Source organism: Lysinibacillus sp. JNUCC 51, assembly GCF_015999525.1.
GTDB classification, from domain to species: Bacteria; Bacillota; Bacilli; order Bacillales_A; family Planococcaceae; genus Lysinibacillus; species Lysinibacillus xylanilyticus.
Genome location: NZ_CP065545.1, coordinates 2,258,357 through 2,373,699, shown reverse-complemented (window position 1 = coordinate 2,373,699; position 115,343 = coordinate 2,258,357). Strand labels below are relative to the sequence as shown.

98 protein-coding genes, 14 tRNA genes and 8 rRNA genes (1 of these 120 cut by a window edge) are annotated in these 115,343 nt (G+C 39.1%); 103 read left to right on the top strand and 17 right to left on the bottom strand.

What is annotated here, in order from left to right; all coding sequences use genetic code 11:
- The 13 genes from JNUCC51_RS11410 to rsmI all read left to right on the top strand — a co-directional run.
- Window positions 1–1,602: ribosomal RNA gene (locus tag JNUCC51_RS11410) — 23S ribosomal RNA — on the top strand; it begins 1,326 nt to the left of the window's first position.
- Window positions 1,603–1,668: 66 nt separating this feature from the next.
- Window positions 1,669–1,784, top strand: a 5S ribosomal RNA gene (gene rrf, locus JNUCC51_RS11405).
- A 117-nt stretch (window positions 1,785–1,901) separates the two neighbouring features.
- Complete coding sequence (locus tag JNUCC51_RS11400) at window positions 1,902–2,336, top strand: SRPBCC domain-containing protein (protein WP_268638144.1); 435 nt, start codon at window positions 1,902–1,904, stop codon at window positions 2,334–2,336.
- A 317-nt stretch (window positions 2,337–2,653) separates the two neighbouring features.
- Window positions 2,654–4,078: an aminotransferase class I/II-fold pyridoxal phosphate-dependent enzyme gene (locus tag JNUCC51_RS11395; RefSeq protein ID WP_337992047.1), complete on the top strand. Its 1,425-nt coding sequence runs from the start codon at window positions 2,654–2,656 to the stop codon at window positions 4,076–4,078.
- A gap of 17 nt (window positions 4,079–4,095) precedes the next feature.
- Window positions 4,096–4,725 (top strand): dTMP kinase, encoded by a 630-nt coding sequence (gene tmk / locus JNUCC51_RS11390; RefSeq protein WP_337992046.1) that lies wholly within the window; start codon window positions 4,096–4,098, stop codon window positions 4,723–4,725.
- Between the two features lie 290 nt (window positions 4,726–5,015).
- Entirely contained in the window at window positions 5,016–5,345 is a 330-nt protein-coding gene (gene darA / locus JNUCC51_RS11385; protein ID WP_049667342.1) for a cyclic di-AMP receptor DarA, read from the top strand.
- A 339-nt stretch (window positions 5,346–5,684) separates the two neighbouring features.
- Entirely contained in the window at window positions 5,685–6,125 is a 441-nt protein-coding gene (locus tag JNUCC51_RS11380; protein WP_337992045.1) for a YaaR family protein, read from the top strand.
- A gap of 188 nt (window positions 6,126–6,313) precedes the next feature.
- A complete protein-coding gene (gene holB, locus JNUCC51_RS11375) occupies window positions 6,314–7,318 on the top strand; it encodes a DNA polymerase III subunit delta' (RefSeq protein WP_337992044.1) in 1,005 nt (334 codons plus the stop codon).
- On the top strand, window positions 7,311–8,126 hold the full coding sequence (locus JNUCC51_RS11370; RefSeq protein ID WP_134025820.1) for a PSP1 domain-containing protein: 816 nt from the start codon (window positions 7,311–7,313) through the stop codon (window positions 8,124–8,126). Before holB ends, JNUCC51_RS11370 begins: the two co-directional genes overlap by 8 nt.
- Window positions 8,127–8,153: 27 nt before the next feature.
- A complete protein-coding gene (gene yabA / locus JNUCC51_RS11365) occupies window positions 8,154–8,510 on the top strand; it encodes a DNA replication initiation control protein YabA (protein WP_049667346.1) in 357 nt (118 codons plus the stop codon).
- A 63-nt stretch (window positions 8,511–8,573) separates the two neighbouring features.
- Complete coding sequence (locus tag JNUCC51_RS11360) at window positions 8,574–9,323, top strand: tRNA1(Val) (adenine(37)-N6)-methyltransferase (protein WP_328010837.1); 750 nt, start codon at window positions 8,574–8,576, stop codon at window positions 9,321–9,323.
- Entirely contained in the window at window positions 9,307–9,570 is a 264-nt protein-coding gene (locus JNUCC51_RS11355) for a GIY-YIG nuclease family protein (RefSeq protein ID WP_337992043.1), read from the top strand. Before JNUCC51_RS11360 ends, JNUCC51_RS11355 begins: the two co-directional genes overlap by 17 nt.
- Window positions 9,567–10,439: a 16S rRNA (cytidine(1402)-2'-O)-methyltransferase gene (rsmI, locus tag JNUCC51_RS11350; protein WP_337992042.1), complete on the top strand. Its 873-nt coding sequence runs from the start codon at window positions 9,567–9,569 to the stop codon at window positions 10,437–10,439. Before JNUCC51_RS11355 ends, rsmI begins: the two co-directional genes overlap by 4 nt.
- 332 nt (window positions 10,440–10,771) lie before the next feature.
- Here the strand turns inward: rsmI and abrB are convergent, their stop codons facing one another.
- Window positions 10,772–11,050 (bottom strand): transition state genes transcriptional regulator AbrB, encoded by a 279-nt coding sequence (abrB, locus tag JNUCC51_RS11345; protein WP_004229214.1) that lies wholly within the window; start codon window positions 11,048–11,050, stop codon window positions 10,772–10,774.
- A gap of 569 nt (window positions 11,051–11,619) precedes the next feature.
- Here abrB and metG point away from each other — a divergent pair.
- The 25 genes from metG to JNUCC51_RS11220 all read left to right on the top strand — a co-directional run bounded on the left by metG (window position 11,620) and on the right by JNUCC51_RS11220 (window position 37,435).
- On the top strand, window positions 11,620–13,596 hold the full coding sequence (gene metG / locus JNUCC51_RS11340; RefSeq protein ID WP_337992041.1) for a methionine--tRNA ligase: 1,977 nt from the start codon (window positions 11,620–11,622) through the stop codon (window positions 13,594–13,596).
- Window positions 13,597–13,850: 254 nt separating this feature from the next.
- Window positions 13,851–14,621 (top strand): TatD family hydrolase, encoded by a 771-nt coding sequence (locus JNUCC51_RS11335; RefSeq protein WP_337992040.1) that lies wholly within the window; start codon window positions 13,851–13,853, stop codon window positions 14,619–14,621.
- A gap of 135 nt (window positions 14,622–14,756) precedes the next feature.
- Window positions 14,757–15,968: a resuscitation-promoting factor gene (locus JNUCC51_RS11330; RefSeq protein WP_337992039.1), complete on the top strand. Its 1,212-nt coding sequence runs from the start codon at window positions 14,757–14,759 to the stop codon at window positions 15,966–15,968.
- 276 nt (window positions 15,969–16,244) lie between these two features.
- Window positions 16,245–16,811: a ribonuclease M5 gene (gene rnmV / locus JNUCC51_RS11325; protein ID WP_134025804.1), complete on the top strand. Its 567-nt coding sequence runs from the start codon at window positions 16,245–16,247 to the stop codon at window positions 16,809–16,811.
- Window positions 16,804–17,685, top strand: coding sequence for a 16S rRNA (adenine(1518)-N(6)/adenine(1519)-N(6))-dimethyltransferase RsmA (gene rsmA, locus JNUCC51_RS11320; RefSeq protein WP_337992038.1), 882 nt, complete (start codon window positions 16,804–16,806; stop codon window positions 17,683–17,685). Before rnmV ends, rsmA begins: the two co-directional genes overlap by 8 nt.
- Window positions 17,686–17,842: 157 nt before the next feature.
- Complete coding sequence (gene veg / locus JNUCC51_RS11315) at window positions 17,843–18,103, top strand: biofilm formation stimulator Veg (protein ID WP_049667356.1); 261 nt, start codon at window positions 17,843–17,845, stop codon at window positions 18,101–18,103.
- A gap of 113 nt (window positions 18,104–18,216) precedes the next feature.
- Window positions 18,217–18,399 (top strand): small, acid-soluble spore protein, alpha/beta type, encoded by a 183-nt coding sequence (locus tag JNUCC51_RS11310; RefSeq protein ID WP_053594103.1) that lies wholly within the window; start codon window positions 18,217–18,219, stop codon window positions 18,397–18,399.
- A 370-nt stretch (window positions 18,400–18,769) separates the two neighbouring features.
- Window positions 18,770–19,636 carry a 4-(cytidine 5'-diphospho)-2-C-methyl-D-erythritol kinase gene (gene ispE / locus JNUCC51_RS11305; RefSeq protein WP_268638122.1) on the top strand — a complete coding sequence of 289 codons (867 nt, stop codon included), beginning with the start codon at window positions 18,770–18,772 and terminating at the stop codon, window positions 19,634–19,636.
- Between the two features lie 56 nt (window positions 19,637–19,692).
- Window positions 19,693–20,526 carry a pur operon repressor gene (gene purR / locus JNUCC51_RS11300; protein ID WP_079563681.1) on the top strand — a complete coding sequence of 278 codons (834 nt, stop codon included), beginning with the start codon at window positions 19,693–19,695 and terminating at the stop codon, window positions 20,524–20,526.
- A complete protein-coding gene (locus tag JNUCC51_RS11295) occupies window positions 20,523–20,897 on the top strand; it encodes a RidA family protein (RefSeq protein ID WP_049667360.1) in 375 nt (124 codons plus the stop codon). Before purR ends, JNUCC51_RS11295 begins: the two co-directional genes overlap by 4 nt.
- A gap of 337 nt (window positions 20,898–21,234) precedes the next feature.
- On the top strand, window positions 21,235–21,537 hold the full coding sequence (gene spoVG / locus JNUCC51_RS11290; protein ID WP_337992037.1) for a septation regulator SpoVG: 303 nt from the start codon (window positions 21,235–21,237) through the stop codon (window positions 21,535–21,537).
- Between the two features lie 263 nt (window positions 21,538–21,800).
- Window positions 21,801–23,171, top strand: a complete 1,371-nt coding sequence (gene glmU / locus JNUCC51_RS11285) for a bifunctional UDP-N-acetylglucosamine diphosphorylase/glucosamine-1-phosphate N-acetyltransferase GlmU (RefSeq protein ID WP_337992036.1) — start codon at window positions 21,801–21,803, stop codon at window positions 23,169–23,171.
- Between the two features lie 24 nt (window positions 23,172–23,195).
- Window positions 23,196–24,155 carry a ribose-phosphate diphosphokinase gene (locus JNUCC51_RS11280; RefSeq protein WP_049667363.1) on the top strand — a complete coding sequence of 320 codons (960 nt, stop codon included), beginning with the start codon at window positions 23,196–23,198 and terminating at the stop codon, window positions 24,153–24,155.
- Between the two features lie 642 nt (window positions 24,156–24,797).
- Entirely contained in the window at window positions 24,798–25,382 is a 585-nt protein-coding gene (locus JNUCC51_RS11275) for a 50S ribosomal protein L25/general stress protein Ctc (RefSeq protein ID WP_337992035.1), read from the top strand.
- 287 nt (window positions 25,383–25,669) lie between these two features.
- Window positions 25,670–26,230, top strand: coding sequence for an aminoacyl-tRNA hydrolase (gene pth / locus JNUCC51_RS11270; protein ID WP_337992034.1), 561 nt, complete (start codon window positions 25,670–25,672; stop codon window positions 26,228–26,230).
- A gap of 220 nt (window positions 26,231–26,450) precedes the next feature.
- Window positions 26,451–26,678, top strand: coding sequence for an anti-sigma-F factor Fin (locus JNUCC51_RS11265; RefSeq protein ID WP_049667366.1), 228 nt, complete (start codon window positions 26,451–26,453; stop codon window positions 26,676–26,678).
- Between the two features lie 653 nt (window positions 26,679–27,331).
- On the top strand, window positions 27,332–30,844 hold the full coding sequence (gene mfd, locus JNUCC51_RS11260) for a transcription-repair coupling factor (RefSeq protein ID WP_337992033.1): 3,513 nt from the start codon (window positions 27,332–27,334) through the stop codon (window positions 30,842–30,844).
- Window positions 30,845–31,365: 521 nt separating this feature from the next.
- Window positions 31,366–31,902, top strand: a complete 537-nt coding sequence (gene spoVT, locus JNUCC51_RS11255; RefSeq protein ID WP_337992032.1) for a stage V sporulation protein T — start codon at window positions 31,366–31,368, stop codon at window positions 31,900–31,902.
- 148 nt (window positions 31,903–32,050) lie between these two features.
- On the top strand, window positions 32,051–33,673 hold the full coding sequence (locus JNUCC51_RS11250) for a putative polysaccharide biosynthesis protein (RefSeq protein WP_337992031.1): 1,623 nt from the start codon (window positions 32,051–32,053) through the stop codon (window positions 33,671–33,673).
- 9 nt (window positions 33,674–33,682) lie between these two features.
- On the top strand, window positions 33,683–35,143 hold the full coding sequence (gene yabN / locus JNUCC51_RS11245) for a bifunctional methyltransferase/pyrophosphohydrolase YabN (protein ID WP_337992030.1): 1,461 nt from the start codon (window positions 33,683–33,685) through the stop codon (window positions 35,141–35,143).
- A 4-nt stretch (window positions 35,144–35,147) separates the two neighbouring features.
- A complete protein-coding gene (locus JNUCC51_RS11240) occupies window positions 35,148–35,438 on the top strand; it encodes an RNA-binding S4 domain-containing protein (protein ID WP_049667371.1) in 291 nt (96 codons plus the stop codon).
- A 155-nt stretch (window positions 35,439–35,593) separates the two neighbouring features.
- Entirely contained in the window at window positions 35,594–35,893 is a 300-nt protein-coding gene (yabP, locus tag JNUCC51_RS11235; protein WP_004229167.1) for a sporulation protein YabP, read from the top strand.
- Window positions 35,890–36,381: a spore cortex biosynthesis protein YabQ gene (yabQ, locus tag JNUCC51_RS11230; RefSeq protein ID WP_337992029.1), complete on the top strand. Its 492-nt coding sequence runs from the start codon at window positions 35,890–35,892 to the stop codon at window positions 36,379–36,381. Before yabP ends, yabQ begins: the two co-directional genes overlap by 4 nt.
- Window positions 36,382–36,398: 17 nt before the next feature.
- Window positions 36,399–36,863, top strand: a complete 465-nt coding sequence (locus tag JNUCC51_RS11225; RefSeq protein ID WP_337992028.1) for an FtsB family cell division protein — start codon at window positions 36,399–36,401, stop codon at window positions 36,861–36,863.
- A gap of 134 nt (window positions 36,864–36,997) precedes the next feature.
- Window positions 36,998–37,435 carry a S1 domain-containing RNA-binding protein gene (locus JNUCC51_RS11220; RefSeq protein ID WP_008180281.1) on the top strand — a complete coding sequence of 146 codons (438 nt, stop codon included), beginning with the start codon at window positions 36,998–37,000 and terminating at the stop codon, window positions 37,433–37,435.
- A gap of 132 nt (window positions 37,436–37,567) precedes the next feature.
- On the opposite strand, the gene JNUCC51_RS11215 is transcribed toward JNUCC51_RS11220, so the two are convergent.
- From JNUCC51_RS11215 to JNUCC51_RS11200, 4 genes are all read right to left on the bottom strand, one after another.
- The gene (locus JNUCC51_RS11215; protein ID WP_337992027.1) at window positions 37,568–37,819 is read right to left on the bottom strand and encodes a hypothetical protein; all 252 of its coding nucleotides are present in this window, start codon (window positions 37,817–37,819) and stop codon (window positions 37,568–37,570) included.
- 309 nt (window positions 37,820–38,128) lie between these two features.
- A tRNA-Glu gene (locus tag JNUCC51_RS11210) sits at window positions 38,129–38,200 on the bottom strand.
- Between the two features lie 5 nt (window positions 38,201–38,205).
- Window positions 38,206–38,282 (bottom strand) — tRNA-Met (locus JNUCC51_RS11205).
- 10 nt (window positions 38,283–38,292) lie between these two features.
- Window positions 38,293–38,367: transfer RNA gene (locus tag JNUCC51_RS11200), tRNA-Gly, on the bottom strand.
- Window positions 38,368–38,938: 571 nt separating this feature from the next.
- On the opposite strand from JNUCC51_RS11200, the gene JNUCC51_RS11195 reads away from it, so the two are divergent.
- The 9 genes from JNUCC51_RS11195 (at window position 38,939) to cysK (ending at window position 50,731) form a co-directional block, all read left to right on the top strand.
- Window positions 38,939–41,332 (top strand): SpoIIE family protein phosphatase, encoded by a 2,394-nt coding sequence (locus JNUCC51_RS11195; RefSeq protein ID WP_337992026.1) that lies wholly within the window; start codon window positions 38,939–38,941, stop codon window positions 41,330–41,332.
- A 29-nt stretch (window positions 41,333–41,361) separates the two neighbouring features.
- Window positions 41,362–42,768, top strand: coding sequence for a tRNA lysidine(34) synthetase TilS (tilS, locus tag JNUCC51_RS11190; protein WP_337992025.1), 1,407 nt, complete (start codon window positions 41,362–41,364; stop codon window positions 42,766–42,768).
- A gap of 63 nt (window positions 42,769–42,831) precedes the next feature.
- The gene (hpt, locus tag JNUCC51_RS11185; protein WP_049667377.1) at window positions 42,832–43,374 is read left to right on the top strand and encodes a hypoxanthine phosphoribosyltransferase; all 543 of its coding nucleotides are present in this window, start codon (window positions 42,832–42,834) and stop codon (window positions 43,372–43,374) included.
- 241 nt (window positions 43,375–43,615) lie between these two features.
- Window positions 43,616–45,640, top strand: a complete 2,025-nt coding sequence (gene ftsH / locus JNUCC51_RS11180) for an ATP-dependent zinc metalloprotease FtsH (protein ID WP_337992024.1) — start codon at window positions 43,616–43,618, stop codon at window positions 45,638–45,640.
- Window positions 45,641–45,781: 141 nt separating this feature from the next.
- Entirely contained in the window at window positions 45,782–46,615 is an 834-nt protein-coding gene (locus JNUCC51_RS11175) for an aldo/keto reductase (protein WP_337992023.1), read from the top strand.
- Window positions 46,616–46,875: 260 nt separating this feature from the next.
- Window positions 46,876–47,643 carry a type III pantothenate kinase gene (locus JNUCC51_RS11170; RefSeq protein ID WP_268638085.1) on the top strand — a complete coding sequence of 256 codons (768 nt, stop codon included), beginning with the start codon at window positions 46,876–46,878 and terminating at the stop codon, window positions 47,641–47,643.
- Between the two features lie 21 nt (window positions 47,644–47,664).
- Window positions 47,665–48,546 (top strand): Hsp33 family molecular chaperone HslO, encoded by an 882-nt coding sequence (gene hslO, locus JNUCC51_RS11165; RefSeq protein ID WP_337992022.1) that lies wholly within the window; start codon window positions 47,665–47,667, stop codon window positions 48,544–48,546.
- Window positions 48,530–49,501, top strand: coding sequence for a peptidyl-prolyl cis-trans isomerase (locus tag JNUCC51_RS11160; protein ID WP_337992021.1), 972 nt, complete (start codon window positions 48,530–48,532; stop codon window positions 49,499–49,501). Before hslO ends, JNUCC51_RS11160 begins: the two co-directional genes overlap by 17 nt.
- Window positions 49,502–49,801: 300 nt before the next feature.
- A complete protein-coding gene (gene cysK, locus JNUCC51_RS11155; RefSeq protein WP_337992020.1) occupies window positions 49,802–50,731 on the top strand; it encodes a cysteine synthase A in 930 nt (309 codons plus the stop codon).
- Between the two features lie 183 nt (window positions 50,732–50,914).
- On the opposite strand, the gene JNUCC51_RS11150 is transcribed toward cysK, so the two are convergent.
- Window positions 50,915–51,763 (bottom strand): copper amine oxidase N-terminal domain-containing protein, encoded by an 849-nt coding sequence (locus tag JNUCC51_RS11150; protein WP_337992019.1) that lies wholly within the window; start codon window positions 51,761–51,763, stop codon window positions 50,915–50,917.
- Window positions 51,764–52,031: 268 nt separating this feature from the next.
- On the opposite strand from JNUCC51_RS11150, the gene pabB reads away from it, so the two are divergent.
- The 26 genes from pabB (at window position 52,032) to rrf (JNUCC51_RS11020) (ending at window position 71,902) form a co-directional block, all read left to right on the top strand.
- The gene (gene pabB, locus JNUCC51_RS11145; protein ID WP_443136986.1) at window positions 52,032–53,441 is read left to right on the top strand and encodes an aminodeoxychorismate synthase, component I; all 1,410 of its coding nucleotides are present in this window, start codon (window positions 52,032–52,034) and stop codon (window positions 53,439–53,441) included.
- A complete protein-coding gene (gene pabA / locus JNUCC51_RS11140; RefSeq protein ID WP_337992018.1) occupies window positions 53,438–54,019 on the top strand; it encodes an aminodeoxychorismate/anthranilate synthase component II in 582 nt (193 codons plus the stop codon). Before pabB ends, pabA begins: the two co-directional genes overlap by 4 nt.
- Complete coding sequence (gene pabC / locus JNUCC51_RS11135; protein WP_337992017.1) at window positions 54,020–54,859, top strand: aminodeoxychorismate lyase; 840 nt, start codon at window positions 54,020–54,022, stop codon at window positions 54,857–54,859. It abuts the gene before it with no gap.
- A 13-nt stretch (window positions 54,860–54,872) separates the two neighbouring features.
- Entirely contained in the window at window positions 54,873–55,727 is an 855-nt protein-coding gene (folP, locus tag JNUCC51_RS11130) for a dihydropteroate synthase (RefSeq protein WP_337992016.1), read from the top strand.
- Window positions 55,727–56,092: a dihydroneopterin aldolase gene (gene folB, locus JNUCC51_RS11125; RefSeq protein WP_049667388.1), complete on the top strand. Its 366-nt coding sequence runs from the start codon at window positions 55,727–55,729 to the stop codon at window positions 56,090–56,092. The genes folP and folB overlap by 1 nt, the downstream gene beginning before the upstream one ends.
- The gene (gene folK / locus JNUCC51_RS11120) at window positions 56,092–56,613 is read left to right on the top strand and encodes a 2-amino-4-hydroxy-6-hydroxymethyldihydropteridine diphosphokinase (RefSeq protein WP_337992015.1); all 522 of its coding nucleotides are present in this window, start codon (window positions 56,092–56,094) and stop codon (window positions 56,611–56,613) included. Before folB ends, folK begins: the two co-directional genes overlap by 1 nt.
- A 188-nt stretch (window positions 56,614–56,801) precedes the next feature.
- A complete protein-coding gene (gene dusB / locus JNUCC51_RS11115) occupies window positions 56,802–57,842 on the top strand; it encodes a tRNA dihydrouridine synthase DusB (protein WP_337992014.1) in 1,041 nt (346 codons plus the stop codon).
- A 217-nt stretch (window positions 57,843–58,059) separates the two neighbouring features.
- On the top strand, window positions 58,060–59,562 hold the full coding sequence (gene lysS, locus JNUCC51_RS11110; RefSeq protein ID WP_198516223.1) for a lysine--tRNA ligase: 1,503 nt from the start codon (window positions 58,060–58,062) through the stop codon (window positions 59,560–59,562).
- A 329-nt stretch (window positions 59,563–59,891) separates the two neighbouring features.
- Window positions 59,892–60,164: a hypothetical protein gene (locus JNUCC51_RS11105; protein WP_100545882.1), complete on the top strand. Its 273-nt coding sequence runs from the start codon at window positions 59,892–59,894 to the stop codon at window positions 60,162–60,164.
- An 836-nt stretch (window positions 60,165–61,000) separates the two neighbouring features.
- A 16S ribosomal RNA gene (locus JNUCC51_RS11100) occupies window positions 61,001–62,552 on the top strand.
- A gap of 181 nt (window positions 62,553–62,733) precedes the next feature.
- A 23S ribosomal RNA gene (locus JNUCC51_RS11095) occupies window positions 62,734–65,661 on the top strand.
- Between the two features lie 117 nt (window positions 65,662–65,778).
- Window positions 65,779–65,894, top strand: a 5S ribosomal RNA gene (gene rrf, locus JNUCC51_RS11090).
- A 10-nt stretch (window positions 65,895–65,904) separates the two neighbouring features.
- Window positions 65,905–65,980 (top strand) — tRNA-Val (locus JNUCC51_RS11085).
- A gap of 3 nt (window positions 65,981–65,983) precedes the next feature.
- Window positions 65,984–66,059 (top strand) — tRNA-Thr (locus JNUCC51_RS11080).
- 7 nt (window positions 66,060–66,066) lie between these two features.
- Window positions 66,067–66,142, top strand: a tRNA-Lys gene (locus JNUCC51_RS11075).
- 21 nt (window positions 66,143–66,163) lie between these two features.
- Window positions 66,164–66,248: transfer RNA gene (locus JNUCC51_RS11070), tRNA-Leu, on the top strand.
- A gap of 48 nt (window positions 66,249–66,296) precedes the next feature.
- Window positions 66,297–66,371, top strand: a tRNA-Gly gene (locus JNUCC51_RS11065).
- 5 nt (window positions 66,372–66,376) lie between these two features.
- Window positions 66,377–66,465, top strand: a tRNA-Leu gene (locus tag JNUCC51_RS11060).
- A gap of 19 nt (window positions 66,466–66,484) precedes the next feature.
- Window positions 66,485–66,561, top strand: a tRNA-Arg gene (locus JNUCC51_RS11055).
- A 10-nt stretch (window positions 66,562–66,571) separates the two neighbouring features.
- Window positions 66,572–66,648: transfer RNA gene (locus JNUCC51_RS11050), tRNA-Pro, on the top strand.
- A gap of 23 nt (window positions 66,649–66,671) precedes the next feature.
- Window positions 66,672–66,747: transfer RNA gene (locus JNUCC51_RS11045), tRNA-Ala, on the top strand.
- A gap of 145 nt (window positions 66,748–66,892) precedes the next feature.
- Window positions 66,893–68,444: ribosomal RNA gene (locus tag JNUCC51_RS11040) — 16S ribosomal RNA — on the top strand.
- A gap of 93 nt (window positions 68,445–68,537) precedes the next feature.
- Window positions 68,538–68,614 (top strand) — tRNA-Ile (locus JNUCC51_RS11035).
- Between the two features lie 12 nt (window positions 68,615–68,626).
- Window positions 68,627–68,702 (top strand) — tRNA-Ala (locus JNUCC51_RS11030).
- Window positions 68,703–68,792: 90 nt separating this feature from the next.
- A 23S ribosomal RNA gene (locus tag JNUCC51_RS11025) occupies window positions 68,793–71,720 on the top strand.
- Window positions 71,721–71,786: 66 nt separating this feature from the next.
- A 5S ribosomal RNA gene (gene rrf, locus JNUCC51_RS11020) occupies window positions 71,787–71,902 on the top strand.
- Together the 16S, 23S and 5S rRNA genes with 11 tRNA genes alongside form the textbook arrangement of a ribosomal RNA operon.
- A 185-nt stretch (window positions 71,903–72,087) precedes the next feature.
- Here rrf (JNUCC51_RS11020) and JNUCC51_RS11015 read toward each other — a convergent pair.
- Window positions 72,088–72,759, bottom strand: coding sequence for a LytR/AlgR family response regulator transcription factor (locus tag JNUCC51_RS11015; RefSeq protein ID WP_337992013.1), 672 nt, complete (start codon window positions 72,757–72,759; stop codon window positions 72,088–72,090).
- Window positions 72,760–72,973: 214 nt separating this feature from the next.
- On the opposite strand from JNUCC51_RS11015, the gene aceA reads away from it, so the two are divergent.
- The 7 genes from aceA (at window position 72,974) to JNUCC51_RS10980 (ending at window position 80,645) form a co-directional block, all read left to right on the top strand.
- Entirely contained in the window at window positions 72,974–74,257 is a 1,284-nt protein-coding gene (aceA, locus tag JNUCC51_RS11010) for an isocitrate lyase (protein ID WP_337992012.1), read from the top strand.
- A gap of 109 nt (window positions 74,258–74,366) precedes the next feature.
- Complete coding sequence (aceB, locus tag JNUCC51_RS11005) at window positions 74,367–75,965, top strand: malate synthase A (protein ID WP_337992011.1); 1,599 nt, start codon at window positions 74,367–74,369, stop codon at window positions 75,963–75,965.
- A gap of 534 nt (window positions 75,966–76,499) precedes the next feature.
- Window positions 76,500–76,895: a GntR family transcriptional regulator gene (locus JNUCC51_RS11000; protein WP_337992010.1), complete on the top strand. Its 396-nt coding sequence runs from the start codon at window positions 76,500–76,502 to the stop codon at window positions 76,893–76,895.
- A gap of 3 nt (window positions 76,896–76,898) precedes the next feature.
- Window positions 76,899–77,996 carry a DUF1648 domain-containing protein gene (locus JNUCC51_RS10995; protein ID WP_337992009.1) on the top strand — a complete coding sequence of 366 codons (1,098 nt, stop codon included), beginning with the start codon at window positions 76,899–76,901 and terminating at the stop codon, window positions 77,994–77,996.
- A 127-nt stretch (window positions 77,997–78,123) separates the two neighbouring features.
- Window positions 78,124–78,795: a response regulator transcription factor gene (locus JNUCC51_RS10990; protein ID WP_337992008.1), complete on the top strand. Its 672-nt coding sequence runs from the start codon at window positions 78,124–78,126 to the stop codon at window positions 78,793–78,795.
- Window positions 78,795–80,165, top strand: coding sequence for a sensor histidine kinase (locus tag JNUCC51_RS10985; RefSeq protein ID WP_337992221.1), 1,371 nt, complete (start codon window positions 78,795–78,797; stop codon window positions 80,163–80,165). The genes JNUCC51_RS10990 and JNUCC51_RS10985 overlap by 1 nt, the downstream gene beginning before the upstream one ends.
- 75 nt (window positions 80,166–80,240) lie before the next feature.
- Window positions 80,241–80,645: a hypothetical protein gene (locus tag JNUCC51_RS10980; protein ID WP_337992007.1), complete on the top strand. Its 405-nt coding sequence runs from the start codon at window positions 80,241–80,243 to the stop codon at window positions 80,643–80,645.
- A gap of 367 nt (window positions 80,646–81,012) precedes the next feature.
- Here the strand turns inward: JNUCC51_RS10980 and JNUCC51_RS10975 are convergent, their stop codons facing one another.
- Window positions 81,013–82,950, bottom strand: a complete 1,938-nt coding sequence (locus JNUCC51_RS10975; protein ID WP_337992006.1) for a tetratricopeptide repeat protein — start codon at window positions 82,948–82,950, stop codon at window positions 81,013–81,015.
- A 407-nt stretch (window positions 82,951–83,357) separates the two neighbouring features.
- Between JNUCC51_RS10975 and JNUCC51_RS10970 the strand changes: the two genes are divergently transcribed.
- The 4 genes from JNUCC51_RS10970 to JNUCC51_RS10955 all read left to right on the top strand — a co-directional run bounded on the left by JNUCC51_RS10970 (window position 83,358) and on the right by JNUCC51_RS10955 (window position 87,322).
- Entirely contained in the window at window positions 83,358–84,074 is a 717-nt protein-coding gene (locus JNUCC51_RS10970) for a glycosyltransferase family 2 protein (RefSeq protein WP_337992005.1), read from the top strand.
- A gap of 171 nt (window positions 84,075–84,245) precedes the next feature.
- Window positions 84,246–84,506 (top strand): metal-sensitive transcriptional regulator, encoded by a 261-nt coding sequence (locus tag JNUCC51_RS10965; protein WP_049663684.1) that lies wholly within the window; start codon window positions 84,246–84,248, stop codon window positions 84,504–84,506.
- A 248-nt stretch (window positions 84,507–84,754) separates the two neighbouring features.
- Window positions 84,755–85,912 (top strand): transglutaminase domain-containing protein, encoded by a 1,158-nt coding sequence (locus tag JNUCC51_RS10960; RefSeq protein WP_337992004.1) that lies wholly within the window; start codon window positions 84,755–84,757, stop codon window positions 85,910–85,912.
- Between the two features lie 114 nt (window positions 85,913–86,026).
- The gene (locus JNUCC51_RS10955) at window positions 86,027–87,322 is read left to right on the top strand and encodes a transglutaminase domain-containing protein (RefSeq protein ID WP_337992003.1); all 1,296 of its coding nucleotides are present in this window, start codon (window positions 86,027–86,029) and stop codon (window positions 87,320–87,322) included.
- A 32-nt stretch (window positions 87,323–87,354) separates the two neighbouring features.
- Here JNUCC51_RS10955 and JNUCC51_RS10950 read toward each other — a convergent pair whose 3' ends face one another.
- The 5 genes from JNUCC51_RS10950 to JNUCC51_RS10930 form a co-directional block, all read right to left on the bottom strand.
- Window positions 87,355–88,302, bottom strand: coding sequence for an N-acetylglucosamine kinase (locus JNUCC51_RS10950; RefSeq protein WP_337992002.1), 948 nt, complete (start codon window positions 88,300–88,302; stop codon window positions 87,355–87,357).
- Window positions 88,299–89,813 carry an argininosuccinate lyase gene (argH, locus tag JNUCC51_RS10945; protein ID WP_337992001.1) on the bottom strand — a complete coding sequence of 505 codons (1,515 nt, stop codon included), beginning with the start codon at window positions 89,811–89,813 and terminating at the stop codon, window positions 88,299–88,301. The genes JNUCC51_RS10950 and argH overlap by 4 nt, the downstream gene beginning before the upstream one ends.
- A gap of 27 nt (window positions 89,814–89,840) precedes the next feature.
- Window positions 89,841–91,562 carry an ABC transporter permease gene (locus JNUCC51_RS10940; RefSeq protein WP_337992000.1) on the bottom strand — a complete coding sequence of 574 codons (1,722 nt, stop codon included), beginning with the start codon at window positions 91,560–91,562 and terminating at the stop codon, window positions 89,841–89,843.
- A 12-nt stretch (window positions 91,563–91,574) separates the two neighbouring features.
- A complete protein-coding gene (locus tag JNUCC51_RS10935; RefSeq protein WP_337991999.1) occupies window positions 91,575–92,645 on the bottom strand; it encodes an ABC transporter ATP-binding protein in 1,071 nt (356 codons plus the stop codon).
- Window positions 92,646–92,767: 122 nt separating this feature from the next.
- Complete coding sequence (locus tag JNUCC51_RS10930; protein ID WP_337991998.1) at window positions 92,768–93,871, bottom strand: extracellular solute-binding protein; 1,104 nt, start codon at window positions 93,869–93,871, stop codon at window positions 92,768–92,770.
- Window positions 93,872–94,415: 544 nt separating this feature from the next.
- On the opposite strand from JNUCC51_RS10930, the gene JNUCC51_RS10925 reads away from it, so the two are divergent.
- The 3 genes from JNUCC51_RS10925 (at window position 94,416) to JNUCC51_RS10915 (ending at window position 96,621) form a co-directional block, all read left to right on the top strand.
- Window positions 94,416–94,874 carry an HTTM domain-containing protein gene (locus tag JNUCC51_RS10925; protein WP_337991997.1) on the top strand — a complete coding sequence of 153 codons (459 nt, stop codon included), beginning with the start codon at window positions 94,416–94,418 and terminating at the stop codon, window positions 94,872–94,874.
- Between the two features lie 74 nt (window positions 94,875–94,948).
- Window positions 94,949–96,112, top strand: coding sequence for a transglutaminase-like domain-containing protein (locus JNUCC51_RS10920; RefSeq protein WP_337991996.1), 1,164 nt, complete (start codon window positions 94,949–94,951; stop codon window positions 96,110–96,112).
- Window positions 96,113–96,165: 53 nt separating this feature from the next.
- Window positions 96,166–96,621, top strand: coding sequence for a thiol-disulfide oxidoreductase DCC family protein (locus JNUCC51_RS10915; RefSeq protein ID WP_337991995.1), 456 nt, complete (start codon window positions 96,166–96,168; stop codon window positions 96,619–96,621).
- 212 nt (window positions 96,622–96,833) lie between these two features.
- Here the strand turns inward: JNUCC51_RS10915 and JNUCC51_RS10910 are convergent, their stop codons facing one another.
- A complete protein-coding gene (locus JNUCC51_RS10910; protein ID WP_337991994.1) occupies window positions 96,834–97,751 on the bottom strand; it encodes an EamA family transporter in 918 nt (305 codons plus the stop codon).
- Between the two features lie 16 nt (window positions 97,752–97,767).
- The gene (locus JNUCC51_RS10905) at window positions 97,768–98,331 is read right to left on the bottom strand and encodes a GNAT family N-acetyltransferase (protein ID WP_337991993.1); all 564 of its coding nucleotides are present in this window, start codon (window positions 98,329–98,331) and stop codon (window positions 97,768–97,770) included.
- Between the two features lie 338 nt (window positions 98,332–98,669).
- Here JNUCC51_RS10905 and JNUCC51_RS10900 point away from each other — a divergent pair, with 338 nt between their 5' ends.
- From JNUCC51_RS10900 to JNUCC51_RS10880, 5 genes are all read left to right on the top strand, one after another.
- A complete protein-coding gene (locus tag JNUCC51_RS10900; protein ID WP_337991992.1) occupies window positions 98,670–99,617 on the top strand; it encodes a carbohydrate kinase family protein in 948 nt (315 codons plus the stop codon).
- Between the two features lie 20 nt (window positions 99,618–99,637).
- Entirely contained in the window at window positions 99,638–100,069 is a 432-nt protein-coding gene (locus tag JNUCC51_RS10895; protein ID WP_049663638.1) for a protein-tyrosine phosphatase family protein, read from the top strand.
- A gap of 216 nt (window positions 100,070–100,285) precedes the next feature.
- Window positions 100,286–100,489 (top strand): PLDc N-terminal domain-containing protein, encoded by a 204-nt coding sequence (locus JNUCC51_RS10890; protein WP_049663636.1) that lies wholly within the window; start codon window positions 100,286–100,288, stop codon window positions 100,487–100,489.
- Window positions 100,486–101,379 carry an ABC transporter ATP-binding protein gene (locus tag JNUCC51_RS10885; RefSeq protein WP_337991991.1) on the top strand — a complete coding sequence of 298 codons (894 nt, stop codon included), beginning with the start codon at window positions 100,486–100,488 and terminating at the stop codon, window positions 101,377–101,379. The genes JNUCC51_RS10890 and JNUCC51_RS10885 overlap by 4 nt, the downstream gene beginning before the upstream one ends.
- Window positions 101,376–102,158, top strand: a complete 783-nt coding sequence (locus tag JNUCC51_RS10880) for an ABC transporter permease (RefSeq protein ID WP_337991990.1) — start codon at window positions 101,376–101,378, stop codon at window positions 102,156–102,158. Before JNUCC51_RS10885 ends, JNUCC51_RS10880 begins: the two co-directional genes overlap by 4 nt.
- A gap of 299 nt (window positions 102,159–102,457) precedes the next feature.
- Here the strand turns inward: JNUCC51_RS10880 and JNUCC51_RS10875 are convergent, their stop codons facing one another.
- Window positions 102,458–103,183 carry a DUF421 domain-containing protein gene (locus tag JNUCC51_RS10875; protein WP_443136985.1) on the bottom strand — a complete coding sequence of 242 codons (726 nt, stop codon included), beginning with the start codon at window positions 103,181–103,183 and terminating at the stop codon, window positions 102,458–102,460.
- Window positions 103,184–103,303: 120 nt separating this feature from the next.
- Here JNUCC51_RS10875 and JNUCC51_RS10870 point away from each other — a divergent pair, with 120 nt between their 5' ends.
- A complete protein-coding gene (locus tag JNUCC51_RS10870) occupies window positions 103,304–104,509 on the top strand; it encodes an MFS transporter (RefSeq protein ID WP_337991989.1) in 1,206 nt (401 codons plus the stop codon).
- A gap of 38 nt (window positions 104,510–104,547) precedes the next feature.
- On the opposite strand, the gene JNUCC51_RS10865 is transcribed toward JNUCC51_RS10870, so the two are convergent.
- Window positions 104,548–105,237, bottom strand: coding sequence for an adenine nucleotide alpha hydrolase family protein (locus JNUCC51_RS10865; RefSeq protein WP_337991988.1), 690 nt, complete (start codon window positions 105,235–105,237; stop codon window positions 104,548–104,550).
- A 796-nt stretch (window positions 105,238–106,033) separates the two neighbouring features.
- On the opposite strand from JNUCC51_RS10865, the gene JNUCC51_RS10860 reads away from it, so the two are divergent.
- From JNUCC51_RS10860 to JNUCC51_RS10815, 10 genes are all read left to right on the top strand, one after another.
- The gene (locus JNUCC51_RS10860) at window positions 106,034–108,445 is read left to right on the top strand and encodes a Na+/H+ antiporter subunit A (RefSeq protein ID WP_337991987.1); all 2,412 of its coding nucleotides are present in this window, start codon (window positions 106,034–106,036) and stop codon (window positions 108,443–108,445) included.
- Complete coding sequence (locus tag JNUCC51_RS10855) at window positions 108,435–108,857, top strand: Na(+)/H(+) antiporter subunit B (protein ID WP_049663623.1); 423 nt, start codon at window positions 108,435–108,437, stop codon at window positions 108,855–108,857. Before JNUCC51_RS10860 ends, JNUCC51_RS10855 begins: the two co-directional genes overlap by 11 nt.
- Window positions 108,858–108,860: 3 nt before the next feature.
- Entirely contained in the window at window positions 108,861–109,199 is a 339-nt protein-coding gene (locus JNUCC51_RS10850; protein WP_049663620.1) for a Na(+)/H(+) antiporter subunit C, read from the top strand.
- Window positions 109,192–110,697 carry a Na+/H+ antiporter subunit D gene (locus tag JNUCC51_RS10845; RefSeq protein WP_337991986.1) on the top strand — a complete coding sequence of 502 codons (1,506 nt, stop codon included), beginning with the start codon at window positions 109,192–109,194 and terminating at the stop codon, window positions 110,695–110,697. Before JNUCC51_RS10850 ends, JNUCC51_RS10845 begins: the two co-directional genes overlap by 8 nt.
- A complete protein-coding gene (locus JNUCC51_RS10840; protein ID WP_049663618.1) occupies window positions 110,697–111,179 on the top strand; it encodes a Na+/H+ antiporter subunit E in 483 nt (160 codons plus the stop codon). The genes JNUCC51_RS10845 and JNUCC51_RS10840 overlap by 1 nt, the downstream gene beginning before the upstream one ends.
- Window positions 111,179–111,463, top strand: coding sequence for a Na(+)/H(+) antiporter subunit F1 (locus JNUCC51_RS10835; protein WP_337991985.1), 285 nt, complete (start codon window positions 111,179–111,181; stop codon window positions 111,461–111,463). Before JNUCC51_RS10840 ends, JNUCC51_RS10835 begins: the two co-directional genes overlap by 1 nt.
- Window positions 111,441–111,800 carry a Na+/H+ antiporter subunit G gene (locus tag JNUCC51_RS10830; RefSeq protein WP_049663614.1) on the top strand — a complete coding sequence of 120 codons (360 nt, stop codon included), beginning with the start codon at window positions 111,441–111,443 and terminating at the stop codon, window positions 111,798–111,800. Before JNUCC51_RS10835 ends, JNUCC51_RS10830 begins: the two co-directional genes overlap by 23 nt.
- Window positions 111,801–112,270: 470 nt before the next feature.
- On the top strand, window positions 112,271–113,068 hold the full coding sequence (locus JNUCC51_RS10825) for a transporter substrate-binding domain-containing protein (protein WP_337991984.1): 798 nt from the start codon (window positions 112,271–112,273) through the stop codon (window positions 113,066–113,068).
- A 79-nt stretch (window positions 113,069–113,147) separates the two neighbouring features.
- The gene (locus JNUCC51_RS10820) at window positions 113,148–113,807 is read left to right on the top strand and encodes an amino acid ABC transporter permease (RefSeq protein ID WP_100542666.1); all 660 of its coding nucleotides are present in this window, start codon (window positions 113,148–113,150) and stop codon (window positions 113,805–113,807) included.
- Window positions 113,800–114,522 carry an amino acid ABC transporter ATP-binding protein gene (locus JNUCC51_RS10815; protein ID WP_337991983.1) on the top strand — a complete coding sequence of 241 codons (723 nt, stop codon included), beginning with the start codon at window positions 113,800–113,802 and terminating at the stop codon, window positions 114,520–114,522. Before JNUCC51_RS10820 ends, JNUCC51_RS10815 begins: the two co-directional genes overlap by 8 nt.
- Window positions 114,523–115,343: the final 821 nt, after the last annotated feature.

Here is a 115,343-nt window from a genome sequence, read left to right as displayed (position 1 = left end):
AGAATCCCGTCCACCGTATGACTAAGGTTTCCTGAGGAAGGCTCGTCCGCTCAGGGTTAGTCGGGACCTAAGCCGAGGCCGATAGGCGTAGGCGATGGACAACAGGTTGATATTCCTGTACCACCTCCTCACCGTTTGAGAAATGGGGGGACGCAGTAGGATAGGGTAAGCGCGCTGTTGGATATGCGCGTCCAAGCAGTAAGGCGTGTGTGTAGGCAAATCCGCACACTGTAACGTTGAGCTGTGATGGCGAGTCCGTATGGACGAAGTTCCTGATTTCACACTGCCAAGAAAAGCCTCTATCGAGGTGAGAGGTGCCCGTACCGCAAACCGACACAGGTAGTCGAGGAGAGAATCCTAAGGTGTGCGAGAGAACTCTCGTTAAGGAACTCGGCAAAATGACCCCGTAACTTCGGGAGAAGGGGTGCTCTTGAGCGTGCAAGCGCATGAGAGCCGCAGTGAATAGGCCCAGGCGACTGTTTAGCAAAAACACAGGTCTCTGCAAAACCGTAAGGTGACGTATAGGGGCTGACGCCTGCCCGGTGCTGGAAGGTTAAGAGGAGTGGTTAGCGCAAGCGAAGCTGCGAATTGAAGCCCCAGTAAACGGCGGCCGTAACTATAACGGTCCTAAGGTAGCGAAATTCCTTGTCGGGTAAGTTCCGACCCGCACGAAAGGCGTAACGATCTGGGCACTGTCTCAACGAGAGACTCGGTGAAATTATAGTACCTGTGAAGATGCAGGTTACCCGCGACAGGACGGAAAGACCCCGTGGAGCTTTACTGTAGCCTGATATTGAATTTTGGTACAACTTGTACAGGATAGGTAGGAGCCAGAGATCTCGGAGCGCCAGCTTCGAAGGAGGCGTCGGTGGGATACTACCCTGGTTGTATTGAAATTCTAACCCATGCCCCTTAGCGGGGCAGGAGACAGTGTCAGGCGGACAGTTTGACTGGGGCGGTCGCCTCCTAAAAGGTAACGGAGGCGCCCAAAGGTTCCCTCAGAATGGTTGGAAATCATTCGTAGAGTGTAAAGGCACAAGGGAGCTTGACTGCGAGACCTACAAGTCGAGCAGGGTCGAAAGACGGGCTTAGTGATCCGGTGGTTCCGCATGGAAGGGCCATCGCTCAACGGATAAAAGCTACCCCGGGGATAACAGGCTTATCTCCCCCAAGAGTCCACATCGACGGGGAGGTTTGGCACCTCGATGTCGGCTCATCGCATCCTGGGGCTGTAGTCGGTCCCAAGGGTTGGGCTGTTCGCCCATTAAAGCGGTACGCGAGCTGGGTTCAGAACGTCGTGAGACAGTTCGGTCCCTATCCGTCGTGGGCGTAGGAAATTTGAGAGGAGCTGTCCTTAGTACGAGAGGACCGGGATGGACACACCGCTGGTGTACCAGTTGTCTTGCCAAAGGCATCGCTGGGTAGCTATGTGTGGACGGGATAAGTGCTGAAAGCATCTAAGCATGAAGCCCCCCTCAAGATGAGATTTCCCATTACGCAAGTAAGTAAGATCCCTCAAAGACGATGAGGTAGATAGGTTCGAGGTGGAAGTGTGGTGACACATGGAGCTGACGAATACTAATCGATCGAGGACTTAACCAAAACGTTTGAAACATTCAATGCACCGTTTATCCAGTTTTGAAAGAATAATTCTTTCAATTAAATAAGTCTAGTGATGATGGCAAAGAGGTCACACCCGTTCCCATACCGAACACGGAAGTTAAGCTCTTTAGCGCCGATGGTAGTTGGGGGCTTCCCCCTGTGAGAGTAGGACGTCGCTAGGCACAAATCAACCACTGAGAAATCAGTGGTTTTTTATTGTTTTAAAAATTCAGTAATAAACCCCTAAAAAATGTTAAAATTTAATTGATCTAAATGAACAAATAAAGGGGTGTATAGAAATGGCAACAGGGTTATATAGTGAAAATATTCAAATTGAAAAAGCAAAGCTACAGGAGTTTATTCAAAATAAAGGGGAATGGGCTGTACTAATACCTGGTTATTTACATCATGAATTTCCGAATGAACAAAATATGATTTGGGTATTTAAAGGGGATTTTGGAATTATCCAAAAAGCAGTAAAGGTTGAGCTTAAGGACAAAGAATCAAATCTAAATAAAGTGATGTTTGATTTGGTAGGTTTGTCAGATCCAATAAATGGTGATGGTTACTTTGAAATTACACAAGATCAGGATGGTACATGCCAGTTAGTAGGTAATTTAACAATGAAGGCAAGTGGTTTCTTAGCAGGGATGATGAATCCAATTTTAGAGAAGTTTGTACCACAATTAGTTGAACAACTAGTACAAGAGATGGCGGTAAAGGCTAGTATCTAGTATGTTGGTAGAGAAATTAAAGCCTCCGGCAATTATGCCGTGGCATAATTGATTATAGTTTGTATTGATAAAAGTAGAATGTCATGAAATGTAAAAGATCGTTGCTATTAGTGGCAATGATCTTTTATATTTCGTCATCAAAAGTTGTTTTTGTATGCCTGCCATTTTGTCTTTTATTGATTCCTATCGTATTACTAGCGCATTGGATTGGGAAAAAGGTTATCTGAATTTCACCTTATTTATATCCATTCAGCAAATGTTTTAGTAACGTAAGTGTTATAATTAACTAAGAATATAACGGAAATGGGTGTTTTGCTTTGCAAAAGAAAAAGCCGATTGTAGAAGGGTTAGAGCGCTTTCGACAACAACAAAATATTTCCTTTCATGTACCAGGCCATAAGCATGGAGAACTGTCTCATCTCCCTCAGCCCTTTAAAGATGTAATGCGATATGATGTAACTGAATTATCAGGTCTTGATGACTTACATCACCCAGAAGAAATAATATTAGAGGCAGAAAACTTATTGGCAGATACATATGGGGCAATGAAAAGTTTCTTTTTAGTAGGTGGATCTACAGTTGGAAATTTAGCGATGATATATGCCACATGTAAAAAAGGTGATACGATTATTGTCCAACGTAATGCACATAAGTCTATATTTCACGCAATTGAGCTTGTGGGAGCAAAGCCTGTATTTGTTTCCCCGCTATGGGATGAACGTACATTAACTGCAACACATGTTTCTTATAAAGATTTAAAAGAAGCAGTCGATTATTATCAAGAGGCCCGTGCAGTAGTTTTAACGTATCCTACTTACTATGGTATGACATCTAAAGAAATACAGCGGCAGATTGCGTATTGTCACGAGAAAGGTATTCCTGTTTTAGTGGATGAAGCACATGGAGCCCATTTTAGTGCATGTACCTTATTTCAGCAATCAGCGTTGACATTTGGTGCGGATGTAGTAGTACAGTCTGCACATAAAACATTGCCTGCTATGACAATGGCATCCTTTATGCATGTTAATTCTAACTTAATCGATGTCGATAAAATAAATCACTATTTACGAATGCTACAATCTAGTAGCCCATCCTATCTATTATTGGCTTCTTTAGATGATGCACGCTATTATATACAGACATATATGGAGAGTGATGGTGCATATATAATAGAAAAAAGGAATCAATGGATAGAGGCATTACGAGCTATTGGCTCTTTGGAAGTTATAGAGGTAGACGACCCTATAAAATTATTGTTACGTGTTGATGGTTATAGCGGTTTTCAATTACAAGAAGCGTTAGAAGCAAAGCATGTATATGCAGAACTAGCAGATGCGAATCAAGTGTTGCTTGTGCTACCTTTGTTGAAACAGGGACATAACTACCCATTTGCAGAAATACGTATCCGTATTAAGGATGCTGTAACATTGTTATTAAGTATGTCAAAGATGGAAACAATGACAGCTTCACAAACAGCTTATAATTTTGCGGCTATTACGGAACCAGCCTATTCATTTGATGAAATTGAAAAGTCTGAAAAAGAATGGTTACCGTATATGCGAACAATGGGACGTATCTCTGCTAGTATGATAATTCCTTATCCACCAGGTATTCCATTGCTTGTTCCAGGCGAAAAAATAACAGTAGCAAAGCTGAGCCAGCTAGAGGAGTTACTGGCTAGTGGTGCAACGTTTCAAGGAAATCACCGTTTAGAAGAAAAGATGATTGAGATCATTAAATAGTTGGAGGCAATAACAGCATGAATTGCAATTTATTTATTACATTTGAAGGTCCAGAGGGCGCAGGAAAAACAACAGTTATTCAAAAAATAGCCGAGCGACTTGCAGAAGAAAATATTGATGTATTAGCAACGAGAGAACCTGGTGGTATTGAAATTGCTGAAAAAATTAGAAGCATTATTTTAAACCCTCAACATACAGCCATGGATGAGCGTACAGAAGCATTATTATACGCAGGGGCGAGAAGTCAGCATTATTTTGAAAAAGTAAGACCCGCGTTGGATGCTGGTAAAATGGTTATTTGCGATCGATTTATCGATTCCTCATTAGCATACCAAGGATATGCACGTGGTATCGGCGTTGATGAAGTATTATCTATTAATGAGTTTGCAATCGGCAAGAAGTTGCCTGATATGACAATATTATTTGACCTTGCACCAGAGGTTGGCTTGGCACGGATTCATGCTCATGGAGATCGAGAAGTAAATCGCTTAGATGTTGAAAGTTTAGCATTTCATAAGAAAGTTCGAGAAGGATATTTACAGTTAGTGGAGCGTTACCCTGAGCGTATACATGTCGTCAATGCGGACCAAAATATTGAGCGTGTTGTTGAAGATGTATGGTCATTAATATATGAAGCAATACAGTAAATGCATGAAGTTGTCTACCATAATGTGATATAATGGTAACATCTATAATCATTCGGTGAATGTCTTCTGCGCGTAAGCGAAGCGACAGCAGCTGAATGCAGATATTGTTCCTATTCAGCAGATACACAAACACCTACTGAAATAAAGGAACTCTGGCGTATGTCACGGAATCGAAAAGGAGTACTTTGTGGAAGCATAAAGCCGAATCCGGACACAATTATGCCGAGGCATAATTGATAAAAGGTAACTAAAATTTATTTAGATGAATTTTATCAAAGGGGTGAGTGCGAATGAAGTTAGTCGTAGCTGTAGTGCAAGATCAGGATAGCAGCCGCTTATCGAATGCTTTAACGAAAAATCAGTTTCGCGCAACTAAGTTAGCGAGCACAGGAGGATTTTTACGCTCTGGAAATACGACGTTTCTTATTGGAACGGAAGACTCTCTCATACCCAAAGTTTTAGATATTATTCGTGATAATTGTCGAGCACGAGAACAAATGGTTGCCCCTGTTTCGCCATTAGGCGGGAATACAGATTCCTATATACCTTATCCTGTAGAGGTAGAGGTAGGAGGAGCGACAGTTTTTGTATTACCAATTGAACAGTTTCATCATTTTTAACGTCTTTTAGCAACTGTCTTTTATACCGAAAGCATAGCGACAGGTACAAATGTCTTTTGTAACGTAAGTGAAACGGCAGTTAAAGAAGTCTTCCACCTCAATAGGTGGTGAGATGAATGCGGTTTTAAGTCACTTTTCATAGGGTATCCAAACACCTGCTAAAAGAAATTAAAGCCTCCGGCGGATGTCACGGAATCGGAAAGGAGTACCTTGGTGCTAGCACAAAGCCGATTCCGGACGCAATTATGCCGAGGCATAATTGATATCAGTGCTGCGTCAAATGAGAAGTACAGCACAATATATGTATTTGATAAAGAAAGCAAGTGGGGGCGAAACAGCTTGAAGATCAATCAAGATTTACGTGTCGGGTTAAATACTAATCGTAAAGAGCCACTGCCTAACAATAATCAAAATAACCGATTTGGAGATATGGTCGTCAAGCAAGGAACCAAATTACAGACTGAACAGCTTACACGGTTGCTAGGGGATATTTCTACAGCAGGTGATCGTGTAGCAAGATCACGAAATTTACGAGAACTTGCTCGTTTTAAAATGCTTGTTAAACGATTCCTACAAGAAACGGTAGAGCATGGTATGGATTTAAAGCAATCACATACATGGAATCGTTTTGGTGAAGGGAGACGCTTAAAAATAATTGAAACTATTGATACGCGTCTTGTAGAGCTTGCGCAAGATATTTTAGATGAAGAAAAGGAAGCAATTGACCTTCTTGATAAAATCGGTGAGATTAAAGGCTTATTAATTAATTTGTATATGTAAAACCCGTGTCTCGTTCTCTTGTAGGCGCGGGCTTTTTTCAAATCTATTCAGCAGCCAAAGTTTTTTGCTGAATGACATAAAACTAATCTATCTGCTCTAAAACTGCAGATAACTCTGTACTAAAATTGAGCAATAGGAAACAATTATGCTATGGAGTGTAATTGTTATAGGAAGGAATATAAAAATATATGGCCAAGAATGTTGAAGAGCTATTCACACTACAACCAGTCGTAATGAAGCAGCTTCAAACGATTTTTGACAAAAATAGATTAGCGCATGCATACATTTTTGATGGCGAAAAAGGGACAGGCAAAGTAGATATTATGCAGTTCTTTGTCAAATTAATGCTATGTGAGCAACCAAATCAAAATGTTCCATGTGAAACATGTCGAAATTGCAGACGTGTTGATTCGGGTAATCATCCAAATATTCATCAAATTTATCCAGAAGGTCAATTTATAAAAATTGATCAAATACGTGAATTAATTGCAGAAATGAAGATGATGGGTGTTGAAGAGGGACGTAAGATTTATGTACTTCATCATGCAGACCGTCTCAATATTGCATCTGCAAACATGATACTTAAATTTTTAGAGGAACCTGATGGTGAGGTAACTGCAATTTTGTTAACGGAGCAAATGCAGTCAATTTTACCAACGATTCGTTCTCGCTGTCAGCATATTAAATTTCAAAAAATGCCTCGACACATATTATTAAAGCATTTGCAAGATAACAATATTTCTTACTCAATGGCTTCTACAGTAAGCATGATGACGAACGAACTCGAAACAGCTATGATTTTAGCAAATGATGAGCAGTTTGCACATGCTCGAAAAACAGTGTTAAAATTAGTAGAGGCAATTCGTCAGAATGTACATGAGGCAATGCTTGTTGTACATGAAGAATGGTTGCCACTTTTTAAAGAAAAGGGCGAGATGGAGCAAGCATTAGATTTACTACTATTTGCTTACCGTGATATAGTGTCAATAAAAGCTAATCCCGAAACAGCTTGTACTTACCCAGACATGTTACAAACATTTAAAGAAGCTGCGCTACATTCGACTTATGAACGTCTATCTAGTCAAATGGAGTCCATTTTACAGGCACGTTCATTTTTACAGCGTAACATGAATAGGACGTTAATGATGGAGCAGTTAATGTTAAATCTGCAGGAGGGGTATACATTTGTATAATGTAGTGGGAGTCCGTTTTAAAAAAGCGGGTAAAATATATTATTTTGATCCAGCATCATATCTACTAGAGGACAGTCAATATGTCATTGTAGAGACAGCTCGCGGTGTAGAATATGGTAAAGTAGTTGTCCCTCAAAAGGTTGTTGAGGAAAATGATGTTGTATTACCACTTAAACAAGTTCTACGACCAGCGGATGAACGTGATCGTATCCAAGTAGAGGAAAATGCTGCCGAATCAAAGCGCGCATTTGAACTAGCAAGTACAAAAATCATTGAGCATAATTTAGAAATGAAGCTCGTTGATGTTGAATATACATTTGATCGTAATAAAATCATCTTTTATTTTACGGCTGAAGGACGCGTTGATTTCAGAGATCTTGTAAAAGATTTAGCGTCGGTTTTTAGAACACGTATCGAACTTCGTCAAATTGGTGTACGTGATGAAGCGAAGTTGTTAGGTGGCATTGGTCCATGTGGCCGTATGCTGTGCTGTTCAACTTTTTTAGGAGATTTTGAGCCTGTTTCTATTAAAATGGCTAAAGATCAAAACTTATCTTTAAATCCATCTAAAATTTCAGGTCTTTGCGGTCGTTTAATGTGCTGCTTGAAGTATGAAAATGATGAATATGAGGAAGCAAAAGAGGGTATGCCAGACGTTGGTGAAATGACGATGACACCAGATGGCCGCGGCAAAGTTGTCGGCTTAAATGTACTGGAAAGACTCATTCAAGTATATTTACAAGAGCAGGAGCGCACAGTTGAGTATACATTAGAAGAACTGCTAGCATGCGAAAAAAATCTTATTTAAGATAGAGAATTGGACGAGGTGGCTTGGGTGAAGGACCGTAATTTCTTAGATACCGTTATGGAGTTCGAACAACAGCTCGAAGCAATGCAGGAGCAATTTGGTGCATTGAAACAATTTGTAGCGTTAATGATGGAGGAGCATAAGGCACTCGAAACAGAAAATCATCACCTTCGTACACGTCTAGAAGAACTACTTTCTAATGAAAACTCTGTACAGGCTGCTGATGAGAAGAAAGAGAATCCATTAGATATTGGCGAAGGTTATGATAACCTAGCACGTTTATACCAAGAAGGCTTCCATGTTTGTCATGTTCATTTCGGAAGTTCCCGTAAAGGTGAAGACTGTCTGTTTTGTCTATCATTTTTAAATAAACAAAATGTGTAATAGAAGGCTGATTCCCACTATGGTGGTGTCAGTCTTTTGTTTTGTATAGTAGGAGGAAGAAACATGGAAAATTGGTTGAAGGGTGATGAACGATTAGACTATTTATTGGCTGAGAATTTACGTATTATTCAAAGTCCCTCTGTCTTTTCGTTTTCATTGGATGCAGTGCTACTTTCGAAATTTGTCAATGTCCCACATCATAAAGGGAAAATTGTTGATTTGTGCTCAGGTAATGGTGTAATCCCACTTTTTCTAAGTGCTAGAACAAAGGGACATATTACAGGAGTAGAAATTCAACCACGTTTATTTGATATGGCTGAGCGAAGTATCCGTTACAATAAGTTAGAAGAACAAATTCATATGGTCCTTGGTGATGTGAAGGAAATTCCTAAGGAGCTTGGTATTGAAAAATATGATGTTGTAACGTGTAATCCACCATATTTTTTAGCACATGAAGCTAGTGATAAAAATTTAAGTGAGCATTACGCTATTGCACGTCATGAACTATATTTAACGTTAGAGGAATCAATACAATCAGCAAGTAAATTGTTAAAACAAGGCGGAAAGGCAGCTTTTGTTCATCGCCCTGGTCGCTTACTAGATATTGTTACGGCAATGCGTGCAAATCGTTTAGAGCCTAAACGTATGCAACTTATTTACCCGAAAGAAGGTAAAGAGGCCAATACACTATTAATAGAAGGAATTAAAGACGGTAAGCCTGATCTGAAAATATTACCGCCCCTGTATGTTTATGATGCGAATAATGAATATACAGCAGAAGTGAGAGAAATCCTTTATGGAAAAGAACAATAGCCATTATTTTTATGTGTTAGAGTGTGCCGATCAATCCTTTTATGCTGGCTACACGAATAATGTAGAAAGGCGTGTCGATGTACATAATGCTGGTAAGGGAGCGAAATATACGAGAGCGCGAGGACCAGTGGAATGTATTTATGTAGAGGAATTCGATACAAAACAAGAGGCGATGCGTGCAGAATATGCTTTTAAACAACTAACACGAAAGCAAAAAATGAAATATATAGGGAGAGATGACGCATGAAATCTCAGAAAAGTACAATGCACGGTCATACAGGTTGTTTATATTTAGTGGCAACGCCTATTGGTAACCTAGAGGATATGAGCGTACGTGCGCTACGTATTTTAAAGGAAGCAGATATTATTGCTGCCGAGGATACACGTAATACAAAGAAGCTATGCAACTACTTTGATATAGAAACACCACTGATAAGCTATCATGAACATAATTTAGAGGTGGGGGGAGAAAAGTTATTAGCCTTCTTACGTGAAGGAAAAACAGTCGCATTAGTTAGTGATGCTGGTCTACCTTGTATTTCCGATCCTGGTGCAGATATAGTTGAAAAAGCAATCGAACAGGACTTTCCAGTTGTGCCAGTGCCAGGTCCAAATGCAGCAATATCAGCATTAATCGCTTCTGGATTAACACCGCAGCCATTTTTCTTTTATGGATTTTTAAATCGAGGAAAAAAGGAACGTCGACAGCAGTTAGAGCAACTAAAAAAACGTCAGGAAACCATTTTGTTTTATGAAGCTCCGCACCGTATAAAGGACACTTTAAAAGATATGGAAGCTATTCTTGGTAATCGTCGAATTGTATTAGCTCGCGAGTTAACTAAAAAATTCGAGGAGTTTTTACGTGGTACGTTGGCTGAAGCAGTGGAATGGTCACAAACAGAGGAAATTCGAGGGGAATTTTGTATTGTCCTTGAAGGAAACGAGAATGCCGAGGAAGAAAATAGTGAAGAAGCCTATTGGATAACAATGTCTATTGTGGAACATGTAGATTATATTATTAATGATACAGGTGTTACATCAAAAGAAGCGATAAAAGAAGTAGCAAAACTACGTCAAGTAGCGAAGCGAGAAGTCTATAATGAATACCATAGTTAATGGAAAGAAAGAGGTTGCCTAAATAGGGCGACCTCTTTTTTGTATATCTATTCAAATAAGTGGCTCATTACAATAACGTGTGGTTGATTTCCTGTATATGTTTTAACAAATGTCATATCTAACCTTTAGTGATGAGTATAGGAAATCATTTGAATTGAAAATAATTGTAAAAAATAGTACCCTTAATAATGAAAGGTCTGACATGGACATTATAAGGGTCTTGAGAATTGGTTATATTATATTTAATTGCACCTTAAAGAAGTTAAATTTCCGAACTCAATAATAAAAACAAAACACCCAAATCACTGTTCTGGATTTAGGTGTGTTTCAAATTATTTTTTTAAGTTAGATTGGATTTCTTTTACTAACATTTCTGCGCCTTCAGGGCTTAAAATTAATTTGCCTCCAACTAGACGGAAGTTATCATCAGAAACTTCACCAGTTACAGCACATGTCATGTTAGGCATATATTTTTTTAAGATGATTTTGTCATCATCCACATAGATTTCTAAAGCGTCTTTCTCTGCGATACCTAATGTACGACGAAGTTCGATTGGAATTACTACACGACCTAATTCATCGACTTTACGAACGATTCCTGTTGATTTCATAATTATTTTTCCTCCTAATATTAAAAAGTTATATTGGTATTTCGTCAAATTTCGACATAATTTCTTTGTCTGATAGTTATCATACCAAGTAATGCCATAAACGTCAATTAATTAATACACTAATATTATTGCTTTGAAAAAATTTTTTGAGGAGAAAATAGATATTTTGGTTTTTTTAAAAGGTTTTTATTATATATTTTAATTTATAGTAAAAAAGCTTCTTATTTAATACATTAAATGGATTGATCCTATCATTCGACATTTTTCGCCGTAAGATAAACTATCAATCAATTATGCCTCGGTAAAATTGCGTCTGGAATCGGCTTTGTGCTTGAACAAAGCCGATTCTGTGACATCCGCTGGAGGCTTTAGGCCAAAGATGTTTTTTGTGCGAAAGCGAAGCGGCAGCAACAACACGATGTTGGTGAGGCGTTTTCACAGGATGTGAAGGTCTTAGCCTGAGTTCCTCTATCTCAGCGGGTGTTAGGACACTCGCTGAAAGAAGTTGAAACGAATTTCGTACTTAGTTAGAATAGATAGTATACTGTGAAACAATGGAGGCAGTTCTTGTGAGCGAACAAAACAAAACATTCTATATAACAACCCCTATTTATTACCCAAGTGGGAAATTCCATATCGGTACAGCGTATACAACTGTAGCATCAGATACAATTGCACGTTATAAACGTTTACGTGGTTATGATGTACGTTTTTTAACTGGAATGGATGAGCATGGGCAAAAAATTCAAGAAAAAGCTGCAGAAGCGGGCAAACATCCTCAAGAATACGTGAATGAAATTGCAGATGCTGCGAAGAAACTTTGGGCATTAATGGACATTTCATACGATGACTTTATTCAAACAACGCAAGAGCGTCATACGAAAACTGTCGAAAAGATATTCCAAAAGTTTTTAGATAATGGTGATATTTATAAAGGTGAGTATGAAGGTTGGTACTGTACACCATGTGAATCATTCTTTACTGAGACACAATTAGTAGATGGTAACTGCCCAGACTGTGGTCGTCCAGTACACAAAGTTAAAGAGGAATCTTACTTCTTTAATATGAAGAAATACGCAGATCGTCTATTAGCTTATTATGAAGAAAACCTTGATTTCATTGAGCCTGAATCTCGAAAAAATGAAATGATTAATAACTTCATTAAACCAGGGTTAGAAGATTTATCAGTTTCAAGAACTTCATTTGACTGGGGCATCAAAGTTCCTGGAGATCCTAAACATGTAATTTATGTATGGGTAGATGCCTTAACTAACTATATTACGTCTTTAGGTTATCTTTCAGAGGATGAAACATTATTCAATAAATATTGGCCGGCAGATGTACATGTAGTTGGTAAAGATATTGTTCGATTCCATACTATTTATTGGCCAATTTTCTTAATGGCACTAGATTTACCACTTCCGAAAAAAATATTTGCCCATGGTTTTATAATGATGAAAGACGGTAAAATGTCTAAATCAAAGGGCAATGTTATTTATCCTGAAATGTTAATAGAACGTTATGGCTTAGATGCGACAAGATATTTCTTATTGCGTGAGTTACCATTTGGATCTGATGGTGTATTTTCGCCAGAATCTTTTGTTGAACGTACAAACTTCGACTTAGCAAACGATTTAGGCAATTTATTGAATCGTACTATTTCAATGATAAATAAATATTTCGATGGCATTATTCCAACTGAAAATCTTCAGTCGACAGAATTTGATGCAGCTCTAAAAGAACAAGCTGAATCGGTACGTATTAAATATGAAGAAAGTATGGAAAAAATGCAGTTTAGTGTCGTATTAGCGGACGTATGGACGCTTGTTTCGAGAACGAATAAATATATAGATGAAACTCAACCGTGGGTGCTAGCAAAAGAGGAATCAGATAAGCCAAAACTAGGCGCTGTTATGCGAAATTTGGCGGAAAGTTTACACCAAATTGCTGTCATGTTACAACCATTTATGACATCTACTCCCAAACGAATTATTGAACAGTTAGGCTTGGATGACAAATTCTTAGCATGGGAAACAATTGAAACATTCGGCAATACTATTCCAGCAAACATTAAAGTGGTAGAAAAAGGTATTCCGATCTTCCCTCGTTTAGAGAGTGAAGTTGAAATTGAATATATTCGTGAAGAAATGCGTGGTTCAGTGAAAACTCCACAAGTGGAAGAAATAAAAGATGAGCAAAAAGCTTCGGATATTCCAGAAATCCCAGAAATTACTATAGATGATTTTATGAAGGTTGATTTACGTGTAGCTACTGTAACAGCTTGTGAAACTATCCCGAAAGCAGACAAATTATTAAAGCTACAAGTGGATCTTGGATATGAGCAACGACAAGTAGTTTCAGGTATAGCAAAGTTCTATTCCCCTGATGAATTAATTGGTCAAAAAGTGATTGTAGTCACTAACTTAAAGCCAGTTAAATTACGTGGTGAATTATCGCAAGGAATGATTCTAGCTGGTGAAAAAGATGGAATTTTAAAATTAGCATCGGTGGATCCAAAACTAGAGAATGGTGCAAAAGTAAAGTAAAAAATTTTTAGGAAGGCCTGCTGAATGCAAAAAATTCAGCAGGCTTTTAAAATCTATTTTGAAAACAAGTAGTTTATTATCTTGAAATAATTTATACACATTATTCATTGGATTTTTTTAGGTATATAGTAACAAACGAGGTGTCTGAGGGTAAGAGTAATGTTATAATACTAAATCGTTTGTAATGAAAATGTAACACTGGTGAAAAATATGAAATAATATTTTTTAATAAAATCTATGTTAGGAGAATGACGATGTTCATTGATACACATGTACACTTAAATGCAGATCAGTATGAAGACGACTTACAAGAGGTTATAGATAGAGCTCTTGAAGCCAAAGTAGAAACGATGGTTGTTGTTGGTTTTGACCGCAAAACTATAGAAAAAACAATGCAACTGGTTGAACAATATGATTTTGTTTATGGTGTCATTGGGTGGCACCCGGTTGACGCCATCGATTGCACAGAACAGGATTTAAATTGGATTGAGGAATTAGCGGCACATCCAAAAATAGTTGGTATTGGTGAAACCGGGTTGGACTACTATTGGGATAAATCCCCGAAAGATGTTCAACAGGCACTTTTCCGCAAGCAAATTCAATTAGCTCAAAAACTTAATTTACCAATCATTATTCATAACAGGGATGCTACTGGAGATGTAGTACAAATTTTACGTGAGGAAAACGCTGCTTCTGTGGGAGGCGTTATGCATTGTTATAGTGGCAGTGTGGAAACAGCAAATGAATGTATTGCTATGAATTTTATGATTAGTCTTGGTGGGCCAGTGACATTTAAAAATGCTCGAATGCCGAAGGAAGTGGCGACAGAAATACCTTTAGAGCATTTGATGATCGAAACAGACGCACCGTATTTAGCACCTCATCCATATCGAGGAAAACGTAATGAGCCAGCTTTAGTGCCATTAGTTGCAGAAGAAATCGCTCGTTTAAAAGGATTAACGATTGAGGAAATTGCACAGGTAACAACAGCCAATGCGAAAAAATTTTTTAGGATTGACAATTAACTAGCTGAGATGCCTCCAGTACTGGGTTTGTGGTTAGCTAAAAAGGTAATGTCAATTTTCTTTGAAATACATTCGGGTTGACAGTGCCAAATCTAGTACGTATAATCCAACTTTGTATTAAGGAGGCGTTTTTTCATGTCAAATAATTCCATGAAAAACTTGTTCTTAGGATCATTGAGGAGTAAGCAAACAGTGATAAGCATTATTTCACTTGTCCTGTTTGTATCTGTAATTTCATTTGTACTTTATCAAGGTACTAAAAAGTCCGTAACGCTTGATGCGGACGGAGAAAAAATCGAAGTAACAACACATGCCAAAACTGTAGAACAATTATTACAAGATCAAAATATAGACGTAGCAGAGCATGACAAAATATCACCCTCTCTGAACACCAAAATTGTTAATGGATTAGCAATTTCATGGGAACAGGCAAAAGAAGTAACTATTTCAGTTGATGGAAATCAGTCAAAAGTTTGGACAACTGAAACACAAGTGAAAGACATTTTGAAAGAAGCAAATATTGAAGTATCAGAGCATGACTCATTAGCACAAGGTCTAGATACAGAAATAGGAGCAGACAACAAGATCGATATTCAAAAAGCGTTTCAAGTATCGCTTGTCGATGGCGTAAACAAAAGACAAGTATGGTCCACTTCGACTACGGTCGCTAACTTTTTAAAACAACAAGGAATTCAACTAAATGAATTCGATCGTGTCGAGAATAACCTGAAGGACGTAATCACTCCGCAGAGTAAAATCACAGTAGTTCGCGTAGAAAAGGTTATCGATGTAGTGGAAGAATCTTTAGATTTCGCAATTGAAAAGAAGCAAGATGCTTCATTGCAACAGGGAAAACAAAAAGTTGTAACAGCTGGCCAAACCGGATTAGTGACTAAAACGTATGAAGTCGTGAAAGAGAATGGCCAGGTTGTAGCTAAAAATCTACAATCTAAAAATGTTGTAAAAGAATCGAAAAAGCAAGTGGTTGCAGTAGGTACTAAAACTGTAGTAGCTAGTGCTGCGACTGTATCACGTGGTTCATCAGAGCCAGCTAGCGGTAAAGAATTTTATGTAACAGCAACTGCTTATACACCTAATTGTAACGGCTGCTCGGGGATATCTGCCACTGGCATTAATTTAAAATCAAACTCTGGATTGAAAGTAATTGCTGTGGACCCTTCTGTTATTAAGCTTGGCTCAAAAGTTTGGGTTGAAGGCTATGGAACAGCTATTGCAGGGGATACTGGTGGTGCAATTAAGGGTAATCGGATCGACATACTTGTACAAACTGAATCCCAAGCTAGTAATTGGGGAGTAAGGAAAGTGCGTATAAAAGTATTAAATTAAAAAAATTGTAAAATTAATCAAAAATTAAAATGTTTTTCACTATTATTAGCTTTCCTGTTTTGACTGGCGGGAAAGCTTTTTTATCTTTTTTCAGTAATTTGTTCTAGAGGATAATACCTAGCCATACCTACATAAAGTGCTACTCGAAGGCGAAGTGTCAACGATAGCAAAATTAAGAGAGAATATTATAAGAAGGTGAATAGCCGTGTATTTCTGTACAATCGTACAGTGCAGTTGTAAAATGGTCTGAAGATAAGGTAGAAAAGAGGAGCCTTTTTGCAAATAAAAGAAATCATTGTAGTTGAAGGAAAAGATGATACAACAGCTATTAAGCGAGCTGTACAAGCAGATACTATAGAAACAAATGGATCAGCTATTTCAGAGGAAACACTGAAAAGAATTCAACATGCACAGGATAAAAGAGGCGTTATTGTTTTTACTGATCCAGATTATCCAGGACGTCGAATTCGTGCCATTATCGAGGAGCATGTAAAAGGTGTAAAACACGCTTTTTTACCGAAAGCCAAAACAATTGCGAAAAACGGTAAAGGACTAGGTATTGAGCATGCAGCAGATGAGGATATACGTGAGGCTCTGCAACATGTCTATACCCCTAATGAGGTTGTGCCAACGACAGATGATATCACTCTCGAGGATTTAATGACGGCGCATTTAATTGGACATCCACAGGCAAAAACTCGTCGTGATCGTCTTGGGGAGATTTTGAATATTGGTGCAACGAACGGTAAACAACTTCATAAAAGATTAAAAATGTTTCAAATCACAGAAAAGCAATTTGGTGCGGCAATCGCACAGTTAGATCAGGAGGAAAACGATGCATAAGGATATTGCAACACCAATTAGAACACAGGAAATTTTAAAAAAATATGGATTTTCATTTAAAAAAAGCTTAGGTCAAAACTTTTTAATCGATCCGAACATTTTACGAAATATTGTTAGTCATGCAGATTTAACTGAAAATAGTGGTGCAATCGAAGTTGGTCCTGGCATTGGAGCGTTAACAGAGCATTTAGCAAGAAGTGCAAAAAAAGTTGTATCTTTTGAAATAGATCAGCGATTATTACCTGTATTAGAGGACACACTTAGCCCATATAATAATGTAACTATTGTACATTCAGATATTTTAAAGGCGGATGTTGAGAAGGTAATTCAGGAAGAGATGCCAGGTATTGAGGATATTATGGTTGTAGCGAATTTACCTTACTATGTGACGACACCGATTTTACTGAAATTACTTAATGACCGTTTGCCAATTCGTGGTTTTGTTGTCATGATGCAAAAAGAGGTTGCAGATCGTATTACGGCTAAGCCAGGAACGAAGGAATACGGATCTTTATCAATTGCCATTCAATATTATGTAAAAGCTGATATTGCCATGACGGTACCGAAAACTGTTTTTATGCCTCAGCCAAATGTGGATTCTGCAGTGATCCGTCTTATTAAGCATGATGAACCACCAGTAAAAGTGATTGATGAGGATTTTTTATTCGTTGTTACTCGTGCGTCGTTTGTACAACGACGAAAAACAATCTTCAATAATTTACAATCTGGTTTACCAAATGGGAAAGTACACAAAGAAAAAATTATGGATGCTTTAAAAGCAGCAAATATTGAACCAACACGTCGAGGAGAGACCCTGACCATCCAAGAATTTGGAAAATTAGCCGATGCACTATACCCTACATTTGCAAAGTGAAAAATTTTTGTTAACTTTTTTGAATATAAGTAAAAAAACATGGTTTTTTTATGAAAAATAAGTTGACAATATTTATTAGAGGCTGATAAAATATTATATTTTGTTGACATTTTTGGGCGAATCGCTTATACTATTTAGTAGTGAGGTGTAAGCGAAAATGCCAAAAACTTTAGCGGACATTAAAAAGTCGTTGGATTGTCATTTGGGTAAACGTTTGCAGTTAAGAGCAAACGGAGGTCGCAAGAAAACGGTCGAGTGTGCAGGGGTATTGCGTGAGACATATCGCGCTATCTTTGTAGTTGAGCTTGATCAAGAAGACAATACGTGCAAGCGCGTATCGTATAGTTACACAGATATTTTAACTGAAGCAGTAGAGATTACATTTTTAGACGAAGCAAAAGCTGCTATCGCAAAATAGTTTCTAGTACTTATTTCTATATTTTGAAACACTCATGTATGTAAAAAAACTACATGAGTGTTTTGCGTTTTCTGGGACATACTAAAATCGTCAGTTGTTAAGGAGGAGTTTATATGCCTAGAAAAGGTATCATGTCACCTCGTTTAAAAGAAGAGATCGCTAAAGAACTTGGATTTTATGATGTTGTGCAACGAGAAGGCTGGGGCGGCATTAAAGCTCGAGACGCCGGTAATATGGTCAAACGTGCCATCGAAATGGCTGAAAGAGCAAGTAGTGAGCAAGAGCATAATAAGTAGCCTCTTTGTGAAAATAGACTACTTATTACTTTGAATCTTTTTATTTTGCAGGAATGAAAACTTCCTGTAAACACAACAACACAACTGACGAGAAAGAACCGTTACACCAAATAGGGGTATACGGTTCTTTTTTTCCATTTTCGCTTTCCCATTATGGTAAAATAAAATGAATAATCTATATAGCGAAGTGAACGCCAGCTACTAACGTTTTGTAACAGTTACAGAAGACTCCTACATCTAAAGATGAGAGTGTGTAATTTCTATTCAGTGTGTATTAAAATATCGAACTGAATAATCTATGCGAAGGCGAAGCGTCAGCCGATCACGCTAAATGCGTAATTGATAAGTGTAGCTATAAGGAGGAAGAAAGATGCTTTATGTAAAGGCGCCTGCAAAAATAAATTTAACATTAGATGTACTTTATAAAAGACCGGATAATTATCATGAAGTAGAGATGGTCATGACAACTGTGGATTTAGCTGATCGTATTTGTCTGGAATCTCGAGAAGATGGAGTAATTGAAATAATTTCGACTGATAATTTCGTGCCAAATGATCACCGTAATTTTGCTTATCAGGCAGCGCGTCTAGTTAAAGATACATACGGCATTGGACAAGGTGTATCCATTACTATAGAAAAAGAAATACCCATCGCAGCAGGATTAGCAGGTGGTAGTAGCGATGCGGCTGCTACACTGAAGGGTTTAAATGAGCTGTGGAATTTAGGGTTATCTATAGATGAGTTAGCTGAATTAGGTGCGAAAATTGGTTCAGATGTTTCATTTTGCGTCTATGGTGGCACAGCATTAGCAACGGGACGTGGAGAGAAAATTCAGGAATTGCCTGCACCGCCAAACTGTTGGGTAGTCCTAGCTAAACCTAAAATAGGTGTCTCTACTGCAGAAGTGTATGGAGGATTAAAGGTTGAAGGGTTAGAACATCCAAATACGAAGCAAATGATGCATGCTATTGAAACGGAAGATTATGAGTTACTATGTAAATCATTAGGGAATGTTTTGGAAACTGTAACATTTAAGCTACATCCAGAAGTAGTAATGTTAAAGGAACAGATGAAGCGCTTTGGAGCAGATGCAACATTAATGAGTGGAAGCGGTCCGACGGTGTTTGGATTAGTAGATAGTGAAGCTCGAGTAAGCCGCATTTATAATGGTTTACGTGGTTTTTGCGAAGAAGTATATGCCGTTCGGATTTTAGGCGAGCGAAATACGCTTGCTTAAAACCGCAAATTTATGTTAATTTTACCTATAAATATTCGTGTTTAGGAGAGGGTCGCATGAAATGGAAGCGTAGTGAACGACTAGTTGATATGACGTACTATTTACTAGAACATCCACATCAGCTGATCCCGCTAACTTATTTTTCTGAACTATATCAATCTGCAAAGTCTTCCATTAGTGAAGATTTGACGATTGTAAAAGAAACTTTCGAAGAAAAAGGAATCGGGTTATTGATGACAGTACCGGGCGCTGCAGGAGGAGTTAAGTATATTCCTAAAATGTCCGAGGCTGAGGTCCGTTTAGTTATTCATGATTTAAAGGCGGAGCTTGAGCATTCAGATCGTTTGTTACCAGGCGGTTATTTATTTATGACGGACTTACTCGGCAATCCAGATTTAATTAATCGAGTTGGTAAGGTATTTGCATCCGCATTTGCTGATCAACAAATTGACGTGATAATGACTGTCGCAACAAAGGGAATTTCTATTGCCCACGCGATTGCAAGACATTTAAATGTACCGGTTGTTGTTGTCAGAAGAGATAGTAAGGTAACTGAAGGATCTACAGTCAGCATCAACTATGTATCTGGTTCTTCCAGAAGAATTCAGACAATGGTATTATCAAAAAGAAGCATGAAGAGTGGACAACGAGTGCTAATTACTGACGACTTTATGAAGGTCGGTGGTACAATGAATGGCATGAAAAATCTATTAGAGGAGTTCGACTGTCAGCTAGCTGGTATTGCAGTGCTAGTAGAGGCTGAGCATGCAGACGAAACTTTGGTAGATGATTATTATTCACTAGTAAAGCTTCATGAGGTCAATGAAAAAGACCGTACAATTGCATTAAGTGAAGGTAACTATTTTTCTAAAAGGGGAAATGACAAATGAAAGTAGTAGCAACAACAAATGCACCAGCAGCAATTGGACCATATTCACAAGGGATTATTGTTAATGGCATGTTTTATAGCTCAGGCCAAATCCCACTAACAGCAACAGGCGAATTAGTGGAAGGCGATATTACTGTTCAAACAAATCAAGTATTTGCAAATTTAAAAGCAGTTTTAGCAGCTGCTGGATCTTCTTTGGACAATGTTATTAAAACAACCGTTTTTATGAAGGATATGAATGACTTTGTTGCAATGAATGAAGTATATGCTAGCCACTTTGGCGATCATAAACCAGCTCGTTCAGCAGTAGAGGTTGCACGACTACCGAAAGATGTAAGCGTAGAAATTGAAGTTATTGCCATCGTTAAATAAGAAATTTTTTAGCTCACTAGAAGACAATGATTAGTTCTTTTAGTGGGCTATTTTTATTTTCATTCAGCTATGTTCTGCGCGAAAGCGAAGCGGCAGCGGCAAATATAAACGTTGGAATCGTTAACCCAAAATTATGTTCAAAGGCATACCAATGTGGGCAACATCGTATAGGGTGACTGACAAACAATTGTCAAAATTTAAGTAAATTAAAGGAAAAATTATACTAATGAGTATTCAAATTTTTTAGAAAATTTGATAGACTATAAAAAGGAAAATATTCGGTAATAAAGAATATTATATTTTCATTTAGGCATCTAAGAAGAGAGGTGGTGAGAAAATGGAAGTTACTGATGTAAGATTACGTCGTGTACAGACTGATGGTCGCATGCGTGCGATTGCTTCCATTACACTCGACAATGAGTTCGTAGTTCACGATATTCGTGTGATTGATGGCAATACAGGTTTGTTCGTTGCTATGCCAAGTAAACGAACGCCAGACGGTGAATTTAGAGATATTGCGCATCCTATCAATTCTACTACTCGTAATAAAATTCAGGAGATTATTTTAAACGAGTACCATAATTCAAGTGAAGTAGACGCTACGGAAAAAACAGAAGAATTAGAAAGTATTGGCGTATAGTTAATAGGGAATAAATGTCGATTTAACTATCGAATTAATACTAATGGTGAAAGTAAATAATAAGAGCTCTTCTTAATTTGAAGAGTTCTTTTTATTTTGAGAATAAGAGAAAATGAGCAATTTTAGGACATACATATTAACATTCGAGCATAAGGTGCATTTGATTTGGAAATTCATCTTTTTGTCAACTCAACATGCCTTGAAAATAGATGGATTTTGCTATATAGTCATAAGAGAAAATGAGCGTATTGGAGGACTTACAGATGAGCAACATTTTTGCTGTCATTTTGGCTGCAGGTCAAGGTACACGTATGAAGTCCAAATTATATAAAGTGCTCCATCCAGTATGTGGGAAGCCAATGGTGCAACATGTGGTGGATCACATTCAAACGTTAGATGTGAATCGCATTGTAACGGTTGTAGGACATGGTGCAGAAAAGGTTAAACAACAGCTTGGCGATAAAAGCGAGTACGTTTTACAGGCTGAACAGTTAGGGACAGCTCATGCTGTACAACAGGCTGAGGCAATTTTAGGTAGCGAAGAAGGGACAACATTAGTTGTTTGTGGAGATACACCACTTATTCGCCCTGAAACAATGCAAGCTTTGTTCGAGCATCATCAAGCAAAGAATGCTAAAGCAACTATTTTAACAGCTATTGCTGAAAATCCAACAGGCTATGGTCGTATTTTACGTGGCGACAATGGACAAGTAGAGCAAATTGTTGAGCAAAAGGATGCTTCAGCAGAGCAGCAATTAGTTAAAGAGATTAATACGGGCACATATTGCTTCGATAATAAAGCGTTATTTGAGACATTGAAGCTTGTGAAAAATGACAATGCACAGGGTGAGTATTATTTACCTGATGTGATTGAAATTTTACAAAAAAAAGGCGATGTCGTTGAAGCATATGTAACGCAAGACTTTGAAGAAACACTGGGTGTCAATGATCGTGTTGCTCTGTCTCAAGCAGAGACGCTAATGCGTACAAGAATTAATGAAAAGCATATGCGTAACGGTGTCACAATTATTAACCCAGAAGCAACATATATTAGCGTTGACGCAATGATTGGTCGAGATACTGTCATCCAACCAGGTTCTATGATTGAAGGTACAACTGTAATTGGGGAAGATTGTATAATCGGGCCTAACACACAAATCGTAGATAGCCGCATCGGTGACCGAACAACTGTGCATTCTTCTGTTGTGCGTGAAAGCGTTGTAGCAGAAGAAACAGCTATTGGACCGTTTGCACATATTCGACCACTTTCTGACATTGGTAGCCATGTGAAGATTGGTAACTTTGTAGAAGTGAAGAAAAGTAAACTGGGTAATGACACGAAAGTATCACACTTAAGCTATATAGGTGATGCTGAAATCGGAAGTAATGTCAATATTGGCTGTGGTTCCATTACAGTAAACTATGATGGGAAAAACAAGTTCCAAACAATTATTGAAGATGATGTATTTGTAGGATGTAACACTAACTTAGTAGCGCCAGTGAAAGTTGGAAAAGGTTCATTTATTGCAGCAGGATCTACAATTACAAAAGAAGTTCCTGAGGATGCACTTGCTATTGCTCGTGCAAGACAAGAAAACAAACCGAATTATGTAAGCAAATTAAATTCAAAATAATTATCAACTAAACAGGAGGCCATCATGCCGTATCATTATGCAAACTCACAATTAAAAATATTTTCTCTTAATTCAAATAATCCACTTGCTCAAGAAATTGCGCAAGAAATGGGTGTTGAATTAGGTAAATCTTCTGTTAAGCACTTCAGCGATGGAGAAGTTCAAATTAGCATTGAAGAAAGTATTCGTGGTTGTGATGTGTTTATCGTGCAGTCTACTTCTGCACCAGTAAATGAACATTTAATGGAGCTTTTAATTATGGTAGATGCTGTAAAACGCGCATCTGCTCGTACAGTAAACGTTGTAATGCCTTACTATGGTTATGCTCGTCAAGACCGCAAAGCAAAAGCACGCGAGCCAATTACAGCTAAATTAGTAGCAAACTTACTTGAAACTGCTGGTGCAACACGTGTTATCGTTTTAGATTTACATGCACCACAAATCCAAGGCTTCTTCGATATTTTAATCGACCATTTGATGGCAGTACCTTTATTATCTGATTACTTCAAATCAAAAGGTATCCCAGAAGAAGAAATCGTTGTTGTTTCTCCAGACCATGGTGGTGTAACACGTGCTCGTAAAATGGCAGAACGTTTAAAAGCACCTATTGCAATTATTGATAAACGCCGTCCAAAACCAAACGTTGCAGAGGTAATGAACATTGTTGGTAATGTTGATGGTAAAGTGGCAATCTTGATTGATGATATTATTGACACTGCAGGAACGATTACAATCGGCGCGGATGCATTACGTGCTGCTGGTGCGAAAGAAGTTTATGCTTGCTGTTCTCACCCAGTATTATCAGGTCCAGCAATCGAGCGTATCGAAAACTCTTCAATTAAAGAATTAGTTGTAACAAATACAATCCAGCTTCCTGAAGAGAAAAAATCTCCAAAAATTACAGAGCTTTCAGTAGCTAAATTAATGGCAGATGCAATCTCTCGTGTCTATGAAAATAAATCTGTAAGTACTCTATTTGATTAATATAAATAAACAGATCCCAATATGTGGCTTATTAAGGACAAATCTACGTTTGTAAGTAGATTTGTCCTTTTTTACATGTCTGTTTTGTTTGAATTTTCTTATAAAAGGGTATATGGTAGTTGTGACTTAATAATATTTACACCTACTTAAAAAAATAGTTTACCGCCTAAAGTTGGGATTAATTTTTTTAACGTAAATTATGAATAAGTTGATTGGAGTGAAGGCTGGGCGACTCCTTGGGGATCAGCGATAGAGGAACGAAGGTTAAGAGCATCACATCCTGTGATAACGCCTTCGTGACCAACATCGTGCGTTAGCACTTCGCTTTCGCCCAAAAAACACCTGTTGCCCCAAGCGGCGGCTCATCGGACGCACTAGGAAGCTTTGCTCTGCGCGAAGCGACAGCTACAATGTTTTAACTGTGCGAAAGTGAAGCGTCAGCGACAAATGTTTTCTGTAGCGAAAGCAAAGCGACAGCGACAAAGCGCCCAGTCGGTACGGAAATCAACCCCACGTTATGGTGATGAGCTAGGTAAATATTATTATAGCCTTAACAAATGTCATTGATTTTATCGAAAGCAGTGAAGCAGTGACATTTATAATAAGGCGTAAATAAATTTTTCTTGGAAGGGGAAGTATAGTATGAGTACAGTATTAAGTGTTAAAAGGCGCGAAGCTGGGCATCGTTCGACATTAACCCAACTTAGAAAAGGGGGAGCCATTCCTGCAGTTATTTACGGCTATAGTTTAGATTCAACCCCAATTTCTATTTCAGAGAAGGAATTCAGAAAATCCATTCAAAAGAATGGACAAAACGGTGTGTTTTCGATGGAGTTAGATGGGAAAAAAGTGAATGTTGTTGTGTCAGAAATCCAACAATGCTCTATGAAAGATGAAGTAAATCATATCGACTTTTTAGCAATTAATATGTCCGAAGTGATAGAGTCTGAGGTGCCTATTAAACTTGTTGGAGAGTCAGTTGGTATTAGTGTGGGTGGCATATTGATGCAACCTAACTTAGACGTGAAAATTAAAGTAAAGCCAGCAGAAATACCAGAAGCTATTGAAGTTGATATTACTGAGCTTAAAATTGGTGAAACAATTACGGTAGCAGATATTCGAGATAAGATTGAATTTGATATTATCAGTGAAAATGATCATACATTGGTAACGATTATGGCTCCGGCTGTAGTTGATGAAGAAACTGCAGATATTACACAGGAGTAAGAGTAAATAGATATGTTAAGGAAAGGCTACTAAGGAAGGCTAAAAACTTCTTTAGTAGCCTTTTGTATCTTACATAATTGAATTTATGGCGACATTATTCGTATATTAGCTTTTGCTTCTTTAATTACGACAGGTGTTATTTTACCGATATGTATTGTTAAAGTGAGGATTTCTAATAATATCAAGCCATTATTGAACCGTTTACTTTCAAAAACTGTACAAACTGCTTTCTTAGTGCATGATATGGTAAAATAATGACTATTAGATTTGAAAGAAGAGGAGTACTTATGAAAATTATCGTTGGTTTAGGAAATCCGGGTAAGCCTTATGAGAATACAAGACATAATATTGGCTTCGATGTTATCGATGCATTAGCTGAAAAATGGGGTACGCCTTTAACTAATTCGAAGTTTAATGGTATGTATGCAACGGTACATCGTCCTGAAGGAAAGGTTCTACTTGTTAAACCTTTAACATATATGAATTTATCGGGGGAATGTGTTGGGCCCCTTATGAACTATTTTGATATTGATGTGGAAGATTTAATCGTTGTTTATGACGATTTAGATTTAGAAACAGGGAAATTACGCCTTCGTCAAAAAGGAAGTGCGGGTGGACATAATGGTATTAAATCATTGATTCAGCATTTAGGCACACAAGAATTTAATCGCATACGTGTTGGGGTTAATCGCCCGCCAGCTGGAATGAAGGTAGCGGATTACGTGTTGTCAAAATTTTCGAAAGAAGATCAAGTTATTGTTGGCGAAGCTATTGAAAAGTGTGTAAATGCTGTAGAAGGATCTCTTTCAAAGCCATTTCTTGATGTGATGAATCACTTTAACGGGTAACAATAAGTTAAAGTGTAATATGGATATTAAAGTAGTCTAGGATGACGATTAAAATGTTTTTTCGCGACTACAGTTAATTAAATATATAGTATAGTCTAAACACAATGCAAAAACTATTCTCTATTCTAAATGGCGCTAAGGCAAAATTGGAAGTGCATAATCTGTTTTAGAAATGTCTATACTTTAAGTAGTAAGTTGCTTAAAGGAGGATGATTTGGAGATGTCAGTTCGCTATCGATGTCGGCATTGTGAAGTAGAAATAGGAACACTACCATTTGATGCAGATGATACAATTCGAAAACTTCATATTTTCGAATTGGGTGAAGCGGATGATTATGTTGAAAAAGATCAGCATGGTCACACAACGGTGCACTGCATTTGTGAGCAATGTGAGGATTCGCTGAAACAATATCCAGATTATCACGCACTCAATAAATGGATTCAATAATTGGAAGGATGCTTTGGCGTACATCACGTGCGTTCAAAGCTTTTTCCATTTAACTTTTTTCAGCAAATGTTTTAGTACCGAAAGCGTAGCGACAGGTACAGAAGTCTCCCATCTTTATAGGTGGTAAGATGAATGTGGTTTTAAGTCACTTTTCAGCGGGTTCCAAACATCCACTGAAATAGAGGAACTCAGTCTAAGAACGCCACGTCCTATGGCAACGACTGAGTGACCAACATCATGCTGTTGCTGCCGCTTCGCTTTCGCACAGACAAAAACACGTTGCTGCCGCTGCGTTAGCACTACGCTTTCGCGCAAAAAACATTTGTTGGCCTAAAGCCTCCGGCGGATGTCACGGAATCGGAAAGGAGTGCTTAGGGGATGTTAGCCTAAAACCATCGCATCCATGCGATAACGGCTAACTGACCTGCATCGGTGCCACTGCCGCTACGCTTTCGCGCAATAAACATCTGTTGCTGCCGCTACGTTAGCACTACGCTTTCGCACAAAAAACATTTGCAGGCCTAAGCACAAAGCCGATTCCGGACGCAATTATGACGAGGCATAATTGATAAATATACAATAAAGATGCATATTATAGTACTAGATTACTAGTAATGGCGAATAGAATTATGCGCTGAAAGGAGCTTTTGACATTGGAAGTTTTACGACAGCTTGTGATGCAGGACAAACATATCACATCGTTTTTAAAGGAGATTCAGAGCGGTCAATCTGCTACACAGCTTATAACAGGATTAACAGGAAGCGCGCGCCCGGTAATGGTCGATGCGTTATTTGAATATATAAAAAAACCTATTTATATTGTATCTCCTAATCTATTGCAGGCACAAAAAATGGTTGACGAGCTGGCGGGACTTTTAGGTGAGGAGCATGTCCATTATTATCCTGCCGATGAGTTTATTGCTGCCGATTTGTCTGTTGCCTCTCCAGAGTTACGTGCTGAGCGTATCGCTACACTTGATTGCCTAGCTAGAGGTGAAAAAGCTGTTTATGTGATACCAGTTGCGGGCTTACGCAAAATGATGCAGCCTAAAGAGCATTGGCTACAGTATTTTTTACAAATTGCAGTAGGCGAAGATATTCAAATTGATGAATGGTTACAAACGTTAGTAGAGATGGGGTACGTGCGTAATTCGATGGTGACAACACCTGGAGAGTTTGCGCTACGTGGGGGCATATTAGATATATATCCACCATATTTAGAGGCGCCGATTCGTATAGAATTATTTGATACGGAAGTTGACTCGATTCGAACATTTTCTGCGGATGACCAACGTTCCATTGATAAATTGCAGAAGGTTCGTATTCTACCAGCATCAGAAGTTATTTTGACGAAAGCAGAAAGAATAGCATTGGCAGGTCGTTTAGAAACTGCTTTAGCGACAAGCTTAAAGAAAGTCAAAAAGCAGGAGACGAAGGAATTGCTGTATCAGCATATTCAATATGATATAGAATTGTTACAGCAAGGGAATTTGCCAGACTACGTAAATAAATATGGTTCGTTATTGTATGAGAAAACATCATATTTAGGAGATTACTTTGTACATGATGGCATTGTATTGTTTGATGAGCTCGGACGTATTCAGGAGGTTATGGATGCCTGGGAGCGTGAAGAGGATGAATGGTTTTTATCATTAATTGAAGAAGGAAAAATGGTGCATGATGTCAAGCCAGCATTCTCTTTGAAAGAAATTCTAGCAATGCTGTCTCAGCAAAAACTATATTTCTCATTATTTTCACGAACATTTGCAGGTGTATCCTTTAATAAGACGACGAACTTTTCTTGCAAGCCAATGCAGCAGTTTCATGGCCAAATGTCATTATTACAAAGTGAGGTTGAACGCTGGCTACTTGGTAAATTTACAGTACTAATTGTTGTGAGAGATAAAGACCGTGTTAAACGTGTACAGCAAATGCTTGAAGAATATGATATTCATACGACAATCGGTAATCCGACAGAAGCGGGTATCTATATTGTAGATGGCTCACTATCTAGTGGCTTTGAATTACCACTACAACGCTTGGTGATTGTCACAGAGGATGAGCTATTTAAACAACAAGCGAAGAAAAAAGCGCGTCCTCAAAAAATGACAAACGCAGAACGTATTAAAAGCTATACAGAAATTAAACCTGGTGACTATGTTGTACATGTACATCACGGCATTGGGAAATATATTGGTCTGGAAACATTAGAGGTAAATGGTACACATAAAGATTACTTACACATTCGATACCGCGCTGATGATAAGTTATATGTTCCAGTAGAGCAAATAGATTTAATCCAAAAATATGTAGCATCTGAAGACCGAGAACCGAAGCTACATAAACTAGGTGGAGCAGAGTGGAAAAAAGCTAAAGCAAAGGTATCCTCTGCTGTACAAGATATTGCAGATGATTTAATTAAGCTGTATGCGAAACGTGAAGCAGAGAAAGGCCATGCATTCGCGATTGACAATGACGATCAGCGCAGTTTTGAGGATTCTTTCCCTTATGAAGAGACAGAGGATCAGTTACGTTCAATTATCGAAGTAAAACGTGATATGGAGCGTGAGCGTCCGATGGATCGTCTTGTATGTGGAGACGTAGGATATGGAAAAACGGAGGTAGCGATTCGTGCGGCATTTAAAGCAATTCAAGATGGCAAGCAGGTAGCTTTCCTTGTGCCGACAACGATTTTAGCGCAGCAACATTACGAAACGATTCGTGAGAGATTCCAAGACTTTGCTATTAACGTAGGTCTCTTGTCTCGTTTCCGCACAAAAAAAGAGCAAACAGCGACTTTAAAGGGTTTAAAAGAAGGGCAAGTTGATATTGTCATTGGAACGCATCGGATTTTATCTAAAGATTTAATATTCCAAGACCTTGGACTGCTGATTGTTGATGAGGAGCAGCGTTTTGGTGTAACGCATAAAGAAAAAATTAAACAACTAAAGACGAATGTTGATGTACTAACGCTAACGGCAACTCCGATTCCACGAACACTTCATATGTCGATGGTAGGTGTTCGTGATTTGTCGGTAATTGAAACGCCACCAGCAAACCGTTTCCCTGTGCAAACATATGTAATGGAGCATAGCGGTGCATTAGTGCGGGAAGCTATTGAGAGAGAAATGGCGCGTGGTGGGCAAGTATTCTACTTATACAATCGTGTAGAAGATATGGCTCGTAAGGTTGATGAAATTCAAATGCTTGTTCCAGAAGCGCGTATTGGGCATGCGCATGGCAAAATGACGGAATCAGAATTAGAATCTGTCATATTAGCCTTTTTAGAAGGTGACTATGATGTGCTTGTAACGACAACCATTATTGAGACAGGTGTGGATATACCAAACGTTAACACATTGATTGTTCATGATGCTGATCGAATGGGCTTAGCGCAACTTTATCAATTGCGAGGGCGCGTTGGGCGTTCTAATAGGGTTGCATATGCTTACTTTATGTATCAGCGAGATAAAGTTCTTACAGATGTAGCTGAGCAAAGGTTACAGGCGATTAAAGAATTTACAGAGTTAGGTTCAGGATTTAAAATCGCAATGCGTGACTTATCTATTCGTGGTGCGGGTAACCTGCTTGGAGCACAACAGCATGGCTTTATTGATTCTGTTGGTTTTGATTTGTATTCACAAATGCTGCAAGAAGCGATTGCTGAGCGTCAAACAGGTGTGAAAAAAGAAGAGAAGCCTGACATTGAAATTTTATTGAGTGTTGATGCGTATATTCCGGATATATACATTCCTGATGGCTATCAAAAAATTCAAATGTATAAACGTATTAAAGCGATGGATCAAGTGGAGGAGTACGGCGAAATCATGGAGGAATTACAAGATCGTTTCGGTGATCTCCCAATTGAAACAGAGCGTTTATTGCGAATTGCACGTATGAAGGTATGGGGCTTAGGTACAGGCGTATTTTCTGTAAAAGAAAAGCAAAAAATTATCACAATATTGTTGTCTGAAGAAGGGACAGGACAAGTTGACGGTGGTAAAATTGTGGAAGAATCCATGAAATTTGAACGTGCTGTCGGTTTTGGTATGGATGGTATGCAATTGAAATTAACGATTGATGAACGAAAGTGTGGGAAATATCAACCCTTTGATATTTTAGAAGAAATGATGCATATTATTGCTAACGCCAAAAAACAACAGTAGAAAAAAGCTGAAGCTGATCTTATTCTCTAGGAGAAAGATCAGCTTTTTTTTGAAGAATAAAAAATATAAGGAAATCTTTGAGAATATTGTGGGCACTTTATCTTCATTTGATGATTGGACTTTAGACTGTATGACTACTTAGAGATCGATATCGCAAATTGAGACTCAGAAGCTAAATAGTAGGAAAAATAAGGTTAAAAGTATCACCTGTTGCGATGTTTACTTTATAATAAATATTCTTTTGTCTTATTGACGCAATTACAAAGGTTGGATTATTATTATTTTTTGTTAAAAATATTTTATAAAATATTTATAAAAATTTGTTTTTGTGGTTAATCTAATATAAGTTGATTGAAGTTGAAAATTCTACATGTTTTGAGTATTTGCTTAGGGGTTTTTAAGGCCTTTTGAAAATATTGTTGGGTGTGAAATCCTTTTTCTTCAGTTTTTGCATAGATTGCTTCATAAAAAACCATACTAAAATTGAAAAAAATTTCATGTAGCGAAAGCGAGGATTTAGAATGAAGGCAACAGGAATTGTTCGTCGTATTGATGATTTAGGGCGTGTGGTTATTCCAAAAGAAATCCGTAGGACGCTACGTATTCGTGAGGGTGACCCGCTAGAAATTTATACAGACCGTGAAGGCGAAGTCATTTTAAAGAAATATTCTCCAATTAATGATTTAGGAGAATTTGCAAGAGAATATGTAGAAACATTATATGAAACGTTAGGTACTCCAGCGTTTGTAACCGACCGAGATGAAGTAATTGCTGTCTCAGGAATCGGTAAGAAAGAGTATATTAATCGTCGTATTACATCCTTTGCGGAAGGTTTTATGGACGAGCGTTCAACAAAAATAGAAAAAATGGAAACAACTATCGAGATTGTTCCTGGTCAATATGAGCAAGTGAAGTCTTATTGTGCAACGCCAATCATGGTAAATGGTGATCCAATCGGCTGTATTATCGTATTGTCTAAGGTACATTTTGTCGGCGAGGTTGAAGTAAAAGTCGTAGAAACAGCTGCCAACTTCTTAGCTAAACAAATGAATAGTTGATGAGATTTGAAAGTTATTGCGCTGACCTTTTTAGGGATGAACAATAACTTTTTTTCGTACATAGTTTTATGAAAGTGTTACCCGCGCGCGTCAAACTTTGGAGATATGCTATACTATTGGCATTGTTAAGAAGGAAAGAGGGCAATTTATGTCGGAACGTTTTGGCATGAAAAGCTACATGAAAGGTGCGGCCTTACTTACGATTGCTGCTCTTATTGTGAAGGTTCTTAGTGCAATTTATCGTGTGCCTTTTCAAAATCTTGTTGGTGATGAAGGGTTTTATATTTATCAGCAGGTATATCCAGTTATATCTATTTTTGTCGTATGGACATCTAGTGGATTTGCAGTAGCTATTTCTAAAATGCTTGCAGATAATGATTGTAATTTAGATCCGCTAGAGCGAAATCAGAAACGAAGCAGTATTATGCGTATTGTTTTTCGTTATTTAACAATGCTATCGTTATTATTTTTTGTTGTTTTATTTAGTGGTGCTGAATTAATTGCGCAGCTTATGGGCGATACTCAGCTTGCACCTTTAATACGAACGGGTTCATTTATAGTTCTTGTCATGCCAGCTCATGCTATTTTAAAGGGCAGCTTCCAATCAAGAGGCATTATGGAGCCAATTGCTTATGCGCAGGTCCTAGAACAAGCTGTGAGAGTATTTGTCATTTTAGCAGGAACATTTATCATTATGAAGACGACAGAATCACTCTATAGTGCTGGACAAATGGCCATTATAGGTACAGTTATCGGTGAAATTGTAGGCTTTGTATTACTTGCGTTAATTTTTAAAAAACGTTTTGGTTTATTGAAAGATAATAAACAACAGCAACGTATCGAAAGTTTTACCGTTATTAAAGAAGTAACATTGCTAAGTTTAAGTGTAAGCATGAGTGGCCTGTTGTTACTTGGCTATCAGCTAGTTGATTCCTTTACAATTTATTCACTATTAATAGATGGTGGAATGGATCAGACGGTAGCTAAGGCAACAAAAGGCGTTTATGACCGTGGACAGCCGTTGGTACAGCTCGGAGTTGTCATTGCTTCTTCGCTTTCGCTTGCTATTGTGCCACTTGTCGCGCATATGTCCAAAAAACAGGAAGGGCGTAGTGCAATCCCATTTATACAATTAACGTATAAAGCGTCTGTATTATTTGGGTGGGCGGCATCTCTAGGTCTAATACTCGTTATGCCTTATATTAATGCAATGCTCTTTAAAACGGATACACTGTCGGAAGTACTTATGGTATATGTATTACAAATTGTGCCATTGTCGATTATTTTAACATTTACAGCTATTATGCAAGGCTATGGAAAATTAAAAAAGCCAGCTTTATTTTTGAGTATAGGTTTTTTATTAAAAATAATATTGAATGTGCTGACAATTAGTTTATTTGGTGTATTAGGTGCAGCTATTGCTAGTAATGCAGGTCTTTTGTTTACTGCCCTAATGCTTATTTTCTATTTAAAAAGACTGACAGCCATTCAATTAGCGTCAGCCGATTTTTACAAAAAAGTTGGAATTGCATCATTTAGTATGGCAGCTGTAGTGCTAGTTTGGCTTCAGTTTATACCATCGTTGTTAAACCAATTTTTATCACCTCGATTTGTTGCGGTGGTAGCAGGTTTTTCAGCCGTGTGTTTAGGAGCGTTTGTAATGATCACAATAATTGCTAAGTTACGAGTACTAGTCGAAAAAGAATGGTACTTACTACCGTTTGGGCGCAAAATGGCAATTTATCAATTATGGTTAAATCGAAAGAAGTAGGTGGATTGATTGAATACTTTAACAGTTATTGGTCTGGGTGCGGGTGATTTTAATCAGCTGCAAATGGGAGTCTATAAAAAACTAAAAGCGGCTAGAAAATTATATGTTCGTACAGTGGACCATCCTGTATTAGAAGAATTATCGGCTGAGGGCTTACAATTTGAAAGCTTTGACGCAGTTTATGAAAAACATAATTCGTTCCAGCCCGTGTATGAGGAAATTGCAGAAAAGCTTGTGGCTGCTACAGCAAATGAAGATGTAATGTACGCAGTACCAGGGCATCCACTTGTCGCGGAGCAGACTGTGCAATTGCTTATTGCCGCTGCGGATGAGGTAAAAGTAAAACTAGTTATTGAAGGTGGACAAAGCTTCTTAGATCCAATATTTGGCGCGTTAAAAATCGACCCGATTGAGGGTTTTCAACTGTTGGATGGCACTAGCTTTTCTATGCATGACATTAACATGCGTCAACATATTTTAATAGCCCAAGTTTATGATACATTTAGTGCATCAGAAGTAAAGCTAACGTTAATGGAGAAATACGATGACGAATACCCTGTTACAGTCGTTACAGCAGCGGGCTCGTCACAGGAGAAGTTAGTGACGGTACCACTTTATGAACTCGACCAAAGCGTGGAGGTGGACAATTTAACAACGGTATATGTGCCACCTGTGAAATCACAAGAGGACGCTTTACGAGACTGGACAACTTTCCGTCAAATTATTGCTGTTTTACGAGGTCCGAATGGCTGTCCGTGGGATCAAAAGCAAACACATGAGTCACTGAAAAAATATTTACTAGAAGAAGCGCACGAATATTTGGCTGCGGTAGATGCAGAGGATGACTTTGCGATGATCGAGGAGCTTGGGGATGTACTGTTACAAGTGTTCCTTCATGCACAAATCGGAGAAGATCAAGGTTACTTTACATTGGAAGATGTATTGGCTTCAATAAGTGAAAAAATGATTCGTCGACACCCACATGTATTTGGAGATGTATCGGTGGAAGATGCAGAGGGTGTTGTAGCAAATTGGGAAGTTATAAAAGCAGAAGAAAAGGGTATAAGTGATAAGCCACTATTAAAAGAAGAATACCGGGCTTCCTCTGCTCTACAAACAGCATATAATTATCAAAAAAGAGCTGCGAAGGTAGGATTTGATTGGCCCGATGTAGATGGAGCATGGGACAAGTTTGCGGAGGAATGGCAGGAATTTCGTAATGAGGTGACGAAAGGTACAAGTGCGTCACGTCTTGATGAATTTGGAGATGTCTTGTTTACACTTGTGAATTTAGCACGTTTCTACAAGCTATCTCCGGAAGAGGCTATGTTACATGCGAATGAGAAGTTTGCGAGCCGTTTTGGCTATGTGGAAGCAAAGGTAAAGGAAAGCGGAAAACCGTTTTCTGATTATACATTAGAACAATTAGATGCTTTCTGGAATGAAGCAAAGCAGTTAGAAAAGGAGTAAAAATATGCGATTAGATAAATTTTTAAAGGTATCGCGTTTAATTAAACGTCGTACATTAGCGAAAGAAGTGGCAGACCAAGGTCGTATTACAATCAATGGTAAGATCGCAAAAGCTAGTAGTGCTGTTAAAGCTGGCGATGAGCTAGCCATTCGTTTTGGACAAAAAATTGTGACAGCACGTGTAGAGGAATTACGTGATACTGTGAAAAAAGAAGATGCCGCAAAAATGTTTACAATTTTGAAGGAAGAGCGTCTTGAAAAAATTGAACCTGAATTTATTGATGACGAGGACTAATTAATAGTATTGTAGGAGTCTTCTGAGGTTGTCGCTTGGCTTTTGCTATAAACGTGCTGGAGATAAAAGTGTAGCAACTTTAATAAAGTTTGTCATGCTTTTAAGGTTGTCCGCATAAAGTGAACAGAAGCTAGGACGACTAAAGGAGGAAAAAAATGACGCTACATCAAGAAAGTAACCGTTACACAATTCCATCTGGAGAGCATATTTTAACGATTCGTAATCGTAAAAGAATGGACATGACTTCTGTAAAATCGATTGAACGCTTTGATCAGGAAGAGTTTTTTATCAAGACGTCCCAAGGGCATTTGTTAATCCGTGGAGAAGAACTGCATATCGTTCATTTAGATGTTGACAAAGGGTTATTGACGCTTGAAGGAACTGTAAAAACCTTGCAGTACGACGAGGAGGAAAGTGGCTTCTCGAAAGGTTTCCTTCATAAATTGTTTGGATGATTGTTAGTGAACAATTTGTTCAGCTATTAGTCATGGTTTTGAGCGGTATAGCAGTCGGGTTCATTATTGATAGTGTAAGGCTCATTGTTTTTTCAACTCCAAAAAGGTCAAGCCTTCGAAGATGGATGATGGTATTTGAACTACTTACCTGGATTCTGCTCGGAGGCCTGACATACTATTTATTATTTTGGCTAAAAGATGGCGCTTGGCGGGCTTATGACCCGCTAGCGCAAATAGCCGGAATTTTTTTGTATCAAACGTTTTTTCAAACTTTTTTACGTTTCGCCGCAAGGGTTTTAGGGAATATAACATGGAGACCCCTGTGGTTCATCATACGATTAATAAGTGCTATGATTCGACAAATATTTAAATTCTTAATAAGTATTGGAGCGTTTCTTTTAAGACCTTTTGTCAAAATTTATTCGTATTTGTCCAACACTTTTTTAAAAAAATTTCGATTTATCAAGTATAATAAAAGACAACAATAATTTTCGGAGGTGCGGGCATGCCTAAACGTCGTTCATCAAATGATGACCAACAAAACTATACTAAACTTGATAATGACTATGTCCGTAACACGGATAAAGCTATAAATCGTAAAATTCAAGCGCGGAAACGGAAAATGCGCCGTATTGTCTTTTTTGCGATTGTGCCAGTCGTTATTATTGCCTTTCTCTTTAATATACTTTTGAATCAAAATGAAACTCTAGCTGCTAAAGAGCAAAAAAAGGCTGAAGCGAAGGAACGTCTTTCTGAATTGAAAGAAGAGCGAGACTCGTTAAATCTTAAAATTAAACAGTTAGAGGATCCTGAGTATATCGGAAAGCTATTACGCAAAGATTATTTTTTATCCGAAGAAGGTGAAGTGGTTTTCATTATGCCGGACGAAAAAGATAAAAAAGGCGATATACCGGAGAAAAAAGATAAAAAAGACAGCATATCAGAAAAGAAAGGTAAAAAAGAAGACTGAAAAGCTATGTATTGTTGACACTATTTTATTGTTATATATAATGAAAAGAGAAACTTATTGCAGTAAAAAGTTTGATTAAATTGATTACATGACTCAAATGAGTCGCTTAATTTTTAAGGAGGAGCATTTTTTTTATGTCAATTGAAGTAGGCAGCAAGGTACAAGGTAAAGTAACAGGAATCACAAATTTTGGAGCATTCGTTGAGCTGCCAGACGGCAAAACAGGCTTAGTACACATCAGTGAAGTTGCTGACAATTATGTAAAAGATATCAATGAGCATCTAAAAGTTGGAGATGAAGTTGAAGTAAAAGTGATGAATGTTGAAGCGGACGGAAAGATCGGTCTTTCAATCCGTAAAGCAAAGCCTCAAGCAGAGAGACCAGAGCGTCCAGAGCGTCCAGCACGTCCACGTCGCGATAATCGTTCTAATGATCGCAACGATCGTCATCAGCCAAAAGAGAATTTTGAGCAAAAAATGGCGCGTTTCTTAAAAGATAGTGATGAACGCCTAGCAACACTTAAACGTGCTACAGAATCAAAACGCGGTGGTCGTGGAGCTAGAAGAGGGTAGTTTGCTGACTGTTTTAATCGTAGAAAAAGTGTATTAAATAGAGTAGGGATTAGCTTTTTAATAAAGCTAATCCCTTTTTTTTTATGCAGACATATCATCTCAAACTTTTCTAGTAAGGATTTACGGATCGTCCTAGAACGTGGATGTGGGTCTTTTCTTTTTTTTAGGAGCTTGCGTAGGAGCTTGTTCTATTAGCGGTTCTGAAGACTTTTCGGCTGGATTAACAACCATTTTAACAAGTAAAAACACACCGTAAACACTAACCGCTAATCCTGTAAGGAGTAAAAGTATTTGTATGGCAAATGGTAAATTAATAAGAATAGATACGAGAATAATCATAGAGCCACTTCCACAAGTTAAAGCAGCTTTAGTTAATGAACCCAAAGGAAATAAACCTCCTAGTTTACACTCTTTTTTAATTATTAGTATGCCATATTTTTAAGCTCATCACCATATCTTGGACTGGGCGCTTAGGTGCAACAAATGCTTTTTTATGCGAAAACGAAGTATTAACGTAGCAACAGCGACGGCAATGTGGAACTGCTCGCGAAACTATTACCGCGGGACGTTCCTAAACTGATTGCTCCTGAGTCTCGAGTAGTAAAAAAATAAATTCGATATTTCTAGTAGTCATGCTACTAATTTGCAAAAAAATAGGCGCCTCAGAAATTGTTCTGAGACGCCTATTTGAGATGACCCCTACGGGATTCGAACCCGTGTTACCGCCGTGAAAGGGCGGTGTCTTAACCACTTGACCAAGGGGCCTACTATGGTGGCGGCCGAGGGGATCGAACCCCCGACCTTACGGGTATGAACCGTACGCTCTAGCCAGCTGAGCTAGGCCGCCATTAAGTTTATGGAGCGGAAGACGAGGTTCGAACTCGCGACCCCCACCTTGGCAAGGTGGTGTTCTACCACTGAACTACTTCCGCGTTTTGTCTTAAGCAACAAGTTAAATAATACATGCCTTTGTAACTAACGTCAAGTAGTTTTTTTGAAAAAATTAATAAAAATATATGGTTTTATAAACTATTTAAAGATTTGATAACAAATGAGGGAGTATTATCTTTTATTTGCTTATCACCATAACGTGTGGCCGATTTCTGTTCCGGCTGGGCGCCTCCGCTCCAGAGTCTTTTTGTTCTTAAGTAGAAAAGTATCAGCGAACGCTGACTATAGCGTTCTTGACGAAATGGGGAGCATCGATCAATGAAAAAGTAAGAGGAATATGTACTAGACCTGTAGGGCATAGATTTTGTAGCGTATTAAAGCAACAATGCTGGAACTGAGTTATATAATTTTCGTAATTTTTAAACAAATTATACAAAAAGAGATGTTTCTAATTTTGTGCAGCTTATCGTTTTTGTAGAAATTGTTGCCATTTCTCGTATTTATGCATATGTATTCGTCGAAATGTTTATATTTTTTTATGTCACCGTCAGACAATCTTTCCGCACATAATTTCTTATAATAGCTCCAAAAGTGCGGAAAGGGGATAGTGAAATGACTAGTATTGAATGGTATAACACGGCAAATGTAGACGAACAGAAAATAGGATTGAAAAAAAGGCAATTGTTAATAGGTTCTTTATTTTTTTTAACATCCTTCTTTTTAGCTCAGTCTGTTGTATTTGAAGCAGCCGTACCTTTTTCAGTTCCTTTTTGGGCTATTATTCGAACGAAGTATAAGGAATATGCCAAATATGTTTTGTTCGGTGGCTTGATAGGATGCGTTTTCCTTGGCCTTGGACAAGTCTTCATTTTAGCATTGCAGATCGTCATGTATGAATGTATTATGCGCTTCCGTTATTGGCAGCTGCCACAAAGTATAGCGGTATCTTTAGCGGTACTGCTTGTGCAGATAATGTGGCAGGGAGTTATGTATCAAGGTTTACCTCCGGTGCTTGTGCAATTTTATGTAGGCTGTGAAGCGGCTTTAGCCCTTATTATGACGCTTTTTATGCAAGTGTTGTTTGTCAATTCTCATGAATGGTTTACGAGTCATTGGACTTATGAGAAGCTAGGCTCTGGGTTAGTTGTATTTGCTGCTATGCTTACAGGAATGCAAGCGATTGTCATTAGTTATTTTTCACTCCCCATTTTTTTATTGCAGCTATTCATTTGCTTCGGTGCGTTAGTAGGAAGTGTACCATTAGCGACGGTTATCGGAGCTGTGCTTGGGACTCTCATTGGTGTAGCAAAACTTTCATTTACGGGTATGCTGTCCGTAGCCACTTTAACAGGATTGTGTGCCGGGATGGGGGCTCGTGTTGGAAGATTTGGTGTAGCAATTGGTAGTATTTTGCCAAGTGTGTTTTTTTTATTTTACGATGCAACATTACCGTTAGATAGCGTTTATTTTACATCGATTGCTGTAGGGAGTATCGTTTTTCTAACTATCCCGAATAAATATTCCGAAAAGGTGCGGGACAAGCTGTTTCCGCAGCGTGAGGAGATTTTACTTGCCCGTCAAAATTGGTTAACCGAGCATGTTACGTTTAAATTAGAGCATTTTCAGCATTTTGTACAATTTATGAAGGAACTTGTGTTTGAGCGTTTTATGACAGCCCCGATAGAAGAGGCAAAGGAAGTGTCACCGATGAATACATGCTTGAGCTGTTTCCGCTATGATCGCTGTTGGGGAGCGCAAAATAACGGAATGGACAAGCTTATGACAGACTGGTTTCACATGAAAGGAGTTGGTAAGGATTCTGGTATTCATCGTGTCGAAGAACAAATACGCTATAAATGTGTGAAATCAACGAAAATTTTCGAAGAATTGGAAACAGAGCTGTACAGAGAGCGTATTAATGGCCAGTATTTTCATGGTAAGAAAATGATTGCACTTCAGCTACGTGATATGAGCAATCATTTAAATCAGTTAATAGCTGAGATGAAAGAAGAGACTATTTCATTCGTTAGTGTGGAGAAGGACATTACTCAAAGATTAAAAGAAGCTCATATTGAATGCTTTCAACTAGATGTGCTTAGTAATAAGCCTGGAGCACGAAAAATTGTCTGTGCTTTAGCACCAGCACGAGTCAATTGGGAGGAAGACACAACATTAGCTGAACGGATGATATTGCCGATTTTATATGATATTTTTGAAGAACCGTTTGAAATTGAAAAAGTAGTAGCAAGTGATAAACCATTTCGTCACATTCAAGTAAGCTTTAGATCAGCTATTAGCTTTGAAGTAGAGTATGATATATATAGCATGTCTAAAGATGCGACGTTATATTCCGGTGATTCCCATGCGTTATTTCAATTACATCCTGGCCTATTTGCAATTTTATTGTCAGATGGTATGGGTCAGAGTAAAGAAGCACAGCATGAGAGTAGAAAGTTAATACATTTAATGAGAGAATGCTTAAATTACAATATGAACCCAGAGACTGCGATGCACACGTTGCATTATGTCATGTCATTAAAACAACAAGATGATATGTATGCAACGCTTGATTTTGCACTTGTCGATTTACAACACGGTGATTTATGGTCGTGGAAGGCTGGGGGAATGTCTACTTACATTTTACGTGGGAAAGAGGTACTGAAGGTTGAAAGTAATGCAGCGCCTGTAGGTTTTTTATCCATTTCAGCAGTCGAGGCTGAAAAAAGAAAGCTTAAAGCGGGCGATGTAATTTTGATGCACTCTGATGGATTATTTTCAAGTGTTGATGATTGGGACGAGCAAGAAGAGGTATTTTTAGCGTATGCGCAGCAAGTTGCAGGCACTACTAAAACCATCCAGGAAAAACTAACAACGATTATGCAATCTTTCCAATCTTACTATGACATTGAAGACGATTGCACTGTATTGATGCTAGAGGTTACACATGTTGTACCTACATGGGCTGTGTTTAGGCCGGTTCAACACTCTATGAGCAATTCATCATAAAAAAAGAACGAAAAGGGGAGGAGAAGCGTTTGTCACTTGAATTAAAGGTCAAAAAATTTATCGAAGAAGAGCAATTATTACAGCAAGACGATCATCTTCTCATCGCCGTTTCGGGTGGAGTGGATTCAATGGCTTTGCTCCATTATTTTGTCAAAACAAAAGAGCAGTGGGGAATTACGGTAGAAGCCGTACATGTTGATCATATGTTAAGGGGTGAAGCATCTGCTGAGGACAGAGTTTTTGTTCAGAAATATTGTGATGAGTATGGTGTATACTTATATGCAAAAGCAATTCCAATACCAGAGATTATGGCTTTAGAAAATGGGAATACACAGCTTATATGTCGTAGAGAGCGGTATCAATATTTTAAAGAGATTATGGAACAAACAGATGCTAGAAAGCTTGTAACTGCACATCATGCGGACGACCAACTGGAGTCAGTATTAATGGCCTTGACAAAAAATGCAACGATAAATGGTATGCAAGGTATACGTTCACAACGTATTTTTGAAGGAAAAACATTAATTCGTCCGTTTTTAACGGTTACAAAGTCCGAAATAAGGGAATATTTACTTAAGCAAGGTATTGATTATAGGGAAGACGCTAGCAATGCTAAGGACACTTATGTACGCAATCGTTTTAGACATCATGTGGTGCCTTTGTTGGAGGCAGAAAACCCGCGAGTAACAGAGCAGGTAACCCATTTTACTAAACAATTGCAAGAAGACGATGCCTATTTAATGACATTAGCGAAGGATGTATTTTCTAGAACAGTGAAAAGAATTGACGGAAATACATATAGCATGGAAATTAAGGCTCTTCAATTGGTACCACTTGCTTTACAAAGGAGGCTCATTTTAATACTATTAAACTATCTTTACAAAGATTCAAATACGATACAAAGTTATGCTTTATTGACTTCAATTTCAAAGCTATGTGATACGACAGCTGGGTATGCTGAAGTTCATTTGCCAGAAGATTTTATAGCAGTTCGCCGTTACGGAAAATTAACGATTCAGAAGAAAGAGCTATTAGAAGGTCAAACTTCTTCTGAGAAAAAGATTATTTCGACTGCTAATGGGTGGACAACGCTGACAAATGGTGAACGTTTATGCGTAGTCGAATTGCCAGATTTATCGTCTGAAATGCTGACGGATACTGCACAACTTTTTTATTTTAACGCTAGCAAACTCAAACTTCCACTCTATGTTAGAGCGCGTAAGGAAGGGGACAGAATGCTGTTAAAAGGAATGGATCAGCCAAAACGCTTATCTCGCCTTTTTATAGATGAAAAGATTCCTTTAAATGAGCGGAATAGCTGGCCGTTACTGATTTCTCAATCTGATGAGGTCGTAGCGGTAATTGGTGTGCGTATGGGGATGTTTTTTTCAACCTCTCCGCAACCAAACGATGATACAGTGCTCATCGTAGACTAAGGTCTTTGTAAAATTTCACCGCAAATGGTTGAACATTTTTTATACACTCGAGGAGGAATCGACATGTTACAAAAAGACATCGAAAAAGTAATGATTACAGAAGAACAATTACAAGAAAGAATCGCTGATTTAGGGGCACAATTGACAGAGGAATACAAAGATTCATTCCCACTAGCAGTTGGTGTTTTAAAAGGGGCAATGCCTTTTATGACAGACTTAATGAAACGTTTCGATTCTTTCATTGAGCTAGATTTTATGGATGTTTCTAGCTACGGCAATGCTACAGTTTCATCAGGGGAAGTTAAAATTCTAAAGGATTTAAATACAAGCGTTGAGGGACGTGACGTATTAATCATCGAGGATATTATCGATAGTGGCCTAACGTTAAGCTATTTAGTAGACTTATTTAAATACCGCAAAGCAAAATCCATCAAAATTGTTACATTGTTAGATAAACCATCTGGTCGTAAAGTAAACTTAGATGCTGATTATGTTGGTTTTGAAGTGCCGGACGGTTTTGTTGTAGGGTATGGTTTAGACTACGCTGAAAAATACCGTAATTTACCGTATATCGGTATTTTAAAGCCAGAAGTTTATTCTTTCTAACAGGTAAGAAGTTAACGGAAGAATACCAGCTATGAAAAGTAAGAGCATCTAGCGAAACATGATTCAAGATCTAGGTACTTTGTTAGATACAAATACGCTGGAACATACTTGTATAAATATTTTCGATTTCGACAAAATTCGGACGAAACTTTTTTTATGTAGGGCTTTTCGTTGTATGATGAAATCATGATATGTTAAGATTTTACTTATAATTTTTCTGTTTGTAATGAGGAGGCTGGAGATGAATCGAATATTTCGATATACCATATTCTATTTACTGATTTTCTTAGTGATTATCGGTATTTTTGGTACTTTCAATGGTGGAAATGCACCAACGAAAGAGTTATCTTATACTGAGTTTCAAGAAGCTCTAGATAAGAATGAAATAACAAGTGCTACAATTCAACCTGATAAATCAGTATACATCGTTGAAGGTACATTGAAGGGGTATGAAAAAGGGGAAAGCTTTACTGCAAACATCCCTACCAATAACCAAGCTTTAATGGAACGCATCGATAAAGCTGCTAAAGATACGAATAGTAATATTAAATTTTTAACAGCGCCAGAAACAAGTGGATGGATTCAGTTCTTTACAGGGATTATTCCTTTCATCATTATCATTTTCTTATTCTTCTTCCTAATGAGCCAATCTCAAGGTGGCGGTAATAAAGTGATGAGCTTTGGTAAAAGTAAAGCCAAACTTTATGACGATCAGAAGAAAAAAGTTCGTTTTACAGATGTAGCGGGTGCTGATGAAGAGAAAGCAGAGCTTGTAGAGGTTGTTGAATTTTTAAAAGATCATCGTAAATTTACTGAAATTGGTGCTCGAATTCCAAAAGGTATCTTACTAGTAGGTCCTCCTGGTACAGGTAAAACATTACTTGCACGTGCGGTGGCAGGTGAGGCAGGCGTACCATTCTTCTCGATTTCAGGTTCTGACTTCGTAGAAATGTTCGTCGGTGTCGGTGCATCACGTGTTCGTGACTTATTTGAAAATGCAAAGAAAAATGCACCTTGTATCATTTTTATCGATGAGATTGATGCAGTAGGTCGTCAACGTGGCGCAGGTCTTGGTGGTGGTCATGACGAGCGTGAACAAACACTGAACCAATTGTTAGTTGAAATGGATGGTTTCGGGGCAAACGAAGGTATTATTATTATCGCTGCAACAAACCGCCCAGATATTTTAGATAAAGCGTTATTACGACCTGGTCGATTTGACCGTCAAATTACAGTAGGACATCCTGATGTAAAAGGTCGTGAAGCGATTCTAAAAGTACATGCGCGCAACAAGCCTTTAGCAGATACAGTAGATTTAGCAGCTGTTGCACAACGTACACCAGGTTTCTCAGGTGCCGACTTAGAGAACTTGTTAAATGAAGCTGCACTTGTAGCTGCTCGTAAAAGTAAACGTACAATTAATATGGCAGATATCGATGAGGCATCTGACCGAGTAATTGCAGGTCCAGCAAAAGCTAGCCGTGTTTACTCAGCGAAAGAAAAGAAACTTGTATCCTTCCATGAGGCTGGCCACGTAGTCGTTGGTTTAGAGCTAGATGAAGCGGATACAGTACACAAAGTAACAATCGTTCCTCGTGGTCAAGCTGGAGGTTACGCGATTATGTTACCGAAGGAAGAACGTTTCTTCACAACAAAACAAGAACTATTAGACCGTATTGCTGGACTTCTTGGTGGTCGTGTAGCAGAGGAAATCGTACTTGGTGAAGTTTCTACTGGGGCACATAATGACTTCCAAAAGGTAACAAGTATTGCACGTGCCATGGTCACTGAATATGGTATGAGTGAAAATCTTGGTGCAATGCAGTTTGGTTCAAGTCAGGGTGGGAATGTATTCCTTGGTCGTGACTTTAATTCAGATCAAAACTACTCTGATTCAATCGCTTATGAAATTGATAAGGAAATGCAAAAAATTATCGATTCGCAATATGAGCGTACTAAACGAATCTTAACTGAAAAACGTCATTTACTTGATTTAATTGCTAATACATTAATGCAAAAAGAAACATTGAATGCGCAAGAAATCGAGCATTTACGTGATCACGGTGTCTTACCGGAACCTGAGGTAGAAACGGTTGTAGAAAAAGCTCCTAAAGCTGAAGCTCAACCAATATTAGATGTAGTTGGTGAACAGGCTGTTCAAAAAGAATTGCTTAGCAATGAGCCAGATCCAACAACAGCTAATTTACCTAAAGAAGGTAGAGAGTCGATTGATACACCAAAAGGTATAGATGAAAAGCGTGATTAATATAGGAAAAGGCTGTTTACGATTTTAGTAAGCAGTCTTTTTCTTTGCCTTTTTTCGGTAATAGGTATTACGATAGAACCTATATGACGCAGCTGCGTATATAGGTTCTTTTAGGTCCAAAATAGATAGGAGTGTTGAAAAGTGGGAAATGTAACATTGAATAATGGTTTAGAGATACCGTTAATCGGCTATGGCGTTTTTCGAGTACCTGAAGGGGATGACTTGGCTGAGGCGGTAAAAACAGCAATTGCAAAAGGTTATCGTAGCATTGATACAGCCCAAGTATATCGCAATGAAGAAAGTGTTGGGCGAGGAATTCGTGCAGCAATTGAAGAGGGCTTAGTAACACGTGAAGAACTGTTTGTAACATCAAAGGTTTGGAATGATGGACTTTCCTATGAAGAAACACTTGCAGCATATGATAGTAGTTTAGAGAAATTAGGATTAGATTATTTAGATTTATACTTAGTTCACTGGCCAGGTATAGATACAAATTATATTAATGTTTATAAAGCGCTTGAAAAAATCTATCAGGATGGACGAGTACGCTCAATTGGTGTTAGTAATTTCCATGTTCACCATTTAGAAAATTTATTAAAGGAAACATCAGTTGTTCCTGTTATTAATCAAATTGAATTCCATCCGCACTTAACTCAAGAGGAAGTACGTGCCTACTGTAAGGAAAAAGGAATACAGGTAGAAGCGTGGTCACCATTAATGAATGGTTCTTTGTTGGAGGAATCATTGATTCAACAGCTAGCTTCTAAATATGGCAAAACACCAGCACAAATCGTGTTACGCTATGATGTGCAACATGGTGTAGTCACTATTCCAAAAACAATGACTCCTGCACGTATGACGGAAAATCTAACGGTCTTTGACTTTGCATTAACAGAGGAAGAAATGGCTCAGTTAGATACACTAAATGATGGTCTACGTTGCGGCCCAGACCCAGAAAAATTTAATTTTAAATAATATGTAAGGAGCTACCTAATATTAGGGTGGCTCCTTTTTAGAGTGAGCATGTATGCTATTTCATAGGAATAAAAGTGTGGTATCATTTTCTAAAGTGTTTTAACTTCTTTGTACAATCGCAAAGGCGATTTCGGATGCAATTATGCCGATGCATAATTGATCTTTACTTTTTGTGCATGAATATACATTGTTTTAGTTGTATCAATCACATAGTGACAGGTACAATTATGATGAGGGGCAATAAATAGGAGGCATCAACCATGATTTTAGTTTTAGATGCAGGAAATTCGAATATCGTATTAGGTGTCTATGATGAAAACGATCAATTGGCCTTCCATTGGCGTATGGTGACAGACCTTCATAAAACAGAAGATGAATACGCGATGCAAGTATTATCTTTCTTTAATCATGCAGGCATTTCATTTGAACAGGTTACAGGTATTATTATATCCTCTGTTGTACCACCAATAATGTTTTCGTTAGAAGCGATGTGTCAAAAGTATTTTCGTAAAAAACCGCTCGTTGTAGGACCAGGTGTGAAAACAGGATTGAATATTAAATATGAAAACCCACGTGAAGTTGGCTCAGACCGCATAGTGAACGCTATTGCAGCTCTTGATGTTTATAAAGCTCCACTGATTATTGTTGATTTTGGTACTGCCACAACATATTGTTACTTAAACGAAAAGGGCGATTATATGGGCGGTGCTATCGCTCCAGGTATTTCGATTTCAACTGAGGCGCTTTATACGCAGGCAGCTAGATTGCCACGTATTGAAATATTGCGCTCTACACATATTGTTGGAAAGACAACCGTATCTGCGATGCAGGCCGGGATATTTTATGGCTTCGTGGGACAAGTTGAAGGAATTGTTAACCGCATGAAAGCACAAAGTAAGGAAGAGCCTTTAGTAATTGCTACTGGAGGATTAGCAAATTTAATTGCTGGGGAGACGCAAGCTATTGATGTAGTCGATCCGTTTTTAACATTAAAAGGCTTATATAAGCTATATAAACGCAATCAATAAGAAATGAGGGACATTTCATTTATGAAAGACTATTTAGTACGAGGTTTAGGGTTTAACGGACAGGTTCGTGTTTTTGCAGCTTGTACAACAACAACTGTAGGAGAAGCGCAACGTCGTCATAATACATGGCCTGTTGTGTCGGCAGCCCTTGGTCGTTCTATGACAGCTGCGGTAATGATGGGTGCTATGTTAAAAGGTGAGGAAAAAATCACTGTTAAAATTGAGGGAAATGGTCCAATCGGTCCAATCGTGATTGACAGTAATGCGCACGGTGAAGTACGTGGCTTTGTAACAAATCCTCACGTTCATTTCGATTTAAACGAGCACGGTAAGCTTGATGTTCGAGCAGGCGTTGGGACAGAGGGTTCATTAACAGTTGTAAAAGATCTTGGTTTGAGAGACATGTTCTCTGGACAAACACCAATTGTATCAGGAGAAATTGCTGAGGACTTTACTTACTATTTCGCTACATCGGAGCAAGTGCCTTCATCAGTTGGATTAGGGGTTTTAGTAAATCCTGATAACACAATTCTTGCAGCTGGTGGCTTTATCCTACAATTAATGCCAGGCTGTGAGGAAGAGACAATCAATGAAATTGAGCAGCATCTTGCTACTATAGAGCCTGTTTCAAAAATGATTGAAAAAGGTTTTACACCGGAGCAAATTTTAGAAGCTGTATTAGGAAAAGGCCATCTACAAATTTTAGATTCCATGCCGGTAGAATTTAAATGTCAATGTTCAAAAGAGCGATTTGGTGCAGCGATTTTAGGGTTAGGGACACAGGAGATTCGAGAAATGATTGAAGAGGATGGCGAAGCAGAAGCACAATGTCACTTCTGTTTAGAAACATACCACTTCTCAAAAGAAGAGTTAGAAGGTTTCATCGATGAGCTCAACGCGTAATCGACGACCTTTATCCGCTGCAACACCCAACCAAACGCCCTTATTGCAACGTCGTCTGAAGACAAAACCTGCTTTAACAGTTATTGCAATCTTATTATTAGGAAACATTTTATGGTTTATTTCTTGGTTAATTCCCAATAAAGACATGGAAATTGGTAGCGACGAACAAGTCGCTGCCGTTGATGGGGATACTATTACGCGCCAAGAGTGGATGGTTGCCATGGAAGAACGCTATGGTAAAGAGACGCTACAAAATTTAGTGAATGAATCTGTTATGGAGAAGGCAGCTAAAAAGTTTAAAATACAAGTAACGGATAAAGAGATTGATTTAGAGTTAGCCTTAATGCGTTCTGCTCAAGATAAATTTGATACTGCAATGCAAAACCTTTCATCAGAGCAACTGCGACAAAAAATTCGCTCACAGCTTATTTTGGATAAGGTACTGACAAAAGATATGGTTATAAAAGAAGACAGTATTGAAAAATATTATGAGGAAAATCAGGCGCTGTACAATACGAAAACAAGCTATCGTACGAATTTTATAGAAGTGGGTTCAAAAAAAGCTGCTGAGGAAGCATTAAAGGAAATAAAAGATCCCTCTGATTTTTCGGTGCTAGCACGTGAAATTTCAGTAGACAGTGCGTCAGCTAGCTTAGGTGGAGATATTGGTTTCCTCACTGAAAACCAGGAAAATGTCGATCCTGCCATTTTAAAAGCAGTGAATGATTTAAAAGCAGGTGAGGTTAGTAAAGCATTTAAGCTTGCTAACGGTCATTACGGAATTGTACAAGTACAAGAGATAACAGAAGGACAATCCTTTACATATGATGATGTGAAAGAACATATTGAACGTGAGCTTGCGTTAGAGCAACTGCCACAACATGTTACACCGGAAACGTTTTGGTCTGAATTTAACGCAACTTGGTATTACGGAGAAGCGAAAAAAGGTAAATAACAGATGCTCTAAAATGGGCTTAAAGGATCTGCGAAATATCTGCGGGAAAAGTGAGCCAGGGGAACCCCTGTAGACGTTTAACGTCAACAGAGTAACGGCCACCCAAGGATATTAAGCAGATTTTTGTTTCCTTGAAATTGCAAATGTGTGCCAAAAACCTTTGACTTTATTACGACAAGGCGAATCAATAAATATTCTGAAAATATAAGTTATATTTATTGACAATCTAATGGAAAAATTGATAAAATCAAAAATAAGTAAAACCCATAAAAATAGTAGGGATTGGGAGTGGATTGATAAATGAGTAGATTAGCAAACTCAGTAGCTGAATTAGTTGGTAAAACGCCAATTGTTAAATTAAATCATGCAACAGGTGAAAACGAAGGTACTGTTTATGTAAAATTAGAATATTTTAACCCTGGTAGCTCAGTGAAAGACCGTTTAGCTTTAGCGATGATTGAAGCGGCTGAAAAAGACGGTACATTAAAGCCAGGTGGTACAATTATTGAACCTACTTCTGGTAATACAGGTATTGGCCTTGCGATGATTGCTGCTGCTAAAGGTTATAAAGCGATTTTAGTAATGCCAGAAACAATGAGCTTAGAGCGTCGTAACTTATTACGTGCATATGGTGCAGAACTTGTATTAACACCTGGACCAGCAGGTATGAAAGGTGCAATTTCTAAGGCGGAGGAATTAGCTGCAGAGCATAGCTACTTCTTACCACAACAATTCACGAACCCAGCCAATGCAGTTGTTCACCGTTTAACAACTGGTCCTGAAATTGTAGAAGCATTTGAAGGTTTAAAATTAGATGCATTTGTTGCTGGTGTAGGTACAGGTGGTACAATTACGGGTGCTGGTGCCGTGCTAAAAGAGAAATATCCAGATATTGAAATTATTGCTGTTGAGCCAAAAGATTCACCAGTACTTTCTGGCGGTCAACCAGGGCCTCATAAAATTCAAGGTATCGGAGCTGGCTTCGTACCTGAAGTATTAGATACAGGTGTATATTCTTCGGTATCCCCAGTTGAAAATGAGATTGCTTTTGAGGTAGCTCGTAAAGTAGCGCGTGAAGAAGGTATCTTATGTGGTATTTCATCAGGTGCAGCTATTCATGTTGCCATTGAAGCAGCAAAACGTTTAGGTAAAGGTTCAAATGTTCTTGCAATCGTACCTTCTAATGGGGAACGTTATTTATCAACACCTTTATATCAGTTTGAAGACTAATCCAATTATTTGTATGTAAGGACTCCTTTAACGAGGGGTCTTTTTTTTAGTCGATTTGCAAAATTTGTGCCAAATGAAAAATACGATCCTGCAATCAATAATTAAAAAAACTGCCCGTAAATGTTAGTTGTATAACTAACATCTATGGAGCAGTTCAAAAAAATATAATTAGAATAGACTTCACTAAAGAACTGTATTACTTAAGACTTTTACGAAGCCATTGTTAGTGGCAGTTTCAATTAATTGATTAATAGATTCACGTGCTTTAACAGTGGATGAATACCATTTATCTGCAGTAACATCATGAATTAATATTTTTGGGTATCCTTTCAATTCTTCTTCCGGGAAGGGCCCATTTAAAGAATAAACGTCAAACTGTTGAATGCTTTTATTTTCATAACTCATAAAATTATATTGCCCATTCAAATAATAGGAACCCGGATCGTCTAAATTAATCTGCGATGAATAGTCAGCAGGGGCATCAACAACTTTTCCTTTATTTTCAGTGAAAACTTTATATAAGGCTTTATTATAGGTGTTCCCTTGGATCTGCTGTACGATCCCACCCATTGTCATGTGGTATTCATATTGAGTAGCTTTTACTTTTACATTGTTTATAAGCAATGGCGCAGTATCCACTGTTACTGTGGAATTTTGATAATTGACCTGACAACCAAAAGTCTCTGCAATGAATCGAATAGGAACAAATAGTCTATTGTTCTTTAAATACGGTTTGACATCAAGCAACTCTGTTTTACCGTTTTTTATAACGGTGTTGCTATTCGGTTGTAACGTTATCTGCATTTTGTTATTCGTTAGTGTTACTTTGGAGTCTTGCCAATTTACTGTTGCTCCTAAATTTTCGCTGATAACACGCAAAGGCACCATTGTTCGATTATTCTTAGTTTCTGGTGCCGCATCTGAAGTAACGACAACACCATCGATCTTAATTGTACTATTTGCCGCATATGCAGGTAGAGAAGTCAGCGTGAGGATCATTGCAAGGAAAATTCCTGAAAAAATCTTCTTCATTGTGTAACAGCTCCTTTTTATAAAATAAGCATACATAATTAGTAAATATTTCTATTTAATATTAATATAGCAAAAGCCACTCTTTTAGACAATTTATAAAGTTAAAATACATATTTTTTTTGGGGGTCAAAAGACACTTGTGGCTGACGCTACATAAAACAATTGCTAAAAGGGTTTAATTTTATATGGTAATTGAAAAATATTCGCTTCAAAACAATATTCAAGTTAAGATGGAATCACATCATATGACTTAAAGGGGAATAGCAACTTGAAGACAATACTGACTAAAACAATATCGATGGATGCAGACTCATTTTTTTATAGTTATAAGAAGCAAACAGAAGCAGAACAAGCACATGTATTTTTAGAAAGTGGACGCGGAGGAAATTTTACAATAGCTGCTTGGAATCCGCTGGCCATAGCACGATCAATCGAGAATGGTTTACTTGTAAATTGGAGAAATGGTGAGACTCAAAATTTAAACGGTGAACCACTTGCGTTGTTAGAGAAATTAGTGGAGAACTATCACATTTCATATAATTCTGAGCTTCCGGTTTTTCAAGGTGGGGCTATCGGTTTTGTGGCATACGATTACGCTCGTAAAATTGAAGTGTTACCCAATACTGCTGTAGATGATTTACAAATACCAGAGATCTATTTTTATATTTTTGATTGCTGGGCAGTACACGATGTGAAAACAAATAAAGTAACACTTATGAAGCTAGAAGACTGTAATGTGAATTTGGAAGAATGGGCTAATGTGTGGCAAGAGGCCGCGCAAGAGGGATTGCTTACACGTAAATTTGAAAAAACAAGCGCTGTAGAAATAGTGAATGACGAAAGTGAATTGTTAGTATCATTTGCTGGGACTGCCTTTGAGGAAGCGGTAAGTAAAATCCAAACATACATAGCGCAAGGCGATGTATTTCAAGTGAATTTGTCGGTACGTCAATCCAAAAAGTTAAACGCAACTGCAATGGATGTTTATGAAGCGTTACGTGCATTTAATCCTTCACCTTACATGGCTTATATAGAAGCGCCTGACTTTGCTGTCGTTTCTGGTTCACCTGAGCTTTTGGTGAAGCGTCACGGTAATGAGTTGTCTACTCGACCAATCGCTGGTACACGACCAAGAGGGAAATCTGAGGCAGAGGACTTAGCGTTAGCGCAGGAATTGATTGATAACGATAAGGAACGTGCTGAACATGTTATGCTTGTTGATTTAGAGCGTAATGATTTAGGGAGAGTATCTACATATGGGACTGTTGAAGTAGATGAGTTTATGGTGATTGAACGCTATTCACACGTGATGCACATTGTTTCCAATGTACGAGGAGAAATAGCTGAAGGGAAAACGAATGCAGATGTTATCCGTGCCATGTTCCCAGGAGGAACAATAACAGGTGCACCTAAAATTCGTACGATGGAGATTATTGAAGAATTAGAACCTGTAAGACGAGGATTATACACTGGTTCAATTGGCTGGTTAGGCTTCACAGGTGATATGGAGTTTAATATTGTTATTCGTACGGCATTTGTTAAAGATGGAGTAGCGCATATTCAGGCAGGGGCAGGCATTGTTATTGATTCTGTACCGGAAAGAGAATACCAGGAATCTTTAAATAAAGCGAAGGCGATGTGGCAGGCAAAGGCAATGGCAGAGGAGCGAGCAAAATGATTTTAATGATTGATAACTACGATTCTTTTACGTATAACCTTGTACAGTATTTTGGGGAATTTGGTCATGAATTAGTGGTAAAAAGAAACGATGCATTAACGGTGAAAGATATTGAGCAGCTTGCACCAGATATGATTGTCATTTCACCAGGCCCGTGTAGCCCGAATGAAGCGGGTGAAAGTCTGAACATTATTAAGTATTTCGCGGGAAATATTCCGATTTTAGGCGTTTGTCTTGGCCATCAAGCCATTGCCCAAGTATTCGGAGGGAATGTTGTACGAGCTGAGCGTTTGATGCATGGCAAAACATCACCTGTGCTTCATGCTGAAATAGGTTTGCATAAGGGGATGCCAAATCCATTTGCAGCTACTCGTTACCACTCCTTAATTGTAGAGAAGGAATCGTTACCGGCATGTTTTGAAGTGACGGCATGGACAGAAGAAGGAGAAATTATGGGCATTCGTCATAAGGACTATCCAATTGAGGGAGTGCAGTACCATCCTGAATCGATTATGACAGAGCAAGGTAAAAAGCTTCTACGCCAGTTTATAGATTTGTATGTTGAGGGAGCGAAGTAAATGCTGTGCTGGATGAATGGAGATTACGAAGCGGCGCAGGATTTGCGCATTTCACCATTTGATCATGGATTTTTATACGGGTTAGGCTTTTTTGAAACGTTTCGAACGTATAAGGGAAAGGTATTTTGTTGGGAAGCGCATATGGAAAGGTTGCAAACCGCACTTTCTCAATATCGTATTCATATGCCGTATACCGAAGAGGATTTACTTAATGTTGTTCAGCGATTAAATGAACAGGACGACGGACAGGATGGATATTTCCGAATAAATGTCTCAGCTGGAGAGCATAGTATCGGTTTACAGCCTACTGAATATAGACAACCGAATGTTATTGTTTTTCGCAAAGAATTACATGACACACCTCGAGGTATGGAAAAAACCGCACAGTGGCTTGTAACACCGCGTAATACTCCTGAAAAAGGGCTTCGAGTGAAATCGCACCATTATGGCAATAACGTTCTTGGGCGTTTTGAGATGCCATCTTTGGCGCAACAAGAGGGCTTCTTTTTAACGGAAAATGGTTTTGTTGCTGAAGGTGTAACATCAAATATCTTTTGGGTGAAAGATGATATACTATATACGCCTTCCTTAGAGACTGGTATTTTACCTGGAATTATCCGAGCGTGGGTAATTAAGCGAGCGCAATCTCGAGGGATTAAGGTAAGAGAAGGTTTCTTTACTAAAAAGGATGTAGAGCAAAGTTCAGAGTGCTTTATTACTAACTCTATACAAGAGCTTGTTCCAATTCTTAAATTAGAGAGCAAGCAGTTATTAGGCAATAAAGGGCCTGTTTATTCGTGTTTACATGAAGCATTTGTCGATGAAGTGGAACAAGAATAGAAGGAGAGTTAACATGCTAGAAAAATATACAACACCATTAACTATTAACGGTATCACGTTAGACTATACAGCAGAAACTTTTGTAATGGGTATTTTAAATGTCACACCAGATTCATTTTCAGATGGAGGAAAATACAATAACGTTGAAGCTGCTGTTGCACAAGCGAAAAAAATGGTAGCTGAAGGCGCTAAAATTATTGACGTTGGCGGAGAATCAACACGCCCGGGTTATGAACGTATTTCCGATGAAGATGAAATTGCACGAATTGTACCAGTTATTCAAGCTTTAGTAGCCGAAGTGCCAGCAGTTATATCGGTTGATACGTATAAAGCGAATGTAGCTCGTGCAGCCATTGAAGCCGGTGCACATATTATTAATGATATTTGGGGAGCGCAAGCCGAACCTGAGATCGCTCATGTTGCTGCAGACTTAAATGTACCGATTATTTTAATGCATAATCGAGACAACACTGATTATGGTGCTAACTTCTGGATGGCGGCAAAGGCCGACTTAGAGAAGAGTATTACTATTGCTAGGGATGCGGGTATACCAGATAGCCATATTATTTTAGATCCGGGCATAGGCTTTGCGAAAACTACCGCTCAAAATATAGAAATGATGCAGCATTTAGATGACTTAGTTGCAATGGGTTATCCTGTTTTGCTAGCAACTTCACGTAAATCAATGATTGGAAATGTCTTAAAGCTACCGGTTGAGGAGCGTTTAGAAGGAACTGGAGCAACAGTTGTTTACGGTATTGAAAAAGGCTGCCATATGATTCGTGTGCATGATGTAAAGGAAATGGCGCGAGCTACTCATATGGCTGATATTTTAGTTGGTAAGCGTATTTATAAGGAGGAAGCGTGATGGACTATATTCATTTAAAGGATATGCAGTTTTACGGCTATCATGGTGTGTTAGCAGCGGAAACAACACTCGGCCAACGCTTCCGTGCCAATGTTTCACTTGCTGTAGATATGACAAAGGCTGGAGAGACTGATGACCTAAATCATACGGTAAACTATGCAGAGGTTTATGCGTTATGCCGTGACATCGTAGAAGGAGAGCCGTTCAAGCTTATTGAAGCACTTGTATCCAAAATAGCAAACAGTATTTTAGAGACATACTCAGAAAAGGTTAAGGGTGTTCGCGTGGAGCTTATTAAACCAGACCCGCCAATCCATGGTTATTATAAAGAAGTATCGGTAGAGGTAACGAGAGGTGATTTCTAATGAATGATGTGTATTTATCAATCGGTACAAATATGGGAGATCGATTTGAAAACTTACAAGATGCTGTTACCCTTTTAAAAGGCAAAGAGGAAATTGAAGTTGTACACATTTCTTCTGTTTATGAAACAGCTGCTGTAGGCTACACTGACCAAGCAGATTTTTTAAATATTGCTGTTCATATTAAAACGAGTTATTCATCTTCCGATATGCTAAAAATTTGCCAATGGGTTGAAAGTGAACTTGGGCGTGTTCGTGAATTTCGATGGGGCCCTCGAATCATAGACCTTGACATTCTACTGTACAATCACGAAAATATTGAAACAGAGAGCTTAATTGTTCCACATCCAAGAATGTTCGAGCGAGCTTTCGTATTAGTACCACTAATAGAAATTACGCCTGCACCAGTTGGAAAACAACTGCAAAGGGCACATGATATAATGCGACAGATGGATTGTGAAAAAGAAGGCGTAAATTTATGGCTTGCATCAGTAGAGCTAAAAATTATGCAGTCTGTTAATTAAGTTTTTAATCTGGTAGTCAAAGATTATTGTTGTATTGATTGCCTATAACTTATGTCAGTGGGTATCCAAACATCCGCTTAAAGCATCTGGGCGCAGGTTATACCTAGGCATAATTGATTTGCATAGCATTAACGATAGATATTTATATAGAGGAATAGTTGAAAACCTCTAGAAGGAGGAAAACAACGTTGAGTCAGACAACTGAGAAGCCGTTTCAAATTGGCGATATAGTCATGGACAACCGTGTCGTATTAGCACCAATGGCAGGAATCTGTAACTCTGCTTTCCGTTTAACTGTTAAGGAGTTCGGAGCAGGGCTAGTATATGCAGAAATGATTAGTGATAAAGGGATTGTCCAGAAGAATGCAAAAACACTAGGCATGCTTTATATCGATGAGCGTGAAAATCCACTTTCATTGCAAATTTTTGGTGGTGATAAGACAACACTAGTGGAAGCGGCCAAGTATGTAGATGAAAACACAAATGCAGATATTATCGATATTAATATGGGCTGCCCAGTTAATAAGATTATTAAATGTGAAGCGGGTGCCCGTTTACTTTTAGATCCGAATAAATTATATGAAATGGTAGCAGCTGTTGTAGATGCAGTAAAAAAACCTGTCAGCGTAAAAATGCGTATTGGTTGGGATGACGAGCATATCTTTGCTGTTGAGAACGCACAAGCTGTCGAACGTGCTGGTGCTTCAGCAGTAGCTGTTCACGGACGTACACGTGTACAAATGTACGAAGGAAAAGCAAATTGGGATTACATCCGTCAAGTGAAAGAAAATGTGAAAATTCCTGTGCTCGGTAATGGTGATGTAGAAACTCCTCAAGATGCAAAACGTATGCTTGATACTACTGGGGTGGATGCAGTAATGATTGGACGCGCGGCTTTAGGTAATCCATGGATGATTTATCGTACAGTTCAATACCTTGAAACTGGTGAGCTAAAGGAAGAGCCAAGTGTACGTGAAAAAATCGATGTGTGCTTGCTTCACTTTGAACGCCTTATGCAATTAAAGGGAGAATCTGTGGCGGTACGTGAAATGCGTAAACATGCTTCGTGGTATTTAAAAGGTATTCGTGGTAATGGTAAAGCACGTAAAGCGATTAACCAAACGGAAACTGCGGTAGAGCTTCGTGCGCTATTAAATGGAATTGTACAAGACTATGAAGAGCTTGAATCTAAATTAATAGTACCAGAAGCGAAACAATTAGTTCTTTAACTTCTTACAGCCTTATTCCCGAGGTATAATTGATTACATTGAAGAGACGTCTCACCGTTTGTTATGAGACGTCTTTTTTTCTGCTACTTTAATTTTTAGAATTATTAATCATTTCTTCTCTTATGGAAATTAAATCGAAACAGATGATTACAGCAATAAAATTGTGTACAATAGAAATATTATGGACGTAAACGCAACGCGGACAATTTAATAAGGAGTGAAACAAGTGTCAAACATAGAAGAATTAAATGATCAGCTTTTGGTGAGACGCCAAAAAATGACGGCTATTCGAGAAAATGGTCAAGATCCATTTGGTAGTCGTTTTGAACGTACGCATTTATCAACAGAAGTACGTGAACAATTTGCAGATCAAACGAAAGAGCAGCTAGAGGAAAACCTTCAAGAAGTAATTATTGCGGGTCGTATTATGACGAAACGCGGTAAGGGGAAAGCTGGCTTTGCACATATTCAAGATTTAGGTGGCCAAATTCAAATTTACGTTCGTCAGGATCATGTTGGCGAAGAAGCATATGAATTATTTAAACAAGCTGACCTAGGCGATATCGTAGGGATTCGTGGTAATGTATTCCGCACACAAGTAGGAGAGCTTTCAGTAAAAGCTGAAGGATTTACATTCCTATCAAAAGCTCTACGCCCTATGCCTGAAAAGTTCCATGGCTTACAAGATGTTGAGCAACGTTACCGTCAACGTTATTTAGATTTAATGACGAATGAGGATAGTAAAACAACATTCATTACGCGTTCTAAAATTATCCGTGCTATTCGCAATTATTTAGATAATGCAGGATATTTAGAAGTAGAAACACCAATGCTTCATACAATTGCTGGTGGTGCGGCGGCTCGTCCGTTTATTACACACCATAATGCACTTGATATGGAATTATATATGCGTATTGCAATCGAGCTGCATTTGAAACGTCTAATTGTTGGTGGACTAGAGAAAGTATATGAAATTGGTCGTGTTTTCCGAAACGAAGGGATTTCAACACGCCACAACCCTGAATTCACAATGATAGAGCTGTATGAAGCTTATGCGGATTACAAAGATATTATGTCTCTAACTGAAAACCTTATTGCTCATGTAGCTCAAGAGGTTTTAGGTACTACTACAGTTCAATACGGTGAAGATGAAATTAATCTTGCTGTAGGATGGAAACGAGTTCATATGGTAGATGCAGTAAAAGAAGCTACAGGTGTAGACTTCTGGCAACCTATGACTAAGGAACAAGCTCAAGCGCTTGCTAAAGAGCATGGAGTAGAAGTTAAAGAAACACATGAAGTAGGGCATATTATTAATGAGTTCTTCGAACAAAAGATTGAGGAGACTCTTGTTCAGCCTACTTTTGTTTATGGTCATCCAGTAGAAATCTCACCTCTAGCAAAGAAAAATCCAGAGGACGAGCGTTTCACAGACCGTTTCGAACTATTTATCGTTCGACGCGAGCATGCAAATGCCTTTACAGAACTAAATGATCCTATTGACCAACGTGAGCGCTTTGAAGCTCAGTTAGCTGAAAAAGCAGCTGGTAATGATGAAGCACACGAAATGGACAATGATTTCATTGAAGCATTAGAATACGGTATGCCTCCAACAGGTGGATTAGGTATTGGTATCGACCGTTTAATCATGCTTCTTACAAATTCACCATCAATTCGCGACGTATTATTATTCCCAACGATGCGTCATACTACTAAATAGTAGTTTTAATTTCTTTCAGCATTCATCTCCCGCCTCTATAGATGGTGAGATGAATGTTGGTTTAAGTTATTTTTCAGCGGGTTTACAAACTGAAAGATAGCTTTATTAAAAGGTTATCTTGAAAAGGCAGGAGTCGAGGTGTAGAAAAAGCACTAAGACTCCTGTTTTGTATCTTCTACAATGAAATAGTAAATATTTAATAGTTTTAATTAGAAAGAATTAAGTAGAGTATTTAAATGATGATTGAATATAAGGTATACTTTTAGAGTTCTATAATTTGCAGATTAAATAGAAATAGACATTATCAAAAGTTTTATTGGAGGCTTATAATGAATTATAAAATCTTTAACAAACAAGTATTTGAACAAGCACAAGTACGCTCAGTTTCAGATGTCCTGTTAACTGAGGAAGAGCTTGAACATGGTATGAAATTGGCGGTTTCTAAGTCAGATCCAACTCTTACTTTATATTTAGTGGATTTAAACGGTCAGAAGAAATTCGATGTCCGTTGGGATGATTCATCTGAAATTTTCAGTGGCTGGTATTCTGCGTGGGATAATTTCACTTGGTGCTTAGATGTAGCTGATAAAGAAAATAATTAAGATTGGTTGAATTTTAGATTTAAGTTTTTTCTTTAACTTCTTTCAATTTTGGATGCTGCGTTTGAAAAGGGAATATTATTGTATCTTATTATGATTTCTTTTTTCTTGTTTTCTGTAGCGGAACAATAAGGTTAAAAAAGTAACAACATGAATAAGTAGGAGTCGAGGTGCAAGTGAACACTTTGGCTCCTTTTTTCGTGGCCGAGTATTTGCTAGGGTAATTGCGGGTTCAGATGTGTTTTTGATATCTTCGATGCTTTACCAATGGGAGTTTTAGAAAGTATCTTTGAAAAAAGCCCTATTTTTGATACTCTTCTTATTTAGTTTGTTGAGATTTATGAGAAAGAGATGTATAGTAAAACAAATATAGTGATAGCTAGAAGATTATAAGAATTATTTAGTGCTCGAAAAATCGTAAAATAGCTCACTGATTCTATATTTATAAAAAAAGATAATTTTATAGTAAAAAACACTTGCGGTTATATCGGAATCATGATAAATTATTACTTGTCGTTAAGACAACGCAAGAAACGAAACGGATTCAAAGAAACATTAAATAAAGATGTTGACATTGAAAACGTAGAGTGATATTATATAAGAGTTGTTGCTTTTGAAGAAGTGAAAAAAGCTTCTAAAAAAGAGTTGACAATGAAAATGAAAAATGTTATACTGTAAAAGTTGTTGAAACAAAACAACAACGAAATGAACCTTGAAAACTGAACAAGCAAAACGTAATCAATAAAGTTTTTAGTAGCTAACCTTGAGTTAGTAAAAGAAACAAAATTTGGACATCAAACATGATGCCAGCAAAACAATTTGAGCTAATCAAATTTCTTTTTATGGAGAGTTTGATCCTGGCTCAGGACGAACGCTGGCGGCGTGCCTAATACATGCAAGTCGAGCGAACAGAGAAGGAGCTTGCTCCTTCGACGTTAGCGGCGGACGGGTGAGTAACACGTGGGCAACCTACCTTGTAGTTTGGGATAACTCCGGGAAACCGGGGCTAATACCGAATAATCTATTTTGCTTCATGGCGAAATACTGAAAGACGGTTTCGGCTGTCGCTATAAGATGGGCCCGCGGCGCATTAGCTAGTTGGTGAGGTAACGGCTCACCAAGGCGACGATGCGTAGCCGACCTGAGAGGGTGATCGGCCACACTGGGACTGAGACACGGCCCAGACTCCTACGGGAGGCAGCAGTAGGGAATCTTCCACAATGGGCGAAAGCCTGATGGAGCAACGCCGCGTGAGTGAAGAAGGTTTTCGGATCGTAAAACTCTGTTGTAAGGGAAGAACAAGTACAGTAGTAACTGGCTGTACCTTGACGGTACCTTATTAGAAAGCCACGGCTAACTACGTGCCAGCAGCCGCGGTAATACGTAGGTGGCAAGCGTTGTCCGGAATTATTGGGCGTAAAGCGCGCGCAGGCGGTCCTTTAAGTCTGATGTGAAAGCCCACGGCTCAACCGTGGAGGGTCATTGGAAACTGGGGGACTTGAGTGCAGAAGAGGAAAGTGGAATTCCAAGTGTAGCGGTGAAATGCGTAGAGATTTGGAGGAACACCAGTGGCGAAGGCGACTTTCTGGTCTGTAACTGACGCTGAGGCGCGAAAGCGTGGGGAGCAAACAGGATTAGATACCCTGGTAGTCCACGCCGTAAACGATGAGTGCTAAGTGTTAGGGGGTTTCCGCCCCTTAGTGCTGCAGCTAACGCATTAAGCACTCCGCCTGGGGAGTACGGTCGCAAGACTGAAACTCAAAGGAATTGACGGGGGCCCGCACAAGCGGTGGAGCATGTGGTTTAATTCGAAGCAACGCGAAGAACCTTACCAGGTCTTGACATCCCGTTGACCACTGTAGAGATATGGTTTTCCCTTCGGGGACAACGGTGACAGGTGGTGCATGGTTGTCGTCAGCTCGTGTCGTGAGATGTTGGGTTAAGTCCCGCAACGAGCGCAACCCTTGATCTTAGTTGCCATCATTTAGTTGGGCACTCTAAGGTGACTGCCGGTGACAAACCGGAGGAAGGTGGGGATGACGTCAAATCATCATGCCCCTTATGACCTGGGCTACACACGTGCTACAATGGACGATACAAACGGTTGCCAACTCGCGAGAGGGAGCTAATCCGATAAAGTCGTTCTCAGTTCGGATTGTAGGCTGCAACTCGCCTACATGAAGCCGGAATCGCTAGTAATCGCGGATCAGCATGCCGCGGTGAATACGTTCCCGGGCCTTGTACACACCGCCCGTCACACCACGAGAGTTTGTAACACCCGAAGTCGGTGGGGTAACCTTTTGGAGCCAGCCGCCGAAGGTGGGATAGATGATTGGGGTGAAGTCGTAACAAGGTAGCCGTATCGGAAGGTGCGGCTGGATCACCTCCTTTCTAAGGATATTTTCGGAATACAAACCTAGGGTTTGTAAGATTACGTTTTGCGTTCAGTTTTGAAGGTTCATTCTTACGAATGAAATACTTCAAAACTTGTTCTTTGAAAACTGGATAAAACGACATTGAAATTGTAACAAACACATTTATTTTTTAAGTTTTTTTATAGGCTTAATAACTTGGTTAAGTTATTAAGGGCGCACGGCGAATGCCTTGGCACTAGGAGCCGATGAAGGACGGCACTAACACCGATATGCTTCGGGGAGCTGTAAGTGAGCTTTGATCCGGAGATTTCCGAATGGGGGAACCCACTACGTTTAATCGCGTAGTATCTTGACGTGAATACATAGCGTCTTGAAGGCAGACCCAGGGAACTGAAACATCTAAGTACCTGGAGGAAGAGAAAGAAAAATCGATTCCCTGAGTAGCGGCGAGCGAAACGGGAAGAGCCCAAACCAAGAGGCTTGCCTCTTGGGGTTGTAGGACACTCTATACGGAGTTACAAAAGAGCGAGTTAGATGAAGCGACTTGGAAAGGTCCGCCAGAGCAGGTAAAAGCCCTGTAGTCGAAAGTTCGTTCTCTCCTGAGTGGATCCTGAGTACGGCGGAACACGTGAAATTCCGTCGGAATCCGGGAGGACCATCTCCCAAGGCTAAATACTACCTAGTGACCGATAGTGAACCAGTACCGTGAGGGAAAGGTGAAAAGCACCCCGGGAGGGGAGTGAAAGAGATCCTGAAACCGTGTGCCTACAAGTAGTTAGAGCCCGTTAATGGGTGATAGCGTGCCTTTTGTAGAATGAACCGGCGAGTTACGATTACGTGCAAGGTTAAGCTTTAGAAGGCGGAGCCGCAGCGAAAGCGAGTCTGAATAGGGCGAAATAGTACGTGGTCGTAGACCCGAAACCAGGTGATCTACCCATGTCCAGGGTGAAGGTGAGGTAACACTTACTGGAGGCCCGAACCCACGCACGTTGAAAAGTGCGGGGATGAGGTGTGGGTAGCGGAGAAATTCCAATCGAACTTGGAGATAGCTGGTTCTCTCCGAAATAGCTTTAGGGCTAGCCTCGTGATGAGAATACTGGAGGTAGAGCACTGTTTGGACTAGGGGGCCATCCCGGTTTACCGAATTCAGACAAACTCCGAATGCCAGATATTTATACACGGGAGTCAGACTGCGAGTGATAAGATCCGTAGTCAAAAGGGAAACAGCCCAGACCACCAGCTAAGGTCCCAAAGTAATCGTTAAGTGGAAAAGGATGTGGCGTTGCACAGACAACCAGGATGTTGGCTTAGAAGCAGCCATCATTTAAAGAGTGCGTAATAGCTCACTGGTCGAGTGACGCTGCGCCGAAAATGTATCGGGGCTAAACGATTCACCGAAGCTGTGGATTGACATCTACGATGTCAGTGGTAGGAGAGCGTTCTAAGTGCGTTGAAGTCAGATCGGAAGGACTGGTGGAGCGCTTAGAAGTGAGAATGCCGGTATGAGTAGCGAAAGACGGGTGAGAATCCCGTCCACCGTATGACTAAGGTTTCCTGAGGAAGGCTCGTCCGCTCAGGGTTAGTCGGGACCTAAGCCGAGGCCGATAGGCGTAGGCGATGGACAACAGGTTGATATTCCTGTACCACCTCCTCACCGTTTGAGAAATGGGGGGACGCAGTAGGATAGGGTAAGCGCGCTGTTGGATATGCGCGTCCAAGCAGTAAGGCGTGTGTGTAGGCAAATCCGCACACTGTAACGTTGAGCTGTGATGGCGAGTCCGTATGGACGAAGTTCCTGATTTCACACTGCCAAGAAAAGCCTCTATCGAGGTGAGAGGTGCCCGTACCGCAAACCGACACAGGTAGTCGAGGAGAGAATCCTAAGGTGTGCGAGAGAACTCTCGTTAAGGAACTCGGCAAAATGACCCCGTAACTTCGGGAGAAGGGGTGCTCTTGAGCGTGCAAGCGCATGAGAGCCGCAGTGAATAGGCCCAGGCGACTGTTTAGCAAAAACACAGGTCTCTGCAAAACCGTAAGGTGACGTATAGGGGCTGACGCCTGCCCGGTGCTGGAAGGTTAAGAGGAGTGGTTAGCGCAAGCGAAGCTGCGAATTGAAGCCCCAGTAAACGGCGGCCGTAACTATAACGGTCCTAAGGTAGCGAAATTCCTTGTCGGGTAAGTTCCGACCCGCACGAAAGGCGTAACGATCTGGGCACTGTCTCAACGAGAGACTCGGTGAAATTATAGTACCTGTGAAGATGCAGGTTACCCGCGACAGGACGGAAAGACCCCGTGGAGCTTTACTGTAGCCTGATATTGAATTTTGGTACAACTTGTACAGGATAGGTAGGAGCCAGAGATCTCGGAGCGCCAGCTTCGAAGGAGGCGTCGGTGGGATACTACCCTGGTTGTATTGAAATTCTAACCCATGCCCCTTAGCGGGGCAGGAGACAGTGTCAGGCGGACAGTTTGACTGGGGCGGTCGCCTCCTAAAAGGTAACGGAGGCGCCCAAAGGTTCCCTCAGAATGGTTGGAAATCATTCGTAGAGTGTAAAGGCACAAGGGAGCTTGACTGCGAGACCTACAAGTCGAGCAGGGTCGAAAGACGGGCTTAGTGATCCGGTGGTTCCGCATGGAAGGGCCATCGCTCAACGGATAAAAGCTACCCCGGGGATAACAGGCTTATCTCCCCCAAGAGTCCACATCGACGGGGAGGTTTGGCACCTCGATGTCGGCTCATCGCATCCTGGGGCTGTAGTCGGTCCCAAGGGTTGGGCTGTTCGCCCATTAAAGCGGTACGCGAGCTGGGTTCAGAACGTCGTGAGACAGTTCGGTCCCTATCCGTCGTGGGCGTAGGAAATTTGAGAGGAGCTGTCCTTAGTACGAGAGGACCGGGATGGACACACCGCTGGTGTACCAGTTGTCTTGCCAAAGGCATCGCTGGGTAGCTATGTGTGGACGGGATAAGTGCTGAAAGCATCTAAGCATGAAGCCCCCCTCAAGATGAGATTTCCCATTACGCAAGTAAGTAAGATCCCTCAAAGACGATGAGGTAGATAGGTTCGAGGTGGAAGTGTGGTGACACATGGAGCTGACGAATACTAATCGATCGAGGACTTAACCAAAACGTTTGAAACATTCAATGCACCGTTTATCCAGTTTTGAAAGAACAAGAAAGTTTTTTTAAAAAAAGCTTGCAATTATAACAAAATGTGTTATAATAAATCTTGTCTTTAAAATAGTCTAGTGATGATGGCAAAGAGGTCACACCCGTTCCCATACCGAACACGGAAGTTAAGCTCTTTAGCGCCGATGGTAGTTGGGGGCTTCCCCCTGTGAGAGTAGGACGTCGCTAGGCATATTACCCAGGAGGATTAGCTCAGCTGGGAGAGCACCTGCCTTACAAGCAGGGGGTCGGCGGTTCGAGCCCGTCATCCTCCACCATTTGCCGGTTTAGCTCAGCAGGTAGAGCAACTGACTTGTAATCAGTAGGTCGTGGGTTCGATTCCTATAGCCGGCACCATAGTTTTGAGCCATTAGCTCAGTTGGTAGAGCATCTGACTTTTAATCAGAGGGTCGAAGGTTCGAGTCCTTCATGGCTCACCATTTAAATTGCCAACAAAATATGCGGGTGTGGCGGAATTGGCAGACGCACTAGACTTAGGATCTAGCGCCGCAAGGCGTGGGGGTTCGACTCCCTTCACCCGCACCATATTTTTTAAATTTCATAATTGCCAGGATAAATAAATCTTATGCACATGCGGAAGTAGTTCAGTGGTAGAACACCACCTTGCCAAGGTGGGGGTCGCGAGTTCGAACCTCGTCTTCCGCTCCAAATGTGCCGGGGTGGCGGAACTGGCAGACGCACAGGACTTAAAATCCTGCGGTAGGTGACTACCGTGCCGGTTCGATTCCGGCCCTCGGCACCATTTTTTATTTTAATAATTAGCGCCCGTAGCTCAATTGGATAGAGCGTCTGACTACGGATCAGAAGGTTATGGGTTCGACTCCTGTCGGGCGCGCCAATATAACAAACGGGAAGTAGCTCAGCTTGGTAGAGCACTTGGTTTGGGACCAAGGGGTCGCAGGTTCGAATCCTGTCTTCCCGACCATTTCCTAAAAATATAATTTATATGGGGCCTTAGCTCAGCTGGGAGAGCGCCTGCCTTGCACGCAGGAGGTCAGCGGTTCGATCCCGCTAGGCTCCACCAATTAAAACAAATGAACCTTGAAAACTGAACAAGCAAAACGTAATCAATAAAGTTTTTAGTAGCTAACCTTGAGTTAGTAAAAGAAACAAAATTTTGGACATCAAACATGATGCCAGCAAAACAATTTGAGCTAATCAAATTTCTTTTTATGGAGAGTTTGATCCTGGCTCAGGACGAACGCTGGCGGCGTGCCTAATACATGCAAGTCGAGCGAACAGAGAAGGAGCTTGCTCCTTCGACGTTAGCGGCGGACGGGTGAGTAACACGTGGGCAACCTACCTTGTAGTTTGGGATAACTCCGGGAAACCGGGGCTAATACCGAATAATCTATTTTGCTTCATGGCGAAATACTGAAAGACGGTTTCGGCTGTCGCTATAAGATGGGCCCGCGGCGCATTAGCTAGTTGGTGAGGTAACGGCTCACCAAGGCGACGATGCGTAGCCGACCTGAGAGGGTGATCGGCCACACTGGGACTGAGACACGGCCCAGACTCCTACGGGAGGCAGCAGTAGGGAATCTTCCACAATGGGCGAAAGCCTGATGGAGCAACGCCGCGTGAGTGAAGAAGGTTTTCGGATCGTAAAACTCTGTTGTAAGGGAAGAACAAGTACAGTAGTAACTGGCTGTACCTTGACGGTACCTTATTAGAAAGCCACGGCTAACTACGTGCCAGCAGCCGCGGTAATACGTAGGTGGCAAGCGTTGTCCGGAATTATTGGGCGTAAAGCGCGCGCAGGCGGTCCTTTAAGTCTGATGTGAAAGCCCACGGCTCAACCGTGGAGGGTCATTGGAAACTGGGGGACTTGAGTGCAGAAGAGGAAAGTGGAATTCCAAGTGTAGCGGTGAAATGCGTAGAGATTTGGAGGAACACCAGTGGCGAAGGCGACTTTCTGGTCTGTAACTGACGCTGAGGCGCGAAAGCGTGGGGAGCAAACAGGATTAGATACCCTGGTAGTCCACGCCGTAAACGATGAGTGCTAAGTGTTAGGGGGTTTCCGCTCCTTAGTGCTGCAGCTAACGCATTAAGCACTCCGCCTGGGGAGTACGGTCGCAAGACTGAAACTCAAAGGAATTGACGGGGGCCCGCACAAGCGGTGGAGCATGTGGTTTAATTCGAAGCAACGCGAAGAACCTTACCAGGTCTTGACATCCCGTTGACCACTGTAGAGATATGGTTTTCCCTTCGGGGACAACGGTGACAGGTGGTGCATGGTTGTCGTCAGCTCGTGTCGTGAGATGTTGGGTTAAGTCCCGCAACGAGCGCAACCCTTGATCTTAGTTGCCATCATTTAGTTGGGCACTCTAAGGTGACTGCCGGTGACAAACCGGAGGAAGGTGGGGATGACGTCAAATCATCATGCCCCTTATGACCTGGGCTACACACGTGCTACAATGGACGATACAAACGGTTGCCAACTCGCGAGAGGGAGCTAATCCGATAAAGTCGTTCTCAGTTCGGATTGTAGGCTGCAACTCGCCTACATGAAGCCGGAATCGCTAGTAATCGCGGATCAGCATGCCGCGGTGAATACGTTCCCGGGCCTTGTACACACCGCCCGTCACACCACGAGAGTTTGTAACACCCGAAGTCGGTGGGGTAACCTTTTGGAGCCAGCCGCCGAAGGTGGGATAGATGATTGGGGTGAAGTCGTAACAAGGTAGCCGTATCGGAAGGTGCGGCTGGATCACCTCCTTTCTAAGGATATTTTCGGAATACAAACCTAGGGTTTGTAAGATTACGTTTTGCGTTCAGTTTTGAAGGTTTATAAATAATTATAAACTTCTAAGAGGGCCTATAGCTCAGCTGGTTAGAGCGCACGCCTGATAAGCGTGAGGTCGATGGTTCGAGTCCATTTAGGCCCACCATATATACCTCTTGGGGCCTTAGCTCAGCTGGGAGAGCGCCTGCCTTGCACGCAGGAGGTCAGCGGTTCGATCCCGCTAGGCTCCACCAATAATTTGTTCTTTGAAAACTGGATAAAACGACATTGAAATTGTAACAAACACATTTATTTTTTAAGTTTTTTTATAGGCTTAATAACTTGGTTAAGTTATTAAGGGCGCACGGCGAATGCCTTGGCACTAGGAGCCGATGAAGGACGGCACTAACACCGATATGCTTCGGGGAGCTGTAAGTGAGCTTTGATCCGGAGATTTCCGAATGGGGGAACCCACTACGTTTAATCGCGTAGTATCTTGACGTGAATACATAGCGTCTTGAAGGCAGACCCAGGGAACTGAAACATCTAAGTACCTGGAGGAAGAGAAAGAAAAATCGATTCCCTGAGTAGCGGCGAGCGAAACGGGAAGAGCCCAAACCAAGAGGCTTGCCTCTTGGGGTTGTAGGACACTCTATACGGAGTTACAAAAGAGCGAGTTAGATGAAGCGACTTGGAAAGGTCCGCCAGAGCAGGTAAAAGCCCTGTAGTCGAAAGTTCGTTCTCTCCTGAGTGGATCCTGAGTACGGCGGAACACGTGAAATTCCGTTGGAATCCGGGAGGACCATCTCCCAAGGCTAAATACTACCTAGTGACCGATAGTGAACCAGTACCGTGAGGGAAAGGTGAAAAGCACCCCGGGAGGGGAGTGAAAGAGATCCTGAAACCGTGTGCCTACAAGTAGTTAGAGCCCGTTAATGGGTGATAGCGTGCCTTTTGTAGAATGAACCGGCGAGTTACGATTACGTGCGAGGTTAAGCTTTAGAAGGCGGAGCCGCAGCGAAAGCGAGTCTGAATAGGGCGAAATAGTACGTGGTCGTAGACCCGAAACCAGGTGATCTACCCATGTCCAGGGTGAAGGTGAGGTAACACTTACTGGAGGCCCGAACCCACGCACGTTGAAAAGTGCGGGGATGAGGTGTGGGTAGCGGAGAAATTCCAATCGAACTTGGAGATAGCTGGTTCTCTCCGAAATAGCTTTAGGGCTAGCCTCGTGATGAGAATACTGGAGGTAGAGCACTGTTTGGACTAGGGGGCCATCCCGGTTTACCGAATTCAGACAAACTCCGAATGCCAGATATTTATACACGGGAGTCAGACTGCGAGTGATAAGATCCGTAGTCAAAAGGGAAACAGCCCAGACCACCAGCTAAGGTCCCAAAGTAATCGTTAAGTGGAAAAGGATGTGGCGTTGCACAGACAACCAGGATGTTGGCTTAGAAGCAGCCATCATTTAAAGAGTGCGTAATAGCTCACTGGTCGAGTGACGCTGCGCCGAAAATGTATCGGGGCTAAACGATTCACCGAAGCTGTGGATTGACATCTACGATGTCAGTGGTAGGAGAGCGTTCTAAGTGCGTTGAAGTCAGATCGGAAGGACTGGTGGAGCGCTTAGAAGTGAGAATGCCGGTATGAGTAGCGAAAGACGGGTGAGAATCCCGTCCACCGTATGACTAAGGTTTCCTGAGGAAGGCTCGTCCGCTCAGGGTTAGTCGGGACCTAAGCCGAGGCCGATAGGCGTAGGCGATGGACAACAGGTTGATATTCCTGTACCACCTCCTCACCGTTTGAGAAATGGGGGGACGCAGTAGGATAGGGTAAGCGCGCTGTTGGATATGCGCGTCCAAGCAGTAAGGCGTGTGTGTAGGCAAATCCGCACACTGTAACGTTGAGCTGTGATGGCGAGTCCGTATGGACGAAGTTCCTGATTTCACACTGCCAAGAAAAGCCTCTATCGAGGTGAGAGGTGCCCGTACCGCAAACCGACACAGGTAGTCGAGGAGAGAATCCTAAGGTGTGCGAGAGAACTCTCGTTAAGGAACTCGGCAAAATGACCCCGTAACTTCGGGAGAAGGGGTGCTCTTGAGCGTGCAAGCGCATGAGAGCCGCAGTGAATAGGCCCAGGCGACTGTTTAGCAAAAACACAGGTCTCTGCAAAACCGTAAGGTGACGTATAGGGGCTGACGCCTGCCCGGTGCTGGAAGGTTAAGAGGAGTGGTTAGCGCAAGCGAAGCTGCGAATTGAAGCCCCAGTAAACGGCGGCCGTAACTATAACGGTCCTAAGGTAGCGAAATTCCTTGTCGGGTAAGTTCCGACCCGCACGAAAGGCGTAACGATCTGGGCACTGTCTCAACGAGAGACTCGGTGAAATTATAGTACCTGTGAAGATGCAGGTTACCCGCGACAGGACGGAAAGACCCCGTGGAGCTTTACTGTAGCCTGATATTGAATTTTGGTACAACTTGTACAGGATAGGTAGGAGCCAGAGATCTCGGAGCGCCAGCTTCGAAGGAGGCGTCGGTGGGATACTACCCTGGTTGTATTGAAATTCTAACCCATGCCCCTTAGCGGGGCAGGAGACAGTGTCAGGCGGACAGTTTGACTGGGGCGGTCGCCTCCTAAAAGGTAACGGAGGCGCCCAAAGGTTCCCTCAGAATGGTTGGAAATCATTCGTAGAGTGTAAAGGCACAAGGGAGCTTGACTGCGAGACCTACAAGTCGAGCAGGGTCGAAAGACGGGCTTAGTGATCCGGTGGTTCCGCATGGAAGGGCCATCGCTCAACGGATAAAAGCTACCCCGGGGATAACAGGCTTATCTCCCCCAAGAGTCCACATCGACGGGGAGGTTTGGCACCTCGATGTCGGCTCATCGCATCCTGGGGCTGTAGTCGGTCCCAAGGGTTGGGCTGTTCGCCCATTAAAGCGGTACGCGAGCTGGGTTCAGAACGTCGTGAGACAGTTCGGTCCCTATCCGTCGTGGGCGTAGGAAATTTGAGAGGAGCTGTCCTTAGTACGAGAGGACCGGGATGGACACACCGCTGGTGTACCAGTTGTCTTGCCAAAGGCATCGCTGGGTAGCTATGTGTGGACGGGATAAGTGCTGAAAGCATCTAAGCATGAAGCCCCCCTCAAGATGAGATTTCCCATTACGCAAGTAAGTAAGATCCCTCAAAGACGATGAGGTAGATAGGTTCGAGGTGGAAGTGTGGTGACACATGGAGCTGACGAATACTAATCGATCGAGGACTTAACCAAAACGTTTGAAACATTCAATGCACCGTTTATCCAGTTTTGAAAGAATAATTCTTTCAATTAAATAAGTCTAGTGATGATGGCAAAGAGGTCACACCCGTTCCCATACCGAACACGGAAGTTAAGCTCTTTAGCGCCGATGGTAGTTGGGGGCTTCCCCCTGTGAGAGTAGGACGTCGCTAGGCAATCTAAAGTCTGAGAATTTTTTTCTCAGGCTTTTTTATTTTTAGGCTGTCTTATACAACAAATGTATAGGACAGCCTTTTAGCTTCAGTCAGCAATGTTTTCTGTGCGAAAGCGAAGCGACAGCAACAAATGTTTTCTGTGCGAAAGCGAAGCGACAGCAACAACAATTACGCTAAGGTAAAATCTAAAATTCAAGAGCGTTACGAAGATTATTTAAATAAGATTGGCTAACGGGTAGTTCACTACCATCTTTTAAAGTGACAATAAAATTAGAAGCAAGATCACGAGACATTTTTTTTATGAAATGAATATTAACAATGTAAGACCTGTGAATGCGAATAAAAGATGACGGTAGACGCATTTGAAGTTCTTTAAGAGTAATACTTGTTTTAAATTGTTCCCCCTCCACATAAAACCACGTTTTTTTCTGCAGGCTTTCAATATAAGAGATTTTTTCAATTGCAACAGGATTCCATTCCTCTTCTTGCTTGCCAGTTAAAAATTGAAAGGGCTCCAATTTCTTCTCAGTAAAGGTTGAAGGTAATACTACCACAAGTGCTGCTGGCACATCTAATATGTTTATAGGATAACCTATCCCATAATACGGCGTTTCGAATAAAGAATTATCTAATACGGCATCTGTTCGTTTCCTCGTGCGTAGTACTTGTTCGGCAATGCTACCAGACTGTACTTGTTGACCTATTTCCAAGTTAATGTTTTGATGTCCAGAATGAAAATAGATATAGGTGTTTTCAGCAGCAATTGCAATGGATGAATTGGCTGGAACCCAGTCTTTTAACATTGAAATAAACTGTAGTGAAATATCTTTTGGCAAAGAATTAAACTCATTATTCATTGTGAATATCCCCCTTGTTTGTAAACAGTTTACCAAATTTCGTCGCCAAAAAAAGCGGTTTCATCATTAAAATTTGGTATTTTATCTAAAAATAATGAAAATTCAGATGCGCTGTTATATATTAATTTATAACAAATAAACCTGTTATGGAACAGCAAATTAAAAGTTTTTTAACAGAGTATATTGTATACAAAGGGGAAGGTGGAATTTCAATATGTCAACACGTCAAGAAAAAATCCAAGCATTAGAAAAACAATGGGCAGAGAACCCTCGTTGGGCTGGTATTGAACGCACATATTCAGCTGAAGAGGTTGTTAAGCTACAGGGCTCTGTTGTACTTGAACAAACTTTAGCAACTAAAGGTGCGGCTAGACTATGGAAATCTTTACACGAAGAACCGTTCATTAATGCATTAGGTGCATTGACTGGTAATCAAGCTGTACAACAGGTAAAAGCGGGATTAAAAGCAATCTACTTATCAGGCTGGCAAGTTGCTGCTGATGCTAACCTTTCTGGTCAAATGTACCCTGACCAATCCTTATATCCAGCAAACTCTGTTCCAGCAGTAGTTAAGCGTATTAACCAAGCTTTACAACGTGCAGACCAAATCGACCACGCTGAAGGACGTGTAGATCAATTTGACTGGTTCGCTCCAATCGTAGCAGATGCTGAGGCTGGCTTCGGTGGTCCTCTAAACGTATTTGAGCTTGTAAAAGGAATGATTGAAGCAGGAGCTGCTGGTGTTCACTTAGAAGACCAATTAGCTTCTGAGAAAAAGTGTGGTCACTTAGGTGGTAAAGTGTTACTTCCAACACAAAATGCTGTTCGTAACCTAGTTGCTGCTCGTCTTGCAACAGACGTAATGGGTGTTGATACAATTTTAATCGCTCGTACAGATGCTGATGCTGCTGATATGGTAACATCTGATATCGATCCACGTGATGCTGAGTTTATTACTGGTGAACGTACTCCAGAAGGCTTCTTCCGTACAAAACCAGGCATCAAACAAGCGATTGCTCGTGGTTTAGCTTACGCGCCATATGCAGATTTAATTTGGTGTGAAACTTCTAAACCATCCCTTGAGGAGGCTCGTGAATTTGCGACAGCTATTCATGCTGAATTCCCAGGAAAATTACTAGCATACAACTGCTCACCTTCTTTCAACTGGAAAGCAAATTTATCAGAAGAAGAAATCGCAGAATATCAACGCGAGTTAGGTAAATTGGGATATAAATTCCAATTCGTAACATTAGCTGGTTTCCACGCATTAAACCACTCTATGTTTGAGCTTGCACATGATTATAAAGATAATGGTATGGCTGCATACTCTAAGCTACAACAAGCTGAGTTTGCATCAGAATCAAAAGGCTACACAGCTACACGTCACCAACGTGAAGTAGGTACTGGCTACTTTGATGAAGTATCTCAAACTATCTCTGGCGGTACTTCTTCTACAACAGCTATGGCTGGTTCTACAGAGACAGAACAATTCGTTTAAGTTTCATAAGTACGCGTATTCCTAAATTCATAATCATAGATTAGTCTCCTCCGCTCCTCCTAAAGCGGGGGATGACTACTTAAAATCGCAAAGGTGGGGGAAACAACTGATGGAACAAGTAATAACAGGTAAGCTTAAAATTGTTGGGGAACAAAACGAGCAAACAAAAGAAATTTTAACACCAGAAGCCCTTGAGTTTGTTCTTGCCCTGCACGAAAAATTTGATGCTCGTCGAAAAGAGCTATTAGAGGCTCGTCAAGAACGTCAAAAGCGCCTTGATGCAGGTGAGAAACTCGACTTCTTACCAGAAACAAAGCAGATCCGTGAGGGAGATTGGACAATTGCACCACTTCCAGCAGATTTGCATGACCGTCGTGTAGAAATTACAGGGCCTGTTGACCGTAAAATGGTTATTAATGCATTAAACTCGGGCGCAAAAATGTTTATGGCTTGCTTTGAGGATGCATCTGCTCCGACATGGGAAAACATGATTGGCGGTCAAATTAATATGCGTGATGCTATTAATAAAACAATTGAGTTTACACAAGCATCTAATGGTAAAACGTATAAGTTAAACGGAAACACAGCTGTGTTATTAGTTCGTCCACGTGGTCTACATTTACTTGAAAAGCATGTACTAGTTGATGGCGAGCCGATCTCTGGTAGTTTCTTTGATTTCGGTCTGTATTTATTCCATAATGCTAAAAATGCATTGGCACAAGGGACGGGGCCTTATTTCTACTTACCTAAGCTTGAAAGCCATTTGGAGGCACGGTTATGGAATGATGTCTTTGTGTTTGCACAAGACTATATTGGAATTCCACAAGGGACAATTAAGGCTACTGTCTTAATCGAAACAATTTTAGCTGCATTTGAAATGGATGAAATTTTGTATGAATTACGTGAACATTCAGCTGGTCTGAATTGTGGACGCTGGGATTACATTTTCAGCTATATCAAACGTCTACGCAATCAACCTGAAGTAATTTTACCGGACCGTGGGCAAGTAACAATGACTGTACCATTCATGAAGGCATATACGTCTTTATGTATTCAAACATGTCATAAACGTAATGCTCCTGCGATGGGCGGTATGGCTGCACAAATCCCTGTTAAAGGGGATGACGACGCGAATGCTGTAGCCTTTGCAAAGGTTGCAGAAGATAAGCGTCGCGAGGCAACAGATGGCCACGATGGTACTTGGGTAGCGCATCCTGGTATGGTTGCAACAGCTATGGAACAGTTTGACGCGATTATGACGACACCAAACCAAATCCATAAAAAGCGTGAGGATGTAAATGTTACGGCGGAAGATTTAGTAGCTGTTCCAGAGGGGACAATTACACTAGAGGGTCTTCGTATTAACTGTAGTGTAGGGGTTCAGTACATTGCTTCTTGGCTAAGAGGCAACGGAGCTGCGCCGATTAACAACTTAATGGAGGATGCTGCAACTGCAGAAATCTCTCGTACACAAGTATGGCAATGGATTCGTCATCCAAAAGGTATCTTAGATGATGGTCGTGGCATTACATTGGACTTTGTACTATCTATCTTGGAGGAAGAGCTTGTGAAAATTAAAGAGGCTGTTGGGGAACAAACCTATAACGGTGGTCGCTATGAAGAAGCTGCAGAGCTGTTTAAATCTTTAATTGAACAAGATGAATTTGCGGAATTCTTGACGCTTCCAGGTTACGAAAAATTAGCTTAACTCGCTTTCAACAATCGCTGAAAGAAATTGATTTGAGATACGAATCTACTAAACGAACATATCCGATTTTCCTAAATTGATGTGGACTAAACTCGAATGGAGTCCACCTTATTCCACTATTGTAAGGGGCGGGGTCTGTTCCCCCGTTCCTTACTAAAAAATGAACACAAAAAAGGGGTCTATTAATTAAGTAGAGAGATTTAAATAGGGTAATGATGTCTTACGAGCTTAGATGGGGAGCTTGTAAGGCATTTTTTTATCTTCAAAAAAATGTTCTTCGACCGACACCGGTAGTTGATGAAATTCATGATGCATTTGCAATAGTTACGAAATAGCTATTGTTGAGTTGAAAGGAGATGTCTCTGAGACATCTCCCTTTTCAATTATTTAACTACGGCGAGAATGAAAAGCACAGTGTACTTGTGCAAAAGTTTATTGAAACTGTTAAGAACTCTTTATAATTGTCCCTTTCATCATGCATAAAGAATGATTATTTGTTATATTATCTGTATAACAATTATGGAGATGATAGTAATGTATATTCAAATAGAACCACAGTCTGATGTACCAATCTATGAACAGGTAACCCGAAAAATTATGGAAGGGATTGCAAGAGGGGAAATGAAGCCAGGAGATACCTTGCCGTCTGTACGTAATTTAGCAGCCGATCTAGGCGTAAATATGCACACGGTTAATAAAAGCTATCATGAGCTAGAGGAAAAGGGGATCATTACAATTAGAGCCAAATCAGGTGCTATCATTCGTTCAGCAGAGGAGCGAGCGTTAACTCCTGAACAATTACAACAAATTGAAAAAAACTTAAAGCCTGTTGTGGTAGAAGGAATGGTGCTTGGCGCAACAGCTGAACAAATCGAGCACATGATAAAAAAGGTATTTTCTGATTTGCAAATACCTGCAGAAGGGGTGTAGTAAATGCTACTTGGCGTTTTTTCAACCGTCTACATCATAGCATTAGCTCTACAAGTTTTTGTGCCATATATAGTACGTGAGACAATTGTTTTTGGCGTTACAGTACCTGAACAAAATGTAAAACATCCTGCATTACGTAATATGAAAAAGCAGTATGCTCAATTCGTTGGAATATCGGGTGTCATTTTATTAATGACGATGATTGTTTGCTATTATTACTTTGCACAATCTGAGTTCATGCAAAGTATTTTACTGCTAGGATGCTTATTTGCAATGCTTGCAGTCAGTATGACATTATATTGGAAAAGCCATCAAAAGGTTTTAAAACTTAAAAAGGAAGAGCAATGGGGCCTAAATATAAAACAAGTTCGTGCAGTCGACTTAACGGCTCGTAGTCGTGATGAAATGCTCCCTTGGCCATTTTATGTAATCCCATTTGGTGTTACGGTGTTTCTAATTATCTTTACGTTCCGCCATTATGACCAAATCCCAGATCACATTGCGGTACATTGGGGACCTAACGGTGAAGCGGATTCTTGGAGAAGCAAAACATATTTTACGGCGGTTTCATTGCCGCTTGTTATGCTGATGGTGCAATGTATGATGTGGGGAACTGTAGATTCTATAAAACGTTCAGCAATCAAGTTGGCTGTTAATCGTAAAGAAGAATCATTGGAAGATCAGCTAAAAAGTCGAAAGTATATGAGCTGGAGCATTATGTTATTAAGCTATGGTTTTACTATATTATTTACAGTATTACAGCTAAGCAATATCTATCCTTCAATGACTACAGGAAATAGGCTATTACCGGTATTTATTTTGTTTTTATTGCTTGTTCTGGGCTCAGTCCTTGTCTACGCATGGAAAAAACGTAAGCAGAGGGTGAACTATGGAGACAATGTCGTTTCAGAAGTAATGGATGTTGATGAGGATCGCTATTGGAAGGGCGGATTAATTTATGTGAATCGTCAAGATCCTTCCGTTTTTGTAGAGAAACGCTTTGGGGTAGGTTGGACGATGAACTTTGCAAATCCACGAGGCTATATCGTAATTGGTTTGCCGTTACTTATATTGCTGTTTATTTTTTTCTTTTCGTTATAATATGAAAATATGGAGTTATCAATAATACCCCGGCATTACGTCCGGAATTCTTTCTGATAACTTGACGTCCGCGGAATGGAGCGGATTTATTGTTAAAAGTAAACAAGTTGGATGGAGGTGGACCTGAATGAAAATTCTCGTTGTAGATGATGATGTACATATTTTACAGCTAGTGAATATTTATCTGACAAGAGAGGGCTATCAGGTAATGCAGGCGGAAAATGGACAACAGGCCCTTAAATTACTTGAAGGAAACTTGCCTGATTTGGCTGTTGTTGATGTTATGATGCCGGGGATGGATGGTTATACATTAACAGAGACATTGAGTCAGGATTACGATATTCCTGTATTGTTATTAACAGCAAAAGGCGAGCTTGAGGACAAGGAACGAGGGTTTTTGGCAGGCTCAGACGACTATGTTGTGAAGCCTTTTGAACCTAAAGAATTGCTGTTTCGCATAGCCGCAATATTGCGTAGACTCGATAAGAAAAATCAGGTAACCATCAAGGTGGGTAGGCTCGTTATTGATCGTCGAAGCTTTGAGGTTGTCATTGGGGAAGATACACTTGTCCTGCCTTTAAAGGAATTTGAACTATTGGCATTACTAGCATCCCGCCCGAATCAGGTGTTTACACGTAGTTTTATTATGGAGCAAGTGTGGGGCTATGACTACGATGGAGATGAGCAGACTTTAAATACACATGTGAAGCGGATTCGTGAGCGTCTGCATCGTTATGAACCAGGTGTTGAGATTACAACGGTGCGTGGCGTCGGCTATAAGCTTGAGGTTATTGCATGATGAAAACGTTATATAGCAAATTTGTTTTGACGACGATGCTCGTTATGATTGGTAGCTTGTGTATCGGCTTTTTAGCGACAAATACTTATTATCATCAAGTTGTGAAGGAAAAAAATGATGCTAAAAATGTGAAGATTGCACAGGATATTGCGAAATACATTGAGTCATCAAAACCTGACGATTTAGATGATTATTTAACGACTCTTGGTGAAATAGGTTATCAAATTTATGTAACAAACGGTAACGAAGGGCATTTCTTCGGAGGTAAGTATCGTGATAAAACTCTACCGTCCAATACAGTCGAGCATGTTTTAAACGGGGAAATTTATCATGGTATGCGTGATTTTCCAAAAGAGACTTTTGTGACAGGCTTTTTTGCGAATGAGTTAATTAATACGATAGGTGTGCCGTTTACTTATGAAAATAAGCAGTATGCACTGTTCATTAGACCGGATATTCGCTTGTTGTTCTCTGAAGTGCATACTATACTTGGTGGACTTATACTTACGATGACAGTACTTAGTCTATTGGCAATGCTACTTTTCGCTAAGGCTCTAATTCGCCCTATTACACAACTAACAGAGGCAACACATCAGCTTGCATATGAAAAATTCGATACGCTGCTTGAAATAGATCGAGCAGATGAGATTGGACAATTAGCGGTTAGCTTTAATGTCATGACTGAAAAATTACAGGAAAATGATCGAATACGTAAAGAGTTTATAAGTAATGTATCCCATGATTTTCAATCACCATTGTTGAATATTCAAGGCTATGTAGATTTATTAAAGAATCCCTTGCTGACCGACAAGGAAAGGCAAGAGTATACAACGATTATTGAGCTAGAAACGAAGCGTATGTCGACATTAACTAAGCAATTACTTTTACTAACGTCACTAGATCAATCTACAAGGTTGTTAAAGCGTGAATCTTATCGTTTAGATGAGCAATTAAAGGAAACAGTAAGGAAGTACCGCTGGCAGCTTGAAGAAGCAAATGTACAATTATCGTATCAAATTGAACCAGTAACATATGATGGCGATGCTGGGCTATTACAAAATGTTTGGGATAATTTATTGACGAATGCTATTAAATATAACGTCGATGGTGGAGAGATTCATATTCACTTGCAAGAATTCTCAACTTCAGTTGAAGTGCTTATTGAGGATAGTGGCATAGGAATGACTGCCGAACAACTACAAAAGGTATTTGATCGCTTTTATAGAGTAGATACTTCCAGAACAAAGCAAGGAACTGGTCTTGGACTAGCTATCGTGAAGCAAATTTCTGAGTTACACGGAGGAACGGTTCATATGGAAAGTGTTATGAATTCAGGTACAAAGGTGCGTGTCCACTTACCAAAACTGTAATGAGGAGTTCATGTAAAGTTCATGTTCGCGAGATAAACTGCTAACTAAGTTGAAAAAGCTTAGGGGGGTTATCGTTTGGAACAAAAATGGAGTATACGCCTTATTCGTCTTGCTGCAATTTTTGCCTTATTTGGTACGTATCTAGGCTCACATATGTCTGGCTCAGGTAGTTATGAATATAGGCCGATACATGCACATATTTTGCTCGTAGGCTGGTTAAGTATGTTTGCATGGGGTATTTTCTATCGTGCCTTTAAAGTGAAATCGCAAAAATTAGTGACAGCACATGGTTGGACCGCTATTCTCGGTGTTTTTGGCTTAACAATAGGCATGTGGTTCTACAATTTAAATCCATTTAGTTTTAGCAGAACATTTACAACGGTTTTCTTTATCATTGGTGGAACAACGCTATTAATTAGCTTTGCTTTGTTCATCGCTGTAACATTTATGGTAAACCAAAAAGAAGAAATGGAAAAATAGAAAATACCGTGTCACTGCCGTTATTAGGAGGTGACACGGTATTTTTTAGGGAAGAATAGCTTTATTCGGTTCATTACTAAAAGTTAGGGATAACTTTTTTTAAACATATGCCATATATAAGTTCATTGGAGTGGAGACTCACACACAGTTTTGTGTGTGAATCTTTTTTTACTCTTTGCAAGGTGAATGTCGATAAAATTCAGAAGTTGGGTGATAAAAATTAAAAGTTGGTCGATAATTCCTGAAAATGCTCTAATAAAACTAAAAGTTGGAGGACATTCTGTTAAAACGTATGTCATGTGGATAAGTTGAGTGGAACGAGCCCCTCAAAGAAAATGGCTAACCCCACTCTATGCTTATAATCCCTTTATTTCATATTTTCAAGTGATTTCTTAAGCCATTTTGTTGCCTCAGTATAATCCTGTGCAACACCGTGTCCTTTTTTGTAAAGCATACCAAGCTGGAATTGCGCTTTTTGGTGCCCTTGATTGGCTGCCAGTCGATATAGTTGGGCAGCCTTCGCAAAATCCTTCGGTACCCCTTGTCCTTGACTGTGCATTTGAGCTAATTGATATTGTGCTTTGGCATGTCCCTTAGCGGCGGCTTGTTCAATCCATTTTGCAGCCTCAGTATAATCCTGTTCGACACCTTTGCCCTTATCAAATAAATTACCGAGCTGATATTGAGCACCTGAATGTCCTTGGATGGCTGCTAGTCGATAGCAGCGTCGTGCCTCTTCTAAGTCCTGCTCGATCCCCAATCCATGCTCATATAATAACCCTAATTGGTATTCAGACTGAATATGGGACTGATCAGTAGCGGCTCTCCACCATTTTACTGCTTCATCATAATTCAATTCAGCTTCATATAATAATCCGAGCTCGTATTGAGCATCAGCATAGCCCTTTTCAGCAGCTGCTTTGAAGTAAGGGAGAGCTTTCTCTAGTTGCTGGAGATGGTATACATAAATACGTCCAAGCTCAAAACCTGCACTTATATGTCCATTGCTAGAGGCTAACTGCAACCATTTTTCAGCTAAAGTTATATCATTTTCTTTGACATAGAGCACACCAAGACAATATTGGGCATTCAAGTGTCCTTTATGTGCTGCTAGCTTAAACCATTTTATAGCCTCTAGGTGATCTTGAGGAATACCTTGACCAGTGTTATATAGCATGGCCAATTGAAATTCTGCATTTGTATGGTCTTGAAGTGCAGCTAGATGGAACCATCTCGCAGCTTCTTCCAAATTTTGCGAGATGTCACGACCTTTAAGGTACATATAGCCAAGATTATATTGAGCACTTGCATCACCTGCTAATGCAGCCATTTCAAAATAGGCTATAGCTTCCTCATAACTTTGCTCGACACCAGTTCCATTGTGGTAAAGGAATCCAAGATTATTTTGAGCACTTGTATTCCCTTGATGGGCTGCTAACATGTACCATTTTGCTGCCTCGGCAAAGTTTAGAGGCATACCGAGTCCTTGATTGTATAGGACTCCTAGATTGTACTGTGCATCTGCGTTTTCTAAATCTGCAGCAGCTTGATAATATTGAGCGGCTTCCTCATAATTTTGTACAACACCATGACCTAAATGATAGAGCACGCCTAAGCTATAAAGCGCGTTTGCATCCTTTTGTGCGGCGGCGCGTTCATACCACATTTTTGCGACTGCATAATCTTTCTTAACACCACGCCCTTGATTATAAAGAGCGCCTAAATTATATTGAGCACTTGCATTCCCTTGTTTTGCGGCAAGCTCAAACCAGTCTGCAGCACTTTTATATGCCTCGGTTGATTGGTCATCTTGAAGCAGAGTAATTATTTCAAAAGCTGAAGTTATATCTTCAAAGCTGGAACCTTTACGCATTAATTTTGCCCTTAAGGTACGGTCATAGCGATCGATAAACCATTCTACAATATCACTTATATAATCTAGAACAATTTTTGCTGCCTTTGCCTCCACAACTTCACTTCTATTACTAGAAGTCATTTTGCTCACAAGATTCATTAATAAATAAATGCGACGTGGATGAATTTTTGCAACGAAGCTACGATTATTGAGTAATGATCGAATATTTTTTAGCTTCGGCTCTGAATTCATTTCTAGCTTATAAAGCTCATATAAAATTTCCTCTAGTACTAGGAGTGATTTTTGGAGAGATAGAGCTGGCTTTGGAATGGCGAGCGAGCTAGCATCTTGTAAATTTTTAGCCAACTTAACCAAGCATAAAGCCTTTAATTTCGTACATTGATCTTGGAGAATTTCATATTGTATGACGATAGCACTCACCTCTTTCATAAAATTCTACTTAGTATGCTCATTATTGAAATCTGGATATTTAATTTGTTAAAACGTATACCATGTATATTAGTTGATTGAAGTGAAGACTGGGCGACTCCTTGGAGATTAGCGAATAGAGGAGCGAAGGCTAAAACCATCACATCGACCAACATCTCGCTCTCGGAAAAAAACATCTGTGGCCCTAAGCGGCTCATCTGACGCCCATAAGAAAGCGCCCAGTAGGAACGGAAATCAACCATACACTACGATGATATCCTCTTTTTTCATATATCGGGAAAATACCGTTATTGTTGAATTGTCCTCGATACATGATACTATTTGTTATAAGAAGATTCGTTGATGTTCAAAGTAACAATTACAAAAAAGTGCATATGCCAAAGTTTCTTGTTATCCGGGGGATAGAAATGATGAAAAATATTGCAGCAATTATACCAGCCTATAATCCACAACAGTCACTTATAACCTATGTCCACCAATTATTAGCCACCACCATTAGCCGAGTTATTATTGTCAATGATGGCAGCGATCAAAAATATGCAGATGTTTTTGAGGCTTTGAAAAAGATTGACTGCTGTCTAGTGCTAGAGCATGGCAATAATATTGGTAAGGGAGGCGCACTAAAAACAGCCTTTGCCTATGTAATGGAGCAAAGAGGCATGTTTCAAGGTGTTATTACAGTAGGTGCTCATAGACAACATACTTTACAAGATGTAAAGCTAGTTTTAACAATGACAAAGGTATTTTCTGAAGGAATTGTGCTAGGAGTACGTAACTTTCATTCTTCGGACAGCACATTTTTATCATATTGGGGTAACCGAGCAACAAGTTTGTTCTTTGAAATCCTTTATCATAGAAAATTAATGGATACACAAACCGGTTTACGGTTTATTTCTATAAAGGAGCTACCGTGGCTAATAAATGTAAATGGTGAACGATATGACTACGACACAAATATGTTAGTAGCTGCACTTAAAAGAAAGTGTCCAATTTTTGAAGTAGAGATAGGTCAGCTACGAATAAAGAAAAATACAGTTATACAGTATGATGAAATAACAAATGCAGGGTCAATTATTGCTAAAATGCTTATGAATTATTTAAACCCAAGGAAGAATAACGAATAAGTTTAACTTATTTAAAGTTATGTCACGGATTCGGAAAGGAGTTCTTTGCAAGTACAAAGCCGATTCCGGACAAATATGCCGAGGCATAATTGATTTTTGAAATAATGTGCTAGGATAAAGAATAATAATAACTCAAGAACGTAGCGAGTATGGAAAGAAGGAGAAATGATGATGGAATATTCAGATCAAGTGAAAAATCGTGTGAAACGGATGGAAGGTCAGCTACGTGGAATCTTAAAAATGATGGAAGAAGAAAAGGACTGTAAGGCAGTCATTACTCAATTATCGGCAGTACGCTCAGCGGTAGATCGTACGGTTGGTGTCATAGTAAGTACGAATCTTTTAGAATGCGTACAAAATGCTGAAGGTGATGACGAGAAAATGAATGAAGCTATTCAAGAAGCAGTAAATTTAGTAGTAAAAAGTCGTTAACAGCAGCCTGACCTATATATATGCCCATTAATATATTGAAACTCACTTAAAGACAAGTGGGTTTTTATTTTTTTACAAAAATATAGTTTATTTCGATACATATATTTTATTTGTGAGAGTTTATACCTATTTGTTGTATGGTGACTGTATAGTTAATAGTCACGGTTAGTGAACTTGTCCGATAGATTTATAGTTCCTTTCTCTGCTATCCTAATTATAAGAATATAACAAACGAGAGGTGATTTATTGTGAAGAAATGGTTGATAAGCGGGGCAGCATTACTGATGTTAAGCCCAACAGCAGCCTATGCTCAAAATGCAGACACTCGTTCAGTAAGTACTTCCTCGGTGATTGCTTATAATGTAGTAGCTAATACTAAAGTAACAACTTGGGATCAATTCACAACAGAAATCGTAAAGCAATTAAATAATTTCGCTCCCGAAATTAAAATTACATATAGTGGACCAATGACTGATTTTAAAAAGAATTTTATGGAGTCATTTGAAAAAGCACAGGAGCAAGCCGTCTATGCGAGTGGTCATATGGAAAGTACCACTATTTCTGCAGACTCAACAGGCAATGTGACATTTAAAGTGAAATATTTGACAAACCAAACGCAAGAAGCTGCACTACAAAAAAAGGTTGATCAAATATTAAAAACGATTATTAAGCCTTCAATGAAAACAGATTTCGAAAAAGTAAGATCAATTAATGATTATATTGTGTCAAATACTACATATGGTACTAAAACAAAGGCAAGTCCCCATAGTGCTTATGCATTGTTAACGGAAGGACAAGCTGTATGTCAGGGCTACGCGTTAATAGCCTATAAAATGTTGGAACAAGCTGGATTCGATGTTAAATATGTTGTAGGCAATGTTAATGGTAACGAGGCACATGCATGGAATTTAGTGAAGGTTGATGGTAAATGGTATCATTTAGATACAACATGGAACGATCCATTACCAAACCGTTTCGGCGCTTCTTCGTATGATTATTTCTTAGTAACAGATGCACAGCTTAAGAAAGATCATAAATGGATAGCTTCAGATTATCCTGCTGCAACTAGTACAAAATATAGCTATATGCAAAATGTTCATTTTGCATATCAGGTTAATAATACACTGTACTTTAGTAATACAGCAGATAAAGATAAATTGTATACGCTTGATTTAGCAAGTGGTAAGAAAACAAAGGTCATTGATAGACGTGCCTTGTATATTACAGGAGCGGATAACTTTTTATATTTCAGTGATTATAGCAACAGTGGTTACTTAACAAAATTAAATCTTCAAACATTAAAAACTGAGGTGCTCGCGAAGCAAATAGTTTCTGATTTAAGAATTAATGATAGCTATTTAGTTTATAATGTTAATGGCAAAGAACAGAAGCTTAAAATAAAATAAACTTCAAATATTCGTATCTATTGATAAAATGAAAGCACAAAAGGACTTCCAAGTGAGTTCTTTGTGCTTTTTTTGTATATAATGAAAACAGGAAAACGGTTGGAGGTGAGGATTTTGTGGAAAAAATTAGCCATTATCGTAATTCTTATTATTTTTATTGACCCCATTTATACGGCTGGTAAAGCAGTTGTACAACAAGTGATAACATGGGCAAATAATGATGAAATAGAAACGATGCTTCTTTCAACAAAGGACAAAATCATAGATGTTACTGCTAAACTTTCAGAGGATGCCTCCATTGAAACGGCCACACCTATAGAAGACAAGCCTGAAGAAGGAATAGCCGTTACAGCTCCTGCAGCCAAAAAACCTGAAGCGAAGTTAGTTGTAACAAATGCAAAGGAAATGGCTGATGCGATGTATGCGTACTATAGTAGTTTTTCACCTACTTTTGAGATTCAATATAAAGGCGATACACAACGAATTGAACAGCTAGTGGAAGAAGCTTATGAAAATGCTATAAAACGAGATGATTATGTATTTGGGCATATTAGTAAGCATTCAATTCGTTTTGAATATGGAAGAAAAACAGCCAAAATCTTTGGAGAGCAAAGCTATTTAATGACACCAGAGCAGGCAGCATTCGTTGAAATGAATGTTCAGGAGATTGTAGCCTCTATCAATAAGAAATCATTAAGTGATGTAGAGAAGGTTAGGGCTGTCAATGATTATATCGTTGCCAATACAGCCTATACAGATCAAACAAATTCAAGCCCACATAGTGCTTATACAGTGCTTGCAGAACATGGCGGCGTTTGTCAGGGCTATGCGTTGCTAGCTCATTCTATGTTACAAAAGTTAGGTATAGAAACAAAGTATGTAGTAGGTTATGTCGGAAAGGAAGGACATGCTTGGAATTTAGTAAAGCTGGATGGTCAATGGTATCACCTTGATACTACATGGAATGACCCGGTGCCTGATCGTAAAGGGGCGGTGCGCTATCAATACTTTTTAGTAGATGATCGAACGATTGCAAAGGATCATACGTGGGTGGCTGGAGATTACCCGAAAGCAACGAGCACAATGTATAACTACTTTCACAATGTAGATTTCGCTACACAAGTAGGGCAACAAATATTTTATAGTAATGTTGCTGATGATAATAAGTTATATGTGCTTGATTTACAAACAGGTAAATCTGAACGCATCTCTAAATCACGTACACAGTACATCGTTTATGCAGATGGGTGGCTATATTTTAGTAATTATTCACACGGAGCGTATTTAACGAAGATTCGCCCGGATGGAAGCGGAGAAAAAGTATTAAATAGGGAAGAAACGAAGGATTTATTCGTGCAGGACAGCTATTTATATTTCACGACAAATGAGCTTAAAAAAATGGCGCTTTAACGTTATTAGCCAAAAATAAAGAGCCTATGACATTACAAACTGTCATAGGCCATTTTTGTTCGTTCCATAAGATAATGGATAGGTTGATGCTGACATAGAGAAACTTCAATTTGAGGATACCTTGATTTCATTTCCTGTGAAAAAGTTTTAAATATTAATGGATTATGCTTAATGGCACCACCATTACAATAAAGGCTAAATGCTTCACCTTGATAGTCAATTTTTTTCAATACGGCGCATGCAAGGGATACTAATTCATGAGCAGCACGCATTGATATTTGAATGGCACATGAATCCTTTTTGGCCACGGCCTCTGCCAAAAATGCACCCATTTTTGCAAGCTGCGCATTCGTGTAGGATGGGCGGAACAGCCATGTAGCTAGCTCTGTAACATCTTGGATCCGTAAATAATCAAAGACAGCATTTTTTAAGATGGTCGACTCACCACGCCCATCTTCCATGTGGAAAATGGCGCGTATAACCTCTTGCCCTAACCAATAGCCACTGCCTTCATCTCCTGCACGATGCCCCCAACCACCCGAACGTACTATTTGTGTACCGTTGAATGCGTACGCAATGGCCCCTGTTCCAGCAATGAGTAGTGCGCCTGCCTGTCCAGCAGTAACACCAAGTAAAGTAGCTTGTGCATCATTTTCTATAATTAGTGTCTCTATTTTTAACTGTATTGCAGATACGGCATTATGAATGATTGCAGATACAGTTTCATGATCTTTGGGAGAATCAATCCCAGCCATTGCAAAGGTAGCAACAGCAATATTTGAGTCATCTTGCTGTTGCAAAAACGCCTGCACATTTGTTAATAACGCTTGCAATATTTTTGTAGCAGATGTAGCACCGGTTGCTTGATAATTCGAGCCACTTGTTGATTTTGTATATTTTATTTCACCAGACTCGGCATGCACGAGCGCACATGCCGTTTTTGTAGCACCACCGTCAATAATAAGTAGCCATTCCATCATTGATTCCATTCCTCTATAATTACTGTTAATTGTTTTTCTGCCTCAACAATCATAGACTCCTTCAAACGAACCCACTCATTAAGGTTATGAGAATTTGCCTTAGAGCGTTCAAGAGATTCTTTCATCGTTACAGGCGATGGACCACCAAGTAAAGTACGGACACCAACGAAAGTCTCGGGTTTTAATGTGTTGTAAAAATCCTCCTCAGAAATTTTTAATGGTTTACCAGTAATTAATGTAGATTGTGTATTGGCGAGCCCCCATGTAAGGCTTGCTAGAGATTCCTCACCGTGAGAGAGCAATACTCTAATACATTTACTAACAATACTATGTGCTTGGCGGAAGGAAATCCCTTCAGAGCGCACTAACGTATCGGCTAGCTCTGTAACATTGGCAAAGCTGTTTTCTGCTCGATTTCTTAGTTTTTTCTTGTTCACATCCATCGTGACAACAAGCGAACCAAATAGTTTGTAAATACCTATTAAACGGTCGATGGCGCGCCATAAATATGGTTGCATATCATCTTCTGTGTCTACGATATCTCCAAAAGGTGTATTATGTACCATTTGTAATACTGTACTAGCATCACCAACAACCGCTGATAGCAATGAACGTGTATGCTCTATCGAAACAGGATTGCGCTTTTGTGGCATGATAGAGCTAACTTGCACGTATGGGCTAGCCAGCGTAAAGGCGTTGAATTCCTGTGTAGCCCATAGTAAAAAATCTTGAGATGTGCGGCCAAGATTGAGTGCCGCAAGCTGAACGATACTCGCTGCCTCTGCAATATAATCTGCACCAGCAACAGCATCCCACGCATTTTCGATAATATCATCGAATGCCAATAATTCACGCATACGCTCTCGATTAATATTAAAGCCTGTTGTCGTTAATGCCGCTGCCCCCATACTACTGCGATTCACCGTTTTATAAACATGCTGTAAACGTTCAAAATCTCGTTCAAGTTGATCGATGACAGCTTTCAAATAATGCGCAAAGGTTGTTGGCTGTGCCTGTTGCGTATGTGTATAGCCAATCATAATCGTATCTACGTGTTCCTCAGCAGCTGCGATTAAATCATCCCGTAATGTCAGTAATTCTCGCATAAGCAATAATAATTTTTTTCTTAAAGTCATGCGATAGATGGCAATCCCCATATCATTACGACTTCTACCAATGTGAAGATTCCCAGCAACGTCGCCAGCAAGCTCTATTAATTTATTTTCGATGCGGAAAAACAAATCCTCATATCGCGGGCTGTAATCTTCTATACGAAAATAGTTCAAGTCCAGTTTTTTTAGAGCAATACCAATGTCTTTAGCCTCTTCCTTATTTACTAGTCCCTGTTCTTCTAACATTTTTAAGTGTGCAATATTGATTTGCAAAATAATTGTTAAAAAGTTTTTCTTGGCTTCATCGTAAGCCGGCTGTAAGACAATTTTACGATAAATATTAGAAGGGAAGATCATCCCATCTTCTTGCTGGGTTTTGTTGCGGAAATCTTCAAACATATAAATTGCCTCCTAGTAGATTGGCAGTTATATGGCCGAACCAGCACTGCCTTTAGATAACTTCTCGGAAATAATAAGTACAATTAAAATTAAACAAATTTGTAAGACACCATATGCACAAGCAGTCCCAAATTTAAAAGAATACAATTTTTGGAATATCGCAACTGATAATGGGATCGTTGACGTACTGTAAAGAAGAATAGACGCTACGAATTCGCCAAAGCTTTGAACAAGTGCTAGTAACGTACCCGCCAAAATGCCCGTAAATGTAAGTGGTAGGACAATACGTCTAAATGAATACCACCATGTTGCACCTAAACTTCGCGATGCTTCTTCGATAGATTGATCTAATTGCACAAGTGATGCCGATGTAGAGCGGAAAACAAGTGGTAAATGTCTAATAAAATAAGCTAACGGCAAAATCCAGAACGTCCCGATAAGAACCTGATTAAAGGAGAATATATTTTCCGTACTAAATGCTGCAATCAAATTAACAGCTACAACCGTACCTGGTAATGCCCAAGGAACCATGATTAAAATATCTAGTAATGTTTTACCTTTAAAATTTAACCGTACCATAGCATAGGCTGCCGCAACACCGAAAATGATATTGCCGATTGTGGCAACAATCCCCATTCGAACAGAATTCCAAATCGGTCGCCACGTCCGTTCATCTGTAAAAAGAGCGTGATAATGATCCAATGTATAGTCTGTTGGTAGAATTTGTGTTTTCCATGCGCCATCAACGGAGAATGAAATTAAAATAAGCACCAAAATCGGCAAAATTAAAATTAATGTGCCTATGAAAGACGCAATAGTCGCCATAACTTTCATGCCTCTTGAAGACACTTCAGATCGATGAACACTAATACCTTTACTGAGATTTTGGTAGTTTCGGCGGTTTTGATACCAACGCATAATAATTAAAAAGGTAATGGACACAAAGGATAAAATCATAGATTGTGTCGCTGCCATATCTAAATTCCCATTCGTCCGTGATAAATAGATTTGCATCGTCATCGTGCGTTCGACACCGAACATTAAAGGTGCAGTGTAGGATGCCATAGAAATCATAAATACGAGTAGGGATGAGGCAACTATCGAGGGTGTTAACATGGGCAAAATAACCTTTGTCCATACTCGAACACGCCCGGCACCTAAGCTAGTTGCGGCTTCTTCTAAAGCTGGATCAAGACCTTTTATAGCTGCTGAGGCTGTTAAGTAGAAGTAAGTGTACATAGTGAATGTATGTACTACGATAACCCCCCATATGCCCTTTAATGAAAAAGGAACTTGCTCTAAACCGAATAGGTGCTGAAACGCACGTGGGAAAATACCACTATCTCCATATAAAAATGTAAAGGACAGCACACCTACTAACGGTGGAAGAGCCATGGGTACCAATACTAAAACAGAGAGTATCCGTCTGCCAGGGAAATCATAGCGTTCCAATAGAAATGCCATAGTTACACCGACAATTGCACAGCAAATAACACTGATAAAGGATATATAAATACTAGTCCACAATGCTTCTATATTTGCTGGGCTAGCTAAATTAAAAAAGTTTTTATAATTAGATAGCGCATCATCACCTGAAAAGCTTTCAGTAAAAGTTTGATAGAACGGGTACACTACATAGGCAAACAACACTAAAAATAAAGGTGCAACTAAAATATAAACAAACCAATTTGATCTAGTTAGTCGTGTCCATGCATTTCCTTCAGAAGGATTGAGGTGTGTTTTTTCCATGTTGGTACCCTCCTATTCTCCCAAAAAATACAGTGAATCTTGGGCTATATTTAAGGTGATGTCTTCACCAATTTTTTTAAGTTGACCGTTCATATTGATAATCATTACTTTTAATGAAAAATCTAGACATTCCACAATGTAGTTCACACTAATTCCCGTAAATTCAACAAAAGTGATTTTACCTGTTACTGTGTTTTCACCAGTACCTTGATTAATACATTCAGGGCGAATAGAAATAAACACTTTGTCTCCAATCATATGCGTTAAAGTGGGGGAGCTTTGTTGCTTTCGCCCAGTGAGAGCAAGTCCACTCGCTGTTTTAACTTGTACATCGTTATCATTAACAGCTTCAATTGTCGCCTCGATTAAGTTTGTCTCACCAATAAAATCTGCTACGAAGCGGTTTGAAGGTCGATTATAAATTTCTTGCGGAGTACCGATTTGTCTGACATTGCCATTCTCCATGACCATTATCCGATCCGACATAGACATAGCTTCCATTTGATCATGCGTAACATAGATGGTTGTAACACCGAGCTCGGATTGAATACGTTTTATTTCAACGCGTGTTTCTTCACGTAATTTAGCATCTAAATTAGACAATGGCTCGTCTAACAATAAAATATCAGGCTCTATCACAAGTGCTCGTGCCAATGCAACCCGTTGCTGCTGCCCACCAGATAGTTCATTAATTTTCCGATTCCCATATTGCGATAAATGAACAAGCCCTCTAATACGGTCAACCTTTTGTTTGATTTCCGCCTTCGAGAATTTCCGTACTTGTAATCCAAATGCGATATTTTCATCTACCGTCATATGTGGAAAGAGAGCATAATTTTGAAACACCATACCGATGTTCCGTTTATTAGGTTGAAGCCTTGTCACATCAAAATCATCAAAAAGAATTTTCCCCTGCGTTGGGAAATAGAAGCCGGCTATCATCCTTAGTGTTGTCGTTTTCCCACAACCGCTTGGACCGAGGAAAGTAAAAAATTCACCAGCTTTAATGTGAAGATCTAAATCCTTTACGCCATGAACTTGACCGAATTTCTTAGAGACATTTTCTATTTTGACACTTTTCAACTGAAATGCTCCTTTCTCTTTAGAAAATTAGTTACATGAAGCCTCGAGCAAAAATATACTCGAGGCTTATAAACGTGAACAATATTCATAGATTTTTTACGCGTTAACTCTTTAATAATCGGTCACTTTTTGCCGCGTCCTTTAATATTGTTATCCCAATGCTCCATCCATTCAGCTTCTTTCTCAGTCATGAGCTGCCAATCGATATCAAACGTTTTTAAATCTAACTCTTTATACCATTCAGGCATTGTAGCTTTATCGATATCTGAGCGAGTAGGAATTTGATAGTAATCGTGGGCTAGTTGAGTCACCATACCTTTTTCAAATATGAATTCTGTGAAGAGCTTTGCATTTTCTAAGTTTTTGGCATTGTTTACAACAGCAACACCATCAACTAAAATAGGTGCACCACTTTTCGGATAAATGTAATCGAACGGATAATCAGTCGTATATTTCTTTAATAAAATATCTTGCAAATTCCATAAAGAAACACTGCCTTCTTGTCGAGTCATCTTTAAATAAAGTGCATTTGGATCTTGTGTATATTCCTTCGTGTTAGCATCTAATTTTAATAACCAATCATAGCCCTTATCAGGTGAATCTGCACCTTGACGTAAAATCATAGATGAATAAATAGTACGCATCGTTCCAGATGCTAAAACACCACGAATTAAAATTTTATCCTTCCACTTTGGATCTAATAATTCATCCCAATCTTGTGGACCCGTTTCTTTTGTTAATACATCCTTGTTAATCATAATGACCTCTGGCAGTAACATTTCACCAAACCAACGACCATCTGCATCTTTATAAGCCGCATCAATGGAGTCGTTGAAGCTAGGCTTCCAAGCTTGAAGTAAATCTTCATTGGCACCAACAGTTAGTGCAGATTGCGTACCGCCCCACCAAAAATCAGCTTGAGGATTTGCTTTTTCACCACGTAGGCGTTCTAAAATTTGCTGAGCGCCCATCGTTAAAAATTCCACTTTAATGTCCGGGTACTTTTCATTAAACTGATCGATTACCTTTTGCACCATCTCTTCATCGCGCCCTGTATAAATAACAAGCTTTCCAGATGGTGTAGCTGCCGCATCAGTCTTTTCAGAATTAGACGTTTTCTCGTTATCTTTTGCATCCTTTGTAGAAGCCTTGTCATCGCTACTACAAGCAGCTAATACAATAACCATCAGCACAAGTAAAAAACCGAAGATACGTGTTTTCTGCATAATCTTCCCCCTCTCTAATAGTGAAAAACTTACATACTAACAGTATAATCTTTAAACCTAGCATTAATGTTAGAATAATTAAAAAATTATAATTAACTTCATCATAGCTAAGGAAATACTAGATAACAATGGCGTTTAACTTCTTTCAGCGGGTGTTTGGGCACCCACTGAAAGAAGTTAAAGCCTCCGGCGGATGTCACGGAATCTGAAAGGAGCTCTTTGTGCAGGTACAAAGGCGATTCCGGACGCACTTATACCGAGGCGAGGTATAAGTGATCTAGAGTCGAAAACGCTTTAAACGGGCTGCACGTCGAAAGTGGCGAAAATTTCATCAAATCGACGTGAACTTTCCATTTCCAATAATTCTTGGATGCCAAATAGGCTCATTTGTTTTACAATAGTCATAGGGCATTCACCTCATTCAGTATGGTTTAGTTTAGTCGCTACCATTATACCGAATTGGGGAGGTGCCCGTTTTTTATTGTTTTAGAACCCTTGATACTAAAGGGATTAAAATTATGAAATTAACTCATATGTAAATATTTTGCATAATTTTGGTGTCCTTGCTGTTGTTATTCAATTTTGTATTATTTATTTGAATTCTGCTTTATATAAAGTTATGGGTGAGTATTGGCAAAATGGTACTGCAATTTATTATATTCTACAAGTAGACGAGTTTAATTTACCTTGGCTAACTGATTTAATAGTCTCTTCAGATATTTTAATAGTATTGATTACTTATTCGACAGTATTATTACAAATTGCGTTCCCTTTTATGTTGTTAAATAAACGTACAAAATATATTGGATTATCACTTGCTGTCCTAATGCATCTAGGTATTGCGTTTGCAATGGGACTAATCACATTTTCATTTATTATGATTTTAATTGATACAATTTTAATAAGCGATGAAGATTATAGGAAAGCCTATGCATTTTTAAAAAAGAAATTTGCAAAGAAGAAGGGAACAAGTCAAGTGGATTTGGAAACGAATTCTATTTAGAGGATAAAGAAGTTTAATTTATCTATTTCTCATATAATAATTTAGCAGATTTAATATAAGGATGGAAGAATTCTATGAGTAAAACTGTTACCGTTGATTTTTTTTATAAAAATGAATTGTCCGAAAAACTACAATTGTGGATTGTTATGCCTTCTGCTATTCGATTTAACGAGAATAATTTAACGCCTGATCAAATTACTAAGATTCCAACAGGAGAGAAACTAGCGTACTACATTTTGGACAAAGATCAGGATCTTCATCTTAATTATGAAGTGGAATTATATAGTACTAAGAATGAAAAGAAAACATTAACGGATGAAGAAAAGGATTTTTATTTGAGAAACACCATTCTTTCACCAATAAATACTGAAACAACAAGGTTAGCAAAAGAAATTACTGCTCGACAGAAAAATGATCATGAAAAAGCACGTGCTATTTTTCATTATATAGTAGATAATTATCGCTACATTTATCCTCCAAGTAGTAGGGGTGTTAACTCATTTCTCGAAGTGAAAAAAGGCGATTGTGGAGAATTTTCATTTCTCTTTACAGCATTATGTAGAACATTAAAAATACCAGCAAGGACAGTAGTTGGAAGCTGGGCATATGGAAAAATGAACGCTCATGTTTGGAATGAATTTTTTATAGAAGGTGAGGGTTGGATTTCAGTCGATACAAGCATGGCCTACATACAAAAGAAACAAACTTTTAGGTTTTTTGATAGCTCTCTAAAGACTTTACACTGGAAAAAGTATTTTGGTGAAACCGAAGGACAACGAGTTGTTTTTTCTAAAGATGCGGAAATAGAGTTATTACCAAAATATAAGAATAATGAAGAAGCCTATACTTTAAATCCAATTCTCATTAATGGGGAGCCTTTTTGTTGGGGACAGCAATCACTTAACGGGAGAGCCCCTTACTTACAACCTATATATGTAAAATATGAACAAAATGACGATTTATTTTCATCAGTAGATATATCACAATTATTTGGAACTTGGAAAATACGAGAACATGGAATAAAGCATTTTTTAGAGCGCTCTAAAGTATTTTTACTGATTATAGCTTTATTGTCTATGGCTTTAAATTTTATCTTTCAAAACTTCTATTTAGGGGTAACTTATAAATTGACGTTTATTATATTCTTTTTATGTTTCATATTAAGAAGAGAGCGTGTTATTATTTTTAGCGTTTTTTTATTGGTTATGTTTTTATCCCTTTTATCAACCTTAGATTAAAGGCAAACATATAACTGATCTTATTAGTAGGGTTGAAGGGACGTGGTTTTAAATTGAAGCGTATAATAGTTTTTTATGATGGTTGGTGTTCTTTTTGTCTTAAAAGTATAAAGAGTTTTAAACGGTTTGATTGGTTAAATCGCATAGAATTTATTTCTTTTAGGGATCAAAAAGTAATTGAAAAATATAAACTGGATGAAAAGATGCTTGAAAAAAGAATTCATTCTTTATTACAATCTAACTCAAAATATAAAATTGAGAATGGTATCTATTCAATCAATCGTATTTGTAAAAATAGCCCTGCACTGTGGATATTTGTTCCTTTTTTAAGTTTTGCTACTCTAATAGGTCTAGGGCAGTTAATCTATGATTGGATAGCAAATAGAAGAACTATTTTTCCTACGGGACAGTGTGAAGGTGGAAGTTGTCAAATTCCACAAATAGATTTAAAGAGCATATCTAAAAAAAATGATTTCAGAAATTCCTTTTGCTGTCATGTAGATAGCTGAAATAATAAAAATGTTTTATCTATTTAGGCTCTGTTTCTAGTGGACTTAAGCAGTATAATCGTTTTAATGTAAACTAATGTGCACAATTTACTTCATTCATGTACCGAGCACTCGGTTTATTAAAATATAGCTTTTGGATTAATCCAGTATGTTAATTAAGGGAGATGTGTCAAAATGTGATACATCTCCCTTTCTAATGTAGATTAAAGTATTTACTTACTGATAGTCTCTAAAGATTTTCCCTTTTGTCGTCGTTGCGAAAGTATTGTTGGTAGCATCATACCGACAATAACCAAAATAATACCCGCAATTTGTAAAGAAGTTAAAGGTTCATGTAGAACAATAACTGAAACGGTTACGGCAACGGGTAACTCCATAGCACTTAAAATAGAGGCAAGAGCTCCTCCCACTTTCGGAACAGCTATAGAGAATAAATAAATCGGCATAATAATACCGAAGAACCCTAGAGCTAGTCCGAATTTCCATAACCCTCCGGCGAATAATTTGCCGTTCCAAAGTACTTCAGGATTAAGGAAAATACTAATAATAATAAGAGCGACAAAGGATACGATTAACACGCGTGATGTAGTTGTAATACCTTCCACGTGACGAGAGTTAAATTGAATAAAGCAAGCAAATGTAAAGGCAGCAGCCAAACCTAGTAGCCAGCCTTGAATAGGGATGCCGCTTAAATCTACATTTAGTACGCCAGCAGCTAAAATAGTTCCAACAAATAATACAATGATCGAAAGGACTTCAGTCCTACTTGGTAAGCGTTTATGAAGTGCGCAATCTATTAATAAGCCTATCCATGTGAATTGGAAAAGCATTACTACTGCGAGAGAGGCTGGTAGATACTTTAATGATTCGCCGTATATAATTCCTGTAGTCCCGGTAAATATCCCTGCGCACACTAAAATAAGCAGTCCCTTTTTAGAGAGCTTCGGTAATTGCCTTTGTGTCACTATAAAAATAGTTGCAACAAGCATAAAGCCAATAATATATTGACTTGATACTGCCTCCCCTGTTGTAAAGCCATGCTGCATAGCTACTTTGACAATTGTCGATAGTACACCATAGCTACTAGAAGCAATGACAATTAAAAGAGGATAAATTAAATTCTTTTTCATGTTTTTATTTCACTTCCTAAAATTGCTTCACCATATGATGAAATGGCTCATCAATAATGGACCATGGCTCTGTAATGACAAAGCCCATGCGTTCATAAAGGCGACGAGCGTCCTCTTTTTGTGTTTCGACGTTTAATGATAATTTTGAATAGCCTCGTTTTTGTGTTTCCTCTATGGCAAATTGCAGTAATAATGTTCCTATTCCTTTACCACGAGCTTCTGGTGCTACACAAATAGTATCAATATAATATTCATCTTCATGAGCCTCTTTATCGATGATGATGGATGGTGCATTTTTCTCTTCAAGCCATTTTACGAGATTTGCATCCATATGAATGGCTTCGACACCATTATAGTAAACAAGAATTCCTAATACTTGCTCATTCTCAACAGCAACAAAAGTATTTAAATAGGAATGTCGATTGTCCTCAAGCTTGAATAGTACAGTAAGTTCTTGTTCAACGGCTTTCGCTGTTTGTTCACCTGTTAAACGGTTGGCAATATCACCAATCGCATCAATAACTAGTGGTACTACGGCATGGGCATCCTGCGGTTGCGCTTGTCGAATTGTGATACTCATTGTCAAAATCCCTACCTTTCTATAGGCAAGTATAACAAAGATAGAGGATGACTCAAGTTTTTGAGTAAATGGTAATATTCTGATGGCCTCTAGCCTTCTTTCCGCGGGTGTCTAAACACCCATAGAAATAAAGGAACTCAGTCTAAGAACGCCATGTCCTGTGGTGATTTATTACAAAGTCGATTCCAGACGCATTGTTTATCTGTAGCGAGAGCAAAGCATCAGCTACAATTATGCCAAGGCATGGCATAATTGATTATTATTCCGAAAGTTTAAAACTTTATACGATATCAGATTTCGTGTTAATCTATAAGGACTAGAGTTTCGGGAGGACAACAATGACAAAGGAAGATAAGGATTATATTTTAGTTTATGGAGATGCTTTTATTGACTATATCGCAGATGATGTAACAAACACATCTTTTACTAAATATATGGGTGGCGCAACGGTAAATGTTGCTGCGGGAATTAGCCGTATCGGTGCTCCATCTGCATTAATTACGATCACAGGAGATGACGAAGGCTCTCAGTTTGTTCGAGATGGCCTTGCACAAGAAGGTGTAAGCCTGGATTATGCAGTATTTAACCCTGCGAAGCGTGTTAGCGGTGTCTATGTACATTTAACAGAAGCATGTGAGCGAATTTTTAAGGATTATGTCGATGAAACGCCAGATTTACAAGTTGAAGCAACACAATTAAATGAAGCGGCTTTTAAACATGCATCCGCTTTAACTGTATGTTCAGGTACAATGTTCCACCCTACAGCCCTTGAGACAACACGTGCTGCTGTAGAGATGGCAAAGGAAAAAGGTGCGATTATAGCAATGGATGCGAATATTCGTCCTCTACGTTGGAGCAGTGAGCAGTTTTGCCGTGAAACTATCACGTCATTTTTTGAGCACGTAGATATTTTAAAGGTCACGGATGAAGAATTATTTTTCCTGACAGAAACAACTAGCTTGGAAGAGGGTATTGAGCAATTAAACAGTTATTTAGTGCCTATTATATTAGTAACAGTAGGAGAGAACGGCACATATGCGGTGTTAAATGGTGAAGTTATCCATGTACCGACAGAAAAGGTTGTGCCAGTAGATACTACAGGTGCTGGAGATGCATTTATGGCTGGTGTATTACGCGATGTTCATTACAATGGTTTACCTACAACGGAAGAGGAACTTGCTCGTTGTGTAAGCTTTGGCAATAAGCTAGGTGCTTTGGCAGCCACTAAAGCAGGGGCATTAACAGCTCTTCCATACTATGATGATATTAAGCATTTACTTAAATAGTCGTTTGGAGCGTGCATACAATGGAGAAAAATTACGATGTATTAGTAAAGGATCGATTATTCTTTGGCGGTGCGAAAGATGCAGATTTAGCTTTTGAACAAGAAACAGTTGATATCGTGATTGATGTTCGAGTAAATGGCTTATCTAATGAGGAGCAAGAAGCGGCTTCATATGTGTACAAGCATATGCCAATTGCTGATGAGGATATAGAAGTTGCACCATCTATTCATAAGGTTGCGAAAGAAATTGTTTCAGCCTATGAGAATGGACAGAAAGTGTACTTCCATTGCGGAAGTGGGGGAGGTCGCGCAGGAGTGGCAGCCACTGCTGTATTAATGGAGCTCGGCCAGGCCAATTCTCTTGAGGAAGCGGAAGAGGCTGTAAAGAACGCCCGTCCACAAGTAACAATTCGTCCAAAAATGGCAGATGCTTTGCAGAAGCTATACAAATAAATGAGAAGATGTACCAAAAGTTTTTTCAACTTTGGTACATCTTCTTTTTTTGCTCTTTGAATCAAAGACCTTTCTTAGCTTTGAATAATCCAACGTTATTTTAAATAGTCCTCTAAACCATTATCAAAAATAACATTTCCCTAACATATGTAAAATTGTGCTATACATATTAGAACAGTTATTGTTATAGTAATAATATAACAGAGATGAGGTGATCTGATGGAGGAGTTAGCGAAAGTTCCGTGGGCAGTGATAGCACCACTAATTGTGGTCCAATTTATTTTAATGATTGTTGCTCTAGTTGATTTACGTAAAATCCATGCCACAAATGGACCTAAAATTTTATGGGTGTTTCTTATCATTTTTACTAGTTATCTTGGGTCGATTGCGTACTTTATAGTTGGGAGAAAACAATCATGACAATATTACTTCAGGTAACAGGACTTACAAAGCAATTTGCAGAGAGAGTAGTTGTGGATGGATTAGAATTCACGTTAGAAAAAAATACATCGACAGCATTAATTGGACCTAATGGCGCTGGTAAAACAACGACATTATCGATGCTAACAGGTTTATTAAAACCAACCTCTGGAAGTGTGAAAATGCTGGATGGTGATTTAAGAGCCAATATTGGTTTCTTGCCACAATATCCGCAATTCCATCCTTGGTTAAGTGCGTTAGAGTTTACTGAAATGGCAGCAAAGTTAAATGGTATGCCGACAAAAAAAGCAAAAGTTGAAGCACAAAAAACACTTGAGTTTGTAGGTCTAGGTAATGATTTAAATAAGAAAATTTCTACTTTTTCTGGTGGCATGAGGCAACGACTAGGTATTTCCCAAGCAATTGTGCATAAGCCTAAGTTACTCTTACTAGATGAGCCTGTGTCTGCGTTGGATCCAGTAGGTCGTAGGGAAGTTCTTGATTTATTAAAGGGCTTACAGCAAGAAACAACTATATTATATTCGACTCATATTTTAAATGATGCCGAAGAGATGACAGATCAATTATTGTTTTTACGTGATGGAAAGCTAGTAGAACAGGGGACATTACGTGAAGTTCGACAACGTTTCGATGAACCAAATTATGTTGTAGAGTTTGGCACTGAAAAAGAGGCACAACTTTTTGCTAGTCAATCTGAACTTATTGGAGAAGTTAAGGGCAGTCATGTATATATAGAAATTATTGATGATAAACCGGGTATGCAGGAGCTGCTTCAACATTTAAGCAACTGCCCTTATAAAATACGAAAAGTGGAGCGACAAACAGCATCACTTGAAGAGATTTTCATGAAGGTGGCGAGAAAAATATGAGAGGATTTAATGTACTTTTGCAAAAGGAATTCAGAGAAGCTTGGCGAAGCTGGAAGTTTTTATGGATACCTCTTGTATTTGCTTTGCTCGGTATGAGCGATCCACTGACAAACTACTATATGACGGATATTTTAAATGCTGTTGGTAACGTACCAGAAGGCTTCGAAATGTTGATGCCAGAATTAATGCCAGTGGACCTATTGCAAGGTTCCATTGGTCAATTTCAAACGATATGCTTACTCGTATTAATGGCTACTTTCGTAGGAGCCATTAGTAAAGAAAGAGCAAGTGGAATGGCTACTTTGTTGTATGTCCGTCCTATATCGTTTAGCGCTCATTTTATGAGTAAATTTATCGTCATGAGTACTGTTGGCTTCATTAGTATTTTAGCTGGCTTTGCTGCGAGCATATACTATACGGTCGTGCTTTATGGGACATTTGAGATAGGGCCACTTGTGGCATGTTTTTTCACATATTTTTCTTGGCTACTCTTTGTGATAGCAGTGACATTAATGATGAGTGCTGCCTTTAAAACAGTAGCAGCAACAGCATGTGCGTTCGCTGTCATATTTATTGGGCAAATATTGGATTCTTTAGTGGGGGCATTTTGGACAATATCACCGTGGAAATTACCTTTATATGGCGTTCAATTAATGAAGGGCACAATGGAAATGTCGGATTATTGGTGGAGTTTAGCTATTACATTAGTTGTCTCGATAATTTGTGTGAGTATAGGAATTTTGACAATGAAGAAAAATGCACCGATGACGAAAATTTAAAACTTTATTTTAATGGTTTAATCATATTTAAGAGCATCAACCTGGTAGATTCCTTCCGAGTTGATGCTTTTTTATCTAAAAATTCAAAGAGATGAGGGGACTAAGAATAATATGAACTGTTCTTGGAATATCCATAACTTAGGAATATAATATAGCTATAACTCAGGATTTATCGAACAACTCAGAAAATATAAAAATGTAAGTAGGAGGATGTAGATAAAATGGCTACAGAAAATTCCAATCGCACTAATCGGCATTGTTACACCATTAAAATAGATAAAGCAAGACGATACAAGCTGTTAAGAGCTTGATCGTCTTGCTTTATCCTTTAAGCTTACATATAAGGAACCGTTTCCTTGAACTTGAGCAAAATAAACATCTTCTACGGATTGGACGTTTTGTTTTTTCAGCTTTTTCATAAGCCAATCTTCAGTTAATTCAAGTTCAACTAAGTTTTCATAAATAACCTTCCCATCTGAAGCTACTTCTGTTGGTATATAGGTTGGTGGTGTAACATCGGCCTTTACATCTTGCTTTGTAGCTGGTTGCTCAGCCGGTCTAGGTAACACACTTAGTTTACCCGTAGTTTCAAGTAATGCATATTGCACATCTTGTATAGAAAATATGGCTTGTTCCCGTAACATCATCGCCAACTCATCCATATGCAAACGATTTTTCTTTAAGGCAGATTCTAAAATAATGCCATTTTGAATAAGGATTGTTGGCTTGTCATCGACAATCACACGGGCCTTTTTAGATTTAATGGTAATGATGGTCATGAAATATGTTAAGACACTCCACCAAATGAGGGCAATAAGTCCATCTAAAAAGGGTGTTTCAGCCTGTGCTGCAATTTCAGAGGCAATGGAACCAAATGTGATACCTGTTGTATAGTGGAAGAATGTAAGTTGTCCAAGCTGTTTTTTCCCTAGCAATCGGGTTACGATGAGTAACGCAAAGAAGGAAAGTGTTGACCTAAGTATCATTTCCCAAAAATCAGCTTTAAAAAATTCGTCTATATTCATACGTAAATCAACTCCCTTAAACCTGCTATTTTCAATGAATAGCTTGTGCAAAAAGGTCAATAGTATGCGACGATCTCTTATAAATGAAAGTTTACAAAAATTAGAAATTGAGGTGACGGCATGAATAAGCAAGTAGGGAATCTTAACAATCCGGTCTATCCAATTATGATTGCAATAGCTGTTGCCCATCTTATCAATGATACGATGCAAGCTGTTATTCCAGCGATGTTCCCGATATTGAAGAGTGATTTAGGGCTAACTTTTACACAAATTGGTCTTATTTCGTTCGCATTAAATATGTTTGCTTCTGCTTTGCAGCCTGTTGTAGGTTTTGCTAGCGATAAGAAGCCGATGCCATACGCTTTACCGATTGGTATGATAAGTTCGTTCATAGGCATTGCCATTATAGCGTTCACATCACAATATTGGGTAATAATTATTGCAGTATTATTTTTAGGATTTGGCTCAGCTATTTTCCATCCCGAGGGATCACGTGTTTCATTTATGGCAGCGGGCTCAAAAAGAGGACTTGCACAATCGGTTTATCAAGTTGGAGGTAACTCTGGGCAAGCACTCGCACCATTAATTAGTGCTTATATTTTTGATTTGCTTGGACAACGTGGTGCCGCGATTGTCTTAGTAGTGGCAGCAATAGGTATTGTTATATTGAGCAAAATTGCAGCGTGGTATAGAAGGCAGTTGGAGCAAGAACGTTTGGCAAAGAAAAAACGAGTATTAGTTTCTAACTTGCCGCCATTAACAAAAAAACAAGTAGGCATTGCGCTGACGTTACTATTTACTATTATTTTTGCGAGATCATTTTATACAACTAATATTACAAGTTTTTATGTGTTTTATTTAATGGATCATTATGATGTTAGCCTTCGTCTTGGACAAATATTAATTTTCACCTTTATGGCATTTGGCGTAGTTGGTACATTTTTCGGAGGTTCATTATCAGATCGAATTGGTAGAAAAAACGTTATTTTACTGTCCGTTGTTGTACCGATGCCATTTTGTTTGGCGTTGCCGTATGTACCATTATGGGCAGCGATGATATTTTTAGTGATTATCGGTACACTCATCATGATTAGTTTCTCGGTAACAGTTGTCTATGCACAGGAGCTTGTTCCTACAAAAATTGGTACAATGGCTGGTTTAACAACTGGTTTTGCTTTCGGAATGGGTGCAATCGGTGCGATGGTAATTGGTATATTAATGGATCATAGGGGTATTGATTTTACGATGATGGTCGTATCTTTACTACCATTATTATTACTAGTAGCATTTTTCTTACCTAAGGATAAACCGGCTTCTGCGGTGTAAAATAAAAACGCGTTCTCCAGTTAGGGGAACGCGTTTTATTATTGACGTAATGGCGATAAAAATTCAGCCGGAAGTTTGTTTTTATCAAGTACATAGCCCTCTGATATGTGAACTTCATGCATTTTATCATTGTAAGTGAATTTAAAAATACCATTATCAAAGTCAGTGCCAATCTCTTTGAAAAATATACCTTCAATTGATACATATTTAGGACATGTAAATGCTACTTTAAAATCTTCGTGTTCTTGGATTAAATAGGCACGTACACCTTTTTCGTATGTATCGTTAGCATCGTCGTCGTCAGTTGGACGTTGGACAGCTACGATGTGAAAATCAACGAAAGGAACTTCTTTTAATAAAACGTTTAGGAAGGAACCCTTTGTGATTTCTTCCCAGCGACTCTGTGCACTCTGACCTACGATGATTTGAGAAATTCCGTAGTTTTTTGCCACTTCTGCAATAACCTTTTGTATGGGGCGCTTTTCATTATCTTGTAATATGAATTTTTCAATTTCAAGCTCATCAGATAACTTTTTCCATTGCTCAATGTAGCTAGATTTCTCTGCATCAAATGCATCAAGGGGTTGCGAATCAACAGAAAGAATATATAGTGGACAATCTAACATTGTAGCCATTTTATGACCACGTCGTATTAATCGTTCACCGTTAAGCCCATAGTAGACACAAACTAATATACTTTCGTCTAAACGCCCTTTTACATGCTTCATAAAAATTAACACCTCTTATCTTGACTTTATTTTGTCATTTTTACTGTAGATTTCGAAAAAAATATCCTAAAACAGCTAAAATCGATACTGATACAGTGCATTATGCTCATTTATACTGTATACTGAAAAACGTATAAAAGTTAATGATAATATATTGGGAAAACCTTGAGGAAACAGGGTTATCTTTATACTTTACAGTTATTTGATTTATGCATTTCGTGCATTTAAACCAAGTGCTTCTATATGCCACACTATTATGCAGTTAGTTAAATAGAATAGTCAAGTGACTTGATATACCAATGTGACATGACATTTTTTCTAGGCTTTAAGGCAATATTGGTTATTCATGCTTCTCAAAATAGGAAGCTCATAGCCTGAAAAGTTCCCCTGATATTATGCAGTGCTATCACCAAAAGCTTCTCCCTGCATAAAAAATGTGCTGAATGTTGAATGAAATAGATTTTACTGTATCTATTATTGTTTATTACTTCAACACACACCACTTACTTTCCATTTCAAGGAGTACATACTTTAGTACTTGATAAATAATCAAATTTCAAGAGAATTTCTGATATGTTAATTAGCTTTCATTAAAAAGGCTTTAGTAGTTAAAAGCTAGCTGAATACAGTTAGAGCCTTCAGCAATTGTTATTGATATTTTGTGGGCAGAGCAAAGTTTAATCAGTAGTAACTTCAGTAGATTTGGGAATACTTTATTATCGATTATTGTCTCATATCTGTTTCGCACCATATCACAGCAAGTTGCTGAACGAAATTGATAGTAGGAGGTTTTCACTTGGTTACTGTTTTCATTGCGATACTTTTACCATTTGTTTGTGCTGCGCTTATTCCACTACTTTATAGGCGACTAAGGCGTGTTGCACATCTTGGCTGGTTTGTTTTATCCGTTCCATTCATCTTGTTTCTTTTACTCGCGCGCTATATTCCTCAAATTGCCGAGGGTAAAACGTTTATTCATACATATGAGTGGATTCCCTCTTTTAATATAAATTTTACAACGTATCTCGACGGACTCAGTATGATTTTTGGCTTGCTGATTACGGGTGTAGGTAGTTTAGTCATTTTATATTCTATTTTTTATTTATCAACGAAAGAATCTCTTCACCATTTTTACTGCTATTTATTACTATTCATGGGCGCTATGCTTGGCGTCGTCTTTTCAGATAATTTAATGGTATTATACACATTTTGGGAACTAACAAGTGTATCTTCATTCCTGTTAATTGCATTTTGGCATCATCGAAAATCATCTCGTGCCGGTGCAAGAAAAGCTATGACAATTACCGTTTTTGGTGGCCTATCAATGTTAGCGGGCTTTTTGATGCTCTATGTAGCTTCGGGTACATTTAGTATTCGTGAAATCGTTGCTAATGTAGGGGTTATACGAGACCATACACTGTTTATCCCAGCGTTAATCCTTATTCTAATTGGGGCATTTACAAAATCTGCACAGTTTCCTTTCCATATTTGGTTACCAGATGCGATGGAGGCGCCAACACCTGTCAGTGCTTATTTACACTCGGCAACGATGGTAAAGGCCGGTATATATTTAGTTGCACGTTTTTCCCCAGTATTTGGAGGAGAGGCTGTATGGTTCTGGCTAGTAAGTGTGATTGGTCTTGTAACGTTGTTCTGGGGTTCATTTAATGCTGTGCGTCAGATCGATTTAAAGGCGTTACTGGCTTTTTCAACGGTTAGTCAGCTTGGTTTGATAATGAGTTTATTTGGGCTAGGATCAGTAGGGCATTATTACGGTTATGCTGCAGATACAGTTCTTTATACACAGGCAAGCTTTGCAGCGTTGTTTCATCTTATTAATCACTCCACATTTAAAGGTGCACTATTCATGATGGTCGGCATTGTCGATCATGAGGCGGGCACACGAGATATTCGCCGTCTCGGGGGATTAATGGCCTTAATGCCAGTAACTTTCACAATTGCAGTCATTGGCGGGTTTTCTATGGCTGGCTTGCCTCCGTTTAATGGCTTCTTAAGTAAAGAAATGTTTTTCACAGCAGTACTAGCTATTCGCAATGTAGAGGCATTTTCAATTACTGATTTGGGACTGCTCTTTCCAATAGTGGCATGGGTGGCAAGTATCTTTACATTTGTTTACTGTATGATTTTGATCAGTCGAACGTTTTTTGGAAAACTACAGCTAAATAAGTTGGATAAAAAACCACATGAAGCTCCATTAGGTATGCTACTTTCGCCAATCATTTTGTGCGTCTTTGTAGTTGGGATTTTCTTTTTCCCAAATGCGCTAGGGCATTATATTTTAGAGCCTGCTATGGCAAGTATTTATCCAACATTCCCATCAACTAGTGAATTAACACCACATATTTATGCTTGGCATGGCATTAATGCAGAATTGTTAATGACTCTTGGTGTAATTATTATTGGGATCATTTTATTTAAAACGTTAAAAAGCTGGAAGCCTTTGTATCGGATATTCCCGCAAAGATACACGTTTAATACTTATTACAATCGAATGATTGAGTTTAGTGAAAATAGTTCGGCAAAGCTTACTAATCGCTATATGACAGGTAATTTAACACATTACTTTGTCTATATCTATGTATTTTTTGTTGCGCTAATTGCAGGATATTTTATTTGGTCGGATGCTACTGCTTTTAATTTTGCGAAGGATTCCTCAATTGAGACTTATGAGCTCATTTTAGTGTTTGTAATGATGTTCGCCGCAGTATGGATGATTTTCGCTAAGGGACGCGTAACAGCAATGTTATTAAATGGCGTACTCGGCTATTCAATCGCATTTTTCTTTGTTATTTTCCGTGCGCCTGATTTAGCGTTAACCCAATTAGTCGTTGAATCTGTGACAACTGCTTTATTCCTTCTATGCTTTAAATATTTACCTGATTTAATGCCTGAAGCCTCCCGCAAAAAAATGCAATGGTCTAAGGTGATTATATCCATCTTCGTTGGCGCTACGGTTACATTAGTAGGCTTAGCGGTTGTCCATTTCGATCGCTTTGAGCCAGTGGCTACTTACTTCAATGATTCCTACGAACTGGCGGGTGGTTCAAATATCGTCAACACAATATTAGGCGATTTCCGTGCATTTGATACGATGCTAGAAGTTGTCGTTCTTCTGATTGCTGGCTTAGGAGTGTATACATTAACGAAGCTAAAGCCACGAAAGGAGGAAACAGATCGTGAAAATTAATGATGTCATTTTACGTACTATCACAAAGACGGTCGTATTCATTATTTTAACCCTTGGTATTTATCTATTCTTTGCAGGGCATCATGCTCCTGGTGGAGGTTTTATTGGGGGTCTCGTGCTGGCTTCTGGCATTGTTTTATTGTATTTAGCGTATGACATCGAAACAGTGCATAAAGGGATGCCATTTGATTTTAAAAAAGTCGCAGCGCTTGGCGTATTACTAGCGACAGGCACAGCAATCGGCTCACTATTTTTTGATGTTCCATTTTTAACGCAAACACATAGTTATATAAATGTACCGATATTCGGGAAAATGGGCTTTTCGACGGTAACAATTTTCGAGGCTGGTGTGGCTTTAACGGTAGTAGGTGTTGTAGTCACAATTATTTTAAGTATAAGTGAGGATGAGTAGCCAATGGAGTCTTTAATACTAGTTTTAGTTGGTGTATTAGTAGCTGTTGCGACGTACTTAATCCTCTCGAAGCAGTTATTACGTGTGATTTTAGGAACTGCGGTCTTATCGCATGCGGCACATTTACTGATTTTAACGATGGGTGGGCTGAAAAAGGGGAATGTACCACTCTTAGATGAATCAGAAGGTCCTTATACAGATGCTTTGCCGCAAGCATTAATTTTAACTGCGATCGTAATTAGCTTTGCAGTAACGGCGTTCGTGCTTGTTCTCGGTTACAGAGCCTATAAAACGAACGGTTCGGCGAATTTTGATGAATTGAGAGGTACGCCGGATGAGTAATATGATTGTTTTACCATTAATTGTGCCGGTTATAACGGCAATTTTACTTGTATTTTTACGTGAAAATGTTTTTTTGCAGCGAATTATTAGTTTATTGACATTAAGCTTTGTTGTTCTTATTAGTGTCATTTTATTGCTAGAGATTCAAAAACAAGGTGTGATGCGTATTGATTTTAGTGGCTGGGCGCCACCATTCGGCATTTTATTTGTTGCTGATTCTTTCGCAATGCTCCTTGTATTAGTAGCGAATATTGTCGCAGCCATTTGTTTGTTGTATGCCATTTTTTCAATCGGTAAGAGCTTTGAAAAGATGTATTTTTACCCGTTTGTCCTGCTTATGGTAGCGGGAGTTAACGGCTCGTTTCTAACAGGGGATATTTTTAACTTGTTTGTGTGCTTTGAGGTTATGTTACTTGCTTCTTACGCACTTATTAGTTTAGGTGGCGATAAAGTTCAACTGCGCGAGGCGTTAAAATATGTGCTTATTAATATTGTTGCATCTTGGATTTTCTTAGTGGCATTAGCTTTTTTATATGGAACCGTTGGAACGTTGAATATGGCACATATTTCTGTCCGTGTTATGGAGGCGGGAGTTGACCCACTAATGACGACTGTGGCTCTTATTTTCTTAATTGTCTTTAGCTTGAAGGCTGGTCTATTATTATTCTTCTGGCTTCCAGGCTCGTACAGTGCACCTCCAACAGCTATAGCCGCACTTTTTGCAGCGTTATTAACAAAGGTTGGAATTTATGCGCTCGTCCGCACCTTTACATTACTTTTCCCAAATAATACTGAAGTGACTCATATGGTACTAGGAATTATGGCGGGCCTTACGATTATTGCTGGATGTATGGGAGCGTTAGCAGGGAGAGATGTAAGAACAATTGCCTCTTATAATGTCCTTATTGGTGTTGGCTTTATAGTAGCTGGTCTAGCGATCGGAACGGAGTCTGCTTTACAAGGCGTAACATACTATTTGATGCATGATATGGTAGCTAAGGCCATGCTGTTTTTAGCAGTTGGAATGATGATGTATGTTACGGGCGAAACGGCTATTGATAAAATGAGTGGGCTTATTCGAAATTACCCTCTTTTTGGCTGGTTATTCTTTATTGTCATGTGTTCCCTTGCTGGGATACCACCATTAAGTGGCTTTTTAGGGAAGATTTTAATTGGACAAGGAGCTATTGAGGGCGGAAATTTTGTTCTACTAGGTCTAGGATTTTTATCTAGTTTAATTGTTTTGTATTCACTATTACGAATATTCCTCTCTTCATTCTTTGGGGAAACCATTATTAGTCTAGAAGATGAAAAGCCGTTACCAAAGCGCATGGTCTTGCCATTAACATTGTTGGCAGCTTGTACAATTGGTTTAGGGATTGGAGCTGAATGGATGGCTCCGTATGTAACAGATGCAGCAAAAACGCTCTACACACCATCAATCTATATTGATGCAGTGCTGGATGGAACAACATGGCAAGGTGAGGTGAATAAATAATGGCGATGCAATTTATACTAAATTTATTTATCGCAACACTTTGGCTCTTGTTACAGGATGAAGTTATACCACAGTTTTCAACATTTTTAATGGGGTTCATCGTCGGAATAGGGATTTTATATGCTATGCATCGCTTTTATGGCACGCAATTTTATTTACGACGTGTATTTTCAATCATTAAATTATTATGGCTCTTTAATTGGGAGCTACTATTATCGAGTTACAGCGTATTAAGGCAAATTACTACGCCGAAGCTCAATATTACGCCTGGTATATTTACGTATAAAACAGCGCTTAGAGGAGATTGGGAAATAACAGCACTGGCGTTGTTACTCACGCTTACTCCGGGTTCAGTAGTGATGGAAGTTTCTGAAGAGGGAGATATGTTTTATATTCATGCAATGGATATTGAACAATCAAAAGAAGCTGTCATTCGTTCAATAGGGAAGTTTGAACAAGCAATCATGGAGGTGACACGTTAATGACTGAAAAATTTTTACTATTGGCTCTTGCGTTATTCAGTGTATCGATTGCGTTGTCGCTGTTTCGTGTAATTCGAGGCCCTTCGTTGCCCGACCGTGCCATAGCACTTGATACAATAGGTGTTAATTTACTTTCAGCAATCGCTATCGTCTCAATTATTTTGAAAACAAAAGCGTATTTAGAAGCTATTTTAATATTGGGTATTTTAGCTTTTATCGGCACTATTGCATTTACGAAATATATTGAAAGAGGTGTGATTGTTGAACGTAAATCAAATGATTGAATGGGCGGCAGTTATCCTTATATTGATTGGCTCCATTGTAAGTGTTATTAGTGCATTAGGGATGATTCGTTTACCTGACGTATATACACGCTCACATGCTGCAACGAAAAGTTCGACTTTGTCGGTCTTAACATGTCTATTAGGCGCATTTATTTACTTTTGGGTGCATGATGGATATGTGAGTGTACGTTTAATTTTAGGAATTATCTTCGTTTTTGTAACAGCTCCTGTAGCAGGTCATTTAATATGTCGTGCAGCGTATCGCTCTCGCGTACCATTAGCGGAAGGATCTGGGGAAGACGAGTTGAAGGAAAAGCTATTTGCAGATGAAAAATAAGATAAGGGCCTCCGTTTTTAGGGGGGCTCTTTTGTTAAATAAAACTCTTACAGATAGACTCTGGAAAGAAGGAGAACGAAGGCAAAGAGCATCACGTTCTGTGATAACGCCTTTGTGAGCAACCTCGTGTTGTTGCTGTTGCTTTCGCGCAAAAAAACATCTGCCGCTGCCTCTTCGCTTTCGCGCAAAAAACATCTGCCGCCCTGCCGCTCGAGGAAAGTGCCTGGCCGGAACGGAAAGTAAATTCACGTATTGACGATGAGCTTTTATATATAGATGTTTTTGTCAGAAAATTACGTGAATATTGTTTTGTCTAAAAATTTTCAATTTAGCTTGATTATTATTTCAAAAGAGTATATCTTATTAGCAGATAGATTTTTTATTCTCTAAAGTGAATAAATATCCATTTAATTTTTCAAGAACTAGATTTTTATAGACAATAAAACATAAATAAAAGGAGATCAATGAATATGAAGAATAAATTTTTCATGCTAATGCTTGTTCTAGTAATTGGTGTACTTGCAGCATGTGGCGCAAAAGATGATAAAGCAAGCGATAAAAATTCAAATGCTGGCGAAGGCTCAGAACAAAAGCAAGTATTAAAAGTAGGTACTTCATCTGATTATGCACCATTTGAGTATGTTGATGCTGCAAAAGGTGAAGATATTATTGGTTTTGATATTGATTTAATTAAATTAGTTGGTGACAAGATTGGTGTAGAAATGCAAGTTCAAGATATGGACTTCAATAGTTTAGTGCCAGCTCTACAAGCAGGTAAAGTAGATGTTGTTATTTCTGGAATGTCACCTAATAAAGAACGTGAACAAGTTGTAGATTTCTCTGATAAATATAATCAAACAGAGCAAGTGTTTATCGTGAAAAAGGATAGTGGAATTAAAAAAGAGGCTGATTTAGCTGGTAAAAAAATCGGTGTTCAAAATGCTTCTATCCAAGAAACTTTAGGTAATAAAATTGCAAAAGAAGTAGATGCTAGCGTTGAAGGGCGTACTCGAATTCCTGAAATTGTTCAAGACATGATGTCTAAGCGTTTAGATGCAGGGATTGTAGAAAGTGGTGTAGCAAAAGGTTATCTTGATACGAACGATAAACTAGAAGCGTTCCCTGTTAAAGAGCAACCTGAAGACTTTAAAGCAATCGCTGTTCAAAAAGGTAGCGATCTTAAAGATAAAATTAACAAAGCTCTAAAAGAATTAGCAGCTGAAGGTAAAATTCAAGAGCTGGAAGAAAAATGGTTAAAAGTTAAATAAGCAAGTTGAACTGCGATAGCTCTATTTCGAGCTATCGCTTATATTTCCTTAAAAAAGAACAAGAAAGGAGGGGGGCGCTGTGAATTTAGATTTTACAGCTATCATTCCCTCTATGCCTTATATATTAAAAGGGATAGGTGTCACACTTCAAATTGCATTCGGTGCATCAGTCATCGGTTTTATAATTGGTATATTACTAGCATTATGCAAAATTGGTAAAGTGAAAGTTTTGCGTTGGTTTGCTGATTTTTATACATCGATTTTCCGCGGTACACCGCTCGTATTACAATTAATGATTATTTACTATGCAGTGCCACAGTTATTAGATATTCAAATTGAACCAGTTCCAACGGCTATTATTGCATTCGGGCTGAACTCAGGTGCTTATATCTCTGAAATCATTCGCGCTGGTATTAATGCGGTTGATAAAGGGCAGATGGAAGCGGCACAAGCACTAGGTATTCCATATGGGAAAATGATGAAAGATATTATTATCCCACAAGCCGTAAAAAATATTTTACCGTCTTTAGTGAATGAGTTTATTACATTAAATAAAGAAACAGCTGTTGTCACAGTAATTAGTGCACTTGATATTATGCGCCGTGCTTACATTGTAGGTGGTTCAACATATCGCTATCTTGAGCCTTTACTATTTGCAGGTGTGATTTACTACATTATGACACTTGTATTAACGTTCCTTGGCAAACGAATCGAGAAAGGAATGAGAAAAAGTGATTAAAATTGAAGATTTACACAAGTCATATGGAAAAAATGAAGTACTAAAAGGTATTTCAACAGAAATTAAAGAAAAAGAAGTAATTGCTATTATTGGACCATCGGGTTCCGGTAAATCAACATTCCTACGCTGCTTAAATTTATTAGAAGAGCCAACGAGCGGAAAGATTACAATTGCTGGCGACGTTCTAACGGACAAAGGGACAAACATTATGAAGATCCGTGAAGAAGTCGGTATGGTATTTCAGCATTTTCATCTTTTCCCTCATAAAACGGTACTTGAAAATTTAACATACGCACCGATTAATGTGAAAGGAATGGACAAGGCAGCTGCTATCAAAAAGGCTGAAGATTTATTAACGAAGGTAGGCCTATTTGAAAAGCGCAATGAATATCCAAACCGTCTATCGGGAGGGCAGAAGCAACGTGTTGCCATTGCCCGAGCACTTGCGATGGATCCAAAAGTAATTTTATTTGACGAGCCTACTTCAGCTCTTGACCCTGAAATGGTAAAAGAAGTATTAGCTGTTATGAAAAATCTTGCTGATACTGGGATGACCATGTTGATCGTAACGCATGAGATGGGCTTTGCACGTGAAGTGGCTGACCGTATACTATTCCTTGATGGCGGAAAGCTAATTGAGGATGCATCACCAGAACAATTTTTCACATCACCATCTACACAGCGCGCGAAGGATTTCTTAGAAAAAGTATTATAAACGAGAAAACGCATTTAACTTTCTGAAAGGAGGGTCTAAATGCGTTTTTTGGTTACTCACGATATCACTAGAGTTATATTGGTAAATTGCTTTACCTTACTCTTTCGACATATCAAGGTGATGAAGGGAGCCGTGTTATCTAGTTGTGTTCAAAACTGTGTAGCCCTTTCTGAATTTCTACCAGAAATCCATATTCTGTTTAGTAATTTAGAAGAAATTCCAATATCTTCAAAAAATTTTTTAAACGCTTCTTTAAAGTATTTTTTGATTTTTTAACTAGAAGATAAAAAGTGAAGGCTAATAGGGATTGGAGTAATTTTGTATTTTGTAATAGGTTACTGCCTATAAATTTGCACATATGACAATGGATTATTTTAACAAATCATATTACTGAACAACAATAACTTGAATATATTCAAACTTTAAAAAGGCAAACTTGTATTAGATGTTTATTTAAAAAGAACTATGTTTCGAAGTTACCTAAATAACTGAACCTCAAAGGTACTTTATATATTTTCATAAATGACAATATTGAAAATATTTATTATAGATATATTACAATTATTGTAGAGATTCAGAGGGAGAAAAAATTAAGTATTAGTAAATTGGTTAAAACAGAGATATAAACACTTATTTTTGAGAATACTAATATTGTTTAAAACCTCTCTCCTTTAATCTAAATAATCTATAAAAGGGAGTGAAAATGATGAAAAAAGAAACTAAATTAGAAATCAAAAAGGTATCTGTAAAAAAACAAGTGCCAAAACAAGCAAGTCGACGCTATACATCACCAGTTAATCATTAACGATTGGTAGAAGGAG

Coding starts and splice junctions, on each gene's coding strand:
- purR (WP_079563681.1), top strand. CDS start 19,693: ATGAAATGGAAGCGTAGTGAACGACTAGTTGATATGACGTACTATTTA.
- ftsH (WP_337992024.1), top strand. CDS start 43,616: ATGAATCGAATATTTCGATATACCATATTCTATTTACTGATTTTCTTA.
- folB (WP_049667388.1), top strand. CDS start 55,727: ATGGACTATATTCATTTAAAGGATATGCAGTTTTACGGCTATCATGGT.
- JNUCC51_RS10870 (WP_337991989.1), top strand. CDS start 103,304: ATGAATAAGCAAGTAGGGAATCTTAACAATCCGGTCTATCCAATTATG.
- folK (WP_337992015.1), top strand. CDS start 56,092: ATGAATGATGTGTATTTATCAATCGGTACAAATATGGGAGATCGATTT.
- aceA (WP_337992012.1), top strand. CDS start 72,974: ATGTCAACACGTCAAGAAAAAATCCAAGCATTAGAAAAACAATGGGCA.
- JNUCC51_RS11275 (WP_337992035.1), top strand. CDS start 24,798: ATGAGTACAGTATTAAGTGTTAAAAGGCGCGAAGCTGGGCATCGTTCG.
- hpt (WP_049667377.1), top strand. CDS start 42,832: ATGTTACAAAAAGACATCGAAAAAGTAATGATTACAGAAGAACAATTA.
- JNUCC51_RS11265 (WP_049667366.1), top strand. CDS start 26,451: ATGTCAGTTCGCTATCGATGTCGGCATTGTGAAGTAGAAATAGGAACA.
- JNUCC51_RS11160 (WP_337992021.1), top strand. CDS start 48,530: ATGAGCTCAACGCGTAATCGACGACCTTTATCCGCTGCAACACCCAAC.
- JNUCC51_RS11195 (WP_337992026.1), top strand. CDS start 38,939: ATGACTAGTATTGAATGGTATAACACGGCAAATGTAGACGAACAGAAA.
- ispE (WP_268638122.1), top strand. CDS start 18,770: ATGCTTTATGTAAAGGCGCCTGCAAAAATAAATTTAACATTAGATGTA.
- JNUCC51_RS11105 (WP_100545882.1), top strand. CDS start 59,892: ATGAATTATAAAATCTTTAACAAACAAGTATTTGAACAAGCACAAGTA.
- JNUCC51_RS10880 (WP_337991990.1), top strand. CDS start 101,376: ATGAGAGGATTTAATGTACTTTTGCAAAAGGAATTCAGAGAAGCTTGG.
- JNUCC51_RS10930 (WP_337991998.1), bottom strand. CDS start 93,871: ATGCAGAAAACACGTATCTTCGGTTTTTTACTTGTGCTGATGGTTATT.
- JNUCC51_RS10845 (WP_337991986.1), top strand. CDS start 109,192: ATGAGTAATATGATTGTTTTACCATTAATTGTGCCGGTTATAACGGCA.
- JNUCC51_RS11015 (WP_337992013.1), bottom strand. CDS start 72,759: ATGAATAATGAGTTTAATTCTTTGCCAAAAGATATTTCACTACAGTTT.
- yabQ (WP_337992029.1), top strand. CDS start 35,890: ATGATTGTTAGTGAACAATTTGTTCAGCTATTAGTCATGGTTTTGAGC.
- spoVG (WP_337992037.1), top strand. CDS start 21,235: ATGGAAGTTACTGATGTAAGATTACGTCGTGTACAGACTGATGGTCGC.
- aceB (WP_337992011.1), top strand. CDS start 74,367: ATGGAACAAGTAATAACAGGTAAGCTTAAAATTGTTGGGGAACAAAAC.
- rsmA (WP_337992038.1), top strand. CDS start 16,804: ATGCATAAGGATATTGCAACACCAATTAGAACACAGGAAATTTTAAAA.
- JNUCC51_RS11335 (WP_337992040.1), top strand. CDS start 13,851: ATGTTCATTGATACACATGTACACTTAAATGCAGATCAGTATGAAGAC.
- veg (WP_049667356.1), top strand. CDS start 17,843: ATGCCAAAAACTTTAGCGGACATTAAAAAGTCGTTGGATTGTCATTTG.
- JNUCC51_RS10985 (WP_337992221.1), top strand. CDS start 78,795: ATGAAAACGTTATATAGCAAATTTGTTTTGACGACGATGCTCGTTATG.
- spoVT (WP_337992032.1), top strand. CDS start 31,366: ATGAAGGCAACAGGAATTGTTCGTCGTATTGATGATTTAGGGCGTGTG.
- abrB (WP_004229214.1), bottom strand. CDS start 11,050: ATGAAATCAACAGGAATCGTTCGTAAAGTCGATGAATTAGGTCGTGTA.
- rsmI (WP_337992042.1), top strand. CDS start 9,567: ATGAAATCTCAGAAAAGTACAATGCACGGTCATACAGGTTGTTTATAT.
- JNUCC51_RS11280 (WP_049667363.1), top strand. CDS start 23,196: ATGCCGTATCATTATGCAAACTCACAATTAAAAATATTTTCTCTTAAT.
- JNUCC51_RS11355 (WP_337992043.1), top strand. CDS start 9,307: ATGGAAAAGAACAATAGCCATTATTTTTATGTGTTAGAGTGTGCCGAT.
- JNUCC51_RS11400 (WP_268638144.1), top strand. CDS start 1,902: ATGGCAACAGGGTTATATAGTGAAAATATTCAAATTGAAAAAGCAAAG.
- JNUCC51_RS10885 (WP_337991991.1), top strand. CDS start 100,486: ATGACAATATTACTTCAGGTAACAGGACTTACAAAGCAATTTGCAGAG.
- glmU (WP_337992036.1), top strand. CDS start 21,801: ATGAGCAACATTTTTGCTGTCATTTTGGCTGCAGGTCAAGGTACACGT.
- JNUCC51_RS10910 (WP_337991994.1), bottom strand. CDS start 97,751: ATGAAAAAGAATTTAATTTATCCTCTTTTAATTGTCATTGCTTCTAGT.
- hslO (WP_337992022.1), top strand. CDS start 47,665: ATGAAAGACTATTTAGTACGAGGTTTAGGGTTTAACGGACAGGTTCGT.
- JNUCC51_RS10840 (WP_049663618.1), top strand. CDS start 110,697: ATGGCGATGCAATTTATACTAAATTTATTTATCGCAACACTTTGGCTC.
- JNUCC51_RS10970 (WP_337992005.1), top strand. CDS start 83,358: ATGATGAAAAATATTGCAGCAATTATACCAGCCTATAATCCACAACAG.
- argH (WP_337992001.1), bottom strand. CDS start 89,813: ATGTTTGAAGATTTCCGCAACAAAACCCAGCAAGAAGATGGGATGATC.
- JNUCC51_RS11150 (WP_337992019.1), bottom strand. CDS start 51,763: ATGAAGAAGATTTTTTCAGGAATTTTCCTTGCAATGATCCTCACGCTG.
- JNUCC51_RS11330 (WP_337992039.1), top strand. CDS start 14,757: ATGTCAAATAATTCCATGAAAAACTTGTTCTTAGGATCATTGAGGAGT.
- JNUCC51_RS10825 (WP_337991984.1), top strand. CDS start 112,271: ATGAAGAATAAATTTTTCATGCTAATGCTTGTTCTAGTAATTGGTGTA.
- tmk (WP_337992046.1), top strand. CDS start 4,096: ATGAATTGCAATTTATTTATTACATTTGAAGGTCCAGAGGGCGCAGGA.
- pth (WP_337992034.1), top strand. CDS start 25,670: ATGAAAATTATCGTTGGTTTAGGAAATCCGGGTAAGCCTTATGAGAAT.
- JNUCC51_RS11240 (WP_049667371.1), top strand. CDS start 35,148: ATGCGATTAGATAAATTTTTAAAGGTATCGCGTTTAATTAAACGTCGT.
- JNUCC51_RS10905 (WP_337991993.1), bottom strand. CDS start 98,331: ATGAGTATCACAATTCGACAAGCGCAACCGCAGGATGCCCATGCCGTA.
- JNUCC51_RS10990 (WP_337992008.1), top strand. CDS start 78,124: ATGAAAATTCTCGTTGTAGATGATGATGTACATATTTTACAGCTAGTG.
- JNUCC51_RS10900 (WP_337991992.1), top strand. CDS start 98,670: ATGACAAAGGAAGATAAGGATTATATTTTAGTTTATGGAGATGCTTTT.
- JNUCC51_RS10965 (WP_049663684.1), top strand. CDS start 84,246: ATGGAATATTCAGATCAAGTGAAAAATCGTGTGAAACGGATGGAAGGT.
- JNUCC51_RS10995 (WP_337992009.1), top strand. CDS start 76,899: ATGCTACTTGGCGTTTTTTCAACCGTCTACATCATAGCATTAGCTCTA.
- JNUCC51_RS11295 (WP_049667360.1), top strand. CDS start 20,523: ATGAAAGTAGTAGCAACAACAAATGCACCAGCAGCAATTGGACCATAT.
- JNUCC51_RS10950 (WP_337992002.1), bottom strand. CDS start 88,302: ATGATGGAATGGCTACTTATTATTGACGGTGGTGCTACAAAAACGGCA.
- pabA (WP_337992018.1), top strand. CDS start 53,438: ATGATTTTAATGATTGATAACTACGATTCTTTTACGTATAACCTTGTA.
- JNUCC51_RS11310 (WP_053594103.1), top strand. CDS start 18,217: ATGCCTAGAAAAGGTATCATGTCACCTCGTTTAAAAGAAGAGATCGCT.
- holB (WP_337992044.1), top strand. CDS start 6,314: ATGGCCAAGAATGTTGAAGAGCTATTCACACTACAACCAGTCGTAATG.
- JNUCC51_RS11250 (WP_337992031.1), top strand. CDS start 32,051: ATGTCGGAACGTTTTGGCATGAAAAGCTACATGAAAGGTGCGGCCTTA.
- darA (WP_049667342.1), top strand. CDS start 5,016: ATGAAGTTAGTCGTAGCTGTAGTGCAAGATCAGGATAGCAGCCGCTTA.
- JNUCC51_RS10940 (WP_337992000.1), bottom strand. CDS start 91,562: ATGGAAAAAACACACCTCAATCCTTCTGAAGGAAATGCATGGACACGA.
- yabP (WP_004229167.1), top strand. CDS start 35,594: ATGACGCTACATCAAGAAAGTAACCGTTACACAATTCCATCTGGAGAG.
- JNUCC51_RS11360 (WP_328010837.1), top strand. CDS start 8,574: ATGGAAAATTGGTTGAAGGGTGATGAACGATTAGACTATTTATTGGCT.
- JNUCC51_RS10850 (WP_049663620.1), top strand. CDS start 108,861: ATGGAGTCTTTAATACTAGTTTTAGTTGGTGTATTAGTAGCTGTTGCG.
- folP (WP_337992016.1), top strand. CDS start 54,873: ATGCTAGAAAAATATACAACACCATTAACTATTAACGGTATCACGTTA.
- cysK (WP_337992020.1), top strand. CDS start 49,802: ATGAGTAGATTAGCAAACTCAGTAGCTGAATTAGTTGGTAAAACGCCA.
- JNUCC51_RS10975 (WP_337992006.1), bottom strand. CDS start 82,950: ATGAAAGAGGTGAGTGCTATCGTCATACAATATGAAATTCTCCAAGAT.
- JNUCC51_RS11000 (WP_337992010.1), top strand. CDS start 76,500: ATGTATATTCAAATAGAACCACAGTCTGATGTACCAATCTATGAACAG.
- JNUCC51_RS10875 (WP_443136985.1), bottom strand. CDS start 103,183: ATGAATATAGACGAATTTTTTAAAGCTGATTTTTGGGAAATGATACTT.
- JNUCC51_RS10835 (WP_337991985.1), top strand. CDS start 111,179: ATGACTGAAAAATTTTTACTATTGGCTCTTGCGTTATTCAGTGTATCG.
- JNUCC51_RS11220 (WP_008180281.1), top strand. CDS start 36,998: ATGTCAATTGAAGTAGGCAGCAAGGTACAAGGTAAAGTAACAGGAATC.
- JNUCC51_RS10920 (WP_337991996.1), top strand. CDS start 94,949: ATGAGTAAAACTGTTACCGTTGATTTTTTTTATAAAAATGAATTGTCC.
- JNUCC51_RS10895 (WP_049663638.1), top strand. CDS start 99,638: ATGGAGAAAAATTACGATGTATTAGTAAAGGATCGATTATTCTTTGGC.
- JNUCC51_RS10865 (WP_337991988.1), bottom strand. CDS start 105,237: ATGAAGCATGTAAAAGGGCGTTTAGACGAAAGTATATTAGTTTGTGTC.
- pabC (WP_337992017.1), top strand. CDS start 54,020: ATGCTGTGCTGGATGAATGGAGATTACGAAGCGGCGCAGGATTTGCGC.
- JNUCC51_RS11225 (WP_337992028.1), top strand. CDS start 36,399: ATGCCTAAACGTCGTTCATCAAATGATGACCAACAAAACTATACTAAA.
- JNUCC51_RS11170 (WP_268638085.1), top strand. CDS start 46,876: ATGATTTTAGTTTTAGATGCAGGAAATTCGAATATCGTATTAGGTGTC.